Consider the following 113,865-nt stretch of genomic DNA (forward strand, 5'->3'; position numbering starts at 1 on the left):
CCCCCTCCATCAGGCAGTTTCCCAGACATTACTCACCCGTCCGCCGCTCGTCACCCGAGAGCAAGCTCTCTGTGCTACCGCTCGACTTGCATGTGTTAGGCCTGCCGCCAGCGTTCAATCTGAGCCATGATCAAACTCTTCAATTTAAGTTTGATGCTCGTGAATTAAACTTCGTAATGAATTACGTATGTTCACTCAGAGACTTGGTGTTCGTTTATTGTCCGAAGACATTAAGAATCCATGTCACTTTGAGTGCCCACACAGATTGTCTGATAAATTGTTAAAGAGCAGTTGCGACGCGCTTTAGCGCTCTGTCGCGAGGTCCCGTATAATACGTTTTCCTCATTCAGAGTCAAGCGCTTATTTTGCTTTTCTCTGTCGGCTTTCAACGTCGATTTCCGTCGTTGAATCCTCCTGACCCGGCGGCTTGTTTGCCGTTGTTCCGTGTCAGTGGAGGCGCATTATAGGGAGTAATTCTGAAGTGACAAGGATAAATTCAAAAAAAGAATTCAACCGCTCACTTTTCAACCAAACCAGGTGTTGAGCTTTAATTCTTGCCTGGTTTTTAAACAAAAACGAGCCCGTTGGGCCCGTTTTTGTCGTTTTGTGATTTACTGCACTGCCACAATACGGTCGTCTTTCACCACCAGCTCGACAGCTTTCCCCGGAACCAGCTCACCGGAAAGGATCTGCTGGGCTAACGGGTTCTCAATCTGCTGCTGAATAGCGCGTTTCAGTGGCCGCGCGCCGTATACCGGATCGTAACCGTTGGCGCTCAGCAACTTCAGCGCCTCATCGGACATCCGCACTTCATACCCACGCTCTTCCAGGCGTTTATACAAACGCTGCAGCTGGATCTGGGCAATAGAAGCAATGTGTTTCTCACCCAGAGGATGGAAGACCACCACTTCGTCGATACGGTTAATAAACTCCGGACGGAAGTTCTGGCTTACCACTCCCAGTACCAGATCCTTCATATGACCGTAGTCCAGTTCGCCAAACCGTTCCTGAATCAGATCGGAACCGAGGTTCGAGGTCATGATGACCACCGTATTACGGAAGTCGACCGTTCTCCCCTGCCCGTCGGTCAGACGCCCGTCGTCGAGTACCTGCAGCAGAATGTTGAACACATCCGGGTGCGCTTTTTCCACTTCATCCAGCAGAATGACGGAATAAGGACGACGACGCACCGCCTCGGTCAGGTAACCGCCCTCTTCATAGCCGACGTATCCCGGAGGCGCACCGACCAGACGCGAGACGGAGTGTTTCTCCATAAACTCGGACATATCGATACGCACCATCGCGTCGTCGCTGTCGAACATAAAGTTAGCCAGCGTTTTACACAGCTCGGTTTTACCGACCCCGGTTGGACCGAGGAACAGGAACGAACCAATCGGCCGGTTCGGATCGGATAGCCCAGCGCGGCTACGGCGAATGGCGTTCGATACCGCTTCAACCGCCTCATCCTGGCCAATCACCCGATGATGCAGCTCCTGCTCCATACGCAGCAGTTTGTCGCGCTCGCTTTCCATCATCCGGGAGACAGGGATACCGGTCCAGCGGGCCAGCACTTCGGCGATCTCAGCATCCGTCACTTTATTACGCAGCAGACGCATGGTTTTCCCTTCGGACTGAGTGGCAGCCGCCAGCTGTTTCTCCAGTTCCGGAATTTTGCCGTACTGCAGCTCGGACATCCGCGCCAGATCGCCGACGCGACGCGCCTGTTCGATAGCGATTTTCGCCTGTTCCAGCTCGGCTTTAATAGTCTGGGTGCCGGAGAGAGAGGCTTTTTCCGCTTTCCACTCTTCTTCCAGTACCGAGTACTGACGCTCTTTATCCGCCAGCTCCTCGTTGAGCATATCGAGACGTTTCAGGCTCGCTTCATCAGACTCTTTCTTCAGCGCCTGCTGTTCCAGTTTCAGCTGGATAATACGTCTATCGAGACGGTCCAGCTCTTCCGGCTTGGAGTCGATCTGCATACGAATGCTGGACGCCGCCTCATCGATAAGGTCGATGGCTTTATCCGGCAGCTGACGGTCGGCAATATAGCGATGCGACAAGGTCGCCGCCGCGACAATCGCCGGGTCAGTGATCTGCACGTGGTGGTGCAGCTCGTAACGTTCTTTCAGGCCACGCAGAATAGCGATGGTATCTTCTACCGTCGGCTCGGCGACGAACACTTTCTGGAAGCGACGTTCCAGCGCGGCGTCTTTTTCGATGTACTGACGGTATTCATCAAGCGTTGTCGCCCCGACGCAGTGCAGTTCACCACGCGCCAGCGCCGGCTTCAGCATGTTACCCGCATCCATCGCGCCGTCGGCTTTACCAGCGCCCACCATGGTATGCAGTTCGTCGATAAACAGAATGACGTTGCCTTCCTGTTTTGACAGGTCAGTCAGCACGCCTTTCAGACGCTCTTCAAACTCACCGCGGTATTTCGCCCCGGCCACCAGCGCCCCCATATCCAGCGCCAATACCCGACGGCCTTTCAACCCTTCTGGTACTTCGCCGTTGACGATACGCTGCGCCAGTCCTTCGACGATTGCCGTTTTACCCACCCCGGGTTCACCAATCAGTACCGGGTTGTTTTTGGTACGACGCTGCAGTACCTGGATGGTACGGCGAATCTCTTCATCACGGCCGATCACCGGATCCAGCTTGCCCTGCTCGGCTCGCTCGGTCAGATCGACGGTAAATTTCTTCAATGCCTGACGTTGGTCTTCGGCACCCTGATCGTTCACGCTTTCACCTCCGCGCATTTGTTCAATCGCCTGAGTCACGTTGGCGGTTGTTGCTCCGGCGGATTTTAAAAGGTCGGTCAGCGTACCGCGCGATTCAAGCGCCGCCAGAACGAACAGTTCCGACGAAATAAAGTTGTCCTTTTTCTTTTGCGCCAGCTTGTCGCAAAGGTTCAGGATCCGCACTAAATCCTGAGAAGGTTGTACATCGCCGCCGGTGCCTTCCACCTGCGGTAAACGGCTCAAGGCCTGCTCGATGTCAGTGCGTAGTTTCCCGGCATTGACGCCCGCCGAGGTTAATAAAGGACGTACCGATCCCCCTTCCTGATTCAGTAAGGCGCTCATTAAATGAAGAGGTTCGATGAATTGGTTGTCGTGCCCGAGTGCGAGTGACTGGGCATCGGCAAGAGCAAGCTGGAATTTATTGGTAAGACGATCCAGACGCATAACTCCTCCCATAAACAGGTCAAATTTGCTACTGGAGATTAAATGAGGTCATCCCTCAATTATTCAAGGTTAAAGACCTGAACTATGCGAAAAATAAGTTTGCCTTCTGGATCGTCTTGATTCTCTAGGTTATATCAGCCAAATGAAACTTGCCATACGACCGGTGGTCTTGTCGCGCCGGTAAGAGAAAAAATCATCCTTTTCGCTTAGCGTGCAGCGATCGCCGCCGAAAATCTGCTCAACGCCGACGTTTGCCAGACGCTGCCGAGCCAGTTGATAGATATCAGCAAAATATTTCTCGCCTGCCGGACGAAAAGCCCGGTGCGCGTTCTCGTCTTTCGCCATAAAGGCATCCCGGACTTCCGGCCCCACCTCAAATGCCTGCGGACCAATGCCCGGGCCCAGCCACGCCATCATGTTTTCGGCTTTATCGGCGAAACGGGCAACCGTCTCTTCCAGAACCCCTTCGCATAAGCCGCGCCATCCCGCATGCGCCGCGGCGACTTCGGTGCCGTCGCGGTTACAGAACAGGACCGGCAGGCAGTCGGCGGTCATCACCGCACAGACGGTGCCTGGCGTACGACTATAAGAAGCATCTGCGCGTTTCGATGGATAGGGTCCGCCGTCCAGCGTCAGAACATCGGTGCCATGAACCTGCTCCAGCCAAACCGGGTAAGACGGCAAGCCACCGGCAGCAAACATCCGCCGCCGGTTTTCTTCAACATGCTGCAGATTGTCTCCGCAATGGGCGCCCAGGTTGAGCGAGTCATAGGGCGGCAGACTCACGCCGCCAATGCGGGTCGAACTACAGGCCGCCACGCTGCGGGGCATCGGCCACTGCGGTACAATCAGTTTAGTCATAACCAGTCAATATCATCCTTATGGGCTTCAAAATCGGCACGCATCGCCTCGATGAGCTCGACCATATCCTGTGGGATGGGCGCGTGCCACTCCATTTCAATGCCGGTGATCGGGTGATACAGACGCAACATGGTGGCGTGCAGCGCCTGACGGTCGAATTTACGCAGCGCGGTGATGAACTCCTCCGACGCGCCCTTCGGCGGACGCGGCCGGCCGCCATACACCTGGTCACCCACCAGCGGATGGGTGATATGCGACATATGCACACGGATCTGGTGTGTACGACCGGTTTCCAGGCGCAGGCGCAGGCGGGTATGGATGCGGAAATGTTCCATAATGCGGTAGTGGGTCACCGCCGGTTTGCCCATCGGATGCACCGCCATATGGGTACGTTTCGTCGGGTGACGACTGATCGGCTCTTCCACTGTGCCACCGGAAGTCATATGACCGATGGCCACCGCTTCATACTCGCGAGTGATCTCGCGCAGCTGCAACGACTCCACCAGCCGGGTTTGTGCCGGAATGGTTTTCGCCACCACCATCAGACCGGTGGTGTCCTTATCCAGACGGTGCACGATCCCCGCGCGCGGCACATCGGCGATCGGCGGATAGTAGTGCAGCAGCGCATTCAGCACAGTACCGTCAGGGTTGCCCGCGCCAGGATGCACAACCAGATCGCGCGGTTTGTTAATCACGAGGATGTCATCATCTTCGTAAACGATATTGAGCGGAATATCCTGCGGCTGGAAGCGCGCCTCTTCTTCGATTTCGACATCGATAGCGATGTGCTCTCCCCCCAGCACTTTTTCTTTCGGCTTATCGCCAATGCTGCCATTGACTAATACGCGTTGGTCCAGGATCCATTCTTTTATCCGCGATCGCGAATAATCAGGGAACAATTCGGCCAAAGCCTGATCTAAGCGTTGACCGAGTTGATTTTCGGTCACCGTTGCGGTGAGTTGTACTCGTTGTGCCATATACAGCTTCTTCGTTTAACGTTGGGTTTTACGGCTTTGCCGTTTAATATAGTGTGCTATTGTAGCTGGTCTTAATCGGGAGCAGGAACAGAGATTCTCCCGCATAAACATTTTGAGGAAGTCAAAACGTCATGACGCGCATGAAATACCTGGTGGCAGCCGCCACACTGAGCCTGGCTTTGGTGGGTTGCTCCGGCTCTAAGGAAGAGGTGCCTGATAATCCGCCGAATGAAATCTACGCGACCGCCCAGCAAAAACTGCAGGACGGTAACTGGAAACAGGCGATAACGCAACTGGAAGCGTTGGATAACCGTTATCCATTCGGCCCTTATTCCCAACAGGTACAGCTGGATCTGATTTATGCGTATTACAAAAACGCCGATCTGCCGCTGGCTCAGGCGGCCATCGATCGCTTCATGCGTTTGAACCCCACCCACCCGAATATCGATTACGTCATCTATATGCGCGGCCTGACCAACATGGCCCTGGATGACAGCGCCCTGCAGGGCTTCTTTGGTGTCGATCGCTCTGACCGCGATCCACAGCACGCGCGCGATGCCTTCAATGACTTCTCCAAACTGGTGCGTGGTTACCCGAACAGCCAGTACGCCACTGACGCCTATAAACGTATGGTGTTCCTGAAAGATCGCCTGGCCAAATATGAGCTGTCGGTCGTGGATTACTACACCGACCGTGGCGCATGGGTTGCCGTCGTGAACCGCGTGGAAGGTATGATGCGTAACTATCCGGATACCCAGGCCACCCGCGATGCCCTGCCGAAGATGGAAAACGCCTATCGTCAGATGCAAATGAACGCCCAGGCGGACAAAGTCGCGAAGATAATCGCCGCGAACAGCAAGAACACCTGAGTCTGATTCATGGATCGCAAACGGCAGCCAGTGGCTGCCGTTTTTTTATACTTTATCCCGTCAAGCTGAAGCGGTTTAGCGCCGGGTTAACTCATCAAATATGGCCTGCTTTACCGGGTTCGACAAGTAAAATCTCACTTCTTCCTGCCCTGTCTCACAAAATGAATTCGTTGACAAAAAGTGACAATAAAATGTGATTTAGATCACGCTTTTTGACATTGGGAAAGGTATGCTGGATTCACCAAGACGGGAAAGACAAGAGGTAAAATTTATGACAATGAACATTACCAGTAAACAAATGGAAATTACTCCGGCAATCCGCCAGCATGTCGCAGACCGTCTCGCCAAACTGGATAAGTGGCAAACTCATTTAATCAACCCGCACATCATTCTGTCTAAGGAGCCGCAGGGTTTTATCGCTGATGCAACCATCAATACGCCAAACGGTCATCTGGTTGCCAGTGCGCGTCATGAAGATATGTACGCCGCCATTAACGAATTGATCAACAAGCTGGAACGGCAGCTGAATAAAGTGCAACACAAAGGGGAAGCCCGCCGCGCCGCAACATCGGTGAAAGAGGCAGGCTTTGTGGAAGAAGAAGAGTAATCCTTAACTTAAGTTGTGTCATGCCACGCGCCTTCGGGCGCGTTTTTTATTGACAGAGTGAAAACAGTACAGGTACTGTAATCCCCACTACCTCAAGGAATTTACCATGAAACGTGTCCCGTTCTTCTTCGCATTCTTTTTTACCTTCCCCTGACCGGGAGGCAATTCGTCGTATAAGAAAGAATGCGAAGACGAACAATAAGGCCTCCCACCCGGGAGGCCTTTTTTATTTGATAACAACAAAGGCAACATCTATGACCGAGGAAAACCCATTACTGGCGCTGCGCGATAAGATAAGCGCACTGGACGAGAAACTGCTTGCTCTGCTGGCGGAGCGCCGCGGGCTGGCTGTTGAGGTTGGTAAAGCCAAACTGGCCTCCCACCGTCCAGTGCGTGATATTGACCGCGAACGCGATCTGCTGGAGCGTCTGATGACCATCGGCAAGCGCCATAATCTGGATGCGCACTACATCACCCGCCTGTTCCAGCTGATCATCGAAGACTCCGTCCTGACCCAACAAACCCTGCTGCAGCAGCATCTGAATAAAATTAATCCGCATTCGGCCCGCGTGGCCTTCCTTGGCCCTAAAGGCTCTTATTCGCATCTGGCGGCGCGTCAGTACGCCGCTCGCCATTTTGAGCAGTTTATTGAGAGCGGCTGCGCGAAGTTCGCCGATATTTTTAATCAGGTAGAGACCGGCCAGGCCGATTACGCCGTGGTGCCGATTGAAAACACCAGCTCTGGCGGGATCAACGACGTCTACGATCTGCTGCAGCACACCAGCCTGTCGATCGTTGGCGAGCTAACGATCCCTATCGATCATTGCGTGCTGGTTAGCACCTCGACGGATGCCGATAAAATTCAGACCGTCTACAGCCATCCGCAGCCGTTCCAGCAGTGCAGCCAGTATCTGAGCCGCTACCCGCACTGGAAGATTGAATATACCGAGAGCACCTCGGCGGCAATGGAAAAAGTGGCGCAGGCGAACTCCCCGGCCGTTGCGGCACTGGGCAGCGAAGCGGGTGGCGCCCTGTATAGCCTGCAGGTGCTGGAGCACTGCCAGGCCAACCAGACGCAGAACATCACGCGCTTCCTCGTCCTGGCGCGCAAAGCGGTGAACGTCTCCGATCAGGTTCCGGCCAAGACCACGCTGTTAATGGCGACCGGTCAGCAGGCGGGCGCCCTGGTGGAAGCCCTGCTGGTGCTGCGCAACCACAATCTGATCATGACCAAACTGGAATCTCGCCCGATCCACGGCAATCCCTGGGAAGAGATGTTTTATCTCGATATTCAGGCCAACCTGGACTCGCTGCCCATGCGCAAGGCATTAAAGGAGCTGGCGGAAATCACCCGCTCCATGAAGGTCCTCGGTTGCTACCCCAGCGAAAACGTGGTGCCAGTGGATCCGGTTTAACGTTCGCGGAACGGTAATTTCTTCATCCCTGCCACCGCAACCGGCAGGGTGAAGATGGCGCCTGACAGCGGGTACTTCGCCAGCTCATCGTCCTCCATGTTTTCCCGGGTTGTGGTGATATAGAGCGTTTTCATATCCGCCCCACCGAAGCAGACCATTGTCGGACAACGAACCGGCATCGGGTAAGTCTCCAGCTCCTCGCCCTGCGGCGAGAAACGAGCAATCCGCCAGCCGTCAAACATCGCGCTCCAGTAACAGCCCTCCACATCGATCGCCGCCCCGTCAGGGATGCCTTCGCCCGGCTGGAAACGGCGAAACACCTCGCGTCGTCCAGGCTCACCCTGTTCATCCAGCGGCGTACGGTAGATCACGGCGTTCGGCGTATCAGAGGTATACATCCAGCGCTGGTCGGCGCTAAACGCCAGACCGTTGGCGCCATGGATATCACACTGGATCACTTTCGGCTTCAGGTCATTATCGACTCGCATCAGCAGCGCGCCGTTGTAATCCCCCGGCCCCCAGAAGGTGCCGGCATAAAAACGCCCCTCGCGATCGGTCCCACCATCGTTAAACCGCGCCAGCTCCGGATTGCTCGGATTATCACAGACTTTCCGCCGCAGCAGGCCGTGGGCGTCGGTCAGCCAGATGCCACTGCGTAATGCAACGATAAATCCGCCCTTCTCACGCAGGGAGAAACAGCCGACCTCCTCCGGAAACTGCAGCACCTGGTGTTCGCCGCTGCGGGTATCGTAGCGGTGGATTTCACACTCCATGATATCGGCCCAGTAGAGGGCCTGTTCAGCCTCGCTCCAGGTCGGGCATTCCGGCAGGTATCCGGTGTAGTCAAACAGCGGTTGTGGTTCAGCCATCGTTGTCATCCCTATAAAAAAAGCCAGCGGTCGCTGGCTTTATTGTATACATCTTTTTCGCTTTACTGCCGATTATCGTTCGCCTGACGCAGCAGCGTGCGGCTCTCGCTCTGGAAACGCTGAGCGTAATCGCCAAACCAATGTTCGACTTTACGGAAGCTGTCGATAAACGCCTGCTTATCGCCCTGCTCCAGCAAGCCAATCGCTTCGCCGAAACGCTGGTAATAGCGCTTAATCAGCGCCAGGTTATTTTCCGATGACATAATAATGTCGGCGTACAGCTGCGGATCCTGGGCAAACAGGCGCCCCACCATCGCCAGCTCCAGCCGGTAAATAGGTGACGAAAGCGCCAGCAGTTGCTCAAGACGCACATTCTCTTCTGCCAGGTGCAGGCCATAGGCGAAGGTGGCAAAGTGGCGCAGCGCCTGAATAAACGCCATGTTCTGATCGTGCTCAACGGCGCTGATGCGGTGCAGCCGCGCGCCCCAAACCTGAATTTGTTCGAGGAACCACTGATAGGCCTCCGGCTGGCGGCCATCACAATAGACCACCACCTGCTTCGCCAGGCTGCCGCTGTCCGGACCGAACATCGGGTGCAGGCCAAGAACCGGGCCCTGATGCGCTGCCAGCATCGCCTGCAGCGGCTCCGCTTTCACCGAGGCAAGGTCAACCAGAATGCAATCCGCCGGCAGCGGCGGCAGCCTGCCGATCGTCTCCACGGTGGTGTGAATCGGTACGCTGACGATGACCATGCCGGCATCGGCGACGATATCCGCCGCCCGGGCCCAATCGTCTTTTTCCAGAATACGCACCTGGTAGCCGGACAGCGTTAACATCTTCTCAAACAGACGCCCCATCTGCCCGCCGCCGCCGACGATGACCACCGGCCGCAGATTCGGGTGCAGGGTTTTGAAGCCTTTGTCGTTTTCGCTGGAATAGGATTCCCGCATCACGCGACGCAGAACATCCTCGATCAGATCCGGCGGTACGCCGAGCGCAGCCGCCTCTTCACGCCGGGAGGCGAGCATCGCCGCCTCGCGCTCCGGGACGTAAATCGGCAGACCATACTGGCTCTTCACCTCGCCGACTTCGGCCACCAGTTCCAGACGCTTAGCCAGCAGGCTAAGCAACGCTTTATCCACTTCATCAATTTGATCGCGTAACGCGGTCAGTTCAGCAACCATACTTTCCTCTTACACCAAACGGGCCGCCAGATGGCCGCGGAGATCCTTATCCAGTTCACGCAGCAGCGCATCGGTGGTTTCCCAGCTGATGCAGGCATCCGTCACCGAAACGCCGTATTTCATCGTCTCACGCGGCTGTTCAGAGGACTGATTGCCTTCGTGGATATTACTCTCGATCATCAGGCCGATAATGGAGCGGTTGCCATCTTTGATCTGTGCGACAACGGATTCAGCCACGGCTGGCTGGCGGCGGAAATCTTTATTGGAGTTCCCATGACTGCAATCTACCATCAGCGACGGTTTCAGTCCCGCCTGCGCCATCTCTTTTTCGCATTTCGCCACATCTTCCGGACCGTAGTTCGGCGCCTTACCGCCGCGCAGGATCACATGGCCGTTCGGATTACCCTGCGTTTGCAGCAGGCAGACCTGCCCGGCCTGGTTGATGCCGACGAAACGGTGCGGCATTGCCGCGGCGCGCATGGCGTTGATGGCCGTCGCCAGACTACCGTCGGTACCGTTTTTAAAGCCGACCGGCATCGACAGGCCAGAGGCCATTTCGCGGTGCGTTTGTGATTCCGTGGTACGTGCGCCGATAGCAGACCAGCTGAACAGATCGCCAAGGTATTGCGGGCTGTTCGGATCCAGTGCTTCCGTCGCCAGCGGCAGTCCCATATTGACGAGCTCGACCAGCAGACGACGCGCAATCTTCAGGCCGCCTTCAACATCAAACGAACCATCCATGTGCGGATCGTTAATCAGCCCCTTCCAGCCGACAGTGGTACGGGGTTTTTCAAAGTAGACGCGCATCACCAGGTAGAGGCTATCGCTGACCTCTGCGGCAAGAGCTTTAAATCGACGAGCATATTCAATCGCGGCTTCCGGATCGTGGATCGAGCAAGGGCCGCAAACCACCAGCAGGCGCGGATCGCGGCCGGCGATAATATCGGAGATAGTCTCACGGGCATGCGCAATCTGCGCTTCCTGTTCAACGCTTAGCGGGAATTCCGCCTTCAGTTGCTCCGGGGTCATTAACACCTGTTCGTCGGTAATATGTACGTTATTCAGCGCGTCTTTTTGCATGATTGCGATCCTGTGTAGCTCGTTTGCGATAAAGGGTGCCTCAGCGGGCATGGCGTAACGATACCACACAAAGTAAAGAATTCAATCCATATTCCGTAAATTTTAATTTACACCGGCAAATTAATTGCCACTTAACTCGACAAAATATGTACTAAAATGTTTACACAACCAAAATTCACAGCAAACTTGCGCGCTATCGCGATCGCGATTACGAAAAATCCTGGTGAGATTTGTCCCAAAGCAAAGGGCGCATGTAATGACGGGTTTTGTTAACAGTGGTATTCTGCGCCGGGCATCGGCAGCGGCTTTTCCCGCGCTATGGCGAATTTGACGGAAGCGTTAATGACAGTATTACACCGTCTTTTATTGACTGTATTTTTTCTCATCGCGGTATCTCCTGTTTTTGCTGCCGGACCTTCAGAACATGTTCGCGCTATTGTTTCCGGGATCGTGACCTACACCCGTTGGCCGGCATTAACAGGGGCGCCGAAGCTGTGCATTTTTGCCTCATCACGCTTCACCCATAGCCTGGCTCATGAAGATCCGGATGCCTTGCCCTATCAACCGGTGATAGTACGTAATAGTGAAGAAGCGTTAAAAACAACCTGCGATGGTTTTTATTTTGGCAGTGAATCGCCGACCCAACAGTCGGAATTAACTCGCCGCTATGGCCCGAAGCCGCTTTTACTCATCGCAGAACAAAATACGGATTGCTCCATTGGTAGCGCGTTTTGCCTGATCATCAACGACGACAGGGTCCGCTTCTCCGTTAATCTGGACGTTCTGACGCACAGCGGGGTCCGGGTTAACCCGGACGTCCTGATGCTTGCCCGGAAAAAACCACATGAATAAGGACTTTTCACAGACCGCGCGCCCGACATTTAAACGCGCGCTTCGTCGAATTAGCGTGATAAGCGTGGTGATCTCCATGACGCTGGTCTGGCTGCTGCTAAGCACAGCCTCAATCTTCACGCTCAAGCAGTACGCGCAGAAAAATCTAGAGCTCACTGCCGCGACCATGGGTCGCAGCCTCGAAGCCGCCCTGGTGTTTGGCGATAGCGCGGCGGCGGAGGAGACCCTTGCTTCGCTGGGGAAGCAAGGGCAGATTTCCCAGGCGATTGTGCTCAACGGCCAGAAGCAGCACTTCGCCGCATGGCGCCATGAACCGCTGGCCAACAAAGAACAAGTGAGCGGCCTTATCAGTCAATGGCTGTTTCCGGAGCCCACGGTGCAGCCCATCTGGCACCAGGGCAAACAAATCGGCGAGCTTCGACTGACCGCGCTTGATGAACTGATCAGCCACTTTCTCGGTATCTCGATTCTGGTACTGACCGGCAGCATTCTGCTCGCCTCGTTCATCGCCCTGCTGCTGACCCACTCACTGCACCGGGGGATCGTCACCGCCCTGCAGAGCATCACCGAGGTTGTGCACGATATTCGTGAAAACCGTCATTTCTCACGTCGGGTGCCCGAGGAGCGTATTGAGGAATTCCATATTTTCGCCCAGGACTTTAACAGCCTGCTGGGGGAGATGGAGGACTGGCAGCGCCAGCTGCAGGCCAAGAATGCCCAGCTGTTGCGTAGCTCGCTACATGACCCGCTGACCGGCCTGGCTAACCGCGCCGCCTTTCGCAACGCGCTCGCCGAACTGATGAAGAACGAGGTGGATCACCAGACCTCGGCATTACTGTTTCTTGACGGCGATAACTTCAAGCTGATCAATGACAACTGGGGGCACGCGGCAGGCGATAAAGTGCTGACGGAGGTCGCCAGCCGCCTGATGGCCTTCGCCGGAAAACGCCATCTGGCGTGGCGTCTCGGCGGCGATGAGTTTGCCGTTCTGCTGCGTGAGGTGCGCTCGGAAGCCGAAGTGCAGGCTCTGTGCCAGGCGCTGTCGGAACAATTTCTTCCGCCATTCAACCTGCACAATGGCCATAGCGCCACGCTCTCGCTGAGCGTCGGTTATGCCCTGGCGTGGGAGCACGCCACCGCGGAATCACTGCAAGAACTTGCCGATCAGAATATGTATCGCATGAAAAACCAACGTATCCAGCAGACGCTGAAATAATAAAGGACTCATTATGCTCAGAAAATATTTCGTCCCCGCCCTGATGGCGGCGGCGCTTTTGACAGGTTGCCAGGCTCCTCAGGGAAAATTTACCCCCGAGCAGGTGGCGGCGATGAAATCTTACGGCTTCACTGAAAGCAATGGCGATTGGTCCCTGGGCTTATCCGATAGCATCCTGTTTGACAAGAATGACTACCGACTACGTCCCGACAGCCGCCAGCAGATCACCACGATGGCCTCGCGGCTGGCGGCGACCGGGATCACCCATAGCCGCCTTGAAGGCCACACCGATAATTACGGTGAGGATAGCTATAACGAAGCCCTGTCGCTTAAGCGCGCCAATAGCGTAGCCGATGCCTGGGCGGAAGGCGCCCATGTCCCGCGCAGTCATTTAGTCACCCGCGGCCTTGGCAAGAAATACCCGATCGCCAGCAACGACACGGCGGCCGGGCGCGCTGAAAACCGCCGGGTCACGGTGGTCATCAGCACGCCGTAAGCCTTCGCTTAATCGCTGGACTTCGCCATCCTCATTGCCGTTGCCGCGCGCCAGCGCAGGTAGTCAACGGCAATGAACAGCACCAGACTTGCCCCCATCAATGGCATGGCCAGACCCAGGGCTAACGCTATCCCCAGTACCAGCCCACGGGCAGGCCAGGCGAGCGACAGCCATGCCTGCAGCAGCGAATGCGCCGGATCCCAGACCGCCTGAGGCGGACGGCGGATCCACCACAGCCGGTAGCCCACGCCGATGGTGACGCACAGCGCGCAGCCGAACCCTACCAGCAGCAACTGATTCACCAGACCAAAGAGGACCCCCATGTGGAAATCGACGCCCCAGCGGGTGAGCTTCGCCATCAGCGGGAAGTCGGCGAACCGGGTGCGATCCACCACCTGCATCGTGGCGCCATCGATCGCCACCGCGTCCACCTGCGTCGGCCAGCGGCGGTCGATCTCATTTACCGTCCAGGCTCGTTCCTTCGAAACCGGCGGACGGATCTCCAGCCGGCTGGCGTTCAGCCCCGCCTGACGGGCCACCGCCAGTACCAGGTCAAACTGCGCTGGCTGCAGCACTGACTGATGCTGCATGGCCATCCCGTCCATATGATGCCCGGCGTGGGGATCGTGCGCCATCGGCGCCTCACCGTGCAGCAGGGTATTCACCTGCGGCGTCCACCAGCCGAAAGCCGCCCGCATTTTATCCACATTACCGCCAGCCCATTGCGACCAGGTCAGGCCGGTGGCGGAGAAGAGCAGCATGCCCAGCAGTAAGCCCCAGCCCAGCGTCACGTGCAACCGACGATGATTCTGCAGGACGTTATTGATCCGCCGTTTTGGACGTGTCATCGCCCACAGGGCAATGCCACCCAGCGCGGCAACCCACATCCATGAGGCAGCCAGTTCGCTGTATAACCTCCCGCTGTCGCCCAGCAGTAGCGAACGATGCGCATAATCAATCCACTGGCGCAGCGGCAGGATGCCGCTGGTACCGTAGACCGTCATATCGCCCTTCACCCGTAGCGAGATCGGATCGACGAAAATGGCCCGGGATTCTGACTCGCCCAGGCTCGGGTCAACAAACATAATCCGGGTGGTCTCCCCCATCGCGGGGGCCGGCCGCACCGCCAGCAGCCGCAGATTACCCTGGGTCGCTTCTTCCGCCACTGCAATCTGGGCGCTGAGCGGCTGCGGGGTCCCGTCGGCAAGGCCATGCAGCGCGTCGTGATAGAGCCAGTTTTCCAGCTGCGGCGTCGCCACGTACAGCGTGCCGGTCAGGGCAGCGACAAAGATAAACGGTCCGATAAACAGTCCGATGTAGAAATGGAGGCGACGCAGCAGGTTTAACCATGCCGCGCGCGAGGTGCAGGTTGTCATACTCTTCCTTTTTTAAAGCAAAAGAGGTTATTGCGCCGTGCGCAGATTGATTTTTATTAAAGGGAAAAAGCAGACAGCCGCGGCGGGGCGCGGGTTTCAGGGTAGAGCCAGGGGAAGTAGTGCCAGTGTTTTAATACCGGGCGAGAAGCCGGCAGGCGAATACGCCGCAGGAGCATGGCGACGAACAGCGCCAGCGCGAAAAGCAGCCCCGGGACATGGGCTAACAGCACGCAATAGCCACACGCTTCGGCATGGTCCAGCGGCAGTTCGTGTCCGGTATGCGTGGCGCCGTCTGTGCTATGCATCATCGCCATCTCGTGCTCGGGCATTTGCGCCATGCTCGCGGACGAGCTGTCCATCATCATGGCGTGATGCATGCCGGGCATCGCGCTCATGGGGTCTTTTTGCAGGGAGATGGAGATCAGGGGGGCCACGACGATCAACAGGATCGCCAACAGTGCCAGCCAGGCGGCTCGCCGTTTAGGTGTCGTTTGCTGGAAACTGTTGCTGACCACCGCCCCTCCGAATAGAGGGCGTATTGTAAATGATTTACATCACGATGGTTACAACAAAGATAAAAAAAGGGCCAGCCATCTGGCCAGCCCTTCTGTCAGGATGTCGCGAAAGCGAATCTTAGTTAAGACGCTCTTTGATACGAGCAGACTTACCAGTACGCTCACGCAGGTAGTACAGTTTAGCTTTACGTACAGCACCACGACGTTTAACAGCAATGCTGTCAACTACCGGAGAGTGAGTCTGGAAGACACGCTCAACGCCTTCGCCGTTGGAAATTTTGCGAACAGTGAATGCAGAGTGCAGACCGCGGTTACGAATAGCGATAACCACGCCCTCGAATGCCTGCAGACGTTTTTTGGAACCTTCAACAACCCATACTTTCACTTCCACGGTATCACCCGGACGGAAGGAAGGTACGTCCTGCTTCATCTGTTCTTGTTCAAGTTGCTTAATAATGTTGCTCATAATTTAATCTCTTATCCTGGGTAAACTGATATTGGGGGCTCACGCCTGCCCATCATGTTTATGCTGCTGTTGCGCGTGTTCGCTTTTGAACTGCGCCAGCAACTTTGCTTGCTCTTCAGTCAGAGCCAGGTTTTCCAGAAGTTCAGGTCTTCTAAGCCAGGTGCGGCCCAGCGACTGCTTCAGACGCCAGCGACGTATCTCAGCATGGTTTCCCGACAGCAATACTGGCGGTACTTCCATCTCTTCTAACACTTCAGGACGGGTATAGTGCGGGCAATCCAGCAACCCATCAGCAAAGGAATCTTCCGTTGCCGAAGCTTCATGGCCCAGTACTCCCGGAATGAACCGGGAAACGGAGTCAATCAGCGTCATTGCCGGTAACTCACCACCGCTGAGAACGTAATCGCCGATTGACCATTCTTCGTCAATTTCGGTTTGGATTACGCGCTCGTCTATCCCTTCGTAGCGACCGCACACCAGAATCAGTTTCTGATTCGTTGCCAGTTCGCTGACGCCCGCTTGATCAAGCTTGCGTCCCTGAGGTGACAGATAAATCACCTTCGCGCCTTCACCTGCCGCGGCTTTTGCTGCATGAATAGCATCCCGTAAAGGTTGCACCATCATTAGCATCCCCGGTCCGCCGCCGTAAGGACGATCGTCCACGGTACGGTGCCGGTCATGAGCGAAGTCGCGAGGACTCCAGCTTTCGATGCTCAGCAGGCCATTTTTTACTGCCCGGCCAGTTACCCCGTAATCGGTAATTGCGCGGAACATTTCAGGAAACAGGCTAATTATGCCAATCCACATAGCGCCGTCTTTTACCGTTTATCCGGAGAATTTAAAAACCAGGATCCCAATCTACTTCGATAGTACGCGTAGTGAGATCGACTTTCTTGATAACCTGCCCATCGAGGAACGGAACCAACCGCTCCTTGATGCCAAATGCATCTTTCAGGTTTGCCTTGATGACGAGTACGTCATTAGACCCGGTTTCCATCATATCAATGACTTTACCGAGGCTATAGCCTTCCGTTGTCACTACCTGGCAGCCCATCAGGTCTTTCCAGTAGTAGTCACCCTCTTCCAGCTCCGGCAACTGCGATGAATCCACGATAATTTCGCAATTAGTCAGTAGATTCGCGGCATCACGATCGTCAACGCCTTTCAGCTTGATGATGATGTCCTGATTGTGGTGGCGCCAGCCTTCCAGCTCAACAACCTGCCACTGACCCGCCTTCTGGATTAACCAGGGCTGATAGTCAAAAATGCTTTCGGCGTCTTCGGTGGAGGAAAACACTCTGAGCCAACCACGGATACCGTAGGAAGAACCCATTTTCCCCAATACGATCGGATCAACAGGTGCTTGTGCGGTGTGTTGCTTGCTCATCATGACCACCGTGACAGATTAAGCTGCTTTGTTAGCGGCTTTGATCAGCGCGGCAACGCGATCGGAAACAGTAGCGCCCAGGCCAACCCAGTGAGCGATACGATCCAGATCCAGGCGAGTTTCTTCTTCCGCGCCGCTAGCGATCGGGTTGAAGAAACCAACGCGCTCGATGAAGCGACCGTTGCGTGCATTACGGCTGTCGGTGACAACAACCTGGTAGAACGGACGCTTTTTAGCGCCGTGACGTGCTAAACGAATAGTTACCATAACATCCTCTTGTGTGAATAAAACAACCGGGCCCCATCGAGGAACGGAGCCCGGTGTCATATTAAAAGCCCGAAAATTTTACTGATTTCTGTGCAAAAATCAATTCAAAACTATATACGCTAAATAATTCGAGTTGCAGGAAGGCGGCAAGTGAGTAAATCCCCGGGAGCGTACACAAGTACGTGACCGGGGTGAACGAACGCAGCCAACGCATCTGCGGCTTGAATTATGACGCGTATTAGCGGCCCGGGAAGCCTGGCGGCATCATCCCTTTCATCCCGCGCATCATCTTCATCATGCCGCCTTTCGACTTCATCTTCTTCATCATGCGCTGCATGTCGTCGAACTGCTTGAGCAGACGGTTCACATCCTGCACCTGCATCCCGCAGCCGGCGGCGATACGGCGCTTACGTGAACCTTTGATGATTTCCGGTTTGGCGCGCTCTTTCAGGGTCATCGAGTTGATGATGGCTTCCATACGCACCAGCACTTTGTCGTCCATCTGCGCTTTCACGTTGTCCGGGATCTGGCCCATACCCGGCAGCTTGCCCATCAGGCTGGCCATGCCGCCCATGTTTTTCATCTGACGCAGCTGCTCAAGGAAGTCCGTCAGATCGAAACCGTCGCCTTTCTTCAGTTTGGAGGCCAGCTTCTCGGCCTGCGCGCGGTCAACTTTGCTCTCGATATCTTCGATCAGCGACAGCACGTCGCCCATGCCGAGGATGCGGGAAGCGACGCGGTCCGGATGGAACGGCTCCAGCGCTTCGGTTTTCTCGCCGACGCCGAGGAATTTAATCGGTTTGCCGGTAATATGGCGAATCGACAGCGCCGCGCCGCCGCGGGCGTCGCCGTCCACTTTAGTCAGCACCACGCCGGTCAGCGGCAGCGCTTCGTTAAAGGCCTTCGCGGTATTCGCCGCATCCTGACCGGTCATCGCATCGACGACGAACAGGGTTTCAACCGGGTTAATGGCGGCGTGGACGTGCTTGATTTCGTCCATCATCGCTTCGTCAACGTGCAGACGACCGGCGGTATCCACCAGCAGCACGTCGTAGAATTTGAGTTTCGCTTCTTTCAGCGCCGCATTGACGATATCCACCGGCTTCTGGCCGACGTCAGACGGGAAGAAATCGACGCCGACCTGCTCGGCCAGGGTTTCCAGCTGTTTGATCGCCGCCGGGCGGTAAACGTCCGCGGAAACGACCAGCACTTTCTTCTTGTGCTTCTCGCGCAGGAATTTCCCCAGCTTACCGACGCTGGTGGTTTTACCGGCACCCTGCAGACCCGCCATCAGCACCACGGCCGGCGGCTGCGCGGCCAGGTCGAGCGTCTGGTTCTCTTCGCCCATCGCCGCCACCAGCTCGTTGCGGACGATTTTGACGAACTCCTGACCCGGGGTCAGGCTTTTATTGACTTCATGGCCGACCGCGCTCTCTTTCACGCGGCTGATGAAATCACGAACCACCGGAAGCGCAACGTCCGCTTCCAGCAGCGCCATGCGCACTTCGCGCAGGGTGTCTTTAATATTGTCTTCTGTAAGGCGTCCGCGGCCGCTAATGTTGCGCAGCGTACGCGACAAACGATCGGTTAAATTATCAAACATTGTCTCTCGCCTGAGGTGGAAACGGTCGGTCGCCGCAGCGACACACAAAACGAATGTGGCGGAGTATAACACGACATCAATCTGAATGTGCTGCAACGGTTGGAGCAGAGGCCTGCTGACGTTATACTGCTTCTCTTTCTTATTTAGCCAACAGCCGACACCTATGCCTGTTTTTGCTCTACTCGCCCTTGTCGCCTACTCCGTCAGCCTCGCGCTGATTATCCCCGGCTTGCTGCAAAAAAACAGCAGCTGGCGGCGAATGGCGATTTTATCTGCGACTATCGCGTTGATCTGCCATGCTTTTGCGCTGGAAGCACGGATATTCCCCGGCGGCGAGAGCGGGCAAAACCTCAGCTTACTGAACGTCGGGTCGCTGGTCAGCCTGATGATCTGTACGGTGATGACTATCGTGGCCTCGCGCAATCGCGGCTGGCTGCTGCTGCCTATCGTCTATGCCTTCGCGCTGATCAATCTGGCCTTCGCCACTTTCGTGCCTAACGAATATATCACCCACCTTGAAACCACCCCGGGGATGCTGGTGCATATCGGCCTGTCGCTCTTCTCGTACGCCACGCTGATCATCGCCGCGCTGTATGCGCTGCAGCTGGCGTGGATCGACTACCAGTTAAAGAATAAAAAGCTGGCCTTCAGCAGCGAAATGCCGCCGCTGATGAGCATCGAGCGCAAAATGTTCCACATCACCCAGGTCGGCGTGGTGCTGCTGACTCTGACGCTGTGCAGCGGCCTGTTCTATATGCACAATCTGTTCAGCAGCGAAAACATTGATAAAGCGGTGCTGTCGATTATTGCGTGGTTCGTCTATATCGTTCTGCTGTGGGGCCACTATCATGAAGGGTGGCGCGGACGTCGCGTGGTCTGGTTCAGCGTCGCTGGCGCCGGTCTGCTGACGCTGGCCTATTTTGGTAGCCGCGTGCTGCAGCAGTTCGTGAGCTAAGTCTTTTAAGGAATCCTACGTGGAACATATCTCCACCACCACGCTGATCATAACGCTGATCGTCATGGTGATTATCTCTGCCTATTTCTCCGGCTCCGAAACCGGCATGATGACGCTGAACCGCTATCGGCTGCGTCATATGGCGAAACAAGGCAACCGCCCCGCCAAGCGCGTGGAGAAGCTGCTGCGCAAGCCGGACCGCCTGATTAGCCTCGTGCTCATCGGCAATAACCTCGTCAACATTCTCGCCTCGGCGCTGGGCACCATCGTCGGCATGCGCCTGTACGGCGACGCCGGCGTCGCGATCGCCACTGGCGTGCTCACCTTTGTGGTACTGGTATTTGCCGAGGTGCTGCCGAAGACCATCGCCGCGCTCTATCCGGAAAAGGTCGCCTACCCCAGCAGCTTCCTGCTGGCGCCCCTGCAGGTGCTGATGATGCCGCTGGTGTGGCTGCTGAATACCATCACCCGCATGCTGATGCGCATGATGGGCATCCGCACCGATACCGTCATCAGCAGCGCTTTGAGCAAAGATGAACTGCGCACGATTGTGAATGAATCCCGTTCACAAATCTCACGGCGCAACCAGGATATGCTGCTGTCGGTCCTGGATCTGGAAAAAGTCAGCGTTAACGACATTATGGTGCCGCGCAATGAGATTGTCGGCATCGACATCAATGATGACTGGAAATCTATCGTCCGCCAGCTGACCCACTCGCCGCATGGCCGCATCGTGCTCTACCGCGATTCACTGGACGATGCCATCAGCATGCTGCGCGTTCGCGAAGCCTACCGTCTGATGACGGAGAAGAAAGAATTCACAAAAGAGATCATGCTGCGGGCGGCAGATGAGATCTACTTTGTTCCGGAAGGGACGCCGCTCAGCACCCAGCTGGTGAAATTTCAGCGCAATAAAAAGAAAGTGGGTCTGGTGGTCGATGAATACGGCGATATTCAGGGGCTGGTCACCGTCGAAGATATTCTTGAAGAGATTGTCGGCGACTTCACCACCTCCATGTCACCCACCCTGGCGGAGGAAGTGACCCCGCTTAACGACGGCACGGTGATTATCGACGGTAGCGCCAACGTTCGTGAGATCAATAAAGCCTTCAACTGGCATCTGCCGGAAGATGAAGCGCGCACCGTCAACGGTATCATCCTCGAAGCGCTGGAAGAGATCCCGGTCCCGGGCACCCGCGTGCGCATTGAGCAGTACGATATAGATATCCTCGACGTGCAGGACAACATGATCAAACAGGTGAAAGTGATGCCGGTGAAATCATTACGCGAGAGCGTCGCGGAGTAGCGCGAGCGAAGGAATTAACATCACGGTGGGCTGCGGCCCGCCGTTTTTTATCTCACGCCGGGAGTGGTGGCATAAAAAAACGGCCGCCCGCGGGCAGCCGTTGAGCAATGCAGCAAACGTTATTTCGCTTTCGCTACCGTCACCATCGCGGCGCGAATAGTACGGCCGTTCAGGGTATAACCTTTCTGCATCACGGCCAGCACGTTGCCCGCCGCCACGTCTTCAGATTCGACCATCGCAATGGCCTGGTGGACGTTCGGATCCAGCGGAACGTTGGTGTCGGCAATCACTTCCACGCCGAACTTACGCACCACGTCCAGCATGGATTTCAGGGTCAGTTCGATCCCTTCCACCATCGGCGCCAGGTCCGGATTAGCCTTGTCGGCCACTTCCAGCGCGCGGTCCAGGCTGTCGATCACCGGCAGCAGTTCATTGACGAATTTTTCCAGCGCGAATTTGTGCGCTTTCTCGATATCCTGCTCGGTACGGCGACGCAGGTTATCTTCGTCGGCTTTGGCACGCAGCATCACTTCACGTTCACGTTTCTGCGCTTCAGCCAGCTGGGCTTCCAGATTCGCAATTTTTTCATCGCGCGGATCCACCTGCTCAGCCGAAACTTCAGGCTCTACTGCCTCAACGTCGTCGTGCTGCTCCGTGATAATTTCTTCCGGGGCTTGCCCCTCAGGCGTTTTCTGTTCTTTACTACTCATGAATTTCTCCGCGTTTTTTTCGCATTCATCTCGCTAACTTCGCTTATTATGGGGATCAGTTTCCGGGTTTCAAGGGAAGCGGACAGATTGTCACTATTTCATTTAACGCAAGGACATCCAGATCATGAAGAACCATTTCAAGTGTATCGGCATTGTGGGACATCCTCGTCACCCCACCGCCCTGACCACACATGAAATGCTCTGGCGCTGGCTGTGCAGCAAAGGGTATGAAGTGCTGGTTGAACAGCAGATCGCCCATGAACTTCAGCTCAGCAACGTGAAAACCGGCACGCTGGCGGAGATTGGCCAACAGGCCGACCTCGCGGTGGTGGTGGGCGGCGACGGCAATATGCTCGGCGCGGCGCGGACCCTGGCCCGTTACGACATTAACGTCATCGGCATTAACCGCGGCAACCTCGGCTTTCTCACCGACCTTGACCCGGACAACGCCCTGCAGCAGCTCGCCGACGTGCTGGAAGGCCACTACATCGCCGAGAAACGCTTTCTGCTGGAGGCCCAGGTGTGCCAGCAGGATTGCCAGAAACGCATCAGCACCGCCATCAACGAAGTGGTGCTGCACCCCGGCAAAGTGGCGCATATGATTGAGTTCGAAGTCTATATCGACGAAGTCTTTGCGTTCTCTCAGCGCTCTGATGGCCTGATAATCTCCACCCCGACCGGCTCCACCGCTTATTCATTGTCGGCCGGCGGCCCGATCCTCACCCCGTCGCTGGACGCTATCACCCTGGTGCCGATGTTCCCGCACACCCTTTCAGCGCGACCACTGGTGATCAATGGCGACAGCACTATCCGCCTGCGCTTCTCTCATCGCTGCAGCGATCTGGAGATCAGCTGCGACAGCCAGATTGCCCTACCGATCCAGGATGGCGAAGACGTTCTCATTCGCCGCTGTGATTATCACCTCAATCTGATTCACCCGAAAGATTACAGCTATTTCAATACATTAAGCACCAAGCTCGGCTGGTCGAAAAAATTGTTCTGATTTACATCGCTGCCTCTTTACTGGATAAAAAACCAGTCTATACTGTACGAAAACACAGTATTGGTTTTTCATACAGGAAGGCAGCTATGTTGGCGCAACTCACCATCAGTAATTTTGCTATCGTTCGTGAACTGGAAATTGATTTCCACAGCGGTATGACCGCCATCACCGGGGAAACCGGCGCCGGGAAATCCATTGCCATCGACGCGCTGGGGCTGTGCCTCGGCGGCAGAGCGGAAGCCGACATGGTGCGTCGCGGCGCCACCCGCGCCGACCTGTGCGCGCGCTTCGCGCTGAAAGATACTCCGGCCGCCCAGCGCTGGCTGGAAGAGAACCAGCTGGAGAGCGGGCGTGAGTGTTTACTTCGTCGGGTGATCAGCGCTGACGGCCGCTCTCGCGGCTTTATCAACGGCACCGCCGTCCCGCTCTCTCAGCTGCGCGAGCTGGGCCAGCTGCTGATCCAGATCCACGGCCAGCATGCGCACCAGCTGTTGACCAAACCCGAACACCAGAAAACGCTGCTCGACGGCTATACCGGTGAGTATGCGCTCACTCAGCGCATGGCCGAGCATTACCGCCAGTGGCACCAGAGTTGCCGCGAGCTGGCCCTGCACCAGCAGCAGAGCCAGGAGCGCGCCGCCCGCGCCGATCTGCTGCAGTATCAGCTTAAAGAGCTGAACGAATTTAACCCGCTGCCGGGAGAATTCGAGCAGATTGACGAAGAGTACAAGCGCCTGGCCAACAGCGGCCAGCTGCTCAGCACCTGCCAGCACGCCCTGACGGTACTGGCGGACGGTGAAGAGGCCAATCTGCAGAGCCTGCTTTATACCGCGAAGCAGCTGGTCAGCGAGCTGGTGGGTATGGACAGCAAGCTTTCCGGCGTGCTGGATATGCTGGAAGAGGCGGCCATTCAGCTCAGCGAGGCCAGCGACGAGCTGCGCCACTATCACGACCGTCTGGATCTCGATCCGAACCGTCTGTTCGAACTTGAGCAGCGGATTTCCCGGCAAATCGCGCTGGCGCGTAAACACCAGGTAATGCCGGAAGAGCTGCCGGCGGTTTATCAGGCGATGCTGGAAGAGCAGCGTCTGCTGGACGATAGCGCCGGCTCGCTGGAATCCCTCAGCCAGCAGGTGGTCGAACATCATCAGCTGGCGCTGGAGACCGCGCGTCAGCTGCACGCCCTGCGCCAGGCCAGCGCCGACGAGCTGACCCAGCTTATCACCGAGAGTATGCACTCACTTTCGATGCCGCACGGAATCTTCGCGATTGAGGTCGCTTTCGATGAACGCCATCTCACCGCCGACGGCGCCGATCATATTGAGTTCCGCGTCACCACTAACCCCGGTCAGCCGCTGCAGCCGATCGCGAAAGTAGCCTCCGGCGGCGAACTGTCGCGTATTGCGCTGGCGATTCAGGTGATCACCGCGCGTAAAATGGAAACCCCGGCGCTGATCTTCGACGAAGTGGACGTCGGCATCAGCGGCCCGACCGCCGCCGTGGTCGGCAAGCTGCTGCGTCAGCTGGGCGAGTCCACGCAGGTGATGTGCGTGACCCACCTGCCGCAGGTTGCGGGCTGCGGCCACCATCATTTCTTTGTCTGCAAAGAGACCGATGGCGAGATGACCGAAACCCATATGCAGCCGCTGGATAAGCGCGCTCGTCTGCAGGAGCTGGCTCGCCTGCTGGGCGGCAGCGAGGTCACGCGCAACACCCTGGCGAACGCGAAAGAGTTGCTTGCGGCGTAAACTTTTTGATTTTCACAGGGTCATAGTGAACAGCAAATTGCCTGCTGACCTGCAGCCGGAGGTTTCCATCGGCGCGAAGGTCTATTATTATCGGCATATTACAGATGAGCCACGTACTGCTCGGGCCCAAAAAGGAATCAAATCACTATGCGCTGTAAAACGCTGACTGCTGCCGCAGCGGTTCTTCTTATGTTGACCGCAGGCTGTTCCACTCTGGAACGAGTGGTTTACCGTCCTGACATCAACCAGGGTAACTATCTGGCCCCTAACGATGTAGCAAAAATTCGTGTCGGTATGACGCAACAGCAGGTTGCTTATGCTCTCGGAACGCCAATGATGTCGGATCCGTTCGGCACCAACACCTGGTTCTATGTATTCCGTCAGGAGCCGGGCCACGAGAAAGTGACTCAGCAGACCCTGACCCTGACCTTCAACAGCGGCGGCGTGTTAACCAACATTGATAACAAGCCCGCGCTGACCAGTCAGTAAGGCCCGGAAAAGCAAAAAGCGCTCAGTGAGCGCTTTTTTTATGGCTGATAGCCGGTCTGCTGCTGTGGGTTACTTCGCAGCGCTTTTCTCTGCCCGCTGGCGACGCAGTTCTTTCGGGTCTGCGATCAGCGGGCGATAGATTTCGACCCGGTCGCCGTCGTGAACTTCGTCATGCAGCTTAACCGGACGACTGTAGATCCCCAGCTTGTTCTTCGCCAGATCGATATCATCACGCAAGGCCAATAGCCCGCTGGCGATAATCGCCTGCTCGACCGTCGCTCCCTCATCCAGGGTGACTCGCTGCAAATACTGCTTTTCAGGCAGCGCGTAGGCGACTTCAACACGAATATTAGCTGGCACTGTAGACCTCTTTGGCGCGCGAAGTGAACGCCTGCACCATGTTGGCGGCCAGCTCTTTGAAGACCCGGCCAAAGGCCATCTCAATCAGCTTATTGGTAAACTCAAAATCGAGATGGAACTCGATTTTGCACGCCTCGGGGCTCAGCGGAATAAACTTCCAGCCGCCAATCAGCTTCTTGAACGGGCCATCCACCAGGCTCATCAAAATGCTCTGGTTGCTGGTCAGTGTATTCCGGGTCGTGAAGGTCTTACTGATGCCGGCTTTGGACACATCAACCGCCGCCGTCATTTGCGTCGGCCCGAATTCCAGCACGCGGCTACCGGTGCAGCCTGGCAGAAAATCAGGATAGGACTTCACATCGTTTACCAGTTGATACATCTGTTCCGCGCTGAAAGGCACCAGCGCAGTACGGCTAATCTGAGGCATAGCAGGTTCCACATTTAAACACAGTGCAAATAATATCATTTATCTGCTGCTAAAAAAAACGCTGTGCCGCAACTCGTGCTAAGATGCGCAGTACACCTCGCAGGATGCGATCGAGGTAACTGTGTATAAGACGATGACTTCAGGACATTATGACTAAGAAAAAAGCCCACAAACCTGGATCAGCCACCATTGCGCTGAATAAACGCGCCCGTCACGAATACTTTATCGAAGATGAATACGAGGCTGGTCTCGCCCTGCAGGGCTGGGAAGTCAAATCCCTGCGTGCAGGCAAAGCCAACATCGGCGATAGCTATGTCATCCTGAAGGATGGCGAAGCCTTCCTGTTCGGCGCCAACTTTACGCCCATGGCCGTGGCTTCCACCCACTATGTGTGCGACCCGACGCGCACCCGTAAGCTACTGCTTAACCAGCGTGAGCTGGACACGCTGTACGGCCGCATTAACCGCGAAGGTTACACTGTCGTCGCCCTGTCGCTGTACTGGAAGAACGCCTGGTGCAAAGTGAAAATCGGCGTCGCCAAAGGTAAGAAACAGCACGACAAGCGTACCGACCTGAAAGATCGTGAATGGGCGCTGGATAAGGCGCGTATTATGAAGCACGCCGGACGCTAACCCCCTCCCCTGAGGGCCAGCTCTCGCTGGCCCTTACGCTATATCCTTGTTGATGCTGCTTTTTCATCCACCCCGTTGAAACAATCCTGCGTAATGGGGCTGGTAACGACATTCACAAATCTGTTATACTTGACCTACACATTGGGGCTGATTCTGGATTCGACGGGATTTGCGAAACCCAAGGTGCATGCCGAGGGGCGGTTGGCCTCGTAAAAAGCCGCAAAAAATAGTCGCAAACGACGAAAACTACGCTTTAGCAGCTTAATAACCTGCTCTGAGCCCTCTCTCCCTAGCTTCCGCTCTTAAGACGGGGATCAAAGAGAGGTCAAACCCAAAAGAGATCGCGTGGATGCCCTGCCTGGGGTTGAAGCGTTAAATCTAATCAGGCTAGTTTGTTAGTGGCGTGTCTGTCCGCAGCTGGCAAGCGAATGTAAAGACTGACTAAGCATGTAGTGCCGAGGATGTAGGAATTTCGGACGCGGGTTCAACTCCCGCCAGCTCCACCAAAATTCTCCATCGGTGATTACCAGAGTCATCCGATGAAGTCCTGAAAGCCCGCACGGCGCAAGCCCTGCGGGCTTTTTTGTGCCTTGAATTTATCCCGCGAAGTCCGAAGAGAACTCATTAAATCCGAACCTTTTAGGCCCATTGATAGGCCCAACGAAAAGCTCTGTTGTTTTCGCGCTACCAATTACCCGCCAACCCCCCCTCTCAGAATTAGACCTCCCACGACACTCGCACAACCCTTTCACCTCCGGCCGCGTCCGCGGCCGGAGGGATAGATTTACTCCCTGTCAGAATACGCGTCCAGCATGGCAAGGACCGCCCGACGCGCCGCATCGTCTGCAATATTGTCAGGCAGCGCATCAGCCCGCAGAGTGACATAAGCGTCAGCAGCCCTTCGAATGGCAATCCCGACGGAGTGACGATCGTGCGTTGCCAGGGTGGAAGTCAGCAGGCCATCGGGATCAATGCCGAGGGCTTCTATTCGGCGAACGCCGCGTTGCGGTAGATTGGCGCGACGGAACAGCATCGGTCCCAGCACTTGTTCCCGGAAGAAGGACAGCATCCCCAGCGCTTCGAAGAGTTCGCCCCTGCCCAGTTTAACCACGGCATAATGCAGCCAGATCCAGGCTCGGGACTCAAACCACTCCGGCGTCATGTTCGGCCAGTGCGCGCTAAATTTTGCCAGCTGTCGCTCGAGAGCATCATTATCACGGGTAAATAGCACGGCAGGCTCCTCAACGCGCTGAGTGAGCATGTCCAGGGTGATAAATTTCATATCGACATGCAGAAGTTGCGGGCCAAACAGGCAGATCAGCAGGCGAGGCTCACCGACGTGTTCCCCGGTGAAAGCATGCAGCAGATGGCCGAGCGTTCCGGCGAACGCCATACGCTTAGCCATGATTTCGTCATAATAGAGAGGGTCGACCACCACCACAAAATCCAGATCGGAGTATTGATCAAACCCGCCATGGATAAACGAGCCGCCAGCGAGAAGGGCGTGGATCCGCGAATCAGACTGTAATTTAAGCTTCAGTTGCTCTGCAAAACTTCTGTGTAAATCGGGTAGCGTATTAAGCATACTTTTTCCTGTTCACAAAAAAGACAAAGCATTACAGAATATCCAGCGATTCATCAGCAGACCAGATATTTCTGCTGGAACCCTCCCCTCCCTGGCGGGGCTCCCGACGCGCTATATCGGAAGCAATACCTCCCTCAAACCACCTCGCTCATCCACTCAGCAAACGCCCGTACAGCGGGAGAGAGAAAGCGCTGGTGCGGATAGAGCAATGTGACGGGTACCGGGGGCGGCTGCCAGTCCGTCAGCACTTCCACCAGTCTCCCCTCCTGCAGGTGGTCAGCAACGATATTCTCCGCCAGCTGCGCCAGCCCGAAGCCCGCCAGGCACATTTTTATATAGAGCCCCGTTTCATTCACCGCGGCGTTGCCGCTGACGGGTACAGAAAAGGTCTCCCCGTGGCGAACGAAGCGGAACTCATCGGCCCGCCTCGCCTGGCCGGAGAAATAATGCACAGCCCGGTGCTGAGAGAGCGCCTCCGGTGACGACGGCACGCCATATTCCCTGAGATAGTCCGGCGACGCGCAGGTTACCCAGCGAAAGCGGCCCAGAGGGCGGGCCACCAGGCTGGAGTTGTTCAGCTCTCCCATGCGTATCACGCAGTCGACGCCTTCCTGAATGAGATCGACCTGGCGATCGCTGACGCCGATCATCAGGTAGATATCGGGATAGCGCCGGTAAAAGTCCGGCAGATGCGGCATGACGATGAAATGCGCGATGCCCGCGGGCATATCAACCCGCAGGCGCCCCTGAGGCCGCGCGACAGACTCGCTCAGGCTGGATTCGCTATGTTCGATGAGGGCGAGAATTTCCCGGCACTGCGCCAGATACTGCAGCCCTTCCGGAGTGAGACTCACCCGCCTTGTGGTCCGGTTCAGCAGCCGCACCTTCAGGTATTTCTCAAGGTTTTTAATGGTACTGGTGACAGTGGAGGCAGGCAGGGAAAGGGTTTCCGCGGCACGCACGAAGCTCCCTGCCTCCGCGACGCGCATAAACATCTGCATAGCCTGGATACGATCCACCTTCTTTCTCTCCTGAAGCAAGCAACTTACCGACTGACGGCATGATTATTCGTTAATTATGAATAATGAAAACAATTTACGCACCTTTTTTCGCTTAATCGACTGGCGTATCGTTGCACGGTGGATTACGAAGGGGGCCCGAAAATGAACATGCCCTCAATAAATATCCAGATAATCATTACGTTAAATAGCATGCACAAAGGAAAAACCATGTCCGTTCAGCCTGTCGAATTAAGTAAGGCCTATCGTTTATTGCAGGTCGGGTCCACCACCATGATTTCCGCAAAATATGATGGTGTCGAAAATGTCATGTCAGCCGCCTGGGTTGGGCTGGCAGGCGAGCGAAAAGTGGTGGCCTATATCGGCCCCCAGGCCTTCACACGTCAGCTGGTGGAAAAGAGCGGCTATTTCGTGGTGCAGATCCCCGTAGTCAGCCAGATGGCAACCGTCCTCTACGCTGGCGGGCGCAGCTATGCCGACGCGCCGGATAAAAATGACTCCATCCCCTTCATTTATCAGCCGGGGTTCGACATCCCCCTCGTGGCAGGCTGCGCCGGCTGGCTGGTGTGCAAAGTGATGCCCTACCCGGACATTCAGCAGCAACACAATCTGTTTCTGGGCGACATCGTCGCCGCCTGGAGCGATGACCGGGTATTCCGTAACGGACACTGGATTTTTGATGATGCGCCGGACGAGCTACGGACCGTTCACTATGTCGCAGGCGGGCAGTTCTATGCCATCGGCAAAGGCAGCAAATTCGATCATGGACCGGGTCAGGACTGATCCTCCCCGGTCATGAAGATCACTGACGAGATGCTTGCCCTGCAGAGCGGCTGATACTCCGGCGCCAGACGCCGGGCGCCTGGCCGTACTGGCGCTTGAAGCTGCGGTTGAAGGACTGCTGGGAGTCAAAGCCGAGGGCGATCGCCACGTTGAGGATCGGCTCGTTGCTGTGGGCTAAGCGTTCAACCGACTTTTGCAGCTTTTGCGCCCGAATATATTCTCCGAGGGGCTGCCCGGTATGTTCTTTGAAGATCCGCTGCAGGTGCCACTTCGAATAGCCGGATCGTCGGGCAACGGTGTCAATATCCAGACGGCTATCAAGATGGTTGTCGATCCAGTCGATCAGATCCTGAATGATGGCGCCAGTATTCATCATGTTACCTCCGCGCAGCCGGTTAAAAGCATCTTTGTCAGTTGCATTTAAAGGTGGCCTGTTTTTACACAAAATGCAAGTTTTATTGTTACATTTAAATCCACGCCGGGATCGCGGTTTTTGTCTCCCCCCTGGACCGCACATAAAGTGCAACAATTATTCTTGCACTTAGTTAAGCGCCTTCCTACAATCGCCGCGATAGTGTATTCGAAATTGTTACAGTTTTGTGGCGATGATCGACACAAATGGCCTTAAGCCAGCCCGGACAAAGGAAGTGGCGCGGCCTCTCACGCTGCGTCTTGCCCGGCGGCTACAATTACCGGAATAAAAATAATGAGCCTGCAAAAAACCTGGGGAAACATTCACCTGACCGCGCTCGGCGCGATGATGCTCTCCTTTCTGCTCGTCGGCTGCGACGACAGCGTCGCGCAAAATGCCGCGCCTCCCGCCCCGACGGTCAGCGCCGCTAAGGTGCTGGTGAAGTCGATCAGTCAGTGGGATAGTTTTAACGGTCGCATTGAAGCGGTGGAGAGCGTTCAGCTTCGCCCTCGCGTCTCGGGATATATTGATAAAGTGAATTACACCGACGGTCAGGAGGTGAAAAAGGGCCAGGTGCTGTTCACCATAGATGACAGAACCTATCGCGCCGCGCTGGAGCAGGCGCAGGCGACGCTGGCGAGAGCCAAAACGCAGGCCAGCCTGGCGCAAAGCGAGGCGAACCGCACCGATAAATTAGTCCATACCAATCTTGTCTCCCGTGAAGAGTGGGAGCAGCGCCGGTCAGCCGCGGTTCAGGCGCAGGCTGATATTCGCGCCGCGCAGGCGGCGGTGGATGCCGCGCAGCTTAACCTCGACTTCACCAAAGTGACCGCCCCTATTGACGGCCGCGCCAGCCGGGCGCTGATCACCAGCGGTAACCTGGTCACCGCGGGCGACACCGCCAGCGTGCTCACCACTCTGGTCTCGCAGAAGACGGTGTACGTCTACTTTGACGTCGACGAGTCAACCTACCTCCACTATCAAAACCTCGCCCGCCGTGGGCAAGGGGCGTCCAGCGATAATCAGGCGCTCCCGGTGGAGATTGGCCTGGTTGGCGAGGAGGGTTACCCCCATCAGGGCAAAGTGGATTTTCTTGATAATCAGTTAACGCCGAGTACCGGCACCATCCGCATGCGCGCGCTGCTGGATAACTCGCAGCGTCTGTTCACACCGGGGCTGTTTGCCCGCGTGCGTCTGCCGGGCAGCGCCGAGTTCAAAGCCACGCTGATCGACGACAAAGCGGTACTGACCGATCAGGATCGTAAATACGTCTATATCGTTGATAAAGATGGTAAAGCGCAGCGACGTGATATTACCCCGGGGCGTCTGGCAGACGGTTTACGCATCGTTCAGAAGGGGTTGAACCCTGGGGATAGCGTCATCGTCGACGGGTTACAAAAAGTGTTTATGCCGGGTATGCCGGTGAATGCCAAAACCGTTGCCATGACCACCAGCGCCGCCCTCAACTGATCCCTAATCAGAGAATCCAACACATGGACTTTTCCCGCTTTTTTATCGACAGGCCGATTTTCGCCGCGGTGCTGTCGATTTTAATTTTTATCACCGGGTTAATCGCTATCCCGCTGCTGCCGGTGAGCGAATATCCGGACGTCGTCCCGCCGAGCGTCCAGGTGCGCGCGGAGTATCCCGGCGCCAACCCGAAAGTGATTGCCGAGACCGTGGCGACGCCGCTGGAGGAAGCGATCAACGGCGTTGAAAACATGATGTACATGAAATCGGTCGCTGGCTCCGACGGCGTGCTGGTCACCACCGTCACCTTCCGCCCGGGTACCGACCCGGATCAGGCGCAGGTTCAGGTGCAGAACCGGGTCGCGCAGGCGGAAGCGCGTCTGCCGGAGGATGTACGCCGTCTGGGCATCACCACCCAGAAACAGTCTCCGACGCTAACCCTGGTGGTGCATCTGTTTTCGCCAAACGGTAAGTACGACTCGCTGTATATGCGCAACTACGCCACGCTGAAAGTGAAGGATGAGCTGGCGCGCCTGCCCGGCGTCGGCCAGATCCAGATTTTTGGCTCCGGTGAATATGCGATGCGCGTCTGGCTGGATCCCAATAAGGTCGCGGCCCGCGGTCTGACAGCCTCGGATGTGGTGACGGCGATGCAGGAGCAAAACGTCCAGGTGTCTGCCGGACAGCTTGGTGCCGAGCCGCTGCCGCAGGAGAGCGATTTCCTGATCTCCATTAACGCCCAGGGCCGTCTGCATACCGAAGAAGAGTTTGGCAATATCATTCTGAAAACGGCGCAGGATGGCTCGCTGGTCCGCCTGCGCGACGTGGCGCGCATCGAGATGGGTTCCGGCAGCTATGCGCTGCGCTCCCAGCTCAACAATAAGGATGCGGTCGGGATCGGTATCTTCCAGTCGCCGGGGGCTAACGCCATCGATCTGTCGAACGCGGTACGCGCCAAAATGGCCGAGCTGGCCTCCCGCTTCCCGGAAGATATGAAATGGGCGGCGCCGTACGACCCGACGGTTTTCGTGCGCGACTCCATCCGCGCGGTGGTGCAGACGCTGCTGGAAGCAGTGGTGCTGGTGGTGCTGGTGGTGATCCTGTTCCTGCAGACCTGGCGCGCGTCGATTATCCCATTGATCGCCGTGCCGGTATCGGTGGTGGGTACCTTCAGCATTCTCTATCTGCTGGGCTTCTCGCTGAATACCTTGAGCCTGTTCGGGCTGGTACTGGCTATCGGTATCGTGGTGGACGACGCCATCGTGGTGGTGGAGAACGTTGAGCGTAATATCGAAGAGGGGCTTGCGCCGCTTGCCGCGGCGCATCAGGCGATGCGTGAGGTCTCCGGGCCGATTATCGCCATTGCGCTGGTGCTGTGTGCGGTGTTCGTGCCGATGGCGTTTCTCTCTGGGGTCACCGGCCAGTTCTACAAACAGTTCGCGGTGACCATCGCCATCTCGACGGTGATCTCGGCCATCAACTCGCTGACGCTCTCCCCGGCGCTGGCGGCCCTGCTGTTAAAGCCGCACGGCGCGAAGAAAGACCTCCCTACCCGGCTGATCGATCGTCTGTTTGGCTGGATTTTCCGTCCGTTTAACCGCTTTTTCCTGCGCAGCTCGAACGGCTATCAGGGACTGGTGAGCAAAACCCTCGGACGCCGTGGCGCGGTGTTTGTGGTGTATTTGCTGCTGCTCTGCGCCGCTGGGGTGATGTTTAAAGTCGTCCCCGGCGGGTTTATTCCCACCCAGGATAAGCTGTATCTCATTGGCGGCGTGAAGATGCCGGAAGGTTCGTCGCTGGCGCGCACCGACGCGGTGATCCGCAAAATGAGCGAGATCGGGATGAATACCGAAGGGGTCGATTATGCGGTCGCTTTCCCGGGGCTTAACGCGCTGCAGTTCACCAACACGCCGAATACCGGGACGGTCTTTTTTGGCCTGAAACCGTTCGACCAGCGCAAACACACGGCGGCGGAAATTAACGCGGAGATCAACGCCAAAATCGCGCAAATCCAGCAGGGCTTTGGCTTCTCCATCCTGCCGCCGCCGATTTTAGGACTGGGTCAGGGTTCCGGCTACTCCCTGTACATCCAGGATCGCGGTGGGCTGGGCTATGGCGCGCTGCAAAGCGCGGTGAATGCGATGTCCGGGGCGATTATGCAGACGCCAGGGATGCACTTCCCGATCTCGACTTACCAGGCTAACGTGCCGCAGCTGGACGTGCAGGTCGATCGCGATAAGGCGAAAGCGCAGGGGGTGTCGCTAACCGATCTGTTCGGCACGCTGCAGACCTATCTCGGCTCGTCTTATGTCAATGACTTTAACCAGTTCGGGCGTACCTGGCGCGTGATGGCCCAGGCCGATGGGCCATTCCGCGAGAGCGTGGAAGATATTGCTAATCTGCGCACCCGCAATAATCAGGGCGAAATGGTGCCGATCGGCAGTATGGTGAATATCAGTACCACCTACGGGCCGGATCCGGTGATCCGCTACAACGGTTATCCAGCGGCGGACCTGATTGGCGATGCCGATCCGCGGGTCCTCTCTTCTTCACAGGCGATGACGCATCTGGAGGAGCTGTCGAAGCAGATCCTGCCGAATGGGATGAATATTGAGTGGACGGATCTCAGCTTCCAGCAGGCCACCCAGGGCAACACGGCGCTGATCGTCTTCCCGGTGGCGGTGCTGCTGGCGTTCCTCGTGCTGGCCGCTCTGTATGAAAGCTGGACCCTGCCGCTGGCGGTGATCCTTATCGTACCGATGACGATGCTCTCCGCGCTGTTTGGCGTCTGGCTGACCGGGGGCGATAACAACGTCTTCGTGCAGGTGGGTCTGGTGGTCCTGATGGGCCTGGCCTGTAAAAACGCCATTCTGATCGTCGAGTTTGCCCGCGAGCTGGAGATCCAGGGGAAAGGCATCATGGAAGCGGCGCTGGAGGCATGCCGCCTGCGTCTGCGCCCGATCGTGATGACCTCCATCGCCTTTATCGCCGGGACCATTCCGCTGATCCTCGGCCACGGTGCAGGAGCGGAAGTCCGCGGTGTCACCGGGATCACGGTGTTCTCCGGGATGCTGGGCGTGACGCTGTTTGGTCTGTTCCTGACGCCGGTGTTTTACGTGACGCTGCGGAAACTGGTGACCCGCAGGAAGCCGGTCCAGGAGGATCTGCCCGCCTAGCCTGCAGCAGATAACAAAAAACCGCCTTCACATTTGAAGGCGGTTTTTTTTCGTCACCAGAAAATGATTAATGCGCTTTTTTAAAGCGGGCGATCATTTCCGGCACCGGGTCGCAGCCGCTGCTATCGCCATTTTTGACCGCCTCCAGCGCGCTGGCCACGGTGTGACGAGCAAGGACGTTTAGCGAAGCCTGCTCTGCTTCATCGGCAATCGATTTGAAGTACCAACAGGCGTTGGCGCTGACCACGCAGCGAGCCGGAACTTCAGGACGCGACGCCCACAGCTTTTTATCTTCAATAACCGAAAGATAGATATCACGCAGGGTGATCTTGTCCGCCGGGCGGCCAAGATGAATAGAGCCGTTGCGGCCAAGCGTGGAGACGATGATGCCGTCACGAGTAAGCGGAACCATTAGTTTACGGATAAAGCTCGGGTTCGCTTCCAGGCCGTAGGCCAGAATCGCACTCGTCGAACGTTCACCCATCTGCTCCGCCATTGCTACGCTGAGAACCATCTGCAAAGCTGTCGGGAAGCGGTAATCTAACATGGTATTGTCCTGGGTTGCGGTGAATCTTGTTCTTTTTGGCACCGCAGAGGTGAATAATCAATGAACAACAATATAACAAATACGGGAATTTTTTTGAAGCAATCTGCGGTTAGCCTGCGAAGTAAATTTTCTGATTTCACGGGCAAAGGCTGCCGGATGACAAACCCGGCAACCACATACCGTGCCATCTAAAAACCGCGAAGATCATCCACCGGTACGTTCAGCTGGTTATTCTCAACAATGCGTTGCAGGGTCAGGCTGATCACGTCAATGTTGTTATCGAAACTGCCGTGGGAAGCATCGATCATCACGCCTGGGCCACCACAGACCTTATCGATATCAATGATGTTGGTTCGGCCGCGCTTTTCCAGCCCCGCCTCAGCCGCGGCATGACGCCAGTTACGCAATGCTTCCCCGGTGCTCGACGAACCGTCCCAGCCCGAGTAGTTTTTGTCGCGTATCTTGTCCATTCCCAGCAGCGGTGTTCGCCGATCCCCTTCTAACGCGTTGGAGACGAAATAGAGGAGCGACTTGCGATAAATAGCTGCCACATTGTCGGCTCGTTCAATGCGATCGGACAGGATATGGAGATACATACGTTTCATCAGCAATTCATGCGGGGCATAGTGTCGGTTGGCAAACTGTACCGTACATGCCGGCGCATAGAGATGCGCAGACTTGAGAGCGTCACCCAGGCCGCGGGATGACAACAGATCGACGAAATGGCCGAGAATAATACTGCCCGCCGAGTGACCAATTATATGAATTTCAAGCGCTTTCCCCCAGGTTTCCACTAACTTTTGCAGGGCTGTCACCAGCAGATCGCCTGCGCGTCCTGAAACGCAACTAAATTCAGCGTTCTCCTTCATTTCGCTCCACAGAGGCTTCGCGGCCGGCCGGCCAATAGTTTCCTCAATCAGCAGATCGGAAGCCTCAGTCAATGCCTCACGCACGCCACCCGCGCGCGAGGGTTCACGGCGAAAATGGTCGGAGAAGATATCGCCAAAGGACTCCAGGATCCCTGTTTTCCACACCAGAAAGAGTGGATAGCAATCGTTGCCAGTGAAGTAACGTCCCATCGCCCGCGCCCGCGCAATCGACCCGGCCTCATTGTTGAGCCCGCCATGCGCATAAATGACTAAGCGTTTAGTCTCTGCGTGTTGTAAGCGAAACCAACGATCGGGCAATACGCATCCCTGATACATCAGCGTACGCGTCATCTCGTCCTGAGTCAGGTAGCGGTCCACCCGACCATCGTTGCCGATAACAATACTGTGCTGATAGGCAGTGGTTTCGTCCCACCACTGCGGGTGATTACCCGCGGCGGCCGGTGTGGCAAGGGCTGGCGAACCCGTTGCAAGCTGCCCTGGCACCACGCCGGGCACGCCCAGCGCCGCCACCCAGGCATCCATCGCGTTGGTCAGCCAGTCGGCATAACTCAGTACCGCGAAGCCACCGCATCCCCACTCTGTACCCCAGGAGTTTTGTACGATAAACCCGTCGCGGTTAAACCCAACCAGCGCAAACGCATGACCGCCCGTTTTAGTAGGCTTGCCATTGAACGCGATGACCGCCAGCGAGTCATGATTGGTGGGCGCCTTTTTCGCTGTCGGTACCGTCTGCCAGCCCTCATGGGTAAAGGCGGAAACGTAGATAGCCCCCACGTCATGGATGGCGGCCTGCATATCGGTAATATTTTTGATATCAATACGATAGTAGACCCCCAGCGTCGTATTCACCGCGCGCTCCGCGTATCCGTATTGCGGCGGGATATTTTCCTGCTCCCGGTAAGGCCAGTCAGACTCCAGACACACGCCGTGATGGAACCACCCTTTAAGCGCACCACGGCAGCTCGAACCGTCATAATCTTCCCCGGCGTATTCGTCGTATCGCCGGGCAAAGTTGTAAAGCATGCGGGGGCTCACTGAATCGAGTTTTTTCGGGAAACCGGCTTTACGCCAGCGCAAATAGTTCACCACGCAGGCTAAGCCAAAACCCGTGCAGGCGCCTTCCCGCCCCTGATCGAGGATCAGCTGCGCCTGGGTGTAGACGGTCAGTAGCGTGGCGATATCCTTATCAACCGGAAAGCGGTCCGGTAGGCTCACCGGCGGCGGCGTATAGGTACGATCGCGCAGATCAAGCGGATCCTTCGACGCATTGAGAACCGGTCCCTCTGCCGGGGCCGCGATCGCGGCGGCGCCCGCCTGCTGTCTGCTCCCTCTGCCAGCTCCCGCGCCCTGTATCTGGCTGGTCTGCTGCATAACCGCTGGCAAGACCGCTGCAAGCGTGAAGACTTTTTTGAAACTATCCAGCCCGTGCGCCCCGCCATTCACCAGCCTGCGCGCTTTCCGATAGTCGGGGGGCGTGGCTGTCAGGGCCGAGGTTAACGCCTCTCGACGATCGCCGAGGAACATCGCCAACAGTACCGCCGCCACCTCGGGTGCATTAGCTAAATCGGGAGAGCCGATAATGTCCACACCTATGCGGGAAGCATATTTCTGGTAGTTCGACCGCCCCGTAAGCTGTACGAAACCACGTCCGCGAAACCTGGCGCCATCGCCAGGGTTGATGTTACCAAGATTCTTGCCTTTGTCGGTCCCTGCGTCGTAGGCGCTGAACGCCGGCAGCCCTGGCAGCGTGTTGAACTGCGAGGGATATTCGGAAATCGGCACGAAGCCTTCGGTCTCCGCGCGGATGGTCCCCAGGGCGGCCAGGATCAACGGGATCGTCGTGAGCCCTTCGCTGGTTAACGCTGCCGCGACGTACGGCAGATAGCGCAGCACATTGGATGGTTTGGTGGCGGGGAATAAATGCTGCACCTCATCTGCCCGCAGCGCAAACGCAGGCAGCTTGATAAGCGCCAACAGGCTCTGGCAATAGGGACCGACGACGCCATCGGCGATGATGCCGATATTCGACTGCCAGTGTCGGACCGCCGAGGCGAGCGTGGCATCGAACGTGTCACTATTCGACGGCAATGCAAACATCTTCGCATCTGCTCCCAGCGTTTTCGCCAGACGTTTGCGTAACTCGACAACCTCCGGGCCGGATGAGCCCTGCAACAGCAATTTAACCATGACAATAATCCTCGAAAAGCGATGACCGTGCGGCGATATTGATATAGGCCGCAGTACGCAACATAACGTTGAGCTGTCCTTGTGAAATGAGGCTGACAAGTGGTATTGCTTCAGGCTGCAAAGCGACCCGGCGGCCGCGGATGATATCCTTCGACAAAGATGGCGCGTGTCGCTCTCTCGTTTGAGGCGGGCAAACTTCGTCTGGGCAGGCGTTCCGGCATGCTCGTATGAGTATAGGAGAAGCGTAACGGCACCCGAGGATTTATTACTGGCTGAAATCTGTCACGGGTCAGCCGTTGACGGGCGGTTCAGGAGACATCATTCTCTCCCCGTTCGCCAACTATCCGCTGCCATAACGGCAGCGGATCCTGCGGGATTTGTCTGGCGCTGATCTGCCTGCACAAACTCTCCACCATCGCGATGGCGGAAAAAACCATTAAAGCGAATCGCTAACGACTGCGCTGCCCGGCGACCTGTCCACACCAGCGGCGCCTAACCCTGTGGATAACCTGGAGGCAGTTGCCTGGCAGCCGCAGCCCGGGCGGGCTACCGGCTGCTGTTCGTTTTTTAAACAGGAGAAATGCCACCGCCAGGCTGCGCGCTGAGCGCCAGAGCCACCACCGCGGCGGAGGGAAGCCCCTACCCCACTCAGTAATTCCACTTCGGCCGCGCCACCGTGTTTTTCTTCAACAGGTCGCGGAACGCTTTCAGGTAGGGCTCATTGCTGCGCCCGCGCTTACAGATAGCGGAGAACGGCGACTGAAAGCCAAACTCGTTGGGCAGCAGCACCCGCAGGCGGTTCTCTTTGATCCACGGCCAGGCGTAATGCTCCGGCAGATAGCCAATATATTTCCCCGAGAGGATCAGCAACAGCTGGGCGTCGACGGTCTCGACGGTGGCGCTGCCTTTGCTGAAGCCCCGGCGGCGCAAATCGCTGGTGTTCCAGTAGCTGCGGGTCACCAGCGGGCACTGGCTGATCTGCTCTTTATCCAGCTGACGGCTGAAGAACATCGGGTGCAGATCGCTGCAGTAGAGCCAGTGCTGTTCGCGGTACAGCGGCTCGCTGATGATGTTATGCACCTGCGAGTTGTAGCTACCGATGGCCAGGTCGATATGGTTGTTCAGCACGCCGTTCAGTTGCTCCGCCGGGGTGCGAATAATCAGTTTGATATGCACATGGGGAAATTTGTCGCTGAAGCTGCGCAGAACCACCGGCAGCGAGAGCGCCGTTTCGGTCTCGATGGAGTCGAGCGTCGAGATGCACAAGGTGCCGCTGTGCTCCCCTTTGAGCAGCGCCGACTGCCGCTCCAGCTCATTGAGTTCACTCAGCACGCGGATCGCCTGCTGTAAAAACTGCTGACCTTTCTCAGTCAGGGAAAAACCGCCGCGCCCGCGCTGGCAGAGGGTGAAGCCAAGCTGTCCCTCCAGCTGCGACATGGCATTGCTGATGGCGGAGACCGAAATGCCCAGCTCCTGCTGGGCCCGGCTATAGCTCTCCAGGCGGGCCACCGCCTCGAAAACCTGCAGCTGTCGAATATTAAGGCTGGCGTCGTGATGCATCGTATTTAGTTCACCAATAAATGAACTGAGTATTTACGTCAGACGATGTAAAGTCCAGCGCGGGTTGCGCACTATCTCTCCTGTTACGTTTCATCCGTCAGATTCAGGAGCAGACATGGATAACCTCTTTCACCAACCGCAGGGTGGCAATGAGATGCCACGCTTCGCCGGCCGCGCCACGATGATGCGCCTGCCGTTTATTGAAGATTTACAGGGACTTGATGCGGCATTTGTCGGCATTCCGCTGGATATCGGCACCTCGCAGCGCTCAGGTACGCGCTACGGACCGCGCTATATTCGCGCCGAATCGGTGATGATCCGTCCGTACAATATGGCAACCGGCGCCGCGCCGTTCGACTCGCTGTCGGTGGCCGACATCGGCGATGTGCCGATCAATACCTACAGCCTGCTCAAATCGGTGCAAATTATCGAAGATTACTACACCGGTTTGAATAGTTATCCGCTGATCCCGCTAACCCTCGGCGGGGACCACACCATTACCCTGCCGATCCTGCGGGCGCTGACCAAAAAACATGGTCCGGTGGGGCTCATCCACGTCGACGCCCATACCGATACCAATGATGAGATGTTCGGAGAGAAAATCGCCCACGGCACCACCTTCCGCCGCGCCGTTGAGGAGGGACTGCTCGACCTCAAACGGGTGGTGCAGATTGGCCAGCGCGCCCAGGGCTATGCCGCCGGCGACTTCCAGTGGGGCGTTGACCAGGGCTTTCGCCTGGTGCAGGCGGAGCAGTGCTGGCATACCTCGCTGGCGCCACTGATGGCCGAAGTCCGCCAGCAGATGGGCGACGGGCCGGTGTATCTCAGCTTTGATATCGACAGCCTCGATCCCATCTGGGCCCCGGGAACCGGGACGCCGGAAGTCGGCGGCCTGACCTCCATTCAGGCGCTGGAGATCGTCCGCGGCTGCCGCGGCCTGAACCTGATTGGCGCCGATCTGGTCGAGGTCTCGCCCCCCTATGACGTGAGTGGTAATACCTCCCAGCTGGCGGCCAACCTGCTGTACGAGATGCTCTGCGTCCTGCCCGGCGTGAAGTACGCCTGAGGAAGCCGCCATGGAGCTGAAATGCTTTCGCACCCTCTGGGGAGTCACCACCCCCTGGTCGCAAACGCTGGATGAACTGCAGCGCGTCGGCTGCTGCGGTATCGAAGCCCGCGTGCCGTTAACGGTGGCCGAACGGCGGGAGCTCGCCGACCGCCTGCAGGCGTCGGGGCTGGAGTATATCGCCATTCTTTTCAGCGGCGGCGGAGTGCTCCCCGCCCAGCATGAAACGCCGGAGCAGCATCTGGCGCGCCTGCAGACCCGCTTCGCCGAGGCCAGCAGCCTCAACCCGCGCTTTGTCAATCTGCTGGCGGGCAACGATCGCTGGCCGCTGGCGCAGCAGGTCGATTTTCTCGGCAAGGCGCACGAGCTGGCCGCCGGGTTTGGTTTGACCTGCAGCTTTGAAACCCATCGCGCCACCTCGCTGTACAGCCCGTGGCTCACGCTGGAGATTATTCAGCAGCTCCCCCAGTTGCGCTTTACCGCCGACATCAGCCACTGGGTGGTGGTCAGCGAGCGCCTGCTGGATGACCCCTGCGATGACTTCAGCGCCTTTATCGACCGCGTGCATCACGTGCAGGCCCGGGTGGGCTACGACCAGGGGCCGCAGGTGCCGCACCCGGCGGCGCCGGAGTATCAGCCGGCGCTGGCTTTTGCCGAGCGCTTCTGGCAGCAGGTCTGGCATTCACAGCGCCAGCGCGGCTACCCGCAGACCACGCTGACCCCGGAGTTTGGCGCCGACGGCTATCTGCACCATCTGCCGTTCACCAACGTTCCGGTGGCCGACCTCTGGTCGCTCAACGCCTGGATGGCCGCGCGCCAGCAGGCCCACTTTCAGCAGTTTTTAACGCTCACTGAACAGGAACCGCAGCCATGACCGCCGTGAAGCACGCTTTTACTGAACTCCCGACCATCGATATCCGCGATCTGGCCGGCGACGATCTCGCCAGGCGCCAGGCGGTGGCCGACGCCATCGGCCGCGCGGCGCGCGAGGTGGGCTTTTTCTACATCACTGGCCACGGCATCGACCCGGCGCTGATCGCCGGCGTCCGCGAGGCGGCGAAGCAGATCTTCGCCCTGCCGATGGAGGAGAAGATGAACTATTACATCGGCCACTCCAAAAGCCATAAGGGCTACGTTCCGGAAGGAGAAGAGATCTACGGCTCCGGCAAGCCGGACCATAAAGAGGCTTTCGATATCGGCTTCCAGGCAGCGGATGACCATCCGCTGGTGCTCGCCGGCACGCCGCTGATCGGCGCCAATGAGTGGCCCGATCTGCCGGATTTCCGCGCGCGGGTGATGGCCTACTACGACGCAGTCTTCGCCCTCGGCCACCGTCTGTTCGACGCTTTCGCCCTCGCGCTCGGCCTGCCGGAAGGGTATTTCAAACCGATGGTGACCTGCCCGCCGGCCAAGCTGCGGCTGATCCATTACCCGTTCGACGCCAGCGTCGAAGATGTTCCCGGAATTGGTGCACACACCGACTATGAGTGCTTCACCCTGCTGCTCGCCGACCAGCCCGGCCTTGAAGTCCTCAATGAAGAAAGCGTGTGGATCGATGCACCTCCCGTCAAGAACGCCGCCGGAGAAGAGGCGTTCGTGATCAATATCGGCGACATGCTGGAAGTGCTCAGCGCTGGCACATTTGTTGCTACAGCCCACCGGGTGCGCAAAGTGCCGCAGGAGCGGTACTCCTTCCCGCTGTTTTTCGCCTGCGATTACCACACGCTGATCCGCCCGCTGCCGACCTTCCTCGCCGCCGGCGAAGCCGGTGAATATCAGGAGCTCAGCATCGGGGAGCATATGTGGAGCCAGGCGCTGCAAACCTATCGCTACCTGCGCGAGAAGGTCAATCGCGGTGAACTTCAGCTACCGGAGCGCGCGCGCGGCACCAATACCTTTGGCCATTTGAAAAAACAGGCACAGCAAAAAAACCCCTAACCACCCGTGAGGAACCATGATGACTAGCACCCTGAAAAAAATCTCGCGCCGTGTCGCGCTTACCCTCGCCGTCAGCGCCTGTTTTTCCCCTGTCACCCAGGCGGCGGAACTGCTGACCGAGGGCGTCTTTAAGGTGGGGATGGAGGTCACCTACCCGCCGTTTGAGTCCTATGACAGCAATAACAACATCGTCGGTCTCGACCCGGATTTCGCCGCGCTGATCGCCCAACATCTGCAGGCCAAACCGCAGCTGATCGACACCAAGTTCACCAGCCTGATCCTCGGCATCGGCAAGAAATATGATGCGGTGATCTCCGGGATGTACGTGACGCCGGAACGCCAGAAGCAGGCCGACGCCATCCCTTACGCCCTCTCCGGCGCGTCGATCATCGCCCTGAAGGGCGGCGCGGTGCAGCCGAAAACCGAAGATGAGCTGTGCGGCGTGAAGGTCGGCCTGCAGGCAGGCACCACCTGGGTGACCAGCCTGAAAAAACACTCCGATGAGTGGTGCCTGAAAAACGGCAAACCGGCCATCACCATTCAGGAGTTCCCGACGGCGCCGGAAGCCTCGCAGGCGCTGCTGTCGAAGAACATCGGCGCCCAGCTTGAGATTGCCCCGGCGGCGCAGATCATCGTCGACAAGAGCCGCGGCCGCCTGGGGATAAGCTCTACGCGCCTGGTCTACCCGCTGCCGTTGGGGATCTACGTCGCCAAAGGCAACACCGAGCTGGCGGAGGCGATTAAGGCTACCCTGGCCGCGCTGAAAGCCAACGGCCAATATGCCGCGCTGATCAAAAAATACAACTTAGAAAGCATCGATTAAGACAATAAGCACTGCGCAACAGGAGTCGGTATGGCGTTCGATTGGGGATACTTTTTTTCACTGTTTAGCATTGGAGCATTCTGGCAGGCGTGCGTGACCGTGATCGTGGTCAGCACCTTGTCCTGGGGGATCGGCCTGGTGGTCGGTTTTCTGTTAGCCTGCGCGAAGCTCTCCGCGCCGCGCTGGGTCAAGATCCCCGTCGAACTCTATATCTGGTTTTTTCGCAGCGTGCCGCTGATGGTGCTGCTGGTGTTTGTCTACAACCTGCCGCAGCTGTTTCCGGTGACCCAGCCGCTACTCGGGGTGCCGTTTATCGCCGGGCTGGTGTCGATGACCGTCACCGAAGCGGCCTATATGGCGGAGATCCACCGCGGCGGCCTGCTGTCGGTGGCCAAGGGGCAGAGCGAGGCGGGCCATGCGCTGAGCTTCAGCTTTATCGGCATCCAGCGGCTGATTGTTATTCCTCAGGCGTTTCGCATCTCGCTGCCGACGCTGATCAATGAATACATCACCATCATTAAGCTGAGCTCGATTCTGTCGGTGGTCTCCTTACCCGAGCTGCTGCTCACCGGCCAGCGCTTGTATGCGCAAAATTTCCTCGTGATGGAGACCCTGCTGGCGGTGGCGGTGTACTACGTGATGGTGGTTACCGTCTTCACCTGGCTGTTCCGGGCGCTGGAAAATCGTCTCGATATTCAGCGCAAGCGTCCGCAAACCCTCAGCGAGGCGGAATGCCAGGCGCTGCGCCAGAGCCTGCCGGCACTGACGGAGGAGATCAAAACGCCGGCCGTCAACGGCGCGCCGCCAGCGCTCGATCTGCGGGGCATCCGCAAATCCTGGGGTCAGCATGAGGTGCTGAAAGGCATCGATCTGCAGGTGGAGAACGGGGAGGTGATCAGCATCATCGGCCCGTCCGGCTCCGGCAAAACCACCCTGATCCGCACCATCAACGCCCTCGAAAGCCTTGATGGCGGGGAGATCATTCTCTACGGCGAGGACTATCTGAAGGGCGGAGCCATCGTCGACAAACGCCAGATGCGCGCCGGGGTGCGGCGCATCGGCATGGTCTTCCAGAGCTTCAACCTGTTCCCCCACCGCACGGTGCTCGACAACGTGATGCTGGCCCCGCGCTATCACCAGCTGCTTGACCAGCCGGTCGCCCGCGAGCAGGCCCTGGCGCTGCTCGACCGCGTCGGCCTGCTGGCCCATGCCCACAAATACCCCTGGCAGCTCTCAGGCGGCCAGCAGCAGCGCGTGGCGATCGCCCGGGCGCTGGCTCTGAAGCCGGACATTATGCTGTTTGACGAGCCAACCTCGGCGCTGGATCCGGAGCTGGTAGGCGAAGTGTTGAAGGTCATTCAGTCGCTGGCCCGCGAAGGCATGACCATGCTGATTGTCACTCACGAGATGGACTTCGCCCTGTCGATTTCCGACCGCGTGGTGCTGATGGAGAACGGCGTGGTGCAGGCCGATATCGCCCCGCAGGTGATCCGCAGCCCGCTGGAGGCCCCTTCTCTGCAACGAATCCGTGAATTTATGGGAGTACGCTAAATGGCAACTGAGCAACACCTGCGCCAGCAGTTGGCCGCCGCCTACCGGCTGGCGGCGCTGTTCGGCTGGGAGGATACCCTCTACACCCACTTCTCCGTGCGCCTGCCCGGCGATGGCGAGCCGCGTTTTTTAATTAACCCCTTCGGCATGATGTTTGACGAAGTCACCGCCAGCAACCTGATCGTGGTGGATATGCAGGGCAAGGTCGTAGAGGGCGACGCACCGGCTAACTCGGCGGGCTTTACCATCCACAGCGCGGTGCATATGGCCCGGGAAGACGCCCACTGCGTGATCCACACCCATACGCTGCCGGGAATGGCGGTGGCCGCCTGCGAGGACGGCCTGCTGCAGCTTAACCAGATCAGTACCGAGTTTTACCAGCGCGTCGGCTACCATCCCTATGAAGGGGTGGCCTTTGACCTCGACGAACGGGCGCGCATCCAGCGCTCGCTGGGGAATAATATCGCCATGATCCTGCAGAGCCACGGCCTGCTGTCGGTGGGCCGCACCGTGGCCGATGCGTTTTACATCATGTACTACCTGAACCGCGCCTGCGAGATCCAGATGGCCACCGCCCAGCTGGCGGCCCTCAGCCCGATCCACACCATCGCTCCGCACCTCAGCCAGCACGCCTGCGAGCAGCTGATGGGCGTGGAGCATGAACGTCAACAGGTCTGGCAGGCGTGGCTGCGCCGTCTTGACCGTCTCGATACCTCTTACAAAGACTAACGCCTATGTCTGATATCACTATCGTTGTGGATTGTAACGACGCGGATTTCGCCCGCGATATTTGCGCCGCCCTGCAGCAGTTTCCCGACGTCACGGCGCTTCTGCCCCATCACCAGGCGGCGCGCGACGCCCAGTACGCCAGCTGCTGGTTCCCGGACCCGCAGCTGCTGAGCCGCTCGCCGGGGCTGAAGCTGATCCAGGCCGCGTCCGCCGGGGTCGATCATCTGCCGCCCGCGCTGTTCGCCAGCGAGATCCCGCTGTGCCGGGTGATCGATGAAGATTTTCGCCACGGCATGTTCGAATATGCTCTGTGGAGCGTCCTGTGGTTTCAGCGCCATTTCGACCGGGCGCTGGCCCACCAGCGAACCCAAACCTGGAAGCTCTATCCCCAGCGCGCCGCCGCCGACTTCCATATCGGCATTATGGGTCTGGGCGAAATTGGCGGCTATATCGCAGACCAGCTGGCCCGCCTCGGCTATCGGGTCTCCGGCTGGTCGCGCAGTGAAAAGCAGCTGGCTGGTGTCACCTGCTATCGCGGCGAGGAGGCGCTCGACCACTTTCTTGGGTCGCTTGACGGGCTGATTAACCTCCTGCCGCTCACCGCGCAGACCCGAGGTATCCTCGCCGCGCCGCTGTTCAACCGGCTACCCGCCGGGGCGGTGTTGATCAACTGCGGCCGCGGGGAACATATGGTCAATGACGATGTGCTGGCGGCGCTGGAGAGCGGCCAGCTCGCCGGGGCGGTGCTCGACGTCTTCCCGCAGGAGCCATTGCCGGCGGACGATCCGCTGTGGCGCCATCCGCTGGTGGTCATCACCCCGCATATGGCCTCTGCGGCCCCTGCCGAGGTGATCGCCCGCCAGTTGCTGGAGAACATTCAGCGCCAGCGCCGCGGGCTGCCGCTGAAGAACCTGGTCAATAAGCACGCCGGTTACTGATCCCCAGCCATACTGCCGCTGCTACGCTTAATGGGAGATCCACAACCAGAAGGCAGGAACATGAAGATTGATTTATCGGGGAAAGTCGCGCTGGTCACCGCCTCCACGGCGGGTATTGGCTTCGCCATCGCCAAAGGCCTGGCGGAGAGCGGCGCAGAGATCATCATTAACGGGCGCAGCGAGCAGAGCGTGAACGCCGCCATCGCTCGTCTGCAAAATGAGGTGTCGGGCGCGAAGGCGCGACCCGCCATCGCCGACCTCAGCGACGCCGACGGCGCAGCCCAGCTGCTGCGGGCGGTGACCGGCGTCGATATTCTGGTCAATAACGCCGGGATCTATGGCCCGCAGGATTTCTACGCCACCGACGACGCGACATGGGACAACTACTGGCAGACCAACGTCATGTCCGGCGTACGCCTGTCACGGGGGCTGCTCCCGGCGATGGTCAGTAAAGGCTGGGGGCGGGTGGTGTTTATCTCCTCAGAATCGGCGCGCAATATCCCGGCGGACATGATCCATTATGGCGTGACCAAGACCGCGCAGCTGTCGCTGGCCCGCGGCCTGGCGAAATATGTCGCCGGCAGCGGAGTGACCGTTAACAGCGTACTGCCAGGGCCGACGATTTCCGACGGCTTTGCCGAGATGCTGAAAGACGACGTGGCGAAAACCGGCAAGTCGCTGGAGGAACTGGCGAAAGCGTTTGTCATGACCCATCGTCCGAGCTCGGTGATCCAGCGGGCGGCCTCGGTGGGAGAGGTCGCCAATATGGTGGTCTACGTCTGCTCGCCGCAGGCATCGGCCACCTCCGGCGCCGCACTGCGCGTCGACGGCGGCGTGGTGGATGATATTCTCTGACGCCCACCTCATTCAGGGGAGTCACCCTCCCCTGTCGCCTTCGCCGGCGCTAAACCGCGCAAAATGTTAAAAAAACGCGGCAAAGTCGCACAAAGTGAACAGGAACATGCATTCCCAAAACTTATGATATTTCTTTTAAGTATAAGTTGTGGTGTTAATGTCTCTGTTACGAAGCTTGCTATTCTTTCTCGGCGCGGCGGTCGCAGCCGCCCTCGCGGTACTCTGTCTGTGGGTGGATATTCGGGTGTTTGGCAACGACATCCCGGAGGTGTCGCTCACCGAAGTGGTGCAGGAGAGCGTGCTGGCCGTCATCGTACTGGTTCACTTCCTGCTGGCGCGAAAATATACCCACCTGCGCTATAGCAATATCCTCATCGGCGGCTTCTTCCTCGCCATGCTGATCCGTGAACTGGATGGCCTGTTTGATTTGCTCTCCCACGGCAGCTGGGTGTGGTTTGCCCTGCTGGCCACCGTAGGGTCGCTGCTGGCGCCGCTGCGCCATCTGCGTCAGACCCTGTCGCAGCTGGCGGAGTATACCCGCACGCCCTATTACGGGATGATGATCAGCGGCCTGCTGGCGATTCTGGTCTTCTCGCGGCTGTTCGGCATGCACGGCCTGTGGTACGCCGTGCTGGATGAGAACTACGCCCGGGTGGTGAAAAACACGGTCGAGGAAGGCAGCGAGTCGTTTGGCTATATGCTGTGCCTGACCGCCACCCTCGGCTACGCCTGCTACTTCCGCGGCCTCGCGCGACAGCCCCTGTCGCCGCAGCGCTAACCGTGGACGATAACCACCGCCGGACGCGTCTGCCGGCGGTGGCGCGCCGCCGCGTTAACCGCGAATTTTCCACTTCCGTTTGAGAACCTCTTTGTCCTGGCTATCCAGCCACTGGTTCACTTTCTCCAGCAGCGCCGGGTTATCCTTATTCATCATATACACCTTGTCGCTGGCGGTGCCGGCGAACGGTGTTTCGTTAGCAACGCAGAACACGCCGGGCTCTTTGCTTTGGTAATAGTCGCCTTCGATCAGGTCTGTCACCATCATATCGGCTGTTTTCTGCCGCAGCGCCTCCAGATTGTCGACGTTGTTCTGTACGCGAATGATCTGCGCCTGCTTGATATGCTCATCGACAAAGCTCTGGTTTGTGCCGCCAGGGTTGACGACCACCTTCACCTCCGGGCGGTCAATCTTCGCCAGCGAGCCGAGCCGCGGGGCGGCCTGGCAGTTGGCTAAGGCGATTTTACCGTTCGCCACTACCGGATGGCTGAGGGCGAAGTCCTTCGCCCGCGCCGGAGTCTGCGTCACGCCGCCCATCGCAATATCAAACTTGTCCGCCCACAGATCGGCGGCGAGCGCTGGCCAGCTGGTGTAGACGAAGCTCACCTTCAGCCCCAGCGTGCGCCCGAGATCGCGGGCCATGTCCACGTCATAGCCCTGCAGCTCGCCGGCGGCATTGCGAAACGCCAGCGGGGCGTAATCGCCCGGCACGCCCACTTTCAGCTCACCGCTGTGCTCGATGGTTTGCATATCGCGCGCCTGGGCGCCGCAGGTCATTATCGCCAGCGTCAGCGCCAGCCCCACCGTCAGTTTCATCTCGCCATCCTTATCGTTATCGATTTTTCGCGCCGGGGTGATCGGCCGCTTATCAGTCCACACCATCCGCAGCATACGCCAGGGCATTCATCCTATTTTTAATCATCGTGACATACAACCCGGCAGCACGGTTGCCGATCGCAAATCTGGCGATAAAAAACAGCCCCCCTCCGGTGAATGATCCCTCATCTGCCGGGCGTAGCCTTACGTGAACGATCGTATTTTCCACCATGAAGTGGGTTCGAACACCTGGCAAAAAAGAGCAATAAGCTATTTCTAATCCATTGAATTAAAATAGCAATTTATTTTATCGAGCGATATTTGGCATTCAACTCGCGTTAATAACCGTCTTATTTACGTCGCAATTCCCCCACGCTACTATCCCGACAAAAGCAGCCCCTAAATAACAAGCCAGTTTATTTCCTGGTATTAATAAATTTGTCAGTCAGATGAATTAATAAAAAACATACCTGGCGTAAATAAGACTCATCAAAATAACGGCCCTGGCGCCAGCTTTACGGGCAATAGAGAAGGAAAGAAAATGAAAATAATCACGCTGTGTCTGGCGACGGTCTTTGCCGGGCTGGCCGCTGTCCCTGCACTCGCGGCAGAGGGCAAGCTGAATTTCATCGGCAAGGTCGTGAACGCCTCCTGCAAGCTCGAAGGGGTGAGCGACAGCGGGGTCATCGACGTCAGTATGGGCGCTATTCCGCTGTCGAGACTGAAAAACAGTCAGTCTGGGACCGGGCCGGCGGTCGGCATCGACATTCGCGTTAAAGATTGTGAGAAAGGCACTTACTACATTGTGGTTGACGGCCCCTCGCCTGCCGACACACCTGAAAACCGCGTGCTGGCGCTCGACGGCAGCGGTAAGCCGGCCAGCAAGGTAGGTATTCTGCTCACTGACCGCACGGGCACCCCGCTCAGCCTCGATGAACGCCTTGATCCGCAACACGATCCCCGCATAGAGATCCCGGTGGACGGCGGCTCCGGAACCTTCAGGCTGAACGCCTTCTATTACACCTGGGACAAAACCCACGCCGATCCCGGCGACGGCAATGCGACGGCCCGATTTACCATTATGCAGGAATAGCTTCCCGGTCAGGGATGAGACGTCAAGGGAGTCCTCATGAAAACACAGCTGGCGATTCTGCTCTGCGCAGTGACCTTTCAGGCCTGCGCCGGGATCACCATTAATGCCACGCGGGTGGTCTATTCCGGGAAAGAAAAGGTCGCCAGCCTGAACATTCACAATCGCAGCAGCACGCCTTATAAAGTGCAGATCTGGCTGGACGCCGGACTCAATACCTCGCGCGTCGGCCTGCCGATAGTGGCGACGCCGCCGCAGGTCTATTTATCGCCGCAACAATCCGCCCAGCTGCGCTTTATCTATCTCGGCGGCGGGCTGCCCGGCGATCGGGAAAGCGTGTACTGGGTCAATATCCAGGAGACGCCTCCCGCAGCCGTCGGCACGCATACGCTGCAATTTGTCGTCCGTACCCGCCTGAAGCTCTTTTATCGTCCGCCCGCCATCACCACCACCCTCGCCAGAGAGGTGCAAAAGCTGCAGTGGCAGCAGAGCGGGAATCACCTGCGCTTTACCAACTCAGGCCCACTGCATATCACCCTGGTCAACGGGACGCTGATCGATAATAAAGGCCACCTCTCGCCGATGAGAAACGTGATGCTCCGGCCATACAGCAGCCATACCGTGATGACCACCGACAGCACTCGCCTGTACCAGCTGAACTATATCGACGACTACGGCGCGGTGGTGCCCATCCCCCTGCAGAATGCCCATGCGCCAGCGTCAGGCTAGTTATACTCCAGGGCGAAGGTCACCATGCTGTTGGCCGTGCCCGCCCCCACCGTGGCGTCAGTTTGCACATACTGGGCGTTAAAATTGATCGCCTCGGCGGTACCGGCGTTTGTGCCGGTCACCCTTTTCAGGATCGGCAAGTTGCTGGCCTCATTGATCTTAACGCTGGTGCCATCAGAGACCGCCGCGCCGGGGTTATTGCCGTAGGTCAGCTTCACGCCGACGCCGCTGGCGCTGTTGCTGGCCTTGCTCAGGGCCAGGGTATCGCTCTCCACGCTGACGCCGAAAAAGCCGATGCGCACGTCGGTCGGCGACGGGCAGAACACCGGGATCGAAAAGCGCTTCGCCTGGCCGCCGGTGCTCCCTTTGCCGTGAAACTCCGCCCGGTTTACCGTGCCCAGAGTGACCTGGATCGTCGACGTCGCTACCTGACAGCTGCCGCTGCTGCCGATGTCCACGTTCAGGGCCGCCATATCGATACTGACCGGCGCGCTGGCGACATAGCTGGCGCTCCCGCTGGCCTGCTGCTCAATGGTCATCTCCCCCACCTGCGGCAGCGACGGCGAGTTGGTGTGCGTCCCGTCCGCCAGCTGCACCGTCCCGGTTTTATAGAAGGTCACCGCGATCCTGACCGTGGTTTGCTGCTGCGTCATCAGCGCCGGAAGCATTGCGCTGTCGCACACCACCACCGACTCGCCGCCTGCGGAGTGGCTGCCATCGATAGCGCGCATCGGGCCGCCCGCGCACTGAAAGCTGAGCGAGTAACCGATGCCGTCGATGGCGCTGGGGTAGACGTGCTGTCCGTTAATCACCACCGGCGAGCCGCCGGTTTTCAGTTGCTTATAGACGATGCGTTTGGCGCTCGCCGTCGGCAGCTGCAGGTCGCAGGAAAAGGGGATCCCGCTGCCGTTATCCGCCATCGCGCTGGTCATCTGGGTATTGACCGGCAGCGTGGGTAAATATTTGATATTGGGAATATTGACCGTGGTCTGGCCGATATTCGCGCGGCAGGTTTCAGCCCGCACGCCGGGGAGGTAACCACTCAGCGCCAGCAGAAAGAGAACAGGAAGTAGACGAAAAACAGATTTCATAGCCGCCTCAGCGTGTCTGGCACAGTCCGGAGACGGTTTTCACCGTATTCAGACTCTGCTGTGGGTTATCCGGAAGTTGAAAATGCAGCGTGCAGCTCTGCGACTGGTTGTTAACGACCCAGCTCACCGCCAGGGTCCCCTCCTGCGGCACGCCGCTGAGGTACACCTGCCCACCGTCAGCCACCATGCCGCCCGGCGCATTGCCGCTCTCCTCCGCCGTGACCAGCCGCGCGCTGGCGCCAAACGGCAACGGCCCCTGGGCATTGCGCAGGGTAAACAGCACCCGGTTGCCAATGTGGGTCCGGTAGTTGGCCATCACCACCGCGCCGCCGCCGGGGATCACGGTCTGCCCCTCCTGATCGACGTCGGTATCGTCGGCCATCGACTCTGTGTCGAGGGTAATGACATTTTTTCGATAGGCGGTCAGGGATGGCACCACGGCATAGCCGCGCCAGTCGGTGTGCACATTGTTGCCGTTTTGTACCGCCACCCCAGCGGCCCCCGGCGCGCGGACGATGGCGAAGCTCTCGCCCACCGTCTGGCCGAAGGTGACGCCGTGCGGATGCGCGACCACCGAGCCGGCGCCTCCCCAGGTCAGCTGGTTGCTGGCGGCGTCATGACGATAGCCGAGCTGGACGTTGCCGAAGCCGCCGTGGTAATCCAGCGCGACGCTGCTGTTGCTGCCTCGCCCCTGGTTGCCATAGCCCTGCTGGACCGAATAGAACAGATTTGGCCGCGTCGGCACCGCGCCATACAGCGAGACCTGCTGCGAGGTATAGCCATTGCTGTCCGAGGTGGTGTTATAGCTTACCGCGCTGTCGGACAGCGGGCCGCCCAGCGGGATGTTGATATTAAATGACCAGGAACGGTCATTTTTTTCCTGATTGCTGGCGCGGGTGTAGTAATAGCCCACGCCCCAGGAGATCCCCTTCCAGGCGCTGTAGAACCCGAGGTGTACCGTCTCATCCCGGCTCTGCCGGTGCCAGTAATCCTGCGACCAGGCGGAGATCGCCAGACTGCCGAGGCCGCCAAGGCTTTGTGTCACCGACAGCTCTTCCCGGCGACGCCGGTTGTCCACCTGCCCCTGCGCGCTTTCCAGCGCGCTGGCTTCGGCAAAATCGTAATAGCCGCTGGAGGAGTAGCGGTAGCTGGCGAGGCTGAATGAGGTCCCCGAGCTGACAAAATCTTTCTGATACTGGGCGCGCAGCGAATGGCCCGCGTAGCGCTTGCCCGACGGCGTGCGGGTGACGGCCTGGGTCACGTCGCCTCCCAGCGACCCGAACTCGCCGAAACCGCGCCCCAGGCCCAGCGCCCAGGACTGATAGTCCTGGGCCAGTTGCGTACCGCCATAGAGAGTAAATCCCGCCGACAGACCGTAGAACAGGGTTCCCTGCAGGAATTCCGGCGAGCGGACGGTATCCGCCCCCGAATGGTAGCGCCCGGCGCTAAGGCTGAATTTGCCGCGCCCTTCGCGCAGCATAAAAGGAACTGCGGAATAGGGCTGAGTAAAGGTGCGCACCGAACCATTGCTCTCGGTCACCTTCACCTCCAGATCGCCGCTCTGCGAGGTGGGGTAAAGATCGCTGATGGCAAATGCCCCCGGCGACACGAAGGTTTCGTAGATCACATACCCGTGCTGAGAGACGGTCACTTTGGCATTGCTGTGCGCCACGCCGCGGATGGTGGGGGCAAAGCCGCGCTGGCTGTCCGGAAGCATCTCATCGTCAGACATCAGCTGGACGCCGCGAAAGGGGATGCTGTCAAACACATCGCCGGTGGTGTAGGTATCGCCGATCCGCAGCAAGCTCTTCAGCGAGCGGACGTCGCGCTGCAGCCAGGTGCTCTGGGTATCCCAGTGCCGGCGCTGCTGGTCGTACTGCATTGAGGAGACGTTGCGCAGCCGCCAGGCGCCCAGGTTCACGCCGCTGCGTAAATTGAGGTAGTTTGAGCGGCTGCTCTCCCCGTCATCGGCGTTCTTTATTTGCGCGCCGGAAAAATAGTAATCGACAAACGCGGCCGGCACGCCATCGTCCCAGCGCGAGGGATCGACATAGCCGCGGCTTTGCACGTTCATCGCCGCCTGGGGAATACTCAGCGTCAGGCGCTGGTTAGCAAAGGTGAACCGACTGCTGGCGTCGGGAATAAACTTCTCGATCCGGGTGAAGGTTTCTCCTTCATGCAGCGTTTGAAAGGCGGGAAAGGCGCTGACGTTGACCCCATAATCCGCCAGCTGACCGGGCGTCAGCACCGGCTGCAGCTTCCCGCCATCGTCAACAAACGTAATATCAGCCTGACCCAGCTCCTGATCGTTAACCACCACGGTGACAGAGTAAGTGCCCGGCTGCTGCCCGCCGGGTTTGGCGAAGTAGTGCAGGTCGGAGGTTTGCTGCTGCGGGTCGGCAAACTCCAGCGCCGCCGGGTCAAAATAGTCGTCGGCCAGCGCCCGGTTCAGCGGGCTGAGACAAAACATCATCGTCGGCACTGTCGCCAGCGCCAGCGCCCGTCCTGCGGTCACTGGCATTGCGGCATACTCCCGCACCTTCGCTGTTGTTGTTCTTTTCATGCTGGCGCCGTCCGGTCATGTCATCACAAAAGGGAATTACTGCTGGGCGAAATCGCTGACGCCACCGTAGTCGTTAATCGCCCGCCATTTGACGGCGCCGTGCCCGCTCACCGGCCACGTTTTCTGGCCGAACGGAGCCACCATGCCTGGCTCATCGATGCTCTGCCCGCCCACCGCGACGGAGTAAAAAGAGACAAAATAGGGAGTGGGGTTTGCCACCGTCAGATGACCGCCGGACTGGGTAAACTTCAGCTGCTGCCAGGCTTTTGCCGGGTCGCCCGCCAGACCGTTGGGGCAATAGAAAATTTTGAATTTCGACTTAATATTGACCTGCAGCTTATTCACCTCGCCCTGCGGCGTCGGAGAAATACTTTTGACGTTCAGCCAAAACACCGACTCACGATCGCCGGGCAGCGAGGCGCCAATAAAGTTAATACGCAGAACGTTATTCTGCTCCGGATCGAGACGGAACAGCGGTGGGGTCACAATAAAGGGCACCTTGCTCTTGTCATTTTCCGCGTAATTTTCCACCCACGACTGCACCAGATAGGGTGTGTGAGTATCGGCATTGGTGACTGAAATAGCGGCTTCACGCTTCCCTTCCTGATAAATCACACGGGTTCCCCCCATGACAATACCGGCCTGCGCTGCCGTGGAGCACAGCAGAAAAGCCGCAACGGCAATTATTTTCTTCATCATTAATAACCATCAGGTAAAGGTTGAACAGACAATAAAATAAAGCTGTGAATAACAGAGCCAGTCACCATTGAGATAATTAGCAGGAACAACAATACCGTCACGAATATATATCGCGACTGCTTCGCCATTAATATTTCAACAGACTGCTAGGGATCCAGACGCAATGGACTGGCTCTGAATAACGCGCAATATGCTTAGTTATAAATCATATTGAAATTAGCCGTACCGTTGGCATCGCCCGCCGCCACGGCTCCGGTAGAGACATAGTCGGCGTAAAACTCGAGGTCAGCAGAGCCGGTGCCGGCAGTGGCGCCCGCGACGACCGGGTGATCTTTGGACACTTTGCCGAGGCTGACCGCCGTGTTCTGGTCGTCTTCATACAGCTTGATCGCCACGCCGGTGGCGCCGCCATTGGTGGCCAGCAGAGTGGTATCAGACTGATCGCGCGCGCCGTCAAACAGCACCGCAACCTTGGCCACGCTGGCCGGGCAATCTTTGACTTTGATATGGAAGGGAGTTTTGGTGGTTTCGGAGCCGGTGCCGGTAAAATAGCTGCTGGCCCATTTGCCCAGATCCACGGTCTGGCCGGTTGAACCGCTGTCGACGTTGCAGGAGCTGTCGGTAATAGAGCCGTTAAAAATTACCTGCCCACCGGTACCCTGAGTGCCTGCGCTGGCGCCTGGGTTAACGGTCATTGTCGATCTTGCCGGTTGCGTATTGCCTGAAATTGCCGCGCCCGAAACCAGCGCGCCCATGAGAATTGCCATAATACGAAGTTGGGTTTTCATTATTTATCTCATCGTTAACGAATATATCGCACAGTCATCGGCAATAGCGCTTGGCTATCGCGAAGCTGCTCATCAGTTCCTCCTTGTAAATGTTCATTGCGTTCCTTCCGCAGGATAGTAGGCACACGCCCTCTCGCTCTGCTTTATTCCGTCAAAAGGTGACCATTAATAAAAAACAGAAGCTAAAAAAGTTATTTTGGTGTGCGAAATAAATATATTACCGCACCTACCAAAAGGCAACCCGGCACAATGTTACGAATAAGTTAATGATTATCAGAGGCATAAAATTTATTTTTGAAATGCCTTTTCAATGTTAATTTACATATCTATACAAACGGCAATAAAATACTTTCAAACAACAACAGATCAAAACCATTAACAAATTTAAAGATAATTACTCAAAAAGTTGTCTTGTTTTATTGTGCTTCCGATCGACAGCACAGGAAAATTAGGAATTTTCCTGGTATTAATATTCATCATTTCTACATAAATGAAGCACAAGTGTCCGCCTCACTGCGCATAATTTCTTGTTGTGGAACCCTTTTTATTTTCAAGTGAAAGATATTACATCAGCCGTGTGAATGTGTTGGTCATGCCGCTCAATAAAACCGGCTAAATAGCAGGGTTATTTTGCAGTTAAAAAAAATCCGCAACCCGGACGGATTGCGGACAGAGGTTGGAACAGAAGCGCGGGGTTGTATTTAGAACAGACCCAGCGGGGCGGTGCCGTAGCTCACCAGCAGATTTTTGGTTTGCTGATAGGCATCCAGCGCCATCTTGTGCGTTTCCCGGCCAACGCCAGACTGTTTATAGCCACCGAACGCCGCATGCGCCGGGTAGACATGATAGCAGTTGGTCCATACGCGGCCGGCTTTAATCCCGCGGCCCATGCGATAGGCGAGGTTGGTATCCCGCGTCCAGACCCCGGCGCCAAGGCCAAACTGGGTCTCATTGGCGATGGTCAGCGCTTCCGCTTCGTCCTTAAAGGTGGTCACCCCGATCACGGGCCCAAAGATCTCCTCCTGGAAGCTGCGCATATCGTTGCGGCCTTTAATCAGCGTGGGCTGAATATAAAAACCGTTATCCAGCGCCGGCGCGATAGCCGCCCGCTCGCCGCCGGTCAGAATTTGCCCACCCTCTTCCCGCGCAATCTGAATGTAGGAGAGGATCTTATCGAACTGCTGGCGGGAAGCCTGCGCGCCGATCATGGTGTCGGTATCTAACGGGTCACCACGGCGGATCTGCGCCACCTTCTCCATGACCCGCGCCATAAAGGGCTCATAGATGGATTCATGGATCAGCGCCCGCGACGGGCAGGTACATACCTCCCCCTGGTTGAAGAAGCCAAGCACCAGTCCCTCCACCGCCTTCTCAATAAACTCCTCTTCTCCCTCCATTACGTCGGCGAAGTAGATGTTGGGCGATTTGCCCCCCAGCTCGACAGTGCAGGGGATAATATTTTCCGCCGCGCAGGCGAGAATATGCCGCCCGACCGGCGTGGAGCCAGTGAACGCCAGCTTGGCGATACGCTTGCTGGTGGCCAGCGCCTCGCCTGCCTCTTTGCCGAATCCCTGTACCACGTTAAGCACCCCGGCCGGGAACAGATCGCCGATCAGCTCCAGCAGCAGGGTAATGCTCAGCGGCGTCTGTTCAGCCGGCTTGAGCACCACGCAGTTACCCGCCGCCAGGGCCGGGGCCAGCTTCCACGCGGCCATCAGCAGCGGAAAGTTCCACGGGATAATCTGCCCGACCACCCCCAGCGGTTCATGGAAATGATAGGCCACCGTCGTTTCGTCAATCTCGGCGGTGCTTCCCTCCTGGGCGCGCAGGCAGCCGGCGAAGTAGCGGAAATGGTCCACCGCCAGCGGCAGGTCGGCATTCAGGGTTTCGCGGATCGGTTTCCCGTTGTCCCAGCTCTCCGCGACGGCCAGATACTCCAGGTGCTGTTCAATACGATCGGCGACCTGTAGCAGCAGCCTGGAGCGCTGCTGCACTGACGTTTTACCCCACGCCGGCGCCGCACGGTGAGCGGCATCGAGGGCGAACTCAATGTCTTTGGCGTCCGAGCGGGGAAACTGCGCAATGTTGCTGCCGTCGACCGGGGAGGTATTCATAAAGAATTCACCGCTCAGCGGCTCGACAAATTTACCGTCAATGAAGTTGCCGTAAGCGGATTTAAATGAAACCAGGGCGCCGGGCTGGCCAGGATGTGCATAACGCATCGCAAATCTCCTTCTGTAGGGTTGAGACGCAGCGGCATATTGATTTTTTAAACTTGCCGCCGAACGCTTCTCACTTTGCAGGGGTTATGCCAGTTTTTTATTGCCAATAATTTATATTATTTATTAATGAGTTAGGATTATTTATTTACCAGGATGGCAGGCGCTGTCGCACAGATGTCCACTTCTGTGTTGCAAATCGCAACACCAAATAAACCAAATGGCTACAATATTGCAACACAGCAACATCGACCCTGAGGTGCCCTGTGCCAGGTAATCCCTATCTTCTCGCACCAGAGGTTAACGCTAACCCCCTGCTCAGCGACTCGTGGTCTCGCTGCCAGCGCTATGGTCTGGATCCCGCTACCGAGGATTTTCCCCGTCTGCGCGCCGGGGAACTGGCAGACCGGCTCGCCAGCCACCGCAGCCTGCAGCAGCTGGCGCAGCCGGTGGTGGATGCCCTGTCGCGCCAGGTGGCGGACCTGCAGTCGGTGGTGGTCCTCTCCGACCCCAGTGGCCTGGTGCTGCACACCGTCGGCGATACTCAGGCGATGCAGAAGGCTCAGCGCGTGGCGCTGGCCCCCGGCAATCTGTGGAGCGAAAGCGGGCGCGGGACCAACGCCATTGGCACCGCGCTGGTCATTGATGACGGCTGCGAAATCGATGGCCGCCAGCATTTTCTTACCCGCAATCAGAATCTGTACTGTGCGGCGATGCCGCTCCAGCGGCCGGACGGAAGTATTGCCGGGGTGCTGGATATCTCCGGCCCGGCGGATTTTCCCCACCAGCATACCTTCGGCTGGGTGAAGGCGGCGGCAAAGCAGATTGAGTATCTGTGGGTGAAACAGAGCCTGCATCCGGAGCAGTGGCTGATGAGCCTGCACCGGCAGGTGGACAAGCTCGACAGCGTCGAGGAGCTGCTGCTGGTCTTTTCTGACAACGTCCTCACCGCCGGCAACCGACTGGCGATGCGCGAGTTCGGCCTGAGCGCGGCGCAGTTTGGCCAGCTCACCTTTGCGTCGCTTTTTCCGACGCTGGCGCAAACGGCGGTCAGCGTCCCGCTGCCGCTGACCACCCCGCAGGGCCGCTATCACTATCGCCTGCGGGAGCCCACCCGCCGCCGGGTGGCGGTAAGCGCCCCGCCGGTCATGCATCTCCCTTTCACCAGCCCGCGCGAAGGCGAAAAGCTGCTGCGGCTGCTCAACGCCGGCATTGCGCTATGCATTGAGGGAGAAACCGGCAGCGGCAAGGAGTATGTCAGCCGTACGCTGCATCAGCACAGCCGCTGGCGCAGTGGCAAATTTGTCGCCATCAACTGCGCGGCCATCCCGGAATCGCTGATCGAATCCGAGCTCTTCGGCTACCAGCCGGGGGCATTTACCGGCGCCAGCAAAAACGGCTATATCGGTAAAATCCGCGAGGCTGAGGGCGGGGTACTGTTTCTCGATGAGATCGGCGATATGCCGCTGGCGCTGCAGACGCGGCTCCTGCGGGTGTTGCAGGAAAAAGAGGTGGCCCCGCTGGGCGCCAGCCGCAGCGTGCCGGTGAATTTCGCCTTGATCTGCGCCACCCACCGCAATCTGACGCAACGGGTCAGCGCCGGCGAATTCCGTGAAGATCTGCTGTGGCGCCTGCGGGAGTATGCCCTGGCGCTGCCCCCGCTGCGCGAGTGGCCGGCGCTGGAAACCTTTATCGCCACGCTGTGGCGCGACCTGGGCGGTGTTTCACGCCGGGTGACGCTGTCAGGCGCGCTGCTGAGCCACCTCAGCCAGCTGCCGTGGCCGGGAAACGTGCGCCAGCTGCAGAGCGTCCTGAAGGTGATGCTGGCTCTGGCCGATGAGGGCGACACGCTGACGCCCGACGCGCTGCCGGAGGCGTATCGCACCGCGCCTGCGCCGCTGCCGCGCGGAGGATTGCAGGCCCATGACGAGCAGTTGATTGTCGATACCCTGGCCAGCGTTAACGGCAACGTCAGCCGGGCGGCACAGATACTGGGTATCGCCCGCAGCACGCTATACCGCCGCGCCGCCCGTACCGGACGGCCTCGTCGCTGAGGCTATGGCGTAAAGCGCGCCGGCAGCCAGGAGAACATCCGCCGGCTGACGGCCTCGCACAGCAGCACCAGCCGTGGGCCGACCGCCTGCCAGACCCGCTTCGCCACGATGACCCCGCCAATGGAGACCAGGGCTGCGCCCACCATATCCAGCGGAAAATGCACCCCAAGATAGATCCGCGACCAGGCCACCGGCAGCGCAGCCAGCAGCATCAGCAGACCAGGCGCCCGCAGGCGCAGCGACAGCAGCGCAAACGCGGCGCTGAACATCACCGTAGCGTGATCGCTGGGGAAGCTGTTATCCGCCGGATGACTTATCCAGTTATGGCCGAGGGGGATCATAAACGGCCGCGGATGAAACCAGAGCGTCCCGCACACCATCCCCAGCCCGAGGGAAATCATCACGGCCAGGGTCATAAACAGCGCCTGGCGGTGTCCCTCACGACCACCGAGAAACCACAGGCCGAGCGCGATCGCCGGCATCATAAACACGATGCCGCTGGCGCAAAAACGGGCCAGCGACAGCAGGCCCTCCGCGGCGCCAGGCTGCGCGTTAAGCGCGAAAAAAACAGATTGATTCAGGGTTTCCAGGGCGTTCATGGCGATAGCTCTCAGTCGTCATCTTTCTGTCATTATCGCCCGGTCGCCTTAAGATACCCTTAACCGCTGGGCGGTGTGCTTTTAGCAAGGCGCAGTCCTTCCCGCAGGGCATCGATCGCCACCCGCGTTTTTTGCGGCAGCCACGGCCCCTCCGGCCACACCGCGTGGATAGCGAAACGCACCTGAGCGCTGGGCGCCAGCACCTGCTGCAGCGTCCCGTCGGCGAGCGCCTGCGCCACCAGCCAGTCCGGCAACCAGGCGATGCCCATCCCCTGCTGCACCGCCGCCGCGATGGCGGCAAAATCATCCTGTACCAGCCCCGTCTGCGGACTGAAGCGCACTTCGCCCTGCTGCGGGTCGTACAGTTGCCATTTTTGCAGTTGGCCGTTGTGCAGATAGCCGAGGGTGCGGTGCTCGCTCAGCCCGGCGATGGTCTGCGGCGCCGGCTGGCGGCGCAGGTACTCTACCGCCGCGCACAGCACCATGCCATGCTCCCCCAGCGCCCGCGCCCGTAGCGACCCGGTATCGGCCAGGTTTCCGATACGCACCGCAAGATCAAACCCCTCCTCCAGCAGATTGACCTGCCGGTCGCTGTAGTGGAGCTCGAGCTTCAGTAACGGATAGCGCTGGCTCAGGCGGAACAGCAGCGGCGCCACGCAGCGCTGACCAAAGAGCACTGGTAGCGAGATCCGCAGCCGCCCCTGCACCTCGCCCTTCCCGCGCTGGAGCGCCTCTTCGGCCTCGCGGATGCGCGCCAGCGCTTCCCGGCACTGGTGGTAAAATTGCTCCCCCTCTTCCGTCAGCAGTTGCCGACGGGTAGTGCGCTGGAATAACGCCACGCCGAGGCGCGCTTCCAGCCGGGCAATGGTTTTACCCACCGCCGAACGCGTCACGTGGAGGATCGCCGCCGCGCTGGCAAAGTTACCGCTCTCGACCACGGTGACAAACACCGGGATCGCGTTCAGATCGTCACGCACAGATTGGTTCCTTACGGGATACAATAGAGGAAAATAATGTCACTCCAGAGAGAAAAAAGACAGTGTTAGTCTCTGCCTCTCCCCTTCACTTGAGGCACTCATCATGGCTAACGTTCTGGTATTAAAATCCAGCATTAATGGCGAAACATCCCTGACCAATCAGCTGATTAACGAATTTCTCGCGGCGCGCCGGGCAGCAGGACACCGCGATCGGCTCACGGAACACGATCTCAGCGCCATGGCGCTGCCAACGCTGGATCGCCCCCTGTTCGCCGCCCTGCGCGGGGCAGTGGATCCGCAGCCGGCCATCCGCGCGGCGGTTGCGCTCTCCGACCAGCTTATCGCCGAATTAAAAGCCAGCGATCTGCTGGTGATCGGGGCGCCGATGTATAACCTCAACGTCCCGACCGACCTGAAGAAATGGTTCGACCTCGTGGCGCGGGCGCGGGAAACCTTTCGCTACACCGACAGCTGGCCGCAGGGGCTGGTCGAGGGCGTTCGGGCGGTGGTCGTCAGCAGCCGCGGCGGTATTCACCAGGGAGAGACCACCGACGCCATCACCCCCTATCTGCGCGCGGTACTGGGGCTGATGGGGATCCATGAGGTGGAATTTATCTATGCCGAAGGGCTGGACAATCGTCCGCATGGTCGCGACGCAGGGATCGCCAGCGCGCGAGCGCAGATTGCCCAGCTCGCCGTTCCGGCCTGAGTCACAGATAAAAAAATGCTGGCGCAGGGGATGTTTTTATTTTAGAGTTATCTAAATTTAGAAAAATCTAAAATACATGACCACACCTGAAGACCTGCAGGCCCGCGCCGGAGAAGCCGCCGCGCTGATGAAAGCCATGAGCAATCCTCACCGATTGCTGATCCTGTGCATACTGTGCGATGCGCCGCGGGCCAGCGCCGGTGAACTATCGCGCGCTACCGGCCTGAGCCCTTCCGCCACCTCGCAGCACCTTGCGCGGATGCGTGACGAGGGGCTGATCGACAGCGAGCGCGATGCCCAGCGTATCCACTATTTCATCACCCACCCTGCGGTACAGCAGGTGATCAACACGCTGAAAACGCTCTATTGCCCGTGAGGATCCTATGACCATCGCTACCTTAACCCCGGCCGAAGCCCGGGCGCTGATTGCCCAGGGCGCCAGACTGATTGATATCCGTGATGCGGATGAATACGCGCGCGAACATATTCCCGATGCCGAACTGGTGCCGCTGGCCAGCCTGACCAACGGTGCGACCCTCAATGCCCGGGCCGGAGAGACAGTCATCTTTCACTGCCAGGCGGGTTCCCGGACGCAGAATAACGCGATTCGCCTGGCCGCCGCCGCCGCACCGGCGCAGGCAAGCCTGCTGGCCGGGGGGATTCAGGGCTGGAGGGCCGCGGGGTTCCCGGTTGAGGAGGATAAATCCCAGCCGCTGCCGCTGATGCGCCAGGTACAAATTGCCGCTGGCGTCCTGATTTTACTCGGTGTACTGCTGGGCTATACCGTGAGCAGCGGCTTCTTCCTGCTCAGCGGCGCGGTCGGCGCCGGGCTCACCTTCGCCGGGGTGACCGGCTTTTGCGGCATGGCGCGTCTGCTGGCGATCATGCCCTGGAACCGGCGTCATGAGGGTTAAAACGCACTCCAGATAAGCCAGGCAATGCCGCCGAACAGCAGCCATTTAACGATGTAATAGACCGTCTTATTCCATTTTTTCAGCCGCTTGCCGACAATGCGGATCTGGTAGATATAGCGAAACGCCCGGTTAATCCCGCCAATGCGATCGCCGGTATCATTGGGCGCCGAGGCGGCGCTCATCAGATGACGTCCCAGCCAGTGGTTCACCTGCTGCGCCCAGCGGTAGCGCATGGGCCGTTCAATATCACAGAACAGAATCAGCCGATTCTCACCGCTGGTATTTTCCGCATAGTGAATATAGGTCTCATCAAACAGCACCCCTTCCCCATCGCGCCAGCTGTAGCGCTGGCCATCCACCTCGATAAAGCAGCGGTCATCGTTCGGCGTCGCCAGGCCGAGATGAAAGCGCAGCGAACCGGCGTAGGGATCGCGGTGGCGCGGCAGACGGCTGCCGTCTGGCAGGGTGGCGAACATGGCCGCTTTCACCGACGGGATATCGCGCAGTAGCGCGGTGGTGTGTGGACAGAGCTGGCTGGCGGAGGGATGGGCATCCTCATACCATTTCAGATAAAAACGTTTCCAGCCGGTTTTAAAAAATGAGTTAAATCCGGCATCGTTATATTTATCGGCCGCTTTAATCTGCTCCAGCTGCTGAAGGTGGAGACCTTCATCGCGAATTACCTGCCAGTTCTGCTGCAATATCGCCAGCTCGGGAAACATCTCCGGGCGCAGATATGGCGTATTCGGCACGCGGGAAAATAAATACATAAATCCATTCAGCGGAGCAGTAAATGTTGAATGATCGGAGAGCTGTCGCCAGAAACGATAGCGCACCCGCCCGCGATAATGGACATACAGAACAGCAATAACAATGATCAATAGAACGATATACTTCATGGTGTCTTTCCTGACCTGATTGATGGTAACCCTACCCTCGCCGTCCCCCCTTCTCAGCAGCGGTATGGCGCCAGCAAAACATTAACAACATTAATACATATACCCCCAAATTGTTTTAACAAAAAACAGCACAGCCAGTGTTCACTGGCCAGTCGTTGAGCTATGGTTGAGGTTCATCCAGGATGTTAACCGTGAGGAGTGAATGATGTTTTCTGTCGGCGATCTGGTACAACCGCGTGCGGGTGGACCAAAACTGAAAGTGGTTGAAGTACAGGGAGAACAGCTGGTGGTGGTTCAGGCCGCGCAAGAGCAGGGCGAGCGCTATACGCTGAACTCAGAAGAGGTGACGCCATACCAGGAAGAGGGCGACTTTGGCGTCTGCTAAAGCCCCTCTCCCGGAGAGTGATAAGGCCGGACGGAACGGCGGGTCTCCCCCACTGTCCTGATACCGGCCGGATCGGCTTTAAATGAGGAAACTGTCCAGCGATTTGCCCTGAGCAACCGCCTGAGCAATCGGCTTCGGCATTCTTCCCTGACCGGTCCAGGTTTTTTCTGCGCCAGTATGATCGGTATAACGATATTTCGCCGGGCGCGGTTGCCGCTTTTTCCCTACCGCCATCGACGGCTGAATATCGGCCACGAGGTCGTCAGGAGAAATACCGTCGGCGCGCATCAGCTCAAGCCAGGTATTCACTTTTTCCTGATATTCCGCCTGCTGCTGCGCCGCCAGCTGCTGTTGCGTACGTTTTTCTTCAGTGACGATCCTGAGCTTTTCCAGCATCTCTTCAAGCACGTCAATGGAGAATTCACGGGACAGGGCACGCAGTGAACGGATATTATTCAGTTTGTGTAACATTAAAGACATAAAATTAAGAAATCCCAGATAACCAATTAAAAGATACAACGCGGCAAGTGTAATGGAAACACTTATTTATTTCCAGCCTTCGGTTGTCCAGATAAATATATTATGCAAAGAGTAAACCTTTTCCGCCTGCCCTATATCGGCAAATCCCCGGTTCTTTTTCGCCAGCGCAGGCCAACAAGACCATGAATAAATAAAAGCGGCGGATGGTAAGATATGAAAATATATTCAGCAGGCGATATTACCTTTATGGTCAGCGGTTTATCCTCTTATCGTCGGCGGATGCGCAGGCCCTCTCCACACGGCCTAATGAATAGTTACCCAGCCAATCAGAATAAAACGCCACACGTCATTTTAGAATTTTTCACCACAAAAACCGGCATAATGGCATAAAAACATCTAAACGAGACCTTCATCACAGGCTCACGCGATTTTGCGCCACAGCGGGCGGTCAGACGCCGCCTCCCTGGTCAGATATCATGCAAAAACGTCAAGTAACCAACTGAAATTAAACACATTTCACAAAACCAGCAATAAAAGTAGCGTAACGGGCAGAAAACCAACTGTCGCAGAGTATTTTATCGACAAAAAGGCAATAAATAAAAATTTATAGCTAGTTGCCACTTTTAATGCAGAGATATACTCTACGCACATCAAAACAGGCAGCCCAAAAACGCTATACCAACGCGCATTTTTCGGCGTTATTGACTTCATTTTCGAGGAGCACTCCGATGTTCTCTGCGCACTCCCGCTTGCGGCATGCGGTTGCAGACACCTTTGCGATGGTGGTTTACTGCACCGTCGTCAACATGATGATCGAAATTTTTCTCTCTGGTATGACGTTTGAGCAGTCGTTATCGTCGCGCCTGGTGGCGATCCCGGTCAACATTATTATTGCCGTGCCCTATGGTTTTTATCGCGACTTTGCGATGCGTCAGGCCCGGCGCATTAGCCCGGCAGGCTGGATGAAAAATATGGCCGACGTGCTGGCCTACGTCACTTTCCAGTCGCCAGTGTATGTCGCAATATTGTGGAGCGTAGGTGCAGACTGGCACCAGATTGTCGCTGCAGTGAGCTCAAACCTGGCGGTATCGATGATGATGGGCGCTGCTTACGGCTACTTCCTCGACTATTGCCGCCGCCTGTTCCGCGTGGCCCCCTACCAGCAGGCGAAAGCCTGACCGACGCTATTCCAGCGACTGGCCCTGCCAGTCGCTCTCTCGCCAGCCTGCTCCGCCCCGGTCTTAACCGTCGTATTAATTTGTCGACATCGCCGGCTGGGCTTCGCCAAATAGTCCATTCAGAAAACGCTCAAGCGCCATCCGTGAGCTAAATCCGTGCGGAATACCATAATGCTGCTGCGCATCTCCGGCTAAATACAGCGGAAATTGTTCATAATGGTCGCAGGTTTTGATATCTGAGGCCGGTTCGGCCAACATATTGCTACGCTCTTTTAGCGCTGGATGAATAATTAACGCTGTCCGCCCCATGCGCGCTTCGCGGTTCACATAAACATAATTATCGCCTCGGCGATAGCCGTACGCTTTTTGCGTCACAACATCCATGGTGAAGCCGGCTTTTTCAAGAACACGCGCCACCTCATCGGGTCTTAAATACATACTGATTCCTCGTTATCTTTTACCGCACATTGACCTTACCTTATTCGTTAAGCGCAGTGCTTTCGGAATATTCCAGAAACCACAGCAGTAAGCATAATTCAAAATCTTGTCCTACACTTACTCACTCGATGGAATTAAGGGAGATAACGATGGCTAACCATGTGAACCGCAACAATTTTGACGAGAATGCTGAGGATATCCATAACGATGTCAGTCAATTAGCGGATACGCTGGAAGAGGTGCTGAAATCGTGGGGCAGTGACGCGAAAGAGGAAGCCGAAGCGGCGCGCGTTAAAGCTCAGTCGCTGCTGAAAGAGACCCGTGCCCGCCTCAATGGTCACAACCGGGTGCAGCAGGCGGCGCTGGATGCCCGTCAGGCAGCCTGTGATGCGCTGGGCTGCGCCGATACCTATGTGCGCAATAAACCCTGGCACAGCGTCGGCGCCGCAGCCGCCGTCGGGGTATTTATTGGCGTATTGCTCAATTTACGTCGATAATAGAGACAGCGTCAGCTTCCGCGCGCGCCTGGCGAGCGGAAGCCCGCGAGCTTCACGGAATCTAATGAAGATAACAAATACGCGTCAGCCCCTGCGCGCCTCTGGCCGCAGGGGTTTTTTATGCGCCATCGTTCGCGATCGCCTCTCTGAGCCGCCGGGCCAGCGCATCGGCCATCGCCGCTGAGCGAATATTGGTAAAACTCATCAGTAATCCCCCCTCGCCTGCATGGCGAAGACGCCAGTCGCTCAGCGCCTGCACCGCCAGCCCGGCCTCAACCGCCTGCCGGGCCAGCAGGCGATCGTTGCCGCTGACCGGCATGACCAGCTGAATGCCCCCCTGCTGCGGCGTGACCTGAAAGCCCTGCGCCTGCAGGGCCGACTCCAGCCACTGTCGGCGCTGGCTATAGCTGGCGCGCATTTTTTTCAGATGACGCCAGAAATGTCCCTGCTGGATAAAATCCGCCAGCGTCTGCTGCCACAGAGTAGGAACGGTGCAGGGCTGGCGCTCCGCCGTCTGATGAAAACGCGCCGCCAGCGGGGTCGGCACCACAAGCCAGGCGGTGCGCAGCGCCGGAAACATCGACTTACTGAAAGTGCCGGCGTAGATAACCCGCTGCGGCGCATCGAGGCTTTTCACTGGCGGCAGCGGTTTGCCGTGATAGCGAAACTCACTATCGTAATCGTCCTCAATAATCCACGCGTCGCGCGCTGTCGCCCACGCCAGCAGCTGGCGACGCCGGGGCAGCGACAGCGCGACCCCCAGCGGGCTCTGGTGTGCCGGGGTGAGCAGGGCAAACCGCGCTTGAGGGTGATGCCGCAAGCCCCAGCCAACATCCATTCCTTCGTCGTCCACCGGGATCGCATCCACCACCAGCTGCCTGGCCTCAACGACCGGGCGGATAAAGGGATACCCCGGATCCTCCATCCACATATGCTGCCCCGGCTGCGCCAGCGTACGCAGGATAAGATCCATGGAGGTAGCATAGTTGCCGGTAATCAGCACCTGCTCCGGCTGGCAGTCAATACTGCGCGACAGGCGCAGATACTCCACGATAGCCTGGCGCAGAAGCGGGTCGCCGCCGGGATCGCCGGGGGCAAGGTCGAACCGCGACTGCGTCCGCAGCCGACGACCCATCACTCGCGCCCACAGCCCGCGCGGAAAGAGATCCAGCGCCGGCAGCCCCATCTGAAAGGGCAACGGGTCCGTCGAGGCGGCTGATTGCGCTGGCGTTACCGGCGCCAGCTGGCGCGGACTGAGCCGCTCGCTGACAAAGGTCCCCGCCTGCCCACGCCGCTCAAGCCACCCCTGGGCGACCAGTTCACCCCAGGCGTTTTCGATAGTCGCCCGGGAGACACCCTGCTCCTGGGCAAACACCCGGCTGGCGGGCAGACGGCTGCCCGGGGTCAGTTCGCCCCGTTCAATTGCCGATTTCAGCTGGCGGGCAATACGCTGATAAAGAGGGAGGTGGATCGCTTCCATTATGGTCTGCTTTTTTCATCACAATATGGCTATCTTTTGCAGTCCATTATAGTGCTATTTTGGCTGCCGTCTTAGAGAGGAGAACACCATGAGCCAATTACGTCAGCCATTCAGTGAACTGAGCCCGGAAGTCTATAAAGGGCTGGTACAGGCCAGCATCGCGCTGGAGAAAAGCGAGCTGGGCAGCGCCCTGGTAGAGCTGGTTTATTTACGCGTCTCGCAGATCAACGGCTGCGCCTTCTGCCTTGAGAAGCACAGCCAGGCGCTGCGCAAGGGCGGTATGGCGCAAAGCAAACTGGATGCCCTGCGGGCTGGCGGGTAAGCGCCCACTTCACACCTGGCGAACGCGCAGCGCTGGCGTGGGCCGAGTCGGTCACCGACATTGCCGCCAGCCATGCGGAAGATGACGTTTACCTGCCGCTGCGCGAACATTTTACCCCGCGTCAGATAAGCGATCTGACCTTAGCCATCAGCCTGATGAACGCTTTCAACCGACTCGCCGTCGCCATGCGTCTGTAGTTCCGCACAGCCTTCCCCCTCCTCCGCCGAATTGTCCCGGCGGGGGATTTCCTTGCTAAAAACGCTATATATTGAGTGGTTGAACTTTCAAACAACTACATCTAGTATTTCCTTATCGAATGACCCACAACGTTCGACGCTGCGTTTAGCGCCGTGCTGTTATCTTAAATGGAAATACGAATCATGCGCATTATTATTTACACTCGAAATGACTGCGTGCAGTGCCATGCCACACGGCGAGCCATGGAGAGCCGAGGACTGGCCTTTGAAATGGTGAACGTCGACCAGCAGCCGGATGCAGCTGACACCCTGCGCGAGCAGGGATTTCGCCAGCTGCCGGTGGTGATCGCCGGTGAGCTACGCTGGAGCGGCTTCCGCCCGGATATGATCAATCGCCTGCGCCCCTCCGTCACGGCGGCCAGCGCATGAGCCTCATCGTCTACTTCTCCAGCCGTTCGGAGAATACCCATCGCTTTGTGCAGCGCCTGGGGCTGCCGGCGGTGCGCATTCCGCTGAACGAGCGCGAACATCTCCAGGTAGACGAACCCTATATTCTCATCGTTCCCAGCTATGGCGGCGGCGGTACGGCCGGCGCGGTACCGCGTCAGGCGATCCGCTTTTTAAACGACGTGCATAACCGCCAGCTGATCCGCGGGGTGATTGCCGCTGGCAATCGCAACTTTGGCGACGCCTGGGGGCGTGCCGGGGAGGTCATCGCGCAAAAATGCGCCGTGCCCTATCTCTACCGCTTCGAGCTGATGGGAACCCCCGACGATATCGACAACGTGCGTAAAGGAGTCAGCGAATTTTGGCAACGACAACCGCAGAACGTATAACCGCCGCGGCGGATTTTCACGCCCTCAACGCGATGCTGAATTTGTACGACAGCGAGGGTCGCATCCCGTTTGAGAAAGATCGCCAGGCGGTGGAGGCCTTTATGACCGCCCAGGTCCGGCCCAACACCCTCACCTTTGCCAGCCAGGAGGATAAACTCACCTGGCTCGTCCGCGAAGGTTATTACGATCCGCAGGTGCTGGCCGGCTATGACCGCGGGTTTGTGCTGGCGTTGTTCGCCCATGCCCGGCGCGCCGCATTTCGCTTTCAGACCTTCCTCGGCGCCTGGAAGTTCTATACCAGCTACGCGCTGAAGACCTTTGACGGCAAGCACTACCTCGAGGATTTTGCCGATCGCTGCGTAATGGTGGCGCTGACGCTGGCCCAGGGGGATGACCAGCAGGCGCGGCAGCTAATGGAAGAGATGCTCAGCGGCCGCTTCCAGCCCGCGACCCCCACCTTCCTCAACGCCGGCAAACAGCAGCGCGGGGAGCTGATCTCCTGCTTCCTGCTGCGCATTGAAGATAATATGGAATCCATCGGCCGGGCGGTTAACTCGGCGCTGCAGCTGTCGAAGCGCGGCGGCGGCGTGGCCTTTTTACTCTCCAACCTGCGCGAGGCCGGGGCGCCGATCAAGCGTATCGAAAACCAGTCCTCCGGGGTGGTGCCGGTGATGAAGATGCTGGAGGACGCCTTCTCCTATGCCAACCAGCTTGGCGCCCGCCAGGGGGCGGGAGCGGTCTGGCTGCATGCGCACCATCCCGATATTTTGCGCTTCCTCGATACCCGGCGTGAGAATGCCGATGAGAAAATCCGCATCAAAACTTTGTCGCTGGGAGTGGTGATCCCCGATATCACCTTCCAGCTGGCAAAAGAAGACGCGCAGATGGCCCTGTTCTCGCCGTATGACGTCGAGCGGCTGTACGGTAAACCCTTCGCCGACTGCGCCATCGGCGATATCTATCCGCAGCTGGTGGCCGACGAACGGGTCCGCAAGCGCTGGATCCGCGCCCGCGACCTTTTCCAGCGCCTGGCGGAGATCCAGTTTGAGTCCGGCTATCCGTACATCATGTTTGAAGATACCGTCAATCGCGCCAATCCGGTGGCCGGACGGATCACCATGAGCAATCTGTGTTCGGAAATTCTGCAGGTCAGTACGCCATCCACCTATGATGAGAACCTCAGTTACGCCCATATCGGCGAGGATATCTCCTGCAACCTCGGCTCGCTGAACATCGCCCATACCATGGACTCGCCGGATTTTGCCCGCACTATCGCCACCGCGGTGCGCGCCCTGACCGCGGTATCCGATATGAGCGACATACAGTCGGTTCCCTCGGTGGCGGCCGGCAATGCGGCCTCCCACGCCATCGGCCTGGGGCAGATGAATCTGCACGGCTACCTGGCGCGAGAAGGGATTGCCTACGGCAGTCCGGAGGGGCTGGACTTCACCAATATCTATTTTTACACCGTGACCTGGCATGCCCTGCACACCTCGATGCTGCTGGCCCGCGAGCGCGGCCAGCGCTTCGCTGGCTTCGAACAGTCACGCTACGCCAGCGGGGCGTACTTCGACAAATATCTGCAGGAGGAGTGGCAGCCGAAAACCGAACGGGTGCGCGCACTGTTCGCCCGCGCCGGTATCCCCCTGCCCGACCGGGAAAGCTGGCGCCAGCTGCGCGACGATGTCATGCGCTATGGCATCTATAACCGTTATCTGCAGGCGGTGCCGCCCACCGGGTCGATCTCGTACATCAACCATGCCACCTCCAGCATTCATCCGATCGTCTCGAAGATTGAGATCCGCAAAGAGGGGAAGACCGGGCGGGTGTACTACCCCGCGCCGTTTATGAATAACGACAATCTGGCCCTTTATCAGGATGCGTACGAGATAGGGCCCCAGAAGATCATTGACACCTACGCCGAGGCGACGCGCCACGTCGATCAGGGGCTGTCGTTGACGCTGTTCTTCCCGGATACCGCCACCACCCGCGATATCAACAAGGCGCAAATCTACGCCTGGAAGAAAGGCATTAAGACCCTCTACTACATCCGTCTGCGCCAGCTGGCGCTGGAAGGCACTGAAATTGAAGGCTGCGTGTCCTGCGCACTGTAAGGAGAACAGGATGACCCATTTAACGCGCATCAGCGCTATCAACTGGAACTGCATTGATGACGACAAAGATCTTGAGGTCTGGAATCGTCTCACCAGCAACTTCTGGCTACCGGAGAAAGTGCCGCTATCGAACGACATTCCCGCCTGGCAAACCCTCAGCGCGGCGGAGCAGCAGTTGACCATTCGCGTCTTCACCGGGCTGACGCTGCTCGACACCATTCAGAACACGGTCGGCGCGCCGGCGCTGATGGCGGACGCGCTGACCCCGCATGAGGAGGCGGTGCTGTCGAACATCAGCTTTATGGAAGCGGTTCATGCCCGCTCTTACAGCTCCATTTTTTCCACGCTGTGCCACAGCAAAGAGGTGGATGCCGCCTTCGCCTGGAGTGAAAGCTGCGAACCCCTGCAGCGCAAGGCGCAACTGATGCTGGGCTACTATCAGGCCGACGAGCCGCTGAAGAAAAAAATCGCCAGCGTGTTCCTCGAATCCTTTCTCTTCTACTCCGGCTTCTGGCTGCCAATGCACTTCTCCAGCCGGGGAAAACTGACCAATACCGCGGATCTGATCCGTCTGATCATTCGCGATGAAGCGGTACATGGCTATTACATTGGCTACAAGTATCAGAAAGGACTGGAGATCGTCAGCCCCGGAAAGCGCGAAGAACTGAAAAATTTCGCCCTCGATCTGCTGATGGATCTTTACGACAACGAGCTGGCCTACAGTCGGGAACTGTACGGCGAGAGCGGCTGGTTTGACGACGTCAGCGCTTTCCTGTGCTACAACGCCAACAAAGCGCTGATGAACCTCGGTTATGAAGCGCTGTTTCCGGCGGAGATGGCAGCGGTTAACCCGGCGATCCTCGCCGCGCTGTCGCCTAACGCCGATGAAAACCACGACTTTTTCTCCGGCTCCGGCTCCTCGTACGTGATAGGCAAAACGGAAGAAACCGCCGACGACGATTGGGACTTTTAACCATACTTTCACCAGGAATATGGCGGGCTGGTTCCTGGTGATCTATTTCGCAGAAAAGTGGGTTCATCTGCCAAATATTCTCTCCATCGCATAACCGTCATCACTCCGTCATATTTAACAGAAAACTGGTCCATTTCAGTCGAATTATCCAGAGATAATCAAAAAATATTACCCACAACAAATTGACGCTCAGCCCTTATATCACGGGGGCTGCGCCACCCTATCCCTCACGCCATTTTGCCGAGAGTTTGCCATTGAGGGTTGTCACAGAATCTGAGTATGTTAGGGTGTAAAAAGATCATAATCACCATCGGGTATCGTATCGCAATAAACAAATAACAGGAACTTCTCTATTGCATGGCAATTAAATTAGAAATTAAAAATCTTTATAAGATATTTGGCGAGCACCCAAACCGGGCTTTCAAATATATTGAGAAAGGACTCAACAAAGCGCAAATACTGGAAAAAACGGGGCTGTCGCTTGGCGTCAAAGACGCCAGTCTGGCCATTGAAGAAGGCGAGATATTCGTCATCATGGGGCTCTCCGGCTCGGGGAAATCCACCATGGTTCGCCTTCTCAATCGCCTGATTGAACCCACCCGCGGCCAGGTGCTGATTGACGGAGTCGATATCGCCAAAATGTCGGACGCCGAGCTGCGCGAGGTGCGTCGCAAGAAAATTGCGATGGTTTTTCAGTCCTTTGCGCTGATGCCACACATGAGCGTGCTCGACAACACGGCGTTTGGCATGGCGCTGGCCGGCGTCCCGACCGCCGAACGAGAACAAAAAGCGCGGGAGGCGCTGCGGCAGGTGGGGCTGGAGAATTATGCCCACGCCTGGCCGGATGAACTCTCCGGCGGGATGCGTCAGCGCGTCGGTTTAGCTCGCGCGCTGGCGATTAATCCCGATATTCTGTTAATGGATGAAGCCTTCTCCGCGCTCGACCCGCTCATTCGCACCGAAATGCAGGATGAGCTCATCAAATTACAGGCTAAGCATCAACGCACTATCGTCTTTATTTCCCATGACCTTGATGAAGCCATGCGAATTGGCGATCGCATTGCCATTATGCAAAATGGCGAAGTGGTCCAGGTCGGTACGCCGGATGAAATACTGAATAATCCGGCCAATGATTATGTGCGCACCTTCTTCCGCGGCGTGGATATTAGCCAGGTCTTCAGCGCCAAAGATATTGCCCGCCGCAGCCCGGTTGGATTGATTCGTAAAACCCCAGGTTTTGGCCCCCGCTCCGCGCTGAAATTATTACAGGATGAAGACCGGGAATATGGCTATGTCATCGAACGCGGAAATCGCTTTGTCGGGATTGTCTCGATCGATTCTCTGAAAACCGCGCTCAGCGTCGGCCAGGGGATCGAGGCGGCGCTGATTGACGCCCCGCTGGCGGTGGAGGCGCAAACGCCGCTCAGCGATCTGCTCTCCCACGTCGGCCACGCCCCGTGCGCCGTCCCGGTGGTGGATGAAGAACAACAATACATTGGCATCATTTCCAAACGAATGCTGCTCCAGGCTTTAGATCGCGAGGGGGTGAATCATGGCTGATCAAACTAATCCGTGGGACAGCGCCCCGGCAACCGACAGCGCTGCGCAGGCCGCCGACGCCTGGGGTGGCGCCTCTACTGCCGCGCCGGCCAACGGCGGCGGCGCCGACTGGCTGCACAGCGCGCCCGCGCCGCAGCCGGAATCGTTCAACATCATGGACCCGTTCCATAAAACGCTGATCCCGCTCGACAGCTGGGTCACCCACGCTATCGACTGGATCGTGCTGCACTTCCGTCCGCTATTCCAGGGGATCCGCGTGCCGATCGACTACATCCTCAGCGCCTTCCAGCAGCTGTTGTTGGGGATGCCAGCGCCGGTGGCGATTATCGTCTTCGCGCTGATCGCCTGGCAGATCTCCAGCCTCGGCATGGGGGTCGCCACCCTGGTTTCGCTGATTGCCATCGGTGCTATCGGCGCCTGGTCGCAGGCGATGGTCACCCTGGCGCTGGTCCTCACCGCCCTGCTGTTCTGCATGGTTATCGGCCTGCCGCTGGGTATTTGGCTGGCGCGCAGCCCGCGGGCGGCGAAAATTATCCGCCCGCTGCTGGATGCCATGCAGACCACGCCGGCCTTCGTCTACCTGGTGCCGATCGTGATGCTGTTCGGCATCGGCAACGTGCCGGGCGTGGTGGTGACGATTATCTTCGCCTTGCCGCCGATCGTCCGTCTGACCATCCTCGGGATAAACCAGGTGCCCGCGGATCTGATCGAAGCGTCGCGCTCGTTTGGCGCCAGCCCGCGCCAGTTGTTGTTTAAGGTTCAGCTGCCGCTGGCGATGCCCACCATTATGGCTGGGGTAAACCAGACGCTGATGCTGGCCCTGTCGATGGTGGTGATCGCCTCGATGATTGCCGTCGGCGGTCTTGGCCAGATGGTGCTGCGCGGCATTGGCCGCCTGGATATGGGTCTCGCCACCGTCGGCGGAGTGGGGATCGTGATCCTCGCGATTATTCTTGACCGCCTCACCCAGGCCGTCGGTCGCGACGCCCGCAGTCGCGGCAACCGCCGCTGGTACACCACCGGCCCACTGGGGCTTATCACTCGCCCTTTCTGTCGATAAGTCGATAACAGCGCCGCTCCCCGGCACCAGCCGAGGCCGGGGGGTCGCTCTTCCCGTTAAACAATAAGAGGAACCACCATGCGACATCGTACGATGATGGCCACCGCCGCCTTTGCCACCCTGATCGCCACCAGCACCTTCGCCGCCGACCTGCCGGGCAAAGGGATTACCGTGAAGCCTGCCCAGAGCACTATTTCGGAAGAGACCTTCCAGACCCTGCTGGTCAGTCGCGCGCTGGAGAAGCTTGGCTACACCGTCGAGAAACCGAGCGAAGTGGACTATAACGTTGCCTATACCTCGATTGCCGCCGGGGATACCACCTTTATCGCCACCAACTGGCAGCCGCTGCACGATGACATGTACGCCGCGGCGGGCGGTGATAACAAATTCTATCGTAAAGGGGTGTATGTCTCAGGCGCCGCCCAGGGCTATCTGATCGACAAAAAAACCGCCGAGCAGTACCACATCACCTCCATCGATCAGCTTAAAGATCCGCAGATCGCCAAACTGTTTGATACCAATAACGACGGTAAAGCGGATCTCACCGGCTGTACGCCAGGCTGGGGCTGCGAAGCGGTGATTAACCACCAGATTGACGCCTATGGCCTGAGCAAAACCGTCACCCATAACCAGGGCAACTACGCGGCGATGATGGCTGACACCATCGCCCGCTATAAAGAGGGTAAACCGGTGCTCTACTACACCTGGACGCCGTACTGGGTCAGCGACGTGCTGAAACCTGGCAAAGACGTCGTCTGGCTGCAGGTGCCGTTCTCCTCCCTGCCGGGCGAGCAGAAAAACATCGACACCAAACTGGCCAACGGCGCCAACTATGGCTTCCCGGTGAACACGATGCACATCGTCGCCAACAAAACCTGGGCCGAGAAAAATCCGGCCGCCGCCACCCTGTTTAGCGTCATGAAGCTGCCGATCGCCGACATCAACGCCGAGAATGCGATGATGCACGAAGGCCATGCTTCCGAAGCCGACATTAACGGTCATGTCGATGGCTGGATCAAAGCCCACCAGCCGCTGTTCGACAGCTGGGTGAAAGCGGCGCTCGCCGCGCAGCAGTAACCCTGCCTCCCGGATAAGGCGCTCCGTCTTATCCGGGCTCCCTTTCCCTCGTTGCTCGCAGCACAGAGTATGGAAAAGCGGATTCCAGGAATTTCCATAGTGTTAAGGCGCGTCGCGCTCTGTTAAGGTGGACCCATCGGTCAATTTGTCACCTTCACATGGATCCAGCGATAAGTTATTCATATGGAAAACCCCGCGCCCTTAACCTGTGCCTTACCTGAACGTGTCGCCACCGTCGGCGAAGGCATCAAAGACAGTCTCCCCATCGTTATCAGCTACCTGCCGGTGGCTTTCGCCTTCGGACTGAACGCCACCCGGCTGGGATTCACCCCGCTGGAAAGCCTGTTTTTCTCCTGCATTATTTACGCCGGCGCCAGCCAGTTTGTGATCACCGCCATGCTGGCCGCCGGCAGTTCGCTGTGGGTCGCCGCCCTGACGGTGATGGCGATGGATGTCCGCCACGTGCTGTATGGTCCCTCATTGCGCAGCCGCATTCGCTCAGCGCTGGATAAAAAGAAAACCGCCCTCTGGGCCTTCGGCCTGACCGATGAGGTTTTCGCCGCGGCCACCGCCAGGCTGGTTCGCGATAACCGCCGCTGGAGCGAAAACTGGATGCTCGGTCTCGCTTTTACTTCCTGGGCATCGTGGGTGTGCGGCACGCTGGCCGGCGCCTGGTCCGGTAACGGCCTGCTGGTGGATTATCCCGCGGTGGAGGCCGCGCTCGGCTTTATGCTGCCGGCGCTGTTTATGAGCTTCCTGCTGGCCTCATTCCAGCGCCAGCAGTCACTCTGCGTCACGGCAGCCCTGGCGGGCGCGCTGGGTGGCATTTTGTTATTTTCCATTCCGGCGGCCATCCTCGCCGGGATTGTCTGCGGGTGTCTGACGGCGCTGGTCCAGGCCATGCTTAAGGGGATGCCGGATGAACAGTGAAGTCCTTCTGCTCGGGGTGATAGTCGGCAGCGTGAATTATCTGTTTCGCTATCTTCCCCTGCGCCTGCGCGCCGGCCATGCCCGGCCTGCCCGCCGTGGCCCGGTCAGCGTGCTGCTGGATACCATCGGCATCGCCTCGATTTGCGCGCTGCTGGTGGTCTCCAGCGTGCCGGAGATCCTCGCCGATGCCCATCGCCTGGCGCCGACGCTGATCGGCTTCCTGGTGCTGGGGGCCGCCTTCTGGAAAACCCGCAGCATTATTGTCCCGACGCTGCTGTCGGCGTTGGCCTACGGTCTGGCATGGAAAATCACCAGCGGACTCTAAGCTTTACGTATCAATTTTAGTCAATAATTCATTTGATTTATTTGTCACAATAGTTATTATATCGGCTGTAATTAATGAGGTCATACCCAAATGGATAGTTCGTTTACTCCCATTGAGCAAATGCTCAAATTCCGCGCCAGCCGCCATGAAGATTTCCCGTTCCAGGAGATCCTGTTAACTCGTCTTTGCATGCATATGCAAGGTAAGCTGCTGGAAAATCGCAATAAAATGCTCAAAGCGCAGGGAATTAACGAGACATTATTTATGGCGCTGATTACGCTGGAGTCACAGGAAAACCACAGCATCCAGCCGTCCGAGCTGAGTTGCGCGCTGGGCTCGTCGCGTACCAACGCCACCCGTATCGCTGATGAACTGGAAAAACGCGGCTGGATTGAACGTCGCGAGAGCGATAACGATCGCCGCTGTCTGCATCTGCAACTGACCGAAAAGGGTCATCAGTTTTTGCGTGAAGTCCTGCCACCGCAGCATAACTGCCTGCATCAGCTGTGGTCTTCACTCAGCACCAGCGAAAAAGATCAGCTCGAACATATCACCCGCAAACTCCTGAGCCGCCTTGACCAGATGGAAGAAGAAGGCGTGCTGGCGGACTCTCTACGCTAAGGGCGGCGTCGCTCAGCCCATTTTTACGTTGCAAGGAAAACAGCCAGGCCAGCAGATCTCTGCTGGCCTTTCTGATAAACAGGTCGGCTCAGCCGATGTGAAATAATAAGATCGTGGAGAATAACATGAGCGCAAATGCGGAGAGCCAAACCCCGCAGCAACCAGGCAGCAAAAAAGGAAAGCGCAAAGGCGCACTCCTGTTGCTGACATTGCTCTTTATTATTATTGCCGTGGCATATGGGATTTACTGGTTTCTGGTACTGCGTCACTACGAAGAGACCGACGATGCCTACGTGGCAGGGAACCAGGTACAAATTATGGCCCAGGTCTCAGGCAGCGTGACCAAAGTCTGGGCTGACAACACGGACTACGTGCAGAAAGGCGATCCGCTGGTGACGCTCGATCAGACCGATGCCCAGCAGGCGTTTGAGAAAGCCAAAACGCAGCTGGCCGCCAGCGTGCGTCAGACCCGTCAGCAGATGATCAACAGCAAGCAGCTGCAGGCGAACATCGACGTCAAAAAGACCGCCCTCGCCCAGGCGCAGGCTGACCTGAACCGCCGCATTCCGCTGGGCGCCGCGAACCTGATCGGTCGCGAAGAGCTGCAGCACGCCCGCGACACCGTCGCCAGCGCGCAGGCCGAACTCGACGTGGCAATCCAGCAATACAACGCCAACCAGGCGATCGTGCTGGGCACCAAACTGGAACAGCAGCCGGCGGTGCTACAGGCGGCCACCGAAGTACGTAACGCCTGGCTGGCCCTGCAGCGTACGCAAATCGTCAGCCCGATTAGCGGCTACGTTTCCCGTCGCTCGGTACAGCCTGGGGCGCAGATCGGCACCACCACGCCGCTGATGGCGGTGGTCCCGGCGACCAACCTGTGGATCGACGCCAACTTTAAAGAGACCCAGCTGGCGCACATGCGCATTGGCCAGCCGGCCACCGTGATCAGCGACATCTATGGCGATGACGTGAAATACACTGGCAAAGTGGTCGGCCTCGATATGGGCACCGGCAGCGCCTTCTCCCTGCTGCCGGCGCAGAACGCCACCGGTAACTGGATCAAAGTGGTACAGCGCCTGCCGGTCCGTATCGAGCTGGACGAAAAACAGCTGGCGGAACACCCGCTGCGCATCGGCCTCTCCACGCTGGTGGAAGTCAACACCACCGATCGCGATGGCGAAATGCTGGCCAGCCAGGTGCGAAGCTCCCCGGTTTACGAGAGCAATGCCCGCGAAATCGCGCTTGAGCCGGTTAATAAACTGATCGACGAGATCATTCAGGCCAACGCCGGATAATTCGGGGTGAGCGTAATGCAACAGCAAAAACCGCTCGAAGGCGCGCAACTGGTCATTATGACCATTGCGCTGTCGCTGGCGACGTTCATGCAGGTGCTGGACTCCACGATCGCCAACGTGGCGATCCCAACCATTGCCGGTAACCTTGGCTCGTCGCTGAGCCAGGGGACGTGGGTCATCACCTCGTTCGGGGTGGCCAACGCCATCTCCATCCCCATTACCGGCTGGCTGGCGAAGCGCGTCGGCGAGGTGAAGCTTTTCGTCTGGTCGACGGTGGCATTCGCTATCGCCTCCTGGGCCTGTGGGGTGTCGAACAGCCTGACGATGCTGATTTTCTTCCGCGTCATTCAGGGGATCGTCGCCGGTCCGCTGATCCCGCTGTCGCAGAGCCTGTTGCTCAGCAACTACCCACCGGCGAAGCGTTCTATTGCGCTGGCCCTGTGGTCAATGACCGTGATCGTCGCGCCGATCTGTGGCCCGATTCTCGGCGGCTATATCAGCGATAACTACCACTGGGGCTGGATCTTCTTCATCAACGTGCCGATTGGTATCGCAGTGGTGATCATGACGCTGCAAACCCTGCGCGGGCGCGAAACCCGTACCGAACAGCGACGTATCGACGGCGTCGGGCTGGCGTTGCTGATTATCGGTATCGGTAGCCTGCAGGTGATGCTCGACCGCGGTAAAGAGCTCGACTGGTTCGCTTCCAACGAGATTATCATCCTGACCATCGTGGCGGTGGTGGCGATAAGCTTCCTGATTGTCTGGGAGCTGACTGACGATAACCCGATAGTCGACCTGTCGCTGTTTAAGTCTCGCAACTTCACCATCGGCTGTTTGTGTATCAGCCTGGCCTATATGCTCTACTTCGGCGCTATCGTACTGCTGCCGCAGCTGTTGCAGGAGGTCTACGGCTACACCGCTACCTGGGCCGGTTTGGCGTCGGCGCCGGTGGGGGTGATCCCGGTCATTCTGTCGCCGATTATTGGCCGCTTTGCCCATAAGCTCGATATGCGTCGGCTGGTCACCTTCAGCTTTATTATGTATGCCGTCTGCTTCTACTGGCGTGCGTGGACCTTTGAACCGGGTATGGACTTTGGTGCATCGGCGTGGCCGCAGTTTATCCAGGGCTTCGCGGTGGCTTGTTTCTTCATGCCATTGACCACCATCACCCTCTCCGGCCTGCCGCCGGAGCGGCTGGCGGCGGCGTCGAGCTTGTCAAACTTTACCCGAACTCTGGCCGGCTCCATCGGGACCTCGATCACCACCACCATGTGGACCAACCGTGAGGCGCTGCACCATGCGCAGCTCACCGAGTCGGTGACGCCGTTCAACCCCAACGCCCAGCAGATGTACGATCAGCTGCAGGGCATGGGAATGACCCAGCAGCAGGCTTCCGGCTGGATAGCGCAGCAGATAACCAACCAGGGGTTGATTATCTCCGCCAACGAAATCTTCTGGGTTTCGGCGGGGATCTTTATTCTTCTGCTCAGCCTGGTGTGGTTCGCCAGGCCGCCATTCAGTGCCGGCGGCGGCGGCGGGGGCGGGGGCGCACACTAAGCATCAGACTAAGGGACCTGCGGGTCCCTTTTTTATGGCGTCAGATTGTCCAATTCTCGCTAGTTTCTGTCTCGTTTGCGAAAGCTCGCCACCCGGTGCTCGGGCAGGATAAAGGCTGACCATTAAGGAGAACACTATGCTGAGCCATCCTGCTGAAAAGTACCGTCCCTATCCGCCGATTGCCCTGCCCGACCGCCGCTGGCCCGACCGGCAAATCAGCCACGCCCCGCGCTGGCTGTCGACCGACCTGCGCGACGGCAACCAGGCGCTGGCGGAGCCCATGGACAGCGCCCGCAAACTGCAGTTCTGGGATCTGCTGCTGGAGTGCGGTTTTAAAGAGATTGAGGTCGCCTTCCCTTCCGCTTCGCAAACCGATTTCAACTTCGTCCGCCAGCTGATCGACGAGCATCGCATCCCGGAAGATGTCACCATCCAGGTGCTGACCCAGGCGCGGGATCCGCTGATCCTGCGCACCTTTGAGGCACTGCGCGGCGCCCGCCAGGCCACCGTCCACCTCTACAATGCCACCGCGCCGCTGTTTCGCGAGCTGGTCTTCGGGATGGATAAAGCCGAAGTGATCGCCCTGGCGACCCGCGCCACCCGACTTATCCGCCAGCAGTGCGAACAACAGCCGGAGACCCGCTGGCAATACGAATACTCACCAGAGACCTTCTGCTTTACCGAACCCGAGTTTGCCCTTGAGATTTGCGAGGCGGTGGCGGACGTCTGGCAGCCCTGCGCCGAACGGCCGATGATCGTCAATCTGCCGGCGACGGTGGAAGTGAACACCCCCAACGTCTATGCCGATCAGATCGAGTATTTTTGCCGCCACTTCTCCCGCCGCGGCGAGGTCTGCATCAGCGTGCACCCGCACAACGACCGCGGGACCGGTGTCGCCAGCGCCGAGCTGGCGGTGATGGCCGGCGCCGATCGGGTGGAAGGCTGCCTGTTTGGCAATGGCGAACGCACCGGCAACGTCTGCCTGGTGACGCTGGCCATGAATCTCTACAGCCAGGGCATCGACCCTGAGCTTCGCTTCGAGCAGATGAACCGGGTGGTGGAGGTGGTGGAAAACTGCAACCAGATCCCCGTTCACCCACGCCACCCGTGGGCGGGAAGTCTGGCTTATACCGCCTTCTCCGGCTCCCATCAGGATGCCATCAAAAAAGGGTTTGATGCCCGTCAGCCAGGCGATCCGTGGCAGATGCCCTACCTGCCCATTGATCCACAGGATATTGGCTGTAGCTATGAGGCGGTGATCCGCGTCAACAGCCAGTCGGGAAAAAGCGGCAGCGCCTGGCTTATCGAACAAAACCATGGTCTCAAGCTGCCCCGCGGGCTGCAGCAGGACTTCAGTCAGCATGTACAGCAGGCGACCGATAGCGACGGCAAAGAGATGACCCACCACGCGCTGTGGCAGCTGTTCCGCACGCGCTACGGCCTGCTGGCGCAGCCTGCGCTGACGCTGCTTGATTATCAGAGCGCCAGCCAACAGGATGGCCAGCTTTCGCTGCAGGCGACGCTGCGACACCACGGCGAAACCCGACGCCTGCAGGGCCAGGGCAACGGCCTGCTGTCGGCCGCCGCCAGCGGCCTCAGCGCGCTGCTCAGACAACCGTTTATGATCAAGGACTACCATGAGCATACCCTTGGCGCGCGCAGCGACAGTCGGTCGGTCGCCTATATCCGCTGCGTTTTTCCACAAGGTGAAAGCTACTGGGGAGTGGGTATTGATAATGACGTGGCGCGCGCTTCGCTGCAGGCATTGTGCAATGCGATCAGCGTCGCCGATCAGGTCGAAGGGCGAAAATAGTCGCTGGGGGCGACGCCCATCACCCGACGAAACATGGCGCTGAAGGCGCTGTGGCTGCCGTAGCCCAGCTCCAGCGCCACCCGCAGCACGGAGTGACCCTGCGCCAGGCGAATCAGCGCTTCCATTAGCTTCGCCCGGCGCACCCACTCGCTCCACGTCAGGCTAGTCTGCTGCTGAAAATGGCGGTTAAGGGTTCGCTCACTCATGCTGCACACCTTTGCCGCCTGGCCGCTGCTCCAGGCTTCGCCCGGCGCCTCGCGTACCTGCTGGCACAGCCGACGCAGCGTGTCACTTTGCGGTTCCGGCAGGCCAAACGGCAGGATCGCCATCCCGCGGATCTCATCGAGGATCAGCTCATAAATCCGTTCGTCACGGCTGGCGGGGGCATAGCACTCGGCCAGTCCCAGGGATGAGACGATCAGTTCCCGCAGCAGCGGCGTGATCTGTACGATCTGGCAACCCGCCGGGAGATCGGCGCGCGCCAGCGGATCGATAAACAGGGTGCGCGCCGCCACGTTGCCGGTCATACGCAGCGCGTGCGGCGTTCCCGCCGGCAGCCAGACGCCGCGCCCGGGAGGCACCACCCAGTAACCTGCCGGTGTCGCGACCCGCACCACGCCGCTTAAAATATGCAGCAGCTGGGCGCAGTCATGCTGATGCCAGTCTTCCTGGTCACCGTGGGCATAATCATGGGCAAAAGGCACCAGCGGGCGGTGCTGAAAGGAGAAAGTCGTGGTGGTCGTCATGGCGGCGTCAGGAGAGCGGCCCGGCGACAGGCGTCGGGCCGTGGCGGAAGCACTAGATGTGCAGTTCCTGCAGTTTTTCTTTCGGCAGCGCCAGTTCGTCGTTGCTGTTGATGCGTACATCGCGCTCAATGATATGACGAGCGATGTCCTGGGCCTCTTCCAGCGAGTGCATGGTATAGGTTCCGCACTGGTAGACGTTGAGCTCCGGGATCTGGTTCTGATCTTTCACCTTCAGCACATCGGCCATCGCCGCTTTCCAGGCGTCAGCGACGCGCTGCTCGTCCGGTGTACCAATCAGGCTCATATAGAACCCGGTGCGGCAGCCCATTGGCGAAATGTCGATAATTTCCACGCCATTCCCGTTCAGGTGATCGCGCATAAAGCCCGCGAACAGGTGCTCCAGGGTGTGGATACCGCGTTCCGGCATCACTTCCTGGTTCGGCACGCAGAAGCGCAGATCGAAAACGGTGATTTCATCGCCATGCGGCGTGTTCATTTTCTTCGCGACACGCACCGCTGGGGCTTCCATTCGGGTATGGTCGACTGTGAAACTATCTAACAACGGCATTCGTCACCTCCGGGAGTGATTTTTTTTAAAATAAAATGAACTCTTTGTTCAGCCGCGAGTCTCAGTATATGAAAGACGCGCATTTATTATCATCATCATCCCTGAATCAGAGATGAAAGTTTGGCCACATTGATGTGGCCTTTTTCTTTTGTATCGTCAGCGGCTACGCGTGTCGTGCCAGCAGCGCTTCGAACGGCTCACTGTCTTCCGCTTCCACTTTCTTCTGCCGCGCCACCGATGCCTCGCGCTCGGCGATGAAATCGGCTTCGCTCAGGATCTCCAGCGGCTCTTCCCGCAGCTGCGTCCGATAGCGATCCGCCAATTCACGGCCAGTGCCGCCAATCCCTTCTTCAATCATAGAACGCAGAATGCGGGCTGAGAAGGTTAATTCCGGATCGTCAAAGCAGGCCAGCAGCTCGTCGCAGACCTGCTGATATGCCTGGCCACCGTGGATACTGTCAAGGGTCTGCGCCACGCGGCGTAAATCGCGGAACAGATCTTTGCCCACCTGAGCCAGCGGGAACTGCGCGCTTTCGCAGCCAATCCCCAGCGTTAAGCCCGGCTTACGCCCTTCCAGAATCACCCGATTCCAGTTGGTGCGAGTGCACAGCAGCTCATCGCTGCTCATCTCCGGCGCGTCGGCCAGCGCGCACCAGACCATAAACAGATCGAGGAAACGCACCTGCTGGGCGTCAACGCCGATCGGCGAGAACGGGTTGATATCCAGCGAACGCACTTCAATGTACTCAATGCCGCCGCGCAGCAGCGCATCGGACGGGGTTTCGCCCCGACGGGTCACGCGTTTCGGACGGATCGGCGCATAGAGTTCGTTTTCAATCTGCAGGATATTGCTGTTGATCTGCAGATACTTGCCGTCTTTCTGCAGCCCGATTTTAGCGTACTCTTCCGACGGCGTTTTAATCGCCCGCTTCAATCCTGCCACATACTCATGCAGATCGTTAAACGTAATTCCGAGATTGCTTTGCGACTTATTGGTATAACCGAGGTCGCTGAGGCGCAGCGAGGTGGCGTACGGCAGGTAGTACATACCATTACCCGCTTCCTCAAAAGGCAGCGTCGTCGGTTTCCCTTGCAGGAACGAGGAGCAAATCGCCGGCGAGGCGCCGAACAGATAAGGGATCACCCAGCCAAAACGATAGTAGTTACGAATCGAGCGGAAATAGCCCGCCGAGATAGCTTCTTTACCGCTTTCGACGTCTTCCACGCCACACTTCGCCTGCCAGAACGCCATCGGCAGCGAGAAGTTATAGTGCACGCCGGAGATAGTCTGCATCAACGCGCCATAGCGGTTCTTCAGCCCCTCGCGATACAGCGTTTTCAGACGCCCCACGTTTGAGGTGCCGTACTGCGCCAGCTCAATATCCTGACCGGGAGCGATATAGCATGGCATACTCAGCGGCCACATCCGCTCGTCGCCCAGCTGACGCGCGGTATAGCGATGGACATCGCGCATAAAGGTCAGCATATGCTCAATATCGCCATCCACCGGCGTAATGAACTCGAGTAAAGCTTCGGCAAAATCGGTGGTAATCCATTTATGCGTCAGCGCTGAGCCTAACGCCAGAGGGTGACCGGTCGTTGCAAGGGTGCCGTCTGCGTTCACGCGCAGCGTTTCCCGCTCCAGACCACGTTGAATACCCTGCAGAGCCTGCGGATGTTTTTCCAGCCAGGCCAGCGCCTGTGATACGTCCGGGATCAATTTGACCTCCCGCCTGTCGAAATCGTTTGAATAAGCATAATTGTAATGGATGAACTATCAGTCCAATTAGTGCCACCACGTCATACCCTGAAGCGTCGCTGCTGCAATAACGATATAGCGCAGCGCCTTACCAAGGCATAAGAAAAAGAGTACCGGTCCCCAGGAAATGCGCATCCATCCCGCCAGCAAACACAGTAAATCGCCGACAACCGGCGCCCAGCTCAGTAAGAGCGTGACCGCGCCGTAGCGCTTAAGCCAGCCAGCCGCCCGCTCCTGCCAGCGCGAGGTTTTGCGCAGGGGAAACAAGCGCCCCAGAATAACGTTAGTTACCCCTCCAAGGCTATTGCCGATTGTTGCTATTAATACTAACCACCATGGATGACTGACCCCTGCAAGTAGCATAGCCACCAGCACAACCTCCGAATTACCGGGAAGCAGCGTGGCGCTTAAAAAGCTACTGGCAAACAGCGAGGTGAGTGACAGCGCGTCGCTCACAGCAAACGCACGTCAACAGCGTCCATGCCTGCACGCTTCGCCGCTTGCAGACCAAAGTCGGCATCTTCGAAGACCACGCATTTTTCCGGCGCGACGCCCATGCGCTCGGCGCACAGCAGGAAGGTATCGGGCGCGGGTTTATGGTTGACCACATGATCGGCCGCCACCACCGCGGTGAAGTAATGACGCAGGCCCAGGTGCGCCAGCAGTGCCTCGGCGACGGCGCTTTCGCTGCCGGTACCCACCGACATCGGGCGACGGCCATGCCATGCCTTGACCACCTCAATCAGCGGCAATGGGCGTACGCTGTCCAGCAGCATCGCCTTAACCGCCTGGGTTTTTTCCTGCGCCAGGCGATGTGGATCGAGATCCGCCTGGTTGAGTTCAATAATCGCCTGGGCAATCCGCCAGGTTGGTGAGCCATTGAGCGCGACCATCGCCTGTTCGTCGAAACGCATACCGTAGCGGCCCAACACCTCGTTCCATGCCTGACGATGCGTCGGCTCGGTATCGAGAATGGTACCATCCATATCAAAGATCAGTCCTGCGTAACCTTCGTACATTGTCTTCTCACCAACCGGTTAATGAATAGTTACTCTATCGCAAAAGCCGGTCGTTGTCGCGGCCAGCGGCTTAAACGACAAAGGCGCCCTCAGGCGCCTTCAGGCATAAAACCAGATAGCCGGTCTTATTTAATACGCAGATCGTTCTCGACCATACGCACGCCCTGCACCCGACGGGTGACTTCCACCGCACGTTTAGCGCTTTCCGCAGAGGAGACAAACCCGCTCAACTGCACGCGGCCTTTAAAGGTCTGGACGCTGATTTCTGAGGACTTGATATCTTTATCGTTAAAGAGCGCCGTTTTCACCTTAGTGGTCACCACGGTATCGTCAATGTAACCGCCGGTGCTTTCTTTGGTGGACGAACCGGCACAGCCAGTAAGGGCCGTCGCCACCAGCAGCGTCGCGCAAAAAGCAGGTATTGCTTTGAACCATTTCATGGATTTCTCTCCTTGCATTTAACTCAGCCTGATAACGCTGATATACAAGGATAAATTATAGTGGAAAGCGCGGCTTGCCAATAAAAAAAGTCAGGATGAAACCGGTGATGGAAAACGAGGTTATAGGGATGGAGAGAGAAGAGTGAGGATGGTGTATTCGAAAGGGTGCTGACGATAATTTCGCAGACCATGCAACAACATCGTCGCTGCTACTAAGGAGAATATGGTGCATCCGGGAGGATTCGAACCTCCGACCGCTCGGTTCGTAGCCGAGTACTCTATCCAGCTGAGCTACGGATGCATCGGGAAAGCTATTTTACTGCGGAGTTACTCTCCTGGCACTTGCGATAGTTTCGCAAACCAGATAACAACAATGTTGCTGTTACTAAGGAGAATATGGTGCATCCGGGAGGATTACTCGGCTGCGCCTCGCCCTACGGGCCGTTGCTTACGCAACGTTATCCTCCCTGGTGCTGGCGATAATTTCGCAAACCATACAACAACATCGTCGCTGTTGCTAAGGAGAATATGGTGCATCCGGGAGGATTCGAACCTCCGACCGCTCGGTTCGTAGCCGAGTACTCTATCCAGCTGAGCTACGGATGCATCGGGATTACTGCTGTAATTCTGATATCAAATTTCGCGATTTGCCATTCTTATCAAAGAATGGTGCATCCGGGAGGATTCGAACCTCCGACCGCTCGGTTCGTAGCCGAGTACTCTATCCAGCTGAGCTACGGATGCATCGGGAAACTTGCTTTACTACGCGTCAGTGTCACAACTAACACATGCCACACTGAGTATGATGGCCTAATCGGTAGAGTGACTCGATTATGCCTCGCACTGCGGGCCGCTGCTTTCACAGCGTTATCCTCCCTGGTGCTGGCGATAATTTCGCAGCCCCTGCAACAACGATATCGCTGTTACTAAGGAGAATATGGTGCATCCGGGAGGATTCGAACCTCCGACCGCTCGGTTCGTAGCCGAGTACTCTATCCAGCTGAGCTACGGATGCAAAATGGCGGTGAGGCGGGGATTCGAACCCCGGATGCAGCTTTTGACCGCATACTCCCTTAGCAGGGGAGCGCCTTCAGCCTCTCGGCCACCTCACCACACACGCCTCTTTCGAGTGCTTCGAAGAACTTGTTTCTGCTCTTCGTCGCTGCGATGGCGCACATATTACTTTCTGGTACTTATAAGTCAAACACTTTTTCGAGACCTTTTTTCGTTTGCACACTTCGCACGCAATTCGCGTGCAAAAACGGCAAAAAGGGCAATTTATCAACAGGAAATCAGACCTGGCGCTGGCATAACGCCAAACAGCCAAAGCGACAAAGGGTGATGAAAATCGGTATTGCGCAGGGGAAAAAGTGAAAAAGGCAAAAATAACGGCGGTAAGGGATGCGCCTCACTGAACAGCGAGGCGCGGAAACCTTAGTAACTGGACTGCTGGGATTTTTCAGCCTGAATACGCTGGTAGATCTCTTCACGGTGAACAGATACTTCTTTAGGGGCGTTTACGCCAATACGAACCTGGTTACCCTTCACCCCTAAAACTGTCACAGTGACCTCATCTCCAATCATGAGGGTCTCACCAACTCGACGAGTCAGAATCAGCATTCTTTGCTCCTTGAAAGATTAAAAGAGTCGGGTCTCTCGTATCCCGGCATTATCCATCATATAACGCCAAAAAGTAAGCGATGACAAATACCTTGCGGTATAAGGCAGTCATGGCATCACATTCTGTTAAACCTAAGTTTAGCCGATATACACAATTTCAACCCGACTTTATCGTTATCAGTACTTATGACGCAAGGTGCCGTTTCCCCGAGGTTACGGCACCTATACCCGCCATACTTCAAGTTGCCTGTGTGTTGGCTTTCCTCACTCACCCCAGTCACTTACTTGAGTAAGCTCCTGGGGATTCGCTGCGTCGCCGCCTTCCTGCCACTCGAATTATTTAGGGTATAGGCGTTTATAGTTATTACAGTTTTGCGCTGACCCAGCCTTTCACACTGGCTAACGCTGCAGGGAGAGCAGACGCATCGGTACCACCGGCCTGCGCCATATCCGGACGACCGCCCCCTTTACCGCCCACCTGCTGAGCGACCATACCAACCAGCTCCCCTGCCTTCACGCGATCTGTCACATCCTTAGACACACCGGCAATCAGGGAAACTTTACCGTCTGCGACCGTAGCCAACACCACAACCGTCGAACCCAGTTGGTTCTTCAGATCGTCAACCATGGTACGCAGCATCTTCGGCTCCACGCCGGCCAGCTCGCTGACCAGCAGCTTAACGCCGTTAATCTCTTCCGCTTTGCTGGAGAGGTTTGCGCTCTCCTGCGCCGCAGCCTGCTCTTTCAGCTGCTGCAGCTCTTTTTCCAGCTGACGGGTACGCTCCAGCGCGGCGCGAACTTTCTCGCCGAGATTGTGGCTGTCGCCCTTCAGCAGCTGTGCGATATCGCTGAGCTGATCGCTCTGCGCGCGCAGCATGGCTATCGCGCCCTCACCGGTCACCGCTTCGATACGGCGCACGCCAGCGGCGGTACCGGACTCAGACGTGATGCGGAACAGGCCGATATCACCGGTACGCGCCGCGTGAGTCCCGCCGCACAGTTCAGTGGAGAAATCGCCCATCTGCAGCACGCGGACACGGTCATCGTATTTCTCGCCGAACAGCGCCATGGCGCCGGATGCGCGCGCGGCATCGATATCCATAATGTTGGTTTCGATAGCCAGGTTACGACGGATCTGCGCGTTGACCAGATCTTCGACTGCACGGATCTCTTCCGGCTTCATCGCTTCGAAATGCGAGAAGTCAAAGCGCAGCGCTTTATCGTTAACCAGCGAGCCTTTCTGCGCCACATGGGTGCCGAGCACCTGGCGCAGCGCCGCATGCATCAGATGCGTCGCGGAGTGGTTCAGACGGATACGCTGACGGCGAGCCTCGTCCACATCGGCCTGCACCGCGTCGCCCACTTTCAGAGAACCGCTGGCGACTTTACCGATATGACCAATGGCCTGACCGTACTTCTGCGTGTCGCTGACGGCGAAGGAGAAGCCTGCGCCTTTCAGTTCGCCTTTATCGCCCACCTGGCCGCCGGACTCCGCATAGAACGGGGTCTGGTCGAGGATCACCACCGCTTCCTGGCCCGCGCTGACGCTATCCACCGCTTTACCGTCGATAAACAGCGCAGTCACTTTGCCGTTCAGCTCCAGATGATCGTAGCCTTTAAATTCAGAGGCGCCGTCAACGCGGATCATCGCGTTATAGTCAGCGCCGAAACCGCTGGACTCGCGCGCACGGCGGCGCTGCTCTTCCATGGCGGCCTCAAAGCCAGCTTCGTCAACTTTAATGTTGCGTTCGCGGCACACGTCCGCCGTCAGGTCGACCGGGAAGCCGTAGGTGTCGTACAGACGGAAGGCCGTTTCGCCATCCAGCGTGTCGCCTTTCAGCTTCGACAGCTCTTCATCCAGCAGCGCCAGTCCGCGCTCCAGAGTACGGGCGAACTGCTCTTCTTCAGTTTTCAGTACCTGCTCAACCTGAGCCTGCTGCTGTTTCAGTTCTTCACCGGCGGAACCCATCACGGCGATCAGCGGGGCAACCAGTTTCCAGAAGAAGGTGTCCTTCGCGCCCAGCATGTTGCCGTGACGGATCGCACGGCGAATGATGCGACGCAGCACGTAGCCGCGGTTTTCATTCGACGGGATCACGCCGTCAGCAATCAGGAATGCACAGGAGCGAATGTGGTCGGCAATCACACGCAGCGACTTGTTCGTCAGGTCGGTCGCGCCGGTGACTTTCGCCACGCTGGCGATCAGATCGCGGAACAGGTCGATATCATAGTTGGAGTTAACGTGCTGCAGCACGGCGGCAATACGCTCCAGCCCCATACCGGTATCAACGGACGGCTTCGGCAGCGGCTCCATGGTACCGTCAGCCTGACGGTTGAACTGCATGAAGACGATGTTCCAGATCTCGATGTAACGGTCGCCGTCTTCTTCCGGGCTTCCCGGAGGGCCGCCCCAGATGTGATCGCCGTGGTCAAAGAAGATTTCGGTGCACGGGCCGCACGGACCCGTGTCGCCCATCTGCCAGAAGTTATCAGAAGCAAACGGCGCGCCTTTGTTGTCGCCGATGCGGATGATACGCTCGCGCGGAACGCCTACTTCGTTAGCCCAGATGTCGAACGCTTCGTCATCGGTCTCGTAGACGGTAACCCACAGCTTCTCTTTCGGCAGGGCGAACCAGTTTTCACCGGTCAGCAGTTCCCATGCGTATTTGATGGCATCCTGTTTGAAGTAATCGCCAAAGCTGAAGTTGCCCAGCATTTCAAAGAAGGTGTGGTGACGCGCGGTGTAACCGACGTTTTCCAGATCGTTGTGTTTACCACCCGCACGCACGCAACGCTGCGCGGTGGTCGCGCGCGAGTAATTACGTTTGTCGAGGCCAAGGAAGACATCCTTGAACTGGTTCATCCCGGCGTTGGTAAACAGCAGGGTTGGATCGTTGTGCGGTACCAGGGAGCTGCTGGCAACTACCTGATGTCCCTTACTATGGAAAAAGTCGAGAAACGCCTGACGGATCTCAGCGGTGCTCTTGCTCATAATTATCCTGAAATCAAGCTACACGTCATCCTTCAAGTCGCCTCTGTCCTGGCTGCGCTTGCTCTCCCGGCACCGAACTGACGTGCGTTCCAGAAGATGTTCTCTCTTGCCGCCCTGATGCAGCTTGAATGATTTTGTGTATAAGGAATAATCGCCCTGGACGCTGTCTGTACTGTCACAACCAGCGGCCCGACGGAATAAAGTGGGAATAAGATAAGTTTTCTTTACGGCGAAGTAAAATCCCCGATGGGTCAATCTGCAAAATTTCGCCAGATTTCCTGGATATCTTCCATCAGGTAGCCGCGGTAAAGCAGGAATCGCTGAACTTTCACTTTCTCAGTAAAGGCGGAAGGTAACGGTTCGCCGTATTTACGCTGCGCCTGCTCCCTGGCAAGGCTCACCCAGTCGATATCACATTCGCGCATCGCCTGTTCAACGTCCTGGCGGGCAATCCCTTTCTGGCTGAGCTCCTGACGAATGCGCGCCGGACCATAGCCTTTGCGGCTCCGGCTGGCGATGAACTGGCCGACAAAACGGTGATCGTCGAGATAGCGGTTTTCGATACACCAGGCAACCACCTGCTCCAGCTCTTCGGGGGTGACGTCCAGCGCCTCGGGGCCATTTTTGCTCATTACTGGTGCAGCCAGTTTGCGCCGCAGCTCCTGTTCGCTGTGGTCGCGCATGGCCAGAATGCGGATAGCGCGGTCCAGCAGGCGAGCGTAGCCGGAGCGGCGTGATGAAGGTTCAGTCACAGGCACCTCAATAATCTAAGAAATGCAAAAGGGCCGCATAAGCAGCCCTTTATCACTCTGTTAGACGATATTAGAAATCTTGTTCCGTTTCTTCTGCGTCGTTGCCGTCAACGGCGAAGTCCGGCGTAGAGTCCTGGTTGTTGAGCAGCAGTTCGCGAACTTTCTTCTCAATTTCTTTCGCCGCCGCCGGGTTCTCTTTCAGCCAGGTGATCGCGTTCGCTTTACCCTGACCAATTTTGTCGCCGTTGTAGCTGTACCAGGCGCCCGCTTTCTCAATCAGCTTCTCTTTCACGCCCAGGTCAACCAGCTCGCCGAAGAAGTTGATGCCTTCGCCGTAGAGGATCTGGAATTCAGCCTGTTTGAACGGCGCGGCGATCTTGTTCTTCACCACTTTGACGCGGGTTTCGCTGCCGACGACATTGTCGCCCTCTTTCACCGCGCCGATGCGGCGGATGTCCAGACGCACGGAGGCGTAGAACTTCAGCGCGTTGCCGCCGGTGGTGGTTTCCGGGTTACCGAACATTACGCCGATTTTCATACGGATCTGGTTGATGAAGATCAGCAGCGTGTTGGACTGCTTCAGGTTACCCGCCAGCTTACGCATCGCCTGGCTCATCATACGCGCCGCGAGACCCATGTGAGAATCGCCGATTTCGCCTTCGATTTCCGCTTTCGGCGTCAGCGCCGCGACGGAGTCGACGACGATAACGTCAACCGCGCCAGAGCGCGCCAGCGCGTCACAGATTTCCAGCGCCTGTTCACCGGTATCCGGCTGAGAACACAGCAGGTTGTCGATATCCACGCCCAGTTTGCGCGCATAGACCGGGTCCAGCGCGTGTTCGGCATCGATGAACGCACAGGTTTTACCTTCACGCTGCGCTGCGGCGATAACCTGCAGCGTCAGGGTGGTTTTACCGGAAGATTCCGGCCCGTAGATCTCGACGATACGGCCCATTGGCAGACCGCCGGCGCCGAGCGCAATATCCAGAGAAAGCGAGCCGGTGGAGATGGTTTCTACGTCCATAGAACGGTCTTCACCCAGGCGCATGATGGAGCCTTTACCGAATTGCTTTTCGATCTGGCCCAGTGCAGCCGCCAACGCTTTCTGTTTGTTTTCGTCGATCGCCATTGTTACTCCTAATCATGCAGGGTGAAGCGTGTTCGCTTCGCCGTTAATATTTGTTCAGTTGAGGCAATTATACTGTATGGTCATACAGTATCAAGTGTTTTGTAGAAATTGTTGCCAGAGCAGATTGAGCGCATAGGCCGTCGCCTGACGACGCACCGCTTCGCGGTCTCCGGCAAAGCATTCGCGCCGCGTCACGCCTTGCCCGCTCACGCTGGCGACACCAAACCACACCGTGCCGACCGGCTTTTCGTCGCTGCCGCCATCCGGCCCGGCGACGCCGCTAACGGAGATGGCATAGTCCGCGCGCGCCGCGCGCAGTGCGCCGATCGCCATCTCGACCACCACCGGTTCGCTCACTGCACCGTTCTCCCGCAGCGTCGCTTCGCTGACGCCGATCATTTGCGATTTGGCTTCGTTGCTGTAGGTCACAAAACCGCGTTCAAACCACGCTGAGCTGCCGGCAATATCGGTGATCGCTTTCGCTATCCAGCCGCCGGTGCAGGATTCCGCCGTGGTCACCGTCGCACCGCGCGCCTTCAGCGCCCGGCCCACCTTCTCGCTTAGCTGCATTAATTCTGAATCGGTCATTATCGCCCCGCTTTGGTCTGGATAAAGAGGCCATCAAAGATAGCACTTTCCACAGAGATATGGGGACGAGGTGTGGAATTTACGAGGGGACATCCAAAATGAATCATCCCGGCGACGCCGGGATGATAAATCGCACGATTACTTCATGCTGGCAGCGATCAGCGCCACGTTATGACGCATCATTTTCACATAGCTATCCGCGACGCCACCCGGTGCGGAGAGCGCCTCCGGATAGAGTTCGCCCCCCGGCTGGGCGCCTGTCGCGCTGGCGATTTGCTTCACCAGCCGCGGGTCAAGCTGGTTCTCCATAAACCAGGTATGGACGCCATCGGCTTTGATTTGCTTAATCAGCGCCGCCACCTGCGCCGCGCTGGCCTCGCTCTCTGAAGAGAGCCCCTGTGGCGCGAGGAATGTCACATTGTAAGCGCGGCCAAAATAGCCGAAGGCGTCATGGCTGGTCAGGACCTTGCGCTTTGCCAGCGGAATGGCGCTGAACTGCGCTTTCGCCCAGCCGTCGATATTCGTCAACTGCTCGATATAGCGCTTGCCGCTGCTGGTCAACGCCGCTTTATCTTCCGGGTCGGCTTTCACCAGACCATCGAGGATATTCTGCGCATACAACGCGCCGTTCGCCGCGCTGTTCCAGGCGTGGGGATCGGTCACCGTTTTGCCATCCTCATCAAGGGTATGGGTCTTGACGCCTTTCGAGGCCACCACCAGCTCGCCCTTAAAACCAGAGGCCTTAATCAGACGATCCAGCCACCCTTCCAGCCCCAGGCCGTTGACCACCACCACGTCGGCCTTGCTGAGCAGCGCACTATCTTTCGGCGAGGGCTCGAAGGTGTGTGGATCGCCGTCCGGGCCGACCAGCGTATCGACATGGACATGCTCGCCGCCGACCTGCTGCACCATATCACCCAGCACCGAAAAACTGCTTACCACGTTCAGCGTTTTTGCCATCGCCCCCTGCGCCATCAGCCCCAAAGCCAGCGCCACAACCATTGCACTACGTTTCATCATTTCCTTACCCCATCAATTTGCGCCAGCCGATCAGCAGCCGGCTATGCGTGCCAAAAAACAGCGAAATAAAAAACAGCGCGCTGGCGGTCAGCACGATGGCGGGCCCGGCGGGAAGACTGGCCGCCCAGGAGAGACTTAATCCCAGCCAGGCGCAGAGTGCGCCGGAGAGCGCCGCCAGCAGCAGAATGCCCGGCAGCGTTCGCGCCCAGCAGCGCGCGGCAACCGCCGGAAGCATCATCACCCCTACCGCCATCAGCGTGCCGAGTACCTGAAACCCCGCCACCAGATTAAGCACCAGCAGCGCCAGAAACAGTCCATGCAGCAGCGCGGGAAGGCGGGGGTGGTTCACCTGCAGCCAGGCGCTGTCGAACGCCTCGCTGACCAGACCGCGGTAGCACAGCGCAATGCACAGCAGCGTCAGGCTGGCGACGCCGCTGACAAACAGCGCCGCGTCACGATCGACCGCCAGAATAGAGCCAAATAACAGATGCAGGAGGTCGACGCTGGAGCCGCGCAGCGACACCAGGGTGACGCCCAGGGCCAGCGATCCCAGATAAAATCCGGCAAAGCTGGCGTCCTCTTTTAACGGTGTCCGCCGGCTCACCCACCCGGCCACCAGCGCCACCACGATGCCGGCGATGAAGCCGCCCAGGGTCATGGCCAGCAGCGACATGCCGCTCAGCAGATACCCCACCGCCACCCCGGGGAGAATGGCGTGCGACAGCGCATCGCCCATCAGGCTCATACGCCGCAGCAGCAGGAAGACGCCCAGCATGGTGGTGCTCAGCGACAGCGCCAGACACACCACCAGCGCCCGGCGCATAAAACCAAATTCAATAAAAGGCTGAAAGAAGGTGTACCAGATCATGCCGACCTCGCATGACTGAAAGCCGGAAGTACCGCCCGGGTGACGCCCCAGCAGGCGCGTTGGGAAGTCAGCAGCAGCGTCTCGGGGAAAAAGTCGGCCACCCGCTGGTTATCATGCAGCACCGACAGGATGGTCTGCCCCTGCTGATGCATCTCGAGGATCAATTCCATCAGTTCCCGGCAGGTCGCTTCGTCGATGCCGGTGAAGGGCTCGTCGAGCATCACCAGCGGCGCCTGCTGCACCATCACCCGGGCAAACAACATGCGCTGAAACTGGCCGCCGGAGAGCGCCTCAATCGGCGATTTCGCCAGACCCGCCAGCCCGACCCGCTCCAGCACCGCGCTGATACGTCGCCGGGTATCGCCGCCCAGACCGCGTAGCAGCGACACGCCGGGCCATGCGCCCTGACTCACCACATCCTGCACGTTGAGAGGAAACTGCGACTCGAGGGCATGGCGCTGCGCCAGCCAGCCAATCACCGGCCGTTTCCCCTGCCAGCGCAGGCGGCCACTGACCGGTGGTAGAAACCCGGCGAGCGTTTTCAGCAGCGTTGATTTTCCGCAGCCATTGAGGCCAACGATTGCTGTCAGGCTGCCGGGGCATATCATCCCGCTCAACGGTGGGGTGATCGCCACCCCGTCATAGCCAGCGACCAGTTGCTCCAGCTCAATCATGGCAGCGCCACCGCCCACCAGGTCGCTAACCATAGCGCCACCAGCAGCACGCCTGCGATGGTCGCGCGCGTCGCGCCGGAGGCCATAAAAACTGATGTGAACATATTTCACCTCTTTTAATGTTATAACATAACAATACAGAAGCGAAAAAAGAATGTAAATCAGTGTCAGTGGGCAGAAATGTAACAAAGGTCAACAAGAGGCATGCGGGCGGGAAAAAACGAGAGGTTAAGCGCGGCCTCCCCGGCGTCATCCCCCGGTCGCGCTGCGCTTACCGGGGCTAGCAACCGGATACCGCATCGTAGCCCGGATAAAGCGCTGCGTGCCGCTATCCGGGGAGGCGCGGAATCTGTCAGTAACGTAGCCGCAGTGTTACCGATGGGCGACAAGCTGTCATTGAACTCTCCCCCGGTCGCGCTGCGCTTACCGGGGCTAGGCTAGCAACCGGATACCGGACCGTAGCCCGGCTAAGGCGCTACGCGCCGCTATCCGGGGAGGCGCGGAATCTGTCAGTAACGTAGCCGCTGTGTTGCCGATGGGTGACAAGCTGTCATTGAACTCTCCCCCGGTCGCGCTGCGCTTACCGGGGCTAGCAACCGGATACCGGACCGTAGCCCGGATAAGGCGCTGCGCGCCGCTATCCGGGGAGGCGCGGAATCTGTCAGTAACGTAGCCGCAGTGTTGCCGATGGGCGACAAGCTGTCATTGAACTCTCCCCCGGTCGCGCTGCGCTTACCGGGGCTACCAACCGGATACCAGACCGTAGCCCGGATAAGGCGCTGCGCGCCGCTATCCGGGGAGGCGCGGAATCTGTCAGCCGGATGAAAATCAGTACCCGCCGCGGGCCTGCGAAACCGCCAGGCCCAGTTGCCAGACGGCCATCGCGTAGTGGGTGCTGTGGTTATAGCGGGTGATGGTGTAGAAGTTCGGCAGCCCGTACCAGTACTCATAGCCGGTGCCGACATCCAGCCGTAGCAGACTGGCCTGCTGATGGTTACCCAGCGGCTGGGTTGGGGTTAGCCCCGCCGCCGCCAGCTGCGACACGCTGTATTTGGTTTTGAAACCATTCTCCAGCCCCGGCGCCTGGCCCAGCGCCTGCACCGCCACCAGATCGCCGCTCACCCAACCATGCTGTTTGAAGTAGTTGGCCACGCTGCCGATGGCATCCACCGGGTCCCACAGGTTGATATGGCCGTCACCGTTAAAATCGACCGCATACTGCTTATAGGAGGACGGCATAAACTGGCCGTAACCCATCGCCCCGGCGAAAGAGCCTTTCAGATCCAGCGGGTCGTCGCTTTCGCTGCGCGCCATTAACAGGAAGGTTTCCAGCTCCGACGAGAAGTATTCAGCGCGGCGCGGGTAGCTAAATGACAGGGTCGCCAGCGCATCAAGGATACGGGTTTTGCCCATCACCCGGCCCCAGCGAGTCTCCACGCCGATAATGCCGACGATGATTTCCGGCGGCACGCCATAAACCTGATAAGCGCGGTTCAGCGCATCCTGATACTGGTTCCAGAACACTACGCCGTTCTGCACATTATCCGGGGTAATAAACTGTTTCTTGTAGCGCAGCCAGGCGCCGGTCGGCCCGGTCGGCGGCAGGCCGGTCGGCGCCTGACGATCCATCAGCCGCAGGACGTAATCCAGGCGCTTAGCCTGCGACAGGATCTCCTGCAGCTGCTGCCTGTCGAAGCCGTGCTTCGCCACCATCTTATCAATGAACTGCGCCGCCGCCGGGTTGTTGGCGAAGTCGCCGCCCATCTGCATCACGTTATGCTGCGGTTCCAGCAAAAAGCCGCCGGTTCCACTCGCCATCTCCGTTTCCGCGGGGGTCTTGGGTTTGCTGCTGCAGGCAGCGAGGAGCACACAAAGGGGAAGTAAAGCCAGATAGCGACGCTTCAACATGGGAATTCCGTTTAACAAATTCAGCAAGGGATAATTATGGTAAAGCATGCGACGACCAACAAGAAAGCGACAATCCGTTTGTAGACAAAATAGTCCTTCATCGCCCCCTTCCCGGCATGCTGTCATGCGCCTCATCGTTTCATCCTCTTACCCCCAAACTTTCAAAATAAAATATTTATCTTTCATTTTGCGATCCATTTAACACTTTAAAACCTTTCAAAGTGATTAAAATCAGCCTGCAGTTAGCAAGAAAAATAACACGCTGAAGGAGAGAACAATGATTGACGTCGTTACCCACGGCGCGGAGTGGTTTATCGGCCTGTTTCAGAAAGGCGGCGAGGTATTTACCGGCATGGTGACCGGGATCCTCCCCTTACTGATCAGCCTGCTGGTGATCATGAACGCGCTGATCAACTTTATCGGCCAGCAGCGGATCGAAAAACTGGCGCAGCGCTGCGCCGGAAATCCGATCTCCCGCTATCTGCTGTTGCCCTGCATCGGCACCTTCGTTTTTTGTAACCCAATGACCTTAAGTCTCGGCCGCTTTATGCCAGAGAAGTACAAGCCCAGCTATTACGCGGCGGCGTCCTATAGCTGCCACTCAATGAACGGTCTCTTTCCACATATCAACCCCGGCGAGCTGTTTGTTTATCTCGGCATCGCCAACGGCCTCACCACGCTGGGCCTGCCGCTTGGTCCCCTGGCGGTGAGCTATCTGCTGGTTGGGCTGGTGACCAACTTCTTCCGCGGCTGGGTCACCGACCTGACCACCTCTATTTTCGAGAAAAAAATGGCGATTCAGCTTGCCCGGAAAGTGCATCTGTCAGGAGCGACATCATGACCCGCATTCGTATTGAGAAAGGCACCGGCGGCTGGGGCGGCCCGCTTGAGCTCGACGTCGTCGAGGGCAAAAAGATCGTCTATATCACCGCCGGCACCCGCCCGGCGATCGTTGACCGCATCGCCAGCCTGACCGGCTGGCAGGCGGTGGACGGTTTTAAAGAGGGCGAACCGGCGGAAAGCGACATCGGCGTGGCGATTATCGACTGTGGGGGTACCCTGCGCTGCGGGCTCTATCCCAAGCGCCGTATCCCTACGGTGAATATCCATGCCACCGGCAAATCGGGGCCGCTGGCGCAGTATATCGTCGAGGATATTTACGTCTCCGGGGTGAAAGAAGAGAACATCAAACTGCTGGAAGATAGCGGCGAGACGGCAGCGCAACCACTCCCTGCCGCGGGACGCGATTATGACGCCAGCAAAAAGATCACCGAACAGAGCGACGGCCTGCTGGCTAAGGTCGGGATGGGGATGGGATCGGTGGTGGCGGTGCTGTTCCAGGCCGGACGCGACACCATCGACACGGTGCTGAAAACCATTCTGCCGTTTATGGCCTTCGTCTCGGCGCTGATCGGCATCATCATGGCCTCCGGCATCGGCGACTGGATTGCCCATGGCCTGGCGCCGCTTGCCAGCCATCCGCTGGGGCTGGTGACCCTGGCGCTGATCTGCTCCTTCCCGCTGCTGTCGCCGTTTCTCGGCCCCGGCGCCGTTATCGCCCAGGTCATCGGCGTGCTGATCGGCGTCCAGATCGGCCTTGGCAACATTCCACCACACCTCGCCCTGCCCGCGCTGTTTGCCATTAACGCCCAGGCCGCCTGCGATTTTATCCCGGTAGGCCTGTCGCTGGCCGAGGCCCGTCAGGATACCGTGCGCGTCGGCGTGCCGTCGGTGCTGGTCAGCCGCTTCCTCACCGGCGCGCCAACCGTGCTGATCGCGTGGTTCGTTTCCGGATTTATTTACCAGTAAGAGGTTCCTGAAGATGACCGTCATTTACCACACCACCATTACCCGCATCGGCGCCTGCGCGACGATGGCGCTGGAAGAGCAGATGCTGATCACCTTCCGCGAGGGCGCCCCGGCGGATATCGAAGAGTATTGCTTTATTCACAACCACGGCGAGCTTGCCGGCCCCCTGACGCCGGGCGCAGAGCTGCAGCTCGGCGACAGGCGTTATCCGGTGACCGCCGTCGGCGAGGTCGCCGAACAAAACCTGCGCGAGCTGGGCCACATCACCCTGCGCTTCGACGGCCATCGTGAAGCGGAGTTTCCCGGAACCGTTCACGTCGCCGGCCCGGTGCCGGATGCTATCGCGACCGGCTGCGTACTGAAATTTGTTGCTTAGAAGGAGAGAAAGATGAATCAGGTTGCTGTTGTCATTGGTGGCGGACAAACCTTAGGAGAGTTTCTGTGCCGCGGTCTGGCCGCCGAGGGCTACCGCGTGGCGGTGGTCGATATTCAAAGTGAAAAAGCCAGCCGCGTCGCCCAGGAGATCAACGCTGAATATGGCGAAGGCACGGCATACGGCTTCGGCGCCGACGCCACCAGCGAAGCCAGCGTCACTGCCCTGGCTCACGGGGTGGATGAGATTTTCACGCGCGTCGATCTGCTGGTGTACAGCGCCGGGATTGCCAAAGCGGCGTTTATTAGCGACTTTGCGCTGGGGGATTTCGACCGCTCGCTGCAGGTGAACCTGGTGGGCTATTTCCTCTGCGCCCGCGAGTTCTCGCGGCTGATGATCCGCGATGGCATTAAAGGTCGCATCATTCAGATCAACTCGAAGTCCGGCAAAGTGGGCAGTAAGCACAACTCCGGCTACAGCGCGGCGAAGTTCGGCGGCGTCGGGCTGACCCAGTCGCTGGCGCTGGATCTGGCGGAGTACGGTATTACCGTCCATTCGCTGATGCTCGGCAATCTGTTGAAATCGCCGATGTTCCAGTCGCTGCTGCCGCAGTATGCCACCAAGCTCGGCATTGATGAGAGCGAAGTCGAGCAGTACTACATCGATAAGGTGCCGTTGAAACGCGGCTGCGATTACCAGGATGTGCTGAACGTGTTGATGTTTTACGCCAGCCCGCAGGCGTCGTACTGCACCGGGCAGTCAATTAACGTTACCGGCGGCCAGGTGATGTTTTAAAAGGTTCCCGGATGGCGCGGCGCTTATCCGGGCTACAAAAATGTCGGTCGGGTCAGGCGCTAGCCGCCACCCGACAAAAAACGGTACCCGGGTTTTACCCGGTACCCCACCTTCAGGAGACATTATGGTTACCACATTAATCACCGTCGCCGCTATCGCCTGGCTGACTCAGCTGGCTTTCGGCGGCTGGCAAATTCGCCGCTTCAATCGCGCTTTTGATAGCCTTTGCCAGCAGGGCCGCGTTGGCGTCGGCCGTTCCTCCGGGCGCTTTAAACCACGCGCGATTGTCGCTATCGCCGTCGATGAAAACGATCGTATTTGCGATACGCTGTTGATGAAGGGTCTCACCGTCTTCGCCAGCCCGCAAAAAATCCCCACGCTTAGCGGTAAACATCTCAAGGAATTGCAGCCTGATGTGATCTTTCCCAATGATCCGCTCTGTCAGAATGCACTATCATTAGCGCTTAATCCGAAACATGCATAATTTCGTTGTGAAAGTTAATATCTTGCGAAATTATCACTTCGAAACTTAAACGCAGGATACAACGCCTATGAAACCACGTCAGCGCCAGGCAGCCATTCTCGAGCACCTGCAATCGCAGGGCAAATGCTCGGTCGAAGAGCTGGCGCAACACTTCGACACCACCGGCACCACTATCCGCAAGGATCTGGTGATTCTGGAGAATGCCGGGACCGTCATCCGCACCTACGGCGGCGTAGTGTTGAATAAAGACGAGGCCGACCCGCCTATCGACCACAAGACGCTGATCAACACCCACAAGAAAGCGCAGATTGCCGAGGCCGCCGTACGCTACATCCACGATGGCGATTCAATTATCCTCGACGCCGGCAGTACCGTGCTGCAAATGGTGCCGTTGCTGAGCCGCTTCAATAACATCACGGTGATGACCAACAGCCTGCATATCGTCAACGCCCTTTCCGAGTTCGATAACGAGCAGACCATCCTGATGCCGGGCGGCACCTTCCGTAAAAAATCGGCTTCATTCCACGGCCAGCTGGCGGAAAACGCCTTCGAACAATTCAGCTTCGACAAGCTGTTTATGGGCACCGACGGCATCGATCTGGTCGCGGGCGTCACCACCTTTAACGAGGTCTATACCGTCAGTAAGGCGATGTGTAACGCCGCCCGCGAAGTGATCCTGATGGCCGACTCATCCAAGTTTGGCCGTAAAAGTCCCAACATTGTCTGCGGCCTTGAACGCGTGGATAAATTGATTACCGATGCCGAGATTGACCCTGAATTCCAGCGGGCGCTGGAAGCCAAAGGTATTGAAGTCATTATTACTGGAGAACATCATGAGTAACTTTTTGTTAGAGGCCGGACGCCAGACCCTGATGCTTGAGCTGCAGGAGGCGAGCCGCCTGCCGGAACGCCTGGGCGACGACTTCATCCGCGCGGCGGAAACCATCATCCACTGCGAGGGCAAACTGATTGTCTCCGGTATCGGTAAATCCGGCCACATCGGTAAAAAGCTGGCGGCAACCTTCGCCAGCACCGGCACCCCGGCCTTTTTCGTCCATCCGGCGGAAGCCCTGCACGGCGATCTCGGTATGCTCGATAGCCGCGACGTGATGCTGTTTATCTCCTACTCCGGTAGCGCAAAAGAGCTGGATCTCATCGTGCCGCGGCTGGAAGAGAAATCCATTCCGCTGCTGGCGATGACCGGCAAATCCACCTCGCCGCTGGCGCTGGCGGCGAAAGCGGTGCTGGATATCGCCGTGGAGCGCGAAGCCTGTCCGATGCATCTGGCGCCGACCTCCAGCACCGTTAACACCCTGATGCTGGGCGACGCGCTGGCGATGGCGGTGATGCAGGCGCGCGGTTTCAATGAAGAAGATTTCGCCCGTTCCCATCCGGCGGGCGCCCTCGGCGCGCGTCTGCTGAATAAGGTGCATCACCTGATGCGCCGCGACGAAGAAGTGCCGCGGGTCGATGCCGGGGCCAACGTCATGGACGCCATGCTTGAACTCAGCCGAACCGGGCTCGGCCTGGTGGCGGTCTGCGATGAAACCAACCGCGTGCAGGGCGTTTTCACCGACGGCGACCTGCGCCGCTGGCTGGTTGCTGGCGGTACGCTCAACGATAGCGTCACTCGGGCGATGACCCGCAACGGCGTAACGCTGCAGGCGGAAAGCCGCGCGGTGGAAGCCAAAGAGCGACTGATGAAACACAAAATCAGCGCCGCGCCGGTCGTGGATGAAAACGGTCAACTGGTCGGCGCCATCAACCTGCAGAATTTTTACCAGGCGGGGATCCTTTAAGTCCCAGACGTTTCGCCAGCCGATGCAGGTTGGCGACGTCCAGTTCCAGCGCACGGGCGGTCGCCGCCCAGTTGCGCTGGTTCGCCTCGAGCGCGCGGCTAATCGCTTCCCGCTGAAAAGAGTCGGTCGCCTCGCGTAGATTGACCTTCTCTATCGCGGGTGCCGCTGCCGCCGTCTCAGTCGGTAACATCGGCGCAGCCACCGCAAACTGGAAATGCTGCGGCTCCAGCACCACTTCATCGCCGGCCTGGGTGGCCCGCGCCAGCACCACCGCCCGGTGAATAGCATGCTCCAGTTCGCGCACGTTGCCCGGCCAGGACCACTGCTGCAGCCTGTTTCGCGCCGCTTCGCTGAGTATCACCCGCGCCAGCCCCATCCGCAGGCGGCACTGCTCACAGAAATAGCCCGCCAGCAGCACCACATCGCTGTCCCGATCGCGTAGCGCCGGAACCGACAGCGGGAAGACGCTCAGCCGATGGTACAGATCGGCGCGAAAGCGCCCTTCCACCACCTCCTGGCGCAGATCGCGGTTCGTCGCCGCCAGCACCCGCACATCGACCCGCAGACTGCGGTCATCGCCGACGCGCTGAATATCGCCATACTGCAGCACGCGCAGCAGCTTCGCCTGCAACGCCAGCGACAGTTCGCCAATTTCATCAAGGAACAGGGTGCCGTTATCAGCCATCTCAAATTTACCGCTGCGGTTGCTGATAGCCCCGGTAAACGCCCCTTTCACATGGCCAAACAGCTCGCTCTCCGCCACGCTTTCCGGCAGCGCCGCGCAGTTGAGATAGACCAGCGGATTGGCGGCTCGCGGCGATCCCTGGTGCACCGCCTTCGCCACCAGCTCTTTACCGGTGCCGGTTTCGCCGCTTATCAGCACGTTTAAATCCGAGGCGGCGACGATATCGATCTCTTTTTTCAGCTGCAGCATGGGCGCCGACAGGCCGATAATTTCCTGGCGCTCAGGTTGCGCGTCATTCACCGGTTGCACCGGCAACACATTTTGCGCCTCTAGGCGGGCGATGAGCAGCGCGTTATTCAAGGCGCCAGCCACCAGCGCGGCAATCAGCCGCAGCTCTTCATCGCTGAAGCTATCGAAACGGTCGGCATCCATACCATCAAGGGTCAGCGCGCCAATCAGCGTCTGCCCGGCAAACAGCGGCAGGCCAACGCAGGCGTGAACCTTCAGGCTCTCATGACCGGGGATCAGCCCGTCATAGGGGTCGGGCAAATCGCTATCCGCCGGGAAGCGCACCACATCCCCGGCGCGCGCAATCGCCTCAAGCCGCGGATGCCCTTCCAGGGCAAAGCGCCGACCAAGCACATCCTGCGCCAGGCCATCGATCGCCAGCGGCACAAACTGATGCGCCTCATAGCGCAGCAGCGCCGAGGCATCGCAGCCGAGGATCTGCCGCAGGGTAGTAATCAGGCGCGAAAAGCGGTCGGCATGACCGATATCGCTTTGTAAATCAATGGCGATTCTCGCCAACTCGTCGACGGAAAAACTCATTGCCGCTCCATTGTCATTTTGACAACACGCATTGTCATATAGACTATTTTAGCTATTGTCATTTTGACAGCAACCAAAATCAGAAAAAATTAAAAATAGATAATTATCAATGAATTAAAAAGTTGGCATGTAACTTGATATAAGCCAGTCAACTGAGTTTAAACACACTGTATTGATTGAGGTTGCTATGTCTATTGCGGTTAAAAATAACATTCTTTGGGTTGGCCAACGTGACTGGGAAGTGCGTGATTTCCACGGCACCGAATATAAAACGCTGCGCGGCAGCAGCTACAACAGCTATCTCATCCGCGAAGAGAAGAACGTGCTGATTGATACCGTCGATCATAAATTCAGCCGCGAGTTCGTGCAGAACCTGCGCAGCGAAATCGATCTGGCCGACCTCGACTATATCGTCATTAACCACGCCGAAGAGGACCATGCCGGCGCGCTGACTGAGCTGATGATGCAGATCCCGGATACGCCGATCTACTGCACCGCCAACGCTATCGACTCGATCAACGGCCACCATCATCATCCTGAGTGGAACTTCCACGTGGTGAAAACCGGCGATACTCTCGATATCGGTAATGGTAAACAGCTGATCTTCGTGGAAACGCCGATGCTGCACTGGCCTGACAGCATGATGACCTACCTGACCGGCGATGCGGTGCTGTTCAGCAATGACGCCTTCGGCCAGCACTACTGCGACGAACACCTGTTCAACGATGAAGTGGACCAGATTGAACTGTACGAACAGTGCCAGCGCTACTACGCCAACATCCTGACGCCGTTTAGCCGCCTGGTGACGCCAAAAATTACCGAGATCCTCGGTTTCAACCTGCCGGTGGAGATGATTGCCACCTCCCACGGCGTGGTCTGGCGCGATAACCCGACGCAAATCGTCGAGAAATACCTCGAGTGGGCGGCGGATTATCAGGAAGATCGCATCACGATTTTCTACGACACCATGTCCAACAACACCCGTATGATGGCGGATGCTATCGCTCAGGGGATCACTGAAGTCGACCCGCGGGTAGCGGTAAAAATCTTCAACGTCGCCCGCAGCGACAAAAACGACATTCTCACCAATGTTTTCCGCTCGAAAGGCGTACTGGTGGGCACCTCCACCATGAACAACGTGATGATGCCGAAAATCGCCGGGTTGGTGGAAGAGATGACCGGGCTGCGTTTTCGCAATAAACGCGCCAGCGCCTTTGGCTCGCACGGCTGGAGCGGCGGCGCGGTAGACCGCCTCTCCACCCGCCTGCAGGATGCCGGCTTTGAGATGTCGCTGAGCCTGAAAGCCAAATGGCGCCCGGATATCGACGCGCTGGAATTGTGCCGCCAACACGGACGCGACATCGCCCGCCAGTGGGCCCTCTCGCCGCTGCCGGTTGCTGAAGCAGCGACAACGCCGGAACAACAGGACTGTGCCTGTGCCGCCGCCGCGGCCGCCGATCTCGGTCCCATGATGCAGTGCAGCGTGTGCCAGTGGGTCTATGACCCGGCGAAAGGCGAACCTAACCAGGATGTCCAGCCGGGTACGCCGTGGAGTGAAGTGCCGGACAATTTCCTCTGCCCAGAGTGTTCTCTTGGCAAAGATGTCTTTGACGTACTGGCGACGGAGGCAAAATGAGTGATGGCATCGTCATCATCGGCTCGGGCTTCGCGGCCCGCCAGCTGGTGAAAAATATCCGTAAGCAGGATACGCAAATCCCGCTGACGTTAATCGCCGCCGATAGCATGGATGAATACAACAAACCGGACCTCAGCCATGTCATCAGCCGCGGGCAGAAGGCCGACGATCTGACCCTGCAAAGCGCCGGCGAGTTCGCCGAGCAGTATAATCTGCGTCTGTTTCCCCATACCTGGGTGAGCGATATCGACGCCGAAAAACGGTTAGTGAAGAGCCAGGATAACCAGTGGCGCTATGACAAACTGGTGCTGGCCACCGGGGCGACGCCGTTTATCCCGCCGGTGCCGGGACGCGAGCTAATGCTGACGCTGAACAGCCAGCGCGAATATGGCGCGGCGCAGAGCCAGCTGCACGACGCGAAGCGCGTGCTGATCGTCGGCGGCGGCCTGATTGGCTGCGAACTGGCGATGGATTTCTGCCGCGCCGGTAAAGCGGTAACGGTGGTCGATAACTCAGCCAGCGTGCTGGCGGCGCTGATGCCGCCGGAGGCCAGTAGCCGCCTGCAGCATCGGCTTACCGAGATGGGCGTACATCTGATGCTCAAGGCGCAGCTTGAGGGGTTAGAGCAAACCGCCGACGGCATTCGCGTCAGTCTCGACCGCCAGCGCGCGATAACCGTCGATGCGGTGGTGGCCGCCGCCGGCCTGCGCCCGGAAACGTCGCTGGCGCGCCATGCCGGATTGCAGATTAACCGCGGCGTGGTGGTCAATAACCAACTGCAAACCAGCGACCCGGCGATTTATGCGCTCGGCGACTGTGCGGAAATCAACGGTACGGTACTGCCGTTCCTGCAGCCGATTTTACTCAGCGCCATGTGCCTGAGTAAAAACCTGCTGGCGCAAACGGGCGAGCTCATCTTGCCGCCAATGCTGGTGAAAGTGAAAACGCCGGATCTGCCGCTGCATCTGGCCGGCGACACCCGCCGCGACGATCTGACGTGGAATATCGTAGCCGCCAAAGAGGGGCTGGTAGCGAAAGGCGTGGATGCCGAAAACCAGCTGCGCGCCTTTGTGGTGAGTGAAGACAAAATGAAGGAAGCCTTTGCGCTGCTCAAACAGCTGGTGAGTTGATTACCGTCCAGGCAGCCCTGTTTTGCCGGGTGGCGCTACGCTTACCCGGCCTACGGAGGCCGCCCGTAAGCTCATATACTGTAGGCCCGCGCAAGCGCAGCGCCGCCGGCGCAGGGGGCGGCGTCTGGCCGCTCCCTGCGCCACGGAAAACAGAGTGCCGAAAAATTAACCGGGAGCGCAGGTTCGGTTAACACTCAAAACGTTGTTTCTGTCTGAGCCGACTCCTGCAGCACCTGCAGAATGTTGGCTGCGGCGGCGGTCCCCATTTTCACGTAAGAGGCATCGCTAACGCCACCCACATGCGGAGACAGAATGACATTATCAATCGCCTGCCAGATATGCGGCGTGGTGAGTGGTTCACTGTGAAAGCTGTCGAGCGCCGCCCAGCGCAAGGTCCCCGCTTTTAATGCTGCGGCCAGCGCCACATCGTCAATCAACCCGCCGCGCGCAGTATTCACCAGGATAGCGCCCGGCTTACACTGCGCCAGCGTGGCGGCATTGATCATTCCTCTGTTGTGTTGCGTCAAGGGACAATGAAGGGACAGAACATCGGCCTGCATCAGCAGGTCTTTGAGTTCGTCAACACGTTCACATTCCGGCGGGACCGTTTTCGCGTAGGGATCGTAAGCCAGAACCTTCATACCAAAGGCGACGGCAATTTTCGCCACACGGCTGCCAATAGCGCCGAGGCCGACCAGTCCCAGCGTTCTGCCCTCAAGTTCGAGTGATTTATGCGTTGATTTATCCCAGTGCCCTTCACGCAGGCGGCGGTCAAGCGGAATTACCGACTTGGCACAGGCCAGAATTAACGCCCAGGTGTGTTCGGAAACCGCGGCGGCATTGGCCCCCGTCGCCGCGCGAACCATTATGCCGCGCGCGGTGGCCGCCTCAACGTCAATGACATCAATGCCGCTGCCATGTTTGGCAATCACCTTCAATGCCGGGGCGGCATCCATGACGGCGGCCGTGATTTTGCCATAGCGCACCAGTATCGCGAGCGGATTGTGCTGCTGGCACAAGGCTATCAGCTGGGATTCTGTTGGCTGGCGGCCGGCAAAGACAAGCTCGTAATCTTCCAGCATCTCCAGCGCTGCTGCAGCCAAATCGCTGCCGGTAATCAGGATGACGTTTTTAGCGCTCATGGCAGTGTCTCCCCTTCGCTCAGCATCCCTGCCTGACGCAGAGCGCTCTCCAGCCAGTGCGGACGAAGGTCGCCGTCGCGGATAGCAACCAGACGTTTTGATTCCATCGCCAGTTTGCCTTTCGCCAGTTCGATGATGGTGCGAACTTCATCGCGCGGGATAACGACCACGCCGTCAATATCCCCTACCACTAAGTCACCTGCCTGCACGGCGGCGCCACCGACTGAAATAGCGTGATTGACCCTGCCTGGAATGAACTTGGTGGGGCCGCACGGATTCAGGCCGGCGGCGAAAACCGGAAAGAGTTGGTTACTTAAGGTTTCCGCATCGCGAACGGCACCGTCAATGATAATCCCTGCGATACCGCTGGCCTGGGCCTGCGTGGCCATGATCTCTCCCAGCAGCGCGCAGGAGAGATCGCCCTTCCCGTCGATGACCAGCACATCGCCAGGTTTGGCGACGGCCATTGCGGCGTGAATAGCGAGGTTATCCCCCGGGCGGACCTCTACGGTAATCGCTGGCCCGGCAACCGCCATATGCGGCGCCAGCGGCTTGATGCGGCCATGTAATGTGCCACGGCGTCCGGCCACGTCAGCCAGAATGGCGGCCTGAAATTCGGCGGCCTGGCGGACCTCTTCCGCGCCAACACGCGCAATATCAAAGTTGATGAGTTTCTGTTGCGAAGCAGGCATGGTTACTCTCCATTTGTTTTACTAGATACAACTCATGTGTACTATATAAAACAACTATACGAGCATTGCTTCGCTTTTCGCCAGTGTTGCGAAGTTGTTTGTGATGTAAACACGAAGTTACTCACAAAATTCAGGTACAATTTTGTTCGGCAAAAAGGAGAACATGATGGGGAATGAAGGCGTAATTGCCGTTGAAAAGGCGCTGGCTTTACTTGATTGCTTCCGTCCCGGTAATGACAGTCTGACGTTAACGGAGCTGGCCCAGCTTTCGGGATATCACAAAACAACCGTTTATCGCCTGATGAATTCGCTTGAGCGAATGAACTACATCATCCGGCACGACGATGGCACCTATACGCTCGGCCACCGTCTGCTCTATCTCGGCAAGCTCTATGAGCAATCATTTGAACTTGCCAGAGTCGTACAGCCGGAATTGCAGGCGCTGTCACAGGCCTCCAGCGAAAGCGCGAGCTGGTATGTGATTGAGGGGGGACAGCGCCTGTGTCTGTTCCGCGCCGAAGCCTCCCAGGGATTACGCCACAGCAACCTGCCCGGCAGCCAGTTCCCGCTGGATGGTTCCGCTATCAGCAAGGTTTTACGCCACTGGGGATTGGGTGAATCGTTGCAGGAAGACGAACCGACGCTGCCGTTCTATACCTCCGGCGCGCGCGACCCGCACACCGCGGCCTTCGCAATGCCGGTGTTTGGCGTCCACGATAAACTGATCGCGGCGCTGGCCCTGACCGGGCCGGCATCGCGTCTGACGGAAGATCGTAAAGAAAACGGCATCAGCCAGCTCATGCAGGAGACGGCCAACCGCCTGTCGCTCAAGCTAGGCGCCAGCAAGCCATTCTGCGAAAGGTTTTACGGTCTGAAAGAGTAAGATTGGCTAAGAAGGCGGGAAAAATCCCGCCTTTGCTTATTAATGGGTCATCTGTTTTTCCTGCCTGGCAGTCTGCGAGTAACGCCGTCCCATGGCCAGCACCGCAATGCCGCCTGCCAGACACAAGGCGGCCAGCGGCAGCATCGCCAGCGTATGGCTTCCTGTCCGTTCGCTAATAATGCCATAGGCATTCACCATCACCGCGCCGCCAATCAGGTTGGCGATCGCGCCGATGGCCGCCAGCCCGGCGGCGGCTGACGTGCTGCTCATCCAGCCCGATGCCAGCGCCCAGAAGGGGCCCTTCGCCGCATAAGCGCCAATCAGTATGGTACTGAGGATCATAATGGTGGCCGGAAGCGACAGATTGATAAATGCCGCGAACACGCCAGCCGCAATCATAAAGAGGGTAAGCGCCGTGTGCCAGCGGCGTTCATTTTTCCGGTCCGAACTGCGTCCCCAGACAATCATCAGCACCGACGCCAGTCCATAGGGGATGGCATTCAGCAGCCCGGTGGTCAGGTTATCAAGATGGAACGACTTCAGCAGCTGTGGAGACCAGACGCTAAGCGTGGTGCCGGCAGACGACGCACCGGCGTAAATCAACGCCATCAGCCAGATTTGGCGATGCTTCAACAGTTGCCATGTGGTGGTATGGCCGATCTGTTTCTGCTGTTGGCGCTCCGCCTGAAGCGTGTTTTCCAGCCACGTCTTCTGCCGGTCGTTTAACCAGCCAGCCTGATGCGGGCGGTCGCGCAAAATAAAGAAAGCGGCAATCCCCAGCAGCACCGCCGGCAACCCTTCAATAATGAATAACAGATGCCAGCCGCGCAGCCCTAACCAGCCATCCAGCATCAGGATCAGCCCTGAAAGCGGTGAGCCGATAAAGTTAGCCAGCGGAATGGCCACCATAAAAGAGGCAATAATACGCGCACGGTAGCGTGACGGGATCCACCAGGTAAGATAGAGTACCACGCCCGGAAAAAAGCCCGCTTCGGCAGCGCCCAGTAAAAAACGGACGATGTAAAGGGAGGTGGTGTTCTGCACCAGCGCCATACACATCGATACCACTCCCC

At 58.1% G+C, this 113,865-nt stretch carries 108 protein-coding genes, 5 tRNA genes, 1 rRNA gene, 1 other RNA gene, 3 pseudogenes and 1 other annotated feature (1 of these 119 only partly in view); of the genes and pseudogenes, 59 read left to right on the forward strand and 59 right to left on the reverse strand.

The features are described from left to right. The 4 genes from N438_RS09825 to rluD form a co-directional block, all read right to left on the reverse strand. Positions 1 to 146 (reverse strand): 16S ribosomal RNA (locus tag N438_RS09825); the annotation flags it as partial. A 465-nt stretch (positions 147 to 611) separates the two neighbouring features. Further along, positions 612 to 3,185, reverse strand: a complete 2,574-nt coding sequence (gene clpB / locus N438_RS09830; protein WP_008806080.1) for an ATP-dependent chaperone ClpB — start codon at positions 3,183 to 3,185, stop codon at positions 612 to 614. 129 nt (positions 3,186 to 3,314) lie between these two features. Then, positions 3,315 to 4,046, reverse strand: coding sequence for a purine nucleoside phosphorylase YfiH (yfiH, locus tag N438_RS09835; RefSeq protein WP_101880531.1), 732 nt, complete (start codon positions 4,044 to 4,046; stop codon positions 3,315 to 3,317). Beyond that, entirely contained in the window at positions 4,043 to 5,023 is a 981-nt protein-coding gene (gene rluD, locus N438_RS09840; RefSeq protein ID WP_012967426.1) for a 23S rRNA pseudouridine(1911/1915/1917) synthase RluD, read from the reverse strand. Before rluD ends, yfiH begins: the two co-directional genes overlap by 4 nt. 131 nt (positions 5,024 to 5,154) lie before the next feature. On the opposite strand from rluD, the gene bamD reads away from it, so the two are divergent. The 4 genes from bamD to pheA all read left to right on the forward strand — a co-directional run bounded on the left by bamD (position 5,155) and on the right by pheA (position 7,914). Then, on the forward strand, positions 5,155 to 5,892 hold the full coding sequence (gene bamD / locus N438_RS09845; protein ID WP_004145664.1) for an outer membrane protein assembly factor BamD: 738 nt from the start codon (positions 5,155 to 5,157) through the stop codon (positions 5,890 to 5,892). A gap of 271 nt (positions 5,893 to 6,163) precedes the next feature. Next, entirely contained in the window at positions 6,164 to 6,499 is a 336-nt protein-coding gene (gene raiA / locus N438_RS09855) for a ribosome-associated translation inhibitor RaiA (protein ID WP_002914111.1), read from the forward strand. Positions 6,500 to 6,604: 105 nt separating this feature from the next. After that, positions 6,605 to 6,729, forward strand: a sequence feature (Phe leader region). Next, positions 6,606 to 6,653, forward strand: a complete 48-nt coding sequence (gene pheL, locus N438_RS09860; protein ID WP_100632159.1) for a pheA operon leader peptide PheL — start codon at positions 6,606 to 6,608, stop codon at positions 6,651 to 6,653. Its footprint overlaps the feature before it by 48 nt. Before the next feature lie 24 nt (positions 6,730 to 6,753). Beyond that, positions 6,754 to 7,914, forward strand: a complete 1,161-nt coding sequence (pheA, locus tag N438_RS09865; RefSeq protein ID WP_012540845.1) for a bifunctional chorismate mutase/prephenate dehydratase — start codon at positions 6,754 to 6,756, stop codon at positions 7,912 to 7,914. On the opposite strand, the gene N438_RS09870 is transcribed toward pheA, so the two are convergent. The 3 genes from N438_RS09870 to aroF form a co-directional block, all read right to left on the reverse strand. After that, complete coding sequence (locus tag N438_RS09870; protein WP_012540844.1) at positions 7,911 to 8,783, reverse strand: SMP-30/gluconolactonase/LRE family protein; 873 nt, start codon at positions 8,781 to 8,783, stop codon at positions 7,911 to 7,913. The two genes, pheA and N438_RS09870, sit on opposite strands and share 4 nt — an antisense overlap. Before the next feature lie 62 nt (positions 8,784 to 8,845). Next, positions 8,846 to 9,967, reverse strand: coding sequence for a bifunctional chorismate mutase/prephenate dehydrogenase (gene tyrA, locus N438_RS09875; protein ID WP_008806085.1), 1,122 nt, complete (start codon positions 9,965 to 9,967; stop codon positions 8,846 to 8,848). 9 nt (positions 9,968 to 9,976) lie between these two features. Continuing rightward, positions 9,977 to 11,047: a 3-deoxy-7-phosphoheptulonate synthase AroF gene (aroF, locus tag N438_RS09880; RefSeq protein ID WP_022064802.1), complete on the reverse strand. Its 1,071-nt coding sequence runs from the start codon at positions 11,045 to 11,047 to the stop codon at positions 9,977 to 9,979. 342 nt (positions 11,048 to 11,389) lie between these two features. Here aroF and N438_RS09885 point away from each other — a divergent pair, with 342 nt between their 5' ends. The 3 genes from N438_RS09885 to N438_RS09895 are packed head-to-tail and all read left to right on the forward strand — an operon-like array spanning position 11,390 to position 13,611. After that, positions 11,390 to 11,899, forward strand: coding sequence for a YfiR family protein (locus tag N438_RS09885; RefSeq protein WP_012540842.1), 510 nt, complete (start codon positions 11,390 to 11,392; stop codon positions 11,897 to 11,899). Further along, positions 11,892 to 13,115, forward strand: a complete 1,224-nt coding sequence (gene dgcN / locus N438_RS09890) for a diguanylate cyclase DgcN (protein ID WP_042947039.1) — start codon at positions 11,892 to 11,894, stop codon at positions 13,113 to 13,115. The genes N438_RS09885 and dgcN overlap by 8 nt, the downstream gene beginning before the upstream one ends. 13 nt (positions 13,116 to 13,128) lie before the next feature. Next, positions 13,129 to 13,611 carry an OmpA family protein gene (locus N438_RS09895; RefSeq protein WP_008806089.1) on the forward strand — a complete coding sequence of 161 codons (483 nt, stop codon included), beginning with the start codon at positions 13,129 to 13,131 and terminating at the stop codon, positions 13,609 to 13,611. 8 nt (positions 13,612 to 13,619) lie between these two features. Here N438_RS09895 and N438_RS09900 read toward each other — a convergent pair whose 3' ends face one another. The 7 genes from N438_RS09900 to ffh form a co-directional block, all read right to left on the reverse strand. Next, positions 13,620 to 14,987: a PepSY-associated TM helix domain-containing protein gene (locus N438_RS09900; RefSeq protein ID WP_008806090.1), complete on the reverse strand. Its 1,368-nt coding sequence runs from the start codon at positions 14,985 to 14,987 to the stop codon at positions 13,620 to 13,622. Positions 14,988 to 15,043: 56 nt separating this feature from the next. Then, the gene (locus N438_RS09905) at positions 15,044 to 15,502 is read right to left on the reverse strand and encodes a DUF2946 domain-containing protein (RefSeq protein WP_032740840.1); all 459 of its coding nucleotides are present in this window, start codon (positions 15,500 to 15,502) and stop codon (positions 15,044 to 15,046) included. Positions 15,503 to 15,620: 118 nt separating this feature from the next. Beyond that, positions 15,621 to 15,968 carry a 50S ribosomal protein L19 gene (gene rplS / locus N438_RS09910; RefSeq protein WP_002914145.1) on the reverse strand — a complete coding sequence of 116 codons (348 nt, stop codon included), beginning with the start codon at positions 15,966 to 15,968 and terminating at the stop codon, positions 15,621 to 15,623. Between the two features lie 39 nt (positions 15,969 to 16,007). Continuing rightward, entirely contained in the window at positions 16,008 to 16,775 is a 768-nt protein-coding gene (gene trmD / locus N438_RS09915; RefSeq protein ID WP_008806092.1) for a tRNA (guanosine(37)-N1)-methyltransferase TrmD, read from the reverse strand. A gap of 31 nt (positions 16,776 to 16,806) precedes the next feature. Further along, positions 16,807 to 17,355, reverse strand: coding sequence for a ribosome maturation factor RimM (gene rimM / locus N438_RS09920; RefSeq protein ID WP_008806093.1), 549 nt, complete (start codon positions 17,353 to 17,355; stop codon positions 16,807 to 16,809). A gap of 18 nt (positions 17,356 to 17,373) precedes the next feature. Further along, positions 17,374 to 17,622: a 30S ribosomal protein S16 gene (gene rpsP, locus N438_RS09925; RefSeq protein WP_012540839.1), complete on the reverse strand. Its 249-nt coding sequence runs from the start codon at positions 17,620 to 17,622 to the stop codon at positions 17,374 to 17,376. 238 nt (positions 17,623 to 17,860) lie between these two features. Beyond that, positions 17,861 to 19,225: a signal recognition particle protein gene (gene ffh, locus N438_RS09930; protein WP_002914152.1), complete on the reverse strand. Its 1,365-nt coding sequence runs from the start codon at positions 19,223 to 19,225 to the stop codon at positions 17,861 to 17,863. A 163-nt stretch (positions 19,226 to 19,388) separates the two neighbouring features. Here ffh and N438_RS09935 point away from each other — a divergent pair, with 163 nt between their 5' ends. Next, complete coding sequence (locus N438_RS09935) at positions 19,389 to 20,180, forward strand: inner membrane protein YpjD (protein ID WP_002914153.1); 792 nt, start codon at positions 19,389 to 19,391, stop codon at positions 20,178 to 20,180. A 19-nt stretch (positions 20,181 to 20,199) separates the two neighbouring features. Further along, positions 20,200 to 21,486, forward strand: coding sequence for an HlyC/CorC family transporter (locus N438_RS09940; RefSeq protein WP_012540838.1), 1,287 nt, complete (start codon positions 20,200 to 20,202; stop codon positions 21,484 to 21,486). 119 nt (positions 21,487 to 21,605) lie between these two features. Here N438_RS09940 and grpE read toward each other — a convergent pair whose 3' ends face one another. After that, complete coding sequence (grpE, locus tag N438_RS09945; RefSeq protein WP_008806096.1) at positions 21,606 to 22,196, reverse strand: nucleotide exchange factor GrpE; 591 nt, start codon at positions 22,194 to 22,196, stop codon at positions 21,606 to 21,608. Between the two features lie 124 nt (positions 22,197 to 22,320). On the opposite strand from grpE, the gene nadK reads away from it, so the two are divergent. The 3 genes from nadK to bamE all read left to right on the forward strand — a co-directional run bounded on the left by nadK (position 22,321) and on the right by bamE (position 25,436). Beyond that, positions 22,321 to 23,199: an NAD(+) kinase gene (nadK, locus tag N438_RS09955; RefSeq protein ID WP_002914158.1), complete on the forward strand. Its 879-nt coding sequence runs from the start codon at positions 22,321 to 22,323 to the stop codon at positions 23,197 to 23,199. 86 nt (positions 23,200 to 23,285) lie between these two features. Beyond that, positions 23,286 to 24,947, forward strand: coding sequence for a DNA repair protein RecN (gene recN / locus N438_RS09960; RefSeq protein ID WP_012540837.1), 1,662 nt, complete (start codon positions 23,286 to 23,288; stop codon positions 24,945 to 24,947). A gap of 147 nt (positions 24,948 to 25,094) precedes the next feature. Further along, positions 25,095 to 25,436, forward strand: coding sequence for an outer membrane protein assembly factor BamE (bamE, locus tag N438_RS09965; RefSeq protein ID WP_008806098.1), 342 nt, complete (start codon positions 25,095 to 25,097; stop codon positions 25,434 to 25,436). Positions 25,437 to 25,505: 69 nt separating this feature from the next. Here bamE and N438_RS09970 read toward each other — a convergent pair whose 3' ends face one another. Beyond that, positions 25,506 to 25,796, reverse strand: coding sequence for an RnfH family protein (locus tag N438_RS09970; protein ID WP_004145682.1), 291 nt, complete (start codon positions 25,794 to 25,796; stop codon positions 25,506 to 25,508). Continuing rightward, positions 25,786 to 26,223: a type II toxin-antitoxin system RatA family toxin gene (locus N438_RS09975; RefSeq protein ID WP_008806099.1), complete on the reverse strand. Its 438-nt coding sequence runs from the start codon at positions 26,221 to 26,223 to the stop codon at positions 25,786 to 25,788. Before N438_RS09975 ends, N438_RS09970 begins: the two co-directional genes overlap by 11 nt. A gap of 149 nt (positions 26,224 to 26,372) precedes the next feature. On the opposite strand from N438_RS09975, the gene smpB reads away from it, so the two are divergent. Beyond that, a complete protein-coding gene (smpB, locus tag N438_RS09980) occupies positions 26,373 to 26,855 on the forward strand; it encodes an SsrA-binding protein SmpB (protein ID WP_002914164.1) in 483 nt (160 codons plus the stop codon). A gap of 143 nt (positions 26,856 to 26,998) precedes the next feature. Beyond that, positions 26,999 to 27,361: a transfer-messenger RNA gene (ssrA, locus tag N438_RS09985) on the forward strand. A 278-nt stretch (positions 27,362 to 27,639) separates the two neighbouring features. Here the strand turns inward: ssrA and N438_RS09990 are convergent. Together N438_RS09990 and N438_RS09995 are read right to left on the reverse strand one after the other, a co-directional pair. Further along, positions 27,640 to 28,440: a hypothetical protein gene (locus tag N438_RS09990; RefSeq protein WP_032740842.1), complete on the reverse strand. Its 801-nt coding sequence runs from the start codon at positions 28,438 to 28,440 to the stop codon at positions 27,640 to 27,642. 134 nt (positions 28,441 to 28,574) lie between these two features. Then, the gene (locus tag N438_RS09995) at positions 28,575 to 29,459 is read right to left on the reverse strand and encodes a LysR family transcriptional regulator (RefSeq protein ID WP_072125731.1); all 885 of its coding nucleotides are present in this window, start codon (positions 29,457 to 29,459) and stop codon (positions 28,575 to 28,577) included. 210 nt (positions 29,460 to 29,669) lie between these two features. On the opposite strand from N438_RS09995, the gene N438_RS10000 reads away from it, so the two are divergent. Then, on the forward strand, positions 29,670 to 30,242 hold the full coding sequence (locus tag N438_RS10000; protein ID WP_008806104.1) for a flavin reductase family protein: 573 nt from the start codon (positions 29,670 to 29,672) through the stop codon (positions 30,240 to 30,242). Positions 30,243 to 30,261: 19 nt separating this feature from the next. On the opposite strand, the gene N438_RS10005 is transcribed toward N438_RS10000, so the two are convergent. Then, positions 30,262 to 30,615, reverse strand: coding sequence for a helix-turn-helix domain-containing protein (locus tag N438_RS10005; RefSeq protein ID WP_048268071.1), 354 nt, complete (start codon positions 30,613 to 30,615; stop codon positions 30,262 to 30,264). A 333-nt stretch (positions 30,616 to 30,948) separates the two neighbouring features. Between N438_RS10005 and oqxA the strand changes: the two genes are divergently transcribed. Further along, a complete protein-coding gene (gene oqxA / locus N438_RS10010) occupies positions 30,949 to 32,124 on the forward strand; it encodes a multidrug efflux RND transporter periplasmic adaptor subunit OqxA (RefSeq protein WP_008806106.1) in 1,176 nt (391 codons plus the stop codon). A 23-nt stretch (positions 32,125 to 32,147) separates the two neighbouring features. Continuing rightward, on the forward strand, positions 32,148 to 35,300 hold the full coding sequence (locus N438_RS10015; protein ID WP_063865569.1) for a multidrug efflux RND transporter permease subunit OqxB7: 3,153 nt from the start codon (positions 32,148 to 32,150) through the stop codon (positions 35,298 to 35,300). Positions 35,301 to 35,367: 67 nt separating this feature from the next. Here the strand turns inward: N438_RS10015 and N438_RS10020 are convergent, their stop codons facing one another. The 3 genes from N438_RS10020 to N438_RS10030 all read right to left on the reverse strand — a co-directional run bounded on the left by N438_RS10020 (position 35,368) and on the right by N438_RS10030 (position 40,484). Further along, entirely contained in the window at positions 35,368 to 35,847 is a 480-nt protein-coding gene (locus N438_RS10020) for an Rrf2 family transcriptional regulator (RefSeq protein WP_008806108.1), read from the reverse strand. A 188-nt stretch (positions 35,848 to 36,035) separates the two neighbouring features. Beyond that, positions 36,036 to 38,924 (reverse strand): C1 family peptidase, encoded by a 2,889-nt coding sequence (locus tag N438_RS10025; protein ID WP_116696268.1) that lies wholly within the window; start codon positions 38,922 to 38,924, stop codon positions 36,036 to 36,038. Positions 38,925 to 39,572: 648 nt separating this feature from the next. Next, positions 39,573 to 40,484, reverse strand: coding sequence for a LysR family transcriptional regulator (locus N438_RS10030; protein ID WP_002914199.1), 912 nt, complete (start codon positions 40,482 to 40,484; stop codon positions 39,573 to 39,575). Positions 40,485 to 40,599: 115 nt separating this feature from the next. Here N438_RS10030 and speB point away from each other — a divergent pair, with 115 nt between their 5' ends. From speB to N438_RS10075, 9 genes are all read left to right on the forward strand, one after another. Continuing rightward, a complete protein-coding gene (gene speB, locus N438_RS10035) occupies positions 40,600 to 41,550 on the forward strand; it encodes an agmatinase (protein WP_004145693.1) in 951 nt (316 codons plus the stop codon). Positions 41,551 to 41,560: 10 nt separating this feature from the next. Then, positions 41,561 to 42,424 carry a TIM barrel protein gene (locus N438_RS10040; RefSeq protein ID WP_012540818.1) on the forward strand — a complete coding sequence of 288 codons (864 nt, stop codon included), beginning with the start codon at positions 41,561 to 41,563 and terminating at the stop codon, positions 42,422 to 42,424. Beyond that, positions 42,421 to 43,488 carry a 2-oxoglutarate and iron-dependent oxygenase domain-containing protein gene (locus N438_RS10045; protein WP_116696269.1) on the forward strand — a complete coding sequence of 356 codons (1,068 nt, stop codon included), beginning with the start codon at positions 42,421 to 42,423 and terminating at the stop codon, positions 43,486 to 43,488. The genes N438_RS10040 and N438_RS10045 overlap by 4 nt, the downstream gene beginning before the upstream one ends. A gap of 19 nt (positions 43,489 to 43,507) precedes the next feature. Beyond that, positions 43,508 to 44,311, forward strand: coding sequence for an ABC transporter substrate-binding protein (locus N438_RS10050; RefSeq protein WP_004899993.1), 804 nt, complete (start codon positions 43,508 to 43,510; stop codon positions 44,309 to 44,311). Positions 44,312 to 44,341: 30 nt separating this feature from the next. Next, on the forward strand, positions 44,342 to 45,862 hold the full coding sequence (locus tag N438_RS10055; RefSeq protein WP_008806112.1) for an amino acid ABC transporter permease/ATP-binding protein: 1,521 nt from the start codon (positions 44,342 to 44,344) through the stop codon (positions 45,860 to 45,862). Continuing rightward, positions 45,863 to 46,591 (forward strand): class II aldolase/adducin family protein, encoded by a 729-nt coding sequence (locus N438_RS10060; RefSeq protein ID WP_004899997.1) that lies wholly within the window; start codon positions 45,863 to 45,865, stop codon positions 46,589 to 46,591. Between the two features lie 5 nt (positions 46,592 to 46,596). Further along, a complete protein-coding gene (locus N438_RS10065; RefSeq protein ID WP_032755322.1) occupies positions 46,597 to 47,529 on the forward strand; it encodes a glyoxylate/hydroxypyruvate reductase A in 933 nt (310 codons plus the stop codon). 60 nt (positions 47,530 to 47,589) lie between these two features. Further along, on the forward strand, positions 47,590 to 48,384 hold the full coding sequence (locus N438_RS10070; protein ID WP_047666864.1) for an SDR family oxidoreductase: 795 nt from the start codon (positions 47,590 to 47,592) through the stop codon (positions 48,382 to 48,384). 157 nt (positions 48,385 to 48,541) lie between these two features. Then, the gene (locus N438_RS10075; RefSeq protein WP_012540816.1) at positions 48,542 to 49,162 is read left to right on the forward strand and encodes a hypothetical protein; all 621 of its coding nucleotides are present in this window, start codon (positions 48,542 to 48,544) and stop codon (positions 49,160 to 49,162) included. Positions 49,163 to 49,216: 54 nt separating this feature from the next. Here the strand turns inward: N438_RS10075 and N438_RS10080 are convergent. Further along, positions 49,217 to 50,069: pseudogene (locus tag N438_RS10080) on the reverse strand (transporter substrate-binding domain-containing protein). Positions 50,070 to 50,519: 450 nt separating this feature from the next. On the opposite strand from N438_RS10080, the gene N438_RS10090 reads away from it, so the two are divergent. Together N438_RS10090 and N438_RS10095 are read left to right on the forward strand one after the other, a co-directional pair. Continuing rightward, a complete protein-coding gene (locus tag N438_RS10090) occupies positions 50,520 to 51,071 on the forward strand; it encodes a fimbrial protein (protein WP_012540815.1) in 552 nt (183 codons plus the stop codon). Positions 51,072 to 51,107: 36 nt separating this feature from the next. Continuing rightward, complete coding sequence (locus N438_RS10095) at positions 51,108 to 51,797, forward strand: molecular chaperone (RefSeq protein ID WP_016161666.1); 690 nt, start codon at positions 51,108 to 51,110, stop codon at positions 51,795 to 51,797. Here the strand turns inward: N438_RS10095 and N438_RS10100 are convergent. The 5 genes from N438_RS10100 to N438_RS10120 all read right to left on the reverse strand — a co-directional run bounded on the left by N438_RS10100 (position 51,794) and on the right by N438_RS10120 (position 59,160). Then, complete coding sequence (locus N438_RS10100) at positions 51,794 to 52,888, reverse strand: fimbrial protein (RefSeq protein ID WP_008806119.1); 1,095 nt, start codon at positions 52,886 to 52,888, stop codon at positions 51,794 to 51,796. The two genes, N438_RS10095 and N438_RS10100, sit on opposite strands and share 4 nt — an antisense overlap. Positions 52,889 to 52,895: 7 nt before the next feature. Further along, positions 52,896 to 55,409 (reverse strand): fimbria/pilus outer membrane usher protein, encoded by a 2,514-nt coding sequence (locus N438_RS10105; RefSeq protein ID WP_023340638.1) that lies wholly within the window; start codon positions 55,407 to 55,409, stop codon positions 52,896 to 52,898. A 78-nt stretch (positions 55,410 to 55,487) separates the two neighbouring features. Beyond that, positions 55,488 to 56,150: a molecular chaperone gene (locus N438_RS10110; protein WP_116696270.1), complete on the reverse strand. Its 663-nt coding sequence runs from the start codon at positions 56,148 to 56,150 to the stop codon at positions 55,488 to 55,490. Between the two features lie 194 nt (positions 56,151 to 56,344). Continuing rightward, entirely contained in the window at positions 56,345 to 56,938 is a 594-nt protein-coding gene (locus N438_RS10115; RefSeq protein WP_008806122.1) for a fimbrial protein, read from the reverse strand. Between the two features lie 701 nt (positions 56,939 to 57,639). Beyond that, a complete protein-coding gene (locus N438_RS10120) occupies positions 57,640 to 59,160 on the reverse strand; it encodes an aldehyde dehydrogenase family protein (protein ID WP_008806123.1) in 1,521 nt (506 codons plus the stop codon). A 263-nt stretch (positions 59,161 to 59,423) separates the two neighbouring features. On the opposite strand from N438_RS10120, the gene N438_RS10125 reads away from it, so the two are divergent. Next, positions 59,424 to 61,211 carry a sigma-54-dependent Fis family transcriptional regulator gene (locus tag N438_RS10125; RefSeq protein ID WP_012967383.1) on the forward strand — a complete coding sequence of 596 codons (1,788 nt, stop codon included), beginning with the start codon at positions 59,424 to 59,426 and terminating at the stop codon, positions 61,209 to 61,211. Between the two features lie 2 nt (positions 61,212 to 61,213). On the opposite strand, the gene N438_RS10130 is transcribed toward N438_RS10125, so the two are convergent. Continuing rightward, on the reverse strand, positions 61,214 to 61,810 hold the full coding sequence (locus N438_RS10130) for an undecaprenyl-diphosphatase (RefSeq protein WP_044613620.1): 597 nt from the start codon (positions 61,808 to 61,810) through the stop codon (positions 61,214 to 61,216). 59 nt (positions 61,811 to 61,869) lie between these two features. Beyond that, entirely contained in the window at positions 61,870 to 62,787 is a 918-nt protein-coding gene (locus tag N438_RS10135) for a LysR family transcriptional regulator (RefSeq protein ID WP_023323161.1), read from the reverse strand. A 103-nt stretch (positions 62,788 to 62,890) separates the two neighbouring features. Here N438_RS10135 and N438_RS10140 point away from each other — a divergent pair, with 103 nt between their 5' ends. The 3 genes and pseudogenes from N438_RS10140 to N438_RS10150 all read left to right on the forward strand — a co-directional run bounded on the left by N438_RS10140 (position 62,891) and on the right by N438_RS10150 (position 64,426). Beyond that, complete coding sequence (locus tag N438_RS10140) at positions 62,891 to 63,496, forward strand: NAD(P)H-dependent oxidoreductase (protein WP_012540805.1); 606 nt, start codon at positions 62,891 to 62,893, stop codon at positions 63,494 to 63,496. A gap of 76 nt (positions 63,497 to 63,572) precedes the next feature. Next, on the forward strand, positions 63,573 to 63,872 hold the full coding sequence (locus N438_RS10145; protein WP_012540804.1) for a metalloregulator ArsR/SmtB family transcription factor: 300 nt from the start codon (positions 63,573 to 63,575) through the stop codon (positions 63,870 to 63,872). Positions 63,873 to 63,879: 7 nt separating this feature from the next. Then, a pseudogene (locus N438_RS10150) lies at positions 63,880 to 64,426 on the forward strand (rhodanese family protein). On the opposite strand, the gene lpxO reads toward N438_RS10150, so the two are convergent. Next, positions 64,407 to 65,309, reverse strand: a complete 903-nt coding sequence (lpxO, locus tag N438_RS10155; RefSeq protein WP_012967381.1) for a lipid A hydroxylase LpxO — start codon at positions 65,307 to 65,309, stop codon at positions 64,407 to 64,409. The pseudogene N438_RS10150 and the gene lpxO overlap by 20 nt on opposite strands. 205 nt (positions 65,310 to 65,514) lie before the next feature. Here lpxO and N438_RS10160 point away from each other — a divergent pair, with 205 nt between their 5' ends. Then, positions 65,515 to 65,694, forward strand: coding sequence for a hypothetical protein (locus N438_RS10160; protein WP_012540801.1), 180 nt, complete (start codon positions 65,515 to 65,517; stop codon positions 65,692 to 65,694). 78 nt (positions 65,695 to 65,772) lie between these two features. Here the strand turns inward: N438_RS10160 and stpA are convergent, their stop codons facing one another. Then, on the reverse strand, positions 65,773 to 66,174 hold the full coding sequence (gene stpA, locus N438_RS10165; RefSeq protein ID WP_040975977.1) for a DNA-binding protein StpA: 402 nt from the start codon (positions 66,172 to 66,174) through the stop codon (positions 65,773 to 65,775). A 728-nt stretch (positions 66,175 to 66,902) separates the two neighbouring features. Between stpA and alaE the strand changes: the two genes are divergently transcribed. Beyond that, positions 66,903 to 67,352 carry an L-alanine exporter AlaE gene (gene alaE, locus N438_RS10175; RefSeq protein ID WP_008806131.1) on the forward strand — a complete coding sequence of 150 codons (450 nt, stop codon included), beginning with the start codon at positions 66,903 to 66,905 and terminating at the stop codon, positions 67,350 to 67,352. A gap of 75 nt (positions 67,353 to 67,427) precedes the next feature. On the opposite strand, the gene N438_RS10180 is transcribed toward alaE, so the two are convergent. Then, on the reverse strand, positions 67,428 to 67,790 hold the full coding sequence (locus N438_RS10180) for a DUF2002 family protein (RefSeq protein WP_008806132.1): 363 nt from the start codon (positions 67,788 to 67,790) through the stop codon (positions 67,428 to 67,430). A 149-nt stretch (positions 67,791 to 67,939) separates the two neighbouring features. On the opposite strand from N438_RS10180, the gene N438_RS10185 reads away from it, so the two are divergent. Then, positions 67,940 to 68,287: a DUF883 domain-containing protein gene (locus N438_RS10185; protein ID WP_002914293.1), complete on the forward strand. Its 348-nt coding sequence runs from the start codon at positions 67,940 to 67,942 to the stop codon at positions 68,285 to 68,287. Between the two features lie 118 nt (positions 68,288 to 68,405). On the opposite strand, the gene N438_RS10190 is transcribed toward N438_RS10185, so the two are convergent. Then, complete coding sequence (locus tag N438_RS10190) at positions 68,406 to 69,767, reverse strand: PLP-dependent aminotransferase family protein (protein WP_022065773.1); 1,362 nt, start codon at positions 69,765 to 69,767, stop codon at positions 68,406 to 68,408. Between the two features lie 88 nt (positions 69,768 to 69,855). On the opposite strand from N438_RS10190, the pseudogene N438_RS10195 reads away from it, so the two are divergent. The 14 genes and pseudogenes from N438_RS10195 (at position 69,856) to leuA (ending at position 84,453) form a co-directional block, all read left to right on the forward strand. Further along, positions 69,856 to 70,286, forward strand: a pseudogene (locus tag N438_RS10195) (carboxymuconolactone decarboxylase family protein). A gap of 183 nt (positions 70,287 to 70,469) precedes the next feature. After that, on the forward strand, positions 70,470 to 70,715 hold the full coding sequence (gene nrdH / locus N438_RS10200; RefSeq protein WP_012540796.1) for a glutaredoxin-like protein NrdH: 246 nt from the start codon (positions 70,470 to 70,472) through the stop codon (positions 70,713 to 70,715). Next, entirely contained in the window at positions 70,712 to 71,122 is a 411-nt protein-coding gene (gene nrdI, locus N438_RS10205; RefSeq protein WP_008806136.1) for a class Ib ribonucleoside-diphosphate reductase assembly flavoprotein NrdI, read from the forward strand. Before nrdH ends, nrdI begins: the two co-directional genes overlap by 4 nt. After that, positions 71,095 to 73,236 (forward strand): class 1b ribonucleoside-diphosphate reductase subunit alpha, encoded by a 2,142-nt coding sequence (gene nrdE / locus N438_RS10210; RefSeq protein WP_116696271.1) that lies wholly within the window; start codon positions 71,095 to 71,097, stop codon positions 73,234 to 73,236. The genes nrdI and nrdE overlap by 28 nt, the downstream gene beginning before the upstream one ends. A 10-nt stretch (positions 73,237 to 73,246) precedes the next feature. Beyond that, positions 73,247 to 74,209 carry a class 1b ribonucleoside-diphosphate reductase subunit beta gene (nrdF, locus tag N438_RS10215; protein ID WP_072122129.1) on the forward strand — a complete coding sequence of 321 codons (963 nt, stop codon included), beginning with the start codon at positions 73,247 to 73,249 and terminating at the stop codon, positions 74,207 to 74,209. Between the two features lie 357 nt (positions 74,210 to 74,566). Beyond that, on the forward strand, positions 74,567 to 75,769 hold the full coding sequence (gene proV / locus N438_RS10220; RefSeq protein WP_008806139.1) for a glycine betaine/L-proline ABC transporter ATP-binding protein ProV: 1,203 nt from the start codon (positions 74,567 to 74,569) through the stop codon (positions 75,767 to 75,769). Next, positions 75,762 to 76,829, forward strand: coding sequence for a glycine betaine/L-proline ABC transporter permease ProW (proW, locus tag N438_RS10225; RefSeq protein WP_008806140.1), 1,068 nt, complete (start codon positions 75,762 to 75,764; stop codon positions 76,827 to 76,829). Before proV ends, proW begins: the two co-directional genes overlap by 8 nt. A 78-nt stretch (positions 76,830 to 76,907) precedes the next feature. Next, the gene (gene proX / locus N438_RS10230; RefSeq protein ID WP_044613575.1) at positions 76,908 to 77,906 is read left to right on the forward strand and encodes a glycine betaine/L-proline ABC transporter substrate-binding protein ProX; all 999 of its coding nucleotides are present in this window, start codon (positions 76,908 to 76,910) and stop codon (positions 77,904 to 77,906) included. 183 nt (positions 77,907 to 78,089) lie between these two features. Continuing rightward, positions 78,090 to 78,836: an AzlC family ABC transporter permease gene (locus tag N438_RS10235; RefSeq protein ID WP_008806142.1), complete on the forward strand. Its 747-nt coding sequence runs from the start codon at positions 78,090 to 78,092 to the stop codon at positions 78,834 to 78,836. Next, positions 78,826 to 79,161, forward strand: a complete 336-nt coding sequence (ygaH, locus tag N438_RS10240; protein ID WP_008806143.1) for an L-valine transporter subunit YgaH — start codon at positions 78,826 to 78,828, stop codon at positions 79,159 to 79,161. Before N438_RS10235 ends, ygaH begins: the two co-directional genes overlap by 11 nt. A gap of 90 nt (positions 79,162 to 79,251) precedes the next feature. Next, entirely contained in the window at positions 79,252 to 79,782 is a 531-nt protein-coding gene (gene mprA, locus N438_RS10245; protein ID WP_002914337.1) for a transcriptional repressor MprA, read from the forward strand. A gap of 125 nt (positions 79,783 to 79,907) precedes the next feature. Next, positions 79,908 to 81,080, forward strand: a complete 1,173-nt coding sequence (gene emrA, locus N438_RS10250; protein ID WP_008806144.1) for a multidrug efflux MFS transporter periplasmic adaptor subunit EmrA — start codon at positions 79,908 to 79,910, stop codon at positions 81,078 to 81,080. A gap of 15 nt (positions 81,081 to 81,095) precedes the next feature. Continuing rightward, positions 81,096 to 82,640: a multidrug efflux MFS transporter permease subunit EmrB gene (emrB, locus tag N438_RS10255; RefSeq protein WP_116696272.1), complete on the forward strand. Its 1,545-nt coding sequence runs from the start codon at positions 81,096 to 81,098 to the stop codon at positions 82,638 to 82,640. A gap of 136 nt (positions 82,641 to 82,776) precedes the next feature. Continuing rightward, positions 82,777 to 84,453 (forward strand): 2-isopropylmalate synthase, encoded by a 1,677-nt coding sequence (gene leuA, locus N438_RS10260; RefSeq protein WP_116696273.1) that lies wholly within the window; start codon positions 82,777 to 82,779, stop codon positions 84,451 to 84,453. Here the strand turns inward: leuA and N438_RS10265 are convergent. The 20 genes from N438_RS10265 to mltB all read right to left on the reverse strand — a co-directional run bounded on the left by N438_RS10265 (position 84,432) and on the right by mltB (position 100,536). Continuing rightward, positions 84,432 to 85,199, reverse strand: a complete 768-nt coding sequence (locus tag N438_RS10265) for a helix-turn-helix transcriptional regulator (protein ID WP_008806147.1) — start codon at positions 85,197 to 85,199, stop codon at positions 84,432 to 84,434. The two genes, leuA and N438_RS10265, sit on opposite strands and share 22 nt — an antisense overlap. 52 nt (positions 85,200 to 85,251) lie before the next feature. Continuing rightward, positions 85,252 to 85,767: an S-ribosylhomocysteine lyase gene (luxS, locus tag N438_RS10270; protein ID WP_002914351.1), complete on the reverse strand. Its 516-nt coding sequence runs from the start codon at positions 85,765 to 85,767 to the stop codon at positions 85,252 to 85,254. A gap of 163 nt (positions 85,768 to 85,930) precedes the next feature. Further along, a complete protein-coding gene (gshA, locus tag N438_RS10275; RefSeq protein ID WP_038421683.1) occupies positions 85,931 to 87,487 on the reverse strand; it encodes a glutamate--cysteine ligase in 1,557 nt (518 codons plus the stop codon). A 66-nt stretch (positions 87,488 to 87,553) separates the two neighbouring features. Then, entirely contained in the window at positions 87,554 to 87,982 is a 429-nt protein-coding gene (locus N438_RS10280; protein WP_008806149.1) for a YqaA family protein, read from the reverse strand. Beyond that, a complete protein-coding gene (yqaB, locus tag N438_RS10285) occupies positions 87,979 to 88,545 on the reverse strand; it encodes a fructose-1-phosphate/6-phosphogluconate phosphatase (protein ID WP_100632158.1) in 567 nt (188 codons plus the stop codon). The genes N438_RS10280 and yqaB overlap by 4 nt, the downstream gene beginning before the upstream one ends. Positions 88,546 to 88,670: 125 nt before the next feature. Further along, positions 88,671 to 88,985 (reverse strand): BON domain-containing protein, encoded by a 315-nt coding sequence (locus N438_RS10290; protein WP_008806150.1) that lies wholly within the window; start codon positions 88,983 to 88,985, stop codon positions 88,671 to 88,673. Positions 88,986 to 89,209: 224 nt separating this feature from the next. Beyond that, a tRNA-Arg gene (locus N438_RS10295) sits at positions 89,210 to 89,286 on the reverse strand. 228 nt (positions 89,287 to 89,514) lie between these two features. After that, positions 89,515 to 89,591: transfer RNA gene (locus N438_RS10305), tRNA-Arg, on the reverse strand. A gap of 61 nt (positions 89,592 to 89,652) precedes the next feature. Beyond that, a tRNA-Arg gene (locus N438_RS10310) sits at positions 89,653 to 89,729 on the reverse strand. A gap of 194 nt (positions 89,730 to 89,923) precedes the next feature. Then, positions 89,924 to 90,000, reverse strand: a tRNA-Arg gene (locus tag N438_RS10315). Between the two features lie 4 nt (positions 90,001 to 90,004). Beyond that, a tRNA-Ser gene (locus N438_RS10320) sits at positions 90,005 to 90,097 on the reverse strand. 322 nt (positions 90,098 to 90,419) lie between these two features. Further along, positions 90,420 to 90,605 (reverse strand): carbon storage regulator CsrA, encoded by a 186-nt coding sequence (gene csrA / locus N438_RS10330; protein WP_000906486.1) that lies wholly within the window; start codon positions 90,603 to 90,605, stop codon positions 90,420 to 90,422. A gap of 364 nt (positions 90,606 to 90,969) precedes the next feature. Beyond that, complete coding sequence (gene alaS / locus N438_RS10340; protein WP_116696274.1) at positions 90,970 to 93,597, reverse strand: alanine--tRNA ligase; 2,628 nt, start codon at positions 93,595 to 93,597, stop codon at positions 90,970 to 90,972. Between the two features lie 251 nt (positions 93,598 to 93,848). Beyond that, positions 93,849 to 94,349: a recombination regulator RecX gene (gene recX, locus N438_RS10345; RefSeq protein WP_008806152.1), complete on the reverse strand. Its 501-nt coding sequence runs from the start codon at positions 94,347 to 94,349 to the stop codon at positions 93,849 to 93,851. Positions 94,350 to 94,419: 70 nt separating this feature from the next. Continuing rightward, a complete protein-coding gene (gene recA, locus N438_RS10350; protein WP_004205686.1) occupies positions 94,420 to 95,478 on the reverse strand; it encodes a recombinase RecA in 1,059 nt (352 codons plus the stop codon). 90 nt (positions 95,479 to 95,568) lie between these two features. Then, on the reverse strand, positions 95,569 to 96,066 hold the full coding sequence (gene pncC / locus N438_RS10355; protein WP_008806153.1) for a nicotinamide-nucleotide amidase: 498 nt from the start codon (positions 96,064 to 96,066) through the stop codon (positions 95,569 to 95,571). 138 nt (positions 96,067 to 96,204) lie between these two features. Further along, positions 96,205 to 97,083, reverse strand: a complete 879-nt coding sequence (locus tag N438_RS10360) for a metal ABC transporter substrate-binding protein (protein ID WP_016161684.1) — start codon at positions 97,081 to 97,083, stop codon at positions 96,205 to 96,207. Between the two features lie 7 nt (positions 97,084 to 97,090). After that, positions 97,091 to 97,954 (reverse strand): metal ABC transporter permease, encoded by an 864-nt coding sequence (locus N438_RS10365; protein WP_116696275.1) that lies wholly within the window; start codon positions 97,952 to 97,954, stop codon positions 97,091 to 97,093. After that, entirely contained in the window at positions 97,951 to 98,661 is a 711-nt protein-coding gene (locus N438_RS10370; RefSeq protein ID WP_165785999.1) for an ATP-binding cassette domain-containing protein, read from the reverse strand. The genes N438_RS10365 and N438_RS10370 overlap by 4 nt, the downstream gene beginning before the upstream one ends. Before the next feature lie 795 nt (positions 98,662 to 99,456). Next, positions 99,457 to 100,536, reverse strand: coding sequence for a lytic murein transglycosylase B (gene mltB, locus N438_RS10390; RefSeq protein ID WP_012540785.1), 1,080 nt, complete (start codon positions 100,534 to 100,536; stop codon positions 99,457 to 99,459). A gap of 277 nt (positions 100,537 to 100,813) precedes the next feature. On the opposite strand from mltB, the gene N438_RS10395 reads away from it, so the two are divergent. From N438_RS10395 to gutQ, 7 genes are all read left to right on the forward strand, one after another. After that, positions 100,814 to 101,377, forward strand: a complete 564-nt coding sequence (locus N438_RS10395) for a PTS glucitol/sorbitol transporter subunit IIC (protein ID WP_022065932.1) — start codon at positions 100,814 to 100,816, stop codon at positions 101,375 to 101,377. Beyond that, positions 101,374 to 102,345 carry a PTS glucitol/sorbitol transporter subunit IIB gene (locus N438_RS10400; protein ID WP_012540783.1) on the forward strand — a complete coding sequence of 324 codons (972 nt, stop codon included), beginning with the start codon at positions 101,374 to 101,376 and terminating at the stop codon, positions 102,343 to 102,345. Before N438_RS10395 ends, N438_RS10400 begins: the two co-directional genes overlap by 4 nt. A gap of 13 nt (positions 102,346 to 102,358) precedes the next feature. Further along, on the forward strand, positions 102,359 to 102,721 hold the full coding sequence (srlB, locus tag N438_RS10405) for a PTS glucitol/sorbitol transporter subunit IIA (protein WP_008806160.1): 363 nt from the start codon (positions 102,359 to 102,361) through the stop codon (positions 102,719 to 102,721). A gap of 12 nt (positions 102,722 to 102,733) precedes the next feature. Further along, complete coding sequence (gene srlD / locus N438_RS10410) at positions 102,734 to 103,513, forward strand: sorbitol-6-phosphate dehydrogenase (RefSeq protein ID WP_008806161.1); 780 nt, start codon at positions 102,734 to 102,736, stop codon at positions 103,511 to 103,513. Between the two features lie 124 nt (positions 103,514 to 103,637). Further along, entirely contained in the window at positions 103,638 to 103,997 is a 360-nt protein-coding gene (gutM, locus tag N438_RS10415; protein ID WP_023298118.1) for a transcriptional regulator GutM, read from the forward strand. A 67-nt stretch (positions 103,998 to 104,064) separates the two neighbouring features. Beyond that, complete coding sequence (locus tag N438_RS10420; protein WP_012540780.1) at positions 104,065 to 104,838, forward strand: DNA-binding transcriptional repressor; 774 nt, start codon at positions 104,065 to 104,067, stop codon at positions 104,836 to 104,838. After that, positions 104,831 to 105,796, forward strand: coding sequence for an arabinose-5-phosphate isomerase GutQ (gutQ, locus tag N438_RS10425; RefSeq protein WP_008806164.1), 966 nt, complete (start codon positions 104,831 to 104,833; stop codon positions 105,794 to 105,796). The genes N438_RS10420 and gutQ overlap by 8 nt, the downstream gene beginning before the upstream one ends. On the opposite strand, the gene norR is transcribed toward gutQ, so the two are convergent. Continuing rightward, positions 105,759 to 107,309 carry a nitric oxide reductase transcriptional regulator NorR gene (gene norR, locus N438_RS10430; protein ID WP_116696277.1) on the reverse strand — a complete coding sequence of 517 codons (1,551 nt, stop codon included), beginning with the start codon at positions 107,307 to 107,309 and terminating at the stop codon, positions 105,759 to 105,761. The genes gutQ and norR overlap by 38 nt on opposite strands. 187 nt (positions 107,310 to 107,496) lie before the next feature. On the opposite strand from norR, the gene norV reads away from it, so the two are divergent. Both norV and norW read left to right on the forward strand, forming a co-directional pair. Next, complete coding sequence (gene norV / locus N438_RS10440; protein ID WP_032731130.1) at positions 107,497 to 108,945, forward strand: anaerobic nitric oxide reductase flavorubredoxin; 1,449 nt, start codon at positions 107,497 to 107,499, stop codon at positions 108,943 to 108,945. Next, the gene (norW, locus tag N438_RS10445) at positions 108,942 to 110,075 is read left to right on the forward strand and encodes an NADH:flavorubredoxin reductase NorW (protein WP_100751107.1); all 1,134 of its coding nucleotides are present in this window, start codon (positions 108,942 to 108,944) and stop codon (positions 110,073 to 110,075) included. Before norV ends, norW begins: the two co-directional genes overlap by 4 nt. A 194-nt stretch (positions 110,076 to 110,269) precedes the next feature. On the opposite strand, the gene N438_RS10450 is transcribed toward norW, so the two are convergent. Then, positions 110,270 to 111,217 (reverse strand): hydroxyacid dehydrogenase, encoded by a 948-nt coding sequence (locus N438_RS10450; RefSeq protein WP_008806168.1) that lies wholly within the window; start codon positions 111,215 to 111,217, stop codon positions 110,270 to 110,272. Continuing rightward, positions 111,214 to 111,909, reverse strand: a complete 696-nt coding sequence (locus tag N438_RS10455; protein WP_116696278.1) for an RraA family protein — start codon at positions 111,907 to 111,909, stop codon at positions 111,214 to 111,216. The genes N438_RS10450 and N438_RS10455 overlap by 4 nt, the downstream gene beginning before the upstream one ends. 166 nt (positions 111,910 to 112,075) lie before the next feature. Here N438_RS10455 and N438_RS10460 point away from each other — a divergent pair, with 166 nt between their 5' ends. After that, positions 112,076 to 112,792 (forward strand): IclR family transcriptional regulator, encoded by a 717-nt coding sequence (locus tag N438_RS10460; RefSeq protein ID WP_008806170.1) that lies wholly within the window; start codon positions 112,076 to 112,078, stop codon positions 112,790 to 112,792. 39 nt (positions 112,793 to 112,831) lie between these two features. Here the strand turns inward: N438_RS10460 and N438_RS10465 are convergent, their stop codons facing one another. Beyond that, positions 112,832 to 113,865: the 3' portion of an MFS transporter gene (locus N438_RS10465; RefSeq protein ID WP_022065928.1), read on the reverse strand. It continues 301 nt past the right edge of the window; 1,034 of the gene's 1,335 nt are visible here — the last part of the coding sequence; its start codon lies beyond the right edge, outside the window; the stop codon is at positions 112,832 to 112,834.

Origin of the sequence: Klebsiella sp. GL120222-02, from assembly GCF_003097195.1 — a bacterium.
In the GTDB taxonomy this organism is placed as follows: domain Bacteria; phylum Pseudomonadota; class Gammaproteobacteria; order Enterobacterales; family Enterobacteriaceae; genus Klebsiella; species Klebsiella variicola.

Excerpts from the sequence above, each read along its gene's own strand:
- N438_RS09885 (WP_012540842.1), top strand. The coding sequence starts at position 11,390 with ATGACAGTATTACACCGTCTTTTATTGACTGTATTTTTTCTCATCGCG.
- N438_RS10095 (WP_016161666.1), top strand. The coding sequence starts at position 51,108 with ATGAAAACACAGCTGGCGATTCTGCTCTGCGCAGTGACCTTTCAGGCC.
- norV (WP_032731130.1), top strand. The coding sequence starts at position 107,497 with ATGTCTATTGCGGTTAAAAATAACATTCTTTGGGTTGGCCAACGTGAC.
- bamE (WP_008806098.1), top strand. The coding sequence starts at position 25,095 with ATGCGCTGTAAAACGCTGACTGCTGCCGCAGCGGTTCTTCTTATGTTG.
- rpsP (WP_012540839.1), bottom strand. The coding sequence starts at position 17,622 with ATGGTAACTATTCGTTTAGCACGTCACGGCGCTAAAAAGCGTCCGTTC.
- yfiH (WP_101880531.1), bottom strand. The coding sequence starts at position 4,046 with ATGACTAAACTGATTGTACCGCAGTGGCCGATGCCCCGCAGCGTGGCG.
- yqaB (WP_100632158.1), bottom strand. The coding sequence starts at position 88,545 with ATGTACGAAGGTTACGCAGGACTGATCTTTGATATGGATGGTACCATT.
- N438_RS10005 (WP_048268071.1), bottom strand. The coding sequence starts at position 30,615 with ATGAATACTGGCGCCATCATTCAGGATCTGATCGACTGGATCGACAAC.
- rluD (WP_012967426.1), bottom strand. The coding sequence starts at position 5,023 with ATGGCACAACGAGTACAACTCACCGCAACGGTGACCGAAAATCAACTC.
- speB (WP_004145693.1), top strand. The coding sequence starts at position 40,600 with ATGGATAACCTCTTTCACCAACCGCAGGGTGGCAATGAGATGCCACGC.
- nadK (WP_002914158.1), top strand. The coding sequence starts at position 22,321 with ATGAAGAACCATTTCAAGTGTATCGGCATTGTGGGACATCCTCGTCAC.
- N438_RS10100 (WP_008806119.1), bottom strand. The coding sequence starts at position 52,888 with ATGAAATCTGTTTTTCGTCTACTTCCTGTTCTCTTTCTGCTGGCGCTG.
- rimM (WP_008806093.1), bottom strand. The coding sequence starts at position 17,355 with ATGAGCAAGCAACACACCGCACAAGCACCTGTTGATCCGATCGTATTG.
- alaS (WP_116696274.1), bottom strand. The coding sequence starts at position 93,597 with ATGAGCAAGAGCACCGCTGAGATCCGTCAGGCGTTTCTCGACTTTTTC.
- aroF (WP_022064802.1), bottom strand. The coding sequence starts at position 11,047 with ATGCAAAAAGACGCGCTGAATAACGTACATATTACCGACGAACAGGTG.
- csrA (WP_000906486.1), bottom strand. The coding sequence starts at position 90,605 with ATGCTGATTCTGACTCGTCGAGTTGGTGAGACCCTCATGATTGGAGAT.
- N438_RS10185 (WP_002914293.1), top strand. The coding sequence starts at position 67,940 with ATGGCTAACCATGTGAACCGCAACAATTTTGACGAGAATGCTGAGGAT.
- N438_RS10400 (WP_012540783.1), top strand. The coding sequence starts at position 101,374 with ATGACCCGCATTCGTATTGAGAAAGGCACCGGCGGCTGGGGCGGCCCG.
- N438_RS10045 (WP_116696269.1), top strand. The coding sequence starts at position 42,421 with ATGACCGCCGTGAAGCACGCTTTTACTGAACTCCCGACCATCGATATC.
- nrdI (WP_008806136.1), top strand. The coding sequence starts at position 70,712 with ATGAGCCTCATCGTCTACTTCTCCAGCCGTTCGGAGAATACCCATCGC.
- bamD (WP_004145664.1), top strand. The coding sequence starts at position 5,155 with ATGACGCGCATGAAATACCTGGTGGCAGCCGCCACACTGAGCCTGGCT.
- ygaH (WP_008806143.1), top strand. The coding sequence starts at position 78,826 with ATGAACAGTGAAGTCCTTCTGCTCGGGGTGATAGTCGGCAGCGTGAAT.
- norW (WP_100751107.1), top strand. The coding sequence starts at position 108,942 with ATGAGTGATGGCATCGTCATCATCGGCTCGGGCTTCGCGGCCCGCCAG.
- N438_RS10065 (WP_032755322.1), top strand. The coding sequence starts at position 46,597 with ATGTCTGATATCACTATCGTTGTGGATTGTAACGACGCGGATTTCGCC.
- N438_RS09990 (WP_032740842.1), bottom strand. The coding sequence starts at position 28,440 with ATGCTTAATACGCTACCCGATTTACACAGAAGTTTTGCAGAGCAACTG.
- alaE (WP_008806131.1), top strand. The coding sequence starts at position 66,903 with ATGTTCTCTGCGCACTCCCGCTTGCGGCATGCGGTTGCAGACACCTTT.
- oqxA (WP_008806106.1), top strand. The coding sequence starts at position 30,949 with ATGAGCCTGCAAAAAACCTGGGGAAACATTCACCTGACCGCGCTCGGC.
- N438_RS10235 (WP_008806142.1), top strand. The coding sequence starts at position 78,090 with ATGGAAAACCCCGCGCCCTTAACCTGTGCCTTACCTGAACGTGTCGCC.
- leuA (WP_116696273.1), top strand. The coding sequence starts at position 82,777 with ATGCTGAGCCATCCTGCTGAAAAGTACCGTCCCTATCCGCCGATTGCC.
- mltB (WP_012540785.1), bottom strand. The coding sequence starts at position 100,536 with ATGTTGAAGCGTCGCTATCTGGCTTTACTTCCCCTTTGTGTGCTCCTC.
- N438_RS10395 (WP_022065932.1), top strand. The coding sequence starts at position 100,814 with ATGATTGACGTCGTTACCCACGGCGCGGAGTGGTTTATCGGCCTGTTT.
- N438_RS10115 (WP_008806122.1), bottom strand. The coding sequence starts at position 56,938 with ATGAAAACCCAACTTCGTATTATGGCAATTCTCATGGGCGCGCTGGTT.
- nrdH (WP_012540796.1), top strand. The coding sequence starts at position 70,470 with ATGCGCATTATTATTTACACTCGAAATGACTGCGTGCAGTGCCATGCC.
- N438_RS10140 (WP_012540805.1), top strand. The coding sequence starts at position 62,891 with ATGGCTAACGTTCTGGTATTAAAATCCAGCATTAATGGCGAAACATCC.
- N438_RS09935 (WP_002914153.1), top strand. The coding sequence starts at position 19,389 with ATGCCTGTTTTTGCTCTACTCGCCCTTGTCGCCTACTCCGTCAGCCTC.
- N438_RS10055 (WP_008806112.1), top strand. The coding sequence starts at position 44,342 with ATGGCGTTCGATTGGGGATACTTTTTTTCACTGTTTAGCATTGGAGCA.
- N438_RS10160 (WP_012540801.1), top strand. The coding sequence starts at position 65,515 with ATGTTTTCTGTCGGCGATCTGGTACAACCGCGTGCGGGTGGACCAAAA.
- proW (WP_008806140.1), top strand. The coding sequence starts at position 75,762 with ATGGCTGATCAAACTAATCCGTGGGACAGCGCCCCGGCAACCGACAGC.
- N438_RS10015 (WP_063865569.1), top strand. The coding sequence starts at position 32,148 with ATGGACTTTTCCCGCTTTTTTATCGACAGGCCGATTTTCGCCGCGGTG.
- N438_RS10455 (WP_116696278.1), bottom strand. The coding sequence starts at position 111,909 with ATGCCTGCTTCGCAACAGAAACTCATCAACTTTGATATTGCGCGTGTT.
- gutQ (WP_008806164.1), top strand. The coding sequence starts at position 104,831 with ATGAGTAACTTTTTGTTAGAGGCCGGACGCCAGACCCTGATGCTTGAG.
- stpA (WP_040975977.1), bottom strand. The coding sequence starts at position 66,174 with ATGTCTTTAATGTTACACAAACTGAATAATATCCGTTCACTGCGTGCC.
- emrB (WP_116696272.1), top strand. The coding sequence starts at position 81,096 with ATGCAACAGCAAAAACCGCTCGAAGGCGCGCAACTGGTCATTATGACC.
- trmD (WP_008806092.1), bottom strand. The coding sequence starts at position 16,775 with ATGTGGATTGGCATAATTAGCCTGTTTCCTGAAATGTTCCGCGCAATT.
- N438_RS10025 (WP_116696268.1), bottom strand. The coding sequence starts at position 38,924 with ATGGTTAAATTGCTGTTGCAGGGCTCATCCGGCCCGGAGGTTGTCGAG.
- raiA (WP_002914111.1), top strand. The coding sequence starts at position 6,164 with ATGACAATGAACATTACCAGTAAACAAATGGAAATTACTCCGGCAATC.
- N438_RS10075 (WP_012540816.1), top strand. The coding sequence starts at position 48,542 with ATGTCTCTGTTACGAAGCTTGCTATTCTTTCTCGGCGCGGCGGTCGCA.
- N438_RS10290 (WP_008806150.1), bottom strand. The coding sequence starts at position 88,985 with ATGAAATGGTTCAAAGCAATACCTGCTTTTTGCGCGACGCTGCTGGTG.
- pncC (WP_008806153.1), bottom strand. The coding sequence starts at position 96,066 with ATGACCGATTCAGAATTAATGCAGCTAAGCGAGAAGGTGGGCCGGGCG.
- N438_RS10145 (WP_012540804.1), top strand. The coding sequence starts at position 63,573 with ATGACCACACCTGAAGACCTGCAGGCCCGCGCCGGAGAAGCCGCCGCG.
- N438_RS09975 (WP_008806099.1), bottom strand. The coding sequence starts at position 26,223 with ATGCCTCAGATTAGCCGTACTGCGCTGGTGCCTTTCAGCGCGGAACAG.
- N438_RS09895 (WP_008806089.1), top strand. The coding sequence starts at position 13,129 with ATGCTCAGAAAATATTTCGTCCCCGCCCTGATGGCGGCGGCGCTTTTG.
- N438_RS10110 (WP_116696270.1), bottom strand. The coding sequence starts at position 56,150 with ATGATGAAGAAAATAATTGCCGTTGCGGCTTTTCTGCTGTGCTCCACG.
- N438_RS10070 (WP_047666864.1), top strand. The coding sequence starts at position 47,590 with ATGAAGATTGATTTATCGGGGAAAGTCGCGCTGGTCACCGCCTCCACG.
- proV (WP_008806139.1), top strand. The coding sequence starts at position 74,567 with ATGGCAATTAAATTAGAAATTAAAAATCTTTATAAGATATTTGGCGAG.
- grpE (WP_008806096.1), bottom strand. The coding sequence starts at position 22,196 with ATGAGTAGTAAAGAACAGAAAACGCCTGAGGGGCAAGCCCCGGAAGAA.
- N438_RS10060 (WP_004899997.1), top strand. The coding sequence starts at position 45,863 with ATGGCAACTGAGCAACACCTGCGCCAGCAGTTGGCCGCCGCCTACCGG.
- N438_RS10105 (WP_023340638.1), bottom strand. The coding sequence starts at position 55,409 with ATGCCAGTGACCGCAGGACGGGCGCTGGCGCTGGCGACAGTGCCGACG.
- ffh (WP_002914152.1), bottom strand. The coding sequence starts at position 19,225 with ATGTTTGATAATTTAACCGATCGTTTGTCGCGTACGCTGCGCAACATT.
- N438_RS10030 (WP_002914199.1), bottom strand. The coding sequence starts at position 40,484 with ATGCATCACGACGCCAGCCTTAATATTCGACAGCTGCAGGTTTTCGAG.
- N438_RS10000 (WP_008806104.1), top strand. The coding sequence starts at position 29,670 with ATGTCCGTTCAGCCTGTCGAATTAAGTAAGGCCTATCGTTTATTGCAG.
- N438_RS10370 (WP_165785999.1), bottom strand. The coding sequence starts at position 98,661 with ATGGTTAGCGACCTGGTGGGCGGTGGCGCTGCCATGATTGAGCTGGAG.
- N438_RS10130 (WP_044613620.1), bottom strand. The coding sequence starts at position 61,810 with ATGAACGCCCTGGAAACCCTGAATCAATCTGTTTTTTTCGCGCTTAAC.
- luxS (WP_002914351.1), bottom strand. The coding sequence starts at position 85,767 with ATGCCGTTGTTAGATAGTTTCACAGTCGACCATACCCGAATGGAAGCC.
- N438_RS10360 (WP_016161684.1), bottom strand. The coding sequence starts at position 97,083 with ATGAAACGTAGTGCAATGGTTGTGGCGCTGGCTTTGGGGCTGATGGCG.
- N438_RS10090 (WP_012540815.1), top strand. The coding sequence starts at position 50,520 with ATGAAAATAATCACGCTGTGTCTGGCGACGGTCTTTGCCGGGCTGGCC.
- mprA (WP_002914337.1), top strand. The coding sequence starts at position 79,252 with ATGGATAGTTCGTTTACTCCCATTGAGCAAATGCTCAAATTCCGCGCC.
- N438_RS10050 (WP_004899993.1), top strand. The coding sequence starts at position 43,508 with ATGACTAGCACCCTGAAAAAAATCTCGCGCCGTGTCGCGCTTACCCTC.
- N438_RS10120 (WP_008806123.1), bottom strand. The coding sequence starts at position 59,160 with ATGCGTTATGCACATCCTGGCCAGCCCGGCGCCCTGGTTTCATTTAAA.
- nrdF (WP_072122129.1), top strand. The coding sequence starts at position 73,247 with ATGACCCATTTAACGCGCATCAGCGCTATCAACTGGAACTGCATTGAT.
- recA (WP_004205686.1), bottom strand. The coding sequence starts at position 95,478 with ATGGCGATCGACGAAAACAAACAGAAAGCGTTGGCGGCTGCACTGGGC.
- N438_RS09900 (WP_008806090.1), bottom strand. The coding sequence starts at position 14,987 with ATGACAACCTGCACCTCGCGCGCGGCATGGTTAAACCTGCTGCGTCGC.
- norR (WP_116696277.1), bottom strand. The coding sequence starts at position 107,309 with ATGAGTTTTTCCGTCGACGAGTTGGCGAGAATCGCCATTGATTTACAA.
- N438_RS10180 (WP_008806132.1), bottom strand. The coding sequence starts at position 67,790 with ATGTATTTAAGACCCGATGAGGTGGCGCGTGTTCTTGAAAAAGCCGGC.
- N438_RS10460 (WP_008806170.1), top strand. The coding sequence starts at position 112,076 with ATGGGGAATGAAGGCGTAATTGCCGTTGAAAAGGCGCTGGCTTTACTT.
- proX (WP_044613575.1), top strand. The coding sequence starts at position 76,908 with ATGCGACATCGTACGATGATGGCCACCGCCGCCTTTGCCACCCTGATC.
- srlD (WP_008806161.1), top strand. The coding sequence starts at position 102,734 with ATGAATCAGGTTGCTGTTGTCATTGGTGGCGGACAAACCTTAGGAGAG.
- lpxO (WP_012967381.1), bottom strand. The coding sequence starts at position 65,309 with ATGAAGTATATCGTTCTATTGATCATTGTTATTGCTGTTCTGTATGTC.
- recN (WP_012540837.1), top strand. The coding sequence starts at position 23,286 with ATGTTGGCGCAACTCACCATCAGTAATTTTGCTATCGTTCGTGAACTG.
- N438_RS09870 (WP_012540844.1), bottom strand. The coding sequence starts at position 8,783 with ATGGCTGAACCACAACCGCTGTTTGACTACACCGGATACCTGCCGGAA.
- clpB (WP_008806080.1), bottom strand. The coding sequence starts at position 3,185 with ATGCGTCTGGATCGTCTTACCAATAAATTCCAGCTTGCTCTTGCCGAT.
- N438_RS10420 (WP_012540780.1), top strand. The coding sequence starts at position 104,065 with ATGAAACCACGTCAGCGCCAGGCAGCCATTCTCGAGCACCTGCAATCG.
- smpB (WP_002914164.1), top strand. The coding sequence starts at position 26,373 with ATGACTAAGAAAAAAGCCCACAAACCTGGATCAGCCACCATTGCGCTG.
- dgcN (WP_042947039.1), top strand. The coding sequence starts at position 11,892 with ATGAATAAGGACTTTTCACAGACCGCGCGCCCGACATTTAAACGCGCG.
- pheA (WP_012540845.1), top strand. The coding sequence starts at position 6,754 with ATGACCGAGGAAAACCCATTACTGGCGCTGCGCGATAAGATAAGCGCA.
- tyrA (WP_008806085.1), bottom strand. The coding sequence starts at position 9,967 with ATGGTTGCTGAACTGACCGCGTTACGCGATCAAATTGATGAAGTGGAT.
- N438_RS10040 (WP_012540818.1), top strand. The coding sequence starts at position 41,561 with ATGGAGCTGAAATGCTTTCGCACCCTCTGGGGAGTCACCACCCCCTGG.
- emrA (WP_008806144.1), top strand. The coding sequence starts at position 79,908 with ATGAGCGCAAATGCGGAGAGCCAAACCCCGCAGCAACCAGGCAGCAAA.
- N438_RS10365 (WP_116696275.1), bottom strand. The coding sequence starts at position 97,954 with ATGATCTGGTACACCTTCTTTCAGCCTTTTATTGAATTTGGTTTTATG.
- gutM (WP_023298118.1), top strand. The coding sequence starts at position 103,638 with ATGGTTACCACATTAATCACCGTCGCCGCTATCGCCTGGCTGACTCAG.
- srlB (WP_008806160.1), top strand. The coding sequence starts at position 102,359 with ATGACCGTCATTTACCACACCACCATTACCCGCATCGGCGCCTGCGCG.
- N438_RS10265 (WP_008806147.1), bottom strand. The coding sequence starts at position 85,199 with ATGACGACCACCACGACTTTCTCCTTTCAGCACCGCCCGCTGGTGCCT.
- rplS (WP_002914145.1), bottom strand. The coding sequence starts at position 15,968 with ATGAGCAACATTATTAAGCAACTTGAACAAGAACAGATGAAGCAGGAC.
- N438_RS10190 (WP_022065773.1), bottom strand. The coding sequence starts at position 69,767 with ATGGAAGCGATCCACCTCCCTCTTTATCAGCGTATTGCCCGCCAGCTG.
- N438_RS10020 (WP_008806108.1), bottom strand. The coding sequence starts at position 35,847 with ATGTTAGATTACCGCTTCCCGACAGCTTTGCAGATGGTTCTCAGCGTA.
- N438_RS10450 (WP_008806168.1), bottom strand. The coding sequence starts at position 111,217 with ATGAGCGCTAAAAACGTCATCCTGATTACCGGCAGCGATTTGGCTGCA.